121 protein-coding genes and 5 tRNA genes (1 of these 126 cut by a window edge) are annotated in these 111,613 nt (G+C 46.8%); 78 read left to right on the top strand and 48 right to left on the bottom strand.

Annotated features, from left to right (window positions below; genetic code table 11):
• On the bottom strand, window positions 1-498 hold the 5' portion of the coding sequence (fliK, locus tag ACFQ45_RS12690; RefSeq protein WP_377368253.1) for a flagellar hook-length control protein FliK. The gene continues 1,143 nt to the left of window position 1, outside the view; the window shows 498 of its 1,641 coding nt (coding positions 1-498); the start codon lies at window positions 496-498; its stop codon lies off the left edge, out of view.
• A gap of 106 nt (window positions 499-604) precedes the next feature.
• Between fliK and ccmA the strand changes: the two genes are divergently transcribed.
• From ccmA to ACFQ45_RS12630, 12 genes are all read left to right on the top strand, one after another.
• Window positions 605-1,219, top strand: coding sequence for a cytochrome c biogenesis heme-transporting ATPase CcmA (ccmA, locus tag ACFQ45_RS12685; protein WP_377368252.1), 615 nt, complete (start codon window positions 605-607; stop codon window positions 1,217-1,219).
• Entirely contained in the window at window positions 1,216-1,878 is a 663-nt protein-coding gene (ccmB, locus tag ACFQ45_RS12680; protein WP_377368250.1) for a heme exporter protein CcmB, read from the top strand. Before ccmA ends, ccmB begins: the two co-directional genes overlap by 4 nt.
• On the top strand, window positions 1,878-2,624 hold the full coding sequence (locus ACFQ45_RS12675; protein ID WP_377368248.1) for a heme ABC transporter permease: 747 nt from the start codon (window positions 1,878-1,880) through the stop codon (window positions 2,622-2,624). The genes ccmB and ACFQ45_RS12675 overlap by 1 nt, the downstream gene beginning before the upstream one ends.
• Window positions 2,614-2,790, top strand: a complete 177-nt coding sequence (gene ccmD, locus ACFQ45_RS12670) for a heme exporter protein CcmD (protein WP_377368246.1) — start codon at window positions 2,614-2,616, stop codon at window positions 2,788-2,790. The genes ACFQ45_RS12675 and ccmD overlap by 11 nt, the downstream gene beginning before the upstream one ends.
• Window positions 2,791-3,222, top strand: a complete 432-nt coding sequence (gene ccmE / locus ACFQ45_RS12665) for a cytochrome c maturation protein CcmE (RefSeq protein ID WP_377368244.1) — start codon at window positions 2,791-2,793, stop codon at window positions 3,220-3,222.
• A gap of 11 nt (window positions 3,223-3,233) precedes the next feature.
• Window positions 3,234-5,174, top strand: a complete 1,941-nt coding sequence (locus ACFQ45_RS12660; RefSeq protein ID WP_377368243.1) for a heme lyase CcmF/NrfE family subunit — start codon at window positions 3,234-3,236, stop codon at window positions 5,172-5,174.
• Between the two features lies 1 nt (window position 5,175).
• Entirely contained in the window at window positions 5,176-5,685 is a 510-nt protein-coding gene (locus ACFQ45_RS12655; protein ID WP_377368241.1) for a DsbE family thiol:disulfide interchange protein, read from the top strand.
• Window positions 5,682-6,095 carry a cytochrome c-type biogenesis protein gene (locus tag ACFQ45_RS12650; RefSeq protein WP_377368239.1) on the top strand — a complete coding sequence of 138 codons (414 nt, stop codon included), beginning with the start codon at window positions 5,682-5,684 and terminating at the stop codon, window positions 6,093-6,095. Before ACFQ45_RS12655 ends, ACFQ45_RS12650 begins: the two co-directional genes overlap by 4 nt.
• Window positions 6,092-7,267 carry a c-type cytochrome biogenesis protein CcmI gene (ccmI, locus tag ACFQ45_RS12645; RefSeq protein WP_377368237.1) on the top strand — a complete coding sequence of 392 codons (1,176 nt, stop codon included), beginning with the start codon at window positions 6,092-6,094 and terminating at the stop codon, window positions 7,265-7,267. The genes ACFQ45_RS12650 and ccmI overlap by 4 nt, the downstream gene beginning before the upstream one ends.
• Before the next feature lie 65 nt (window positions 7,268-7,332).
• Window positions 7,333-8,409, top strand: coding sequence for a cell division protein ZipA (zipA, locus tag ACFQ45_RS12640; RefSeq protein ID WP_377368235.1), 1,077 nt, complete (start codon window positions 7,333-7,335; stop codon window positions 8,407-8,409).
• A 72-nt stretch (window positions 8,410-8,481) separates the two neighbouring features.
• A complete protein-coding gene (gene ligA, locus ACFQ45_RS12635) occupies window positions 8,482-10,518 on the top strand; it encodes an NAD-dependent DNA ligase LigA (protein ID WP_377368233.1) in 2,037 nt (678 codons plus the stop codon).
• A gap of 3 nt (window positions 10,519-10,521) precedes the next feature.
• Window positions 10,522-10,755 carry a YheU family protein gene (locus ACFQ45_RS12630; RefSeq protein ID WP_377368231.1) on the top strand — a complete coding sequence of 78 codons (234 nt, stop codon included), beginning with the start codon at window positions 10,522-10,524 and terminating at the stop codon, window positions 10,753-10,755.
• A gap of 42 nt (window positions 10,756-10,797) precedes the next feature.
• Here ACFQ45_RS12630 and cysE read toward each other — a convergent pair whose 3' ends face one another.
• Window positions 10,798-11,616 (bottom strand): serine O-acetyltransferase, encoded by an 819-nt coding sequence (gene cysE, locus ACFQ45_RS12625; protein ID WP_377368229.1) that lies wholly within the window; start codon window positions 11,614-11,616, stop codon window positions 10,798-10,800.
• Between the two features lie 104 nt (window positions 11,617-11,720).
• On the opposite strand from cysE, the gene ACFQ45_RS12620 reads away from it, so the two are divergent.
• Window positions 11,721-12,050 (top strand): hypothetical protein, encoded by a 330-nt coding sequence (locus ACFQ45_RS12620; protein WP_377368227.1) that lies wholly within the window; start codon window positions 11,721-11,723, stop codon window positions 12,048-12,050.
• Window positions 12,051-12,076: 26 nt separating this feature from the next.
• On the opposite strand, the gene mnmC is transcribed toward ACFQ45_RS12620, so the two are convergent.
• A complete protein-coding gene (mnmC, locus tag ACFQ45_RS12615; RefSeq protein WP_377368225.1) occupies window positions 12,077-14,026 on the bottom strand; it encodes a bifunctional tRNA (5-methylaminomethyl-2-thiouridine)(34)-methyltransferase MnmD/FAD-dependent 5-carboxymethylaminomethyl-2-thiouridine(34) oxidoreductase MnmC in 1,950 nt (649 codons plus the stop codon).
• Window positions 14,016-14,567 carry a peptidylprolyl isomerase gene (locus ACFQ45_RS12610; RefSeq protein WP_377368223.1) on the bottom strand — a complete coding sequence of 184 codons (552 nt, stop codon included), beginning with the start codon at window positions 14,565-14,567 and terminating at the stop codon, window positions 14,016-14,018. The genes mnmC and ACFQ45_RS12610 overlap by 11 nt, the downstream gene beginning before the upstream one ends.
• An 86-nt stretch (window positions 14,568-14,653) precedes the next feature.
• Between ACFQ45_RS12610 and ACFQ45_RS12605 the strand changes: the two genes are divergently transcribed.
• Complete coding sequence (locus ACFQ45_RS12605) at window positions 14,654-14,947, top strand: SelT/SelW/SelH family protein (RefSeq protein ID WP_377368221.1); 294 nt, start codon at window positions 14,654-14,656, stop codon at window positions 14,945-14,947.
• Between the two features lie 15 nt (window positions 14,948-14,962).
• Here the strand turns inward: ACFQ45_RS12605 and ACFQ45_RS12600 are convergent, their stop codons facing one another.
• Window positions 14,963-15,259 carry a YciI family protein gene (locus ACFQ45_RS12600; RefSeq protein WP_377368219.1) on the bottom strand — a complete coding sequence of 99 codons (297 nt, stop codon included), beginning with the start codon at window positions 15,257-15,259 and terminating at the stop codon, window positions 14,963-14,965.
• A 2-nt stretch (window positions 15,260-15,261) separates the two neighbouring features.
• Entirely contained in the window at window positions 15,262-15,798 is a 537-nt protein-coding gene (locus ACFQ45_RS12595; RefSeq protein WP_377368217.1) for a septation protein A, read from the bottom strand.
• 67 nt (window positions 15,799-15,865) lie between these two features.
• On the opposite strand from ACFQ45_RS12595, the gene ACFQ45_RS12590 reads away from it, so the two are divergent.
• The 6 genes from ACFQ45_RS12590 to ACFQ45_RS12565 all read left to right on the top strand — a co-directional run bounded on the left by ACFQ45_RS12590 (window position 15,866) and on the right by ACFQ45_RS12565 (window position 21,167).
• Window positions 15,866-16,711: a PHP domain-containing protein gene (locus tag ACFQ45_RS12590; protein ID WP_377368215.1), complete on the top strand. Its 846-nt coding sequence runs from the start codon at window positions 15,866-15,868 to the stop codon at window positions 16,709-16,711.
• Between the two features lie 33 nt (window positions 16,712-16,744).
• Complete coding sequence (locus tag ACFQ45_RS12585) at window positions 16,745-17,365, top strand: L-threonylcarbamoyladenylate synthase (RefSeq protein WP_377368213.1); 621 nt, start codon at window positions 16,745-16,747, stop codon at window positions 17,363-17,365.
• A 141-nt stretch (window positions 17,366-17,506) separates the two neighbouring features.
• Complete coding sequence (rluB, locus tag ACFQ45_RS12580) at window positions 17,507-18,418, top strand: 23S rRNA pseudouridine(2605) synthase RluB (protein ID WP_377368211.1); 912 nt, start codon at window positions 17,507-17,509, stop codon at window positions 18,416-18,418.
• A gap of 14 nt (window positions 18,419-18,432) precedes the next feature.
• Window positions 18,433-18,894 (top strand): DUF1499 domain-containing protein, encoded by a 462-nt coding sequence (locus tag ACFQ45_RS12575; RefSeq protein ID WP_377368209.1) that lies wholly within the window; start codon window positions 18,433-18,435, stop codon window positions 18,892-18,894.
• A 45-nt stretch (window positions 18,895-18,939) separates the two neighbouring features.
• Entirely contained in the window at window positions 18,940-19,659 is a 720-nt protein-coding gene (locus ACFQ45_RS12570; protein WP_377368207.1) for a response regulator, read from the top strand.
• Between the two features lie 5 nt (window positions 19,660-19,664).
• The gene (locus ACFQ45_RS12565) at window positions 19,665-21,167 is read left to right on the top strand and encodes an ATP-binding protein (protein WP_377368205.1); all 1,503 of its coding nucleotides are present in this window, start codon (window positions 19,665-19,667) and stop codon (window positions 21,165-21,167) included.
• A gap of 74 nt (window positions 21,168-21,241) precedes the next feature.
• Here the strand turns inward: ACFQ45_RS12565 and nikR are convergent, their stop codons facing one another.
• The gene (nikR, locus tag ACFQ45_RS12560; RefSeq protein WP_377368203.1) at window positions 21,242-21,655 is read right to left on the bottom strand and encodes a nickel-responsive transcriptional regulator NikR; all 414 of its coding nucleotides are present in this window, start codon (window positions 21,653-21,655) and stop codon (window positions 21,242-21,244) included.
• Window positions 21,656-21,833: 178 nt separating this feature from the next.
• On the opposite strand from nikR, the gene ACFQ45_RS12555 reads away from it, so the two are divergent.
• From ACFQ45_RS12555 to ACFQ45_RS12535, 5 genes are read left to right on the top strand one after another with little or no spacing between them, the layout of a single operon-like run.
• The gene (locus ACFQ45_RS12555) at window positions 21,834-23,393 is read left to right on the top strand and encodes an ABC transporter substrate-binding protein (protein WP_377368201.1); all 1,560 of its coding nucleotides are present in this window, start codon (window positions 21,834-21,836) and stop codon (window positions 23,391-23,393) included.
• Window positions 23,394-24,356 (top strand): ABC transporter permease, encoded by a 963-nt coding sequence (locus ACFQ45_RS12550; protein WP_377368199.1) that lies wholly within the window; start codon window positions 23,394-23,396, stop codon window positions 24,354-24,356.
• Window positions 24,353-25,165 carry an ABC transporter permease gene (locus ACFQ45_RS12545; RefSeq protein WP_377368197.1) on the top strand — a complete coding sequence of 271 codons (813 nt, stop codon included), beginning with the start codon at window positions 24,353-24,355 and terminating at the stop codon, window positions 25,163-25,165. The genes ACFQ45_RS12550 and ACFQ45_RS12545 overlap by 4 nt, the downstream gene beginning before the upstream one ends.
• Window positions 25,159-25,938, top strand: coding sequence for an ATP-binding cassette domain-containing protein (locus ACFQ45_RS12540; protein ID WP_377368195.1), 780 nt, complete (start codon window positions 25,159-25,161; stop codon window positions 25,936-25,938). The genes ACFQ45_RS12545 and ACFQ45_RS12540 overlap by 7 nt, the downstream gene beginning before the upstream one ends.
• Entirely contained in the window at window positions 25,916-26,518 is a 603-nt protein-coding gene (locus ACFQ45_RS12535; RefSeq protein WP_377368192.1) for an ABC transporter ATP-binding protein, read from the top strand. Before ACFQ45_RS12540 ends, ACFQ45_RS12535 begins: the two co-directional genes overlap by 23 nt.
• 23 nt (window positions 26,519-26,541) lie before the next feature.
• On the opposite strand, the gene ACFQ45_RS12530 is transcribed toward ACFQ45_RS12535, so the two are convergent.
• Together ACFQ45_RS12530 and argF are read right to left on the bottom strand one after the other, a co-directional pair.
• Window positions 26,542-27,468 carry a LysR family transcriptional regulator gene (locus ACFQ45_RS12530; RefSeq protein WP_452600461.1) on the bottom strand — a complete coding sequence of 309 codons (927 nt, stop codon included), beginning with the start codon at window positions 27,466-27,468 and terminating at the stop codon, window positions 26,542-26,544.
• A 91-nt stretch (window positions 27,469-27,559) separates the two neighbouring features.
• Window positions 27,560-28,465 (bottom strand): ornithine carbamoyltransferase, encoded by a 906-nt coding sequence (gene argF, locus ACFQ45_RS12525; RefSeq protein ID WP_377368190.1) that lies wholly within the window; start codon window positions 28,463-28,465, stop codon window positions 27,560-27,562.
• A gap of 202 nt (window positions 28,466-28,667) precedes the next feature.
• Here argF and grxD point away from each other — a divergent pair, with 202 nt between their 5' ends.
• The gene (gene grxD / locus ACFQ45_RS12520; protein ID WP_377368188.1) at window positions 28,668-28,994 is read left to right on the top strand and encodes a Grx4 family monothiol glutaredoxin; all 327 of its coding nucleotides are present in this window, start codon (window positions 28,668-28,670) and stop codon (window positions 28,992-28,994) included.
• Between the two features lie 80 nt (window positions 28,995-29,074).
• Window positions 29,075-29,698 carry a peroxiredoxin gene (locus ACFQ45_RS12515; protein ID WP_377368186.1) on the top strand — a complete coding sequence of 208 codons (624 nt, stop codon included), beginning with the start codon at window positions 29,075-29,077 and terminating at the stop codon, window positions 29,696-29,698.
• Between the two features lie 41 nt (window positions 29,699-29,739).
• Here ACFQ45_RS12515 and gloA2 read toward each other — a convergent pair whose 3' ends face one another.
• Together gloA2 and ACFQ45_RS12505 are read right to left on the bottom strand one after the other, a co-directional pair.
• Window positions 29,740-30,132, bottom strand: coding sequence for an SMU1112c/YaeR family gloxylase I-like metalloprotein (gene gloA2 / locus ACFQ45_RS12510; RefSeq protein ID WP_377368184.1), 393 nt, complete (start codon window positions 30,130-30,132; stop codon window positions 29,740-29,742).
• A gap of 9 nt (window positions 30,133-30,141) precedes the next feature.
• On the bottom strand, window positions 30,142-31,098 hold the full coding sequence (locus tag ACFQ45_RS12505; protein WP_377368182.1) for a LysR family transcriptional regulator: 957 nt from the start codon (window positions 31,096-31,098) through the stop codon (window positions 30,142-30,144).
• 169 nt (window positions 31,099-31,267) lie between these two features.
• Here ACFQ45_RS12505 and ACFQ45_RS12500 point away from each other — a divergent pair, with 169 nt between their 5' ends.
• Complete coding sequence (locus ACFQ45_RS12500; RefSeq protein ID WP_377368180.1) at window positions 31,268-31,660, top strand: GFA family protein; 393 nt, start codon at window positions 31,268-31,270, stop codon at window positions 31,658-31,660.
• A 7-nt stretch (window positions 31,661-31,667) separates the two neighbouring features.
• On the opposite strand, the gene ACFQ45_RS12495 is transcribed toward ACFQ45_RS12500, so the two are convergent.
• Window positions 31,668-32,672: a 2-hydroxyacid dehydrogenase gene (locus ACFQ45_RS12495; RefSeq protein WP_377368178.1), complete on the bottom strand. Its 1,005-nt coding sequence runs from the start codon at window positions 32,670-32,672 to the stop codon at window positions 31,668-31,670.
• A 337-nt stretch (window positions 32,673-33,009) separates the two neighbouring features.
• Between ACFQ45_RS12495 and ACFQ45_RS12490 the strand changes: the two genes are divergently transcribed.
• Entirely contained in the window at window positions 33,010-33,219 is a 210-nt protein-coding gene (locus ACFQ45_RS12490; protein WP_377368176.1) for a cold-shock protein, read from the top strand.
• Window positions 33,220-33,281: 62 nt separating this feature from the next.
• Here the strand turns inward: ACFQ45_RS12490 and ACFQ45_RS12485 are convergent, their stop codons facing one another.
• Complete coding sequence (locus tag ACFQ45_RS12485; protein ID WP_377368174.1) at window positions 33,282-34,043, bottom strand: sulfite exporter TauE/SafE family protein; 762 nt, start codon at window positions 34,041-34,043, stop codon at window positions 33,282-33,284.
• A gap of 484 nt (window positions 34,044-34,527) precedes the next feature.
• Between ACFQ45_RS12485 and ACFQ45_RS12480 the strand changes: the two genes are divergently transcribed.
• From ACFQ45_RS12480 to ACFQ45_RS12470, 3 genes are all read left to right on the top strand, one after another.
• The gene (locus tag ACFQ45_RS12480; RefSeq protein WP_377368172.1) at window positions 34,528-35,463 is read left to right on the top strand and encodes a porin; all 936 of its coding nucleotides are present in this window, start codon (window positions 34,528-34,530) and stop codon (window positions 35,461-35,463) included.
• Window positions 35,464-35,698: 235 nt separating this feature from the next.
• Window positions 35,699-36,334 (top strand): cupin domain-containing protein, encoded by a 636-nt coding sequence (locus ACFQ45_RS12475; RefSeq protein WP_377368170.1) that lies wholly within the window; start codon window positions 35,699-35,701, stop codon window positions 36,332-36,334.
• Between the two features lie 20 nt (window positions 36,335-36,354).
• The gene (locus ACFQ45_RS12470) at window positions 36,355-37,059 is read left to right on the top strand and encodes a fumarylacetoacetate hydrolase family protein (RefSeq protein WP_377368168.1); all 705 of its coding nucleotides are present in this window, start codon (window positions 36,355-36,357) and stop codon (window positions 37,057-37,059) included.
• Here ACFQ45_RS12470 and ACFQ45_RS12465 read toward each other — a convergent pair.
• Entirely contained in the window at window positions 37,042-37,533 is a 492-nt protein-coding gene (locus tag ACFQ45_RS12465) for a DTW domain-containing protein (RefSeq protein ID WP_377368166.1), read from the bottom strand. The genes ACFQ45_RS12470 and ACFQ45_RS12465 overlap by 18 nt on opposite strands.
• An 82-nt stretch (window positions 37,534-37,615) precedes the next feature.
• A complete protein-coding gene (locus ACFQ45_RS12460) occupies window positions 37,616-38,827 on the bottom strand; it encodes an ammonium transporter (RefSeq protein ID WP_377368164.1) in 1,212 nt (403 codons plus the stop codon).
• Between the two features lie 440 nt (window positions 38,828-39,267).
• On the opposite strand from ACFQ45_RS12460, the gene ACFQ45_RS12455 reads away from it, so the two are divergent.
• Window positions 39,268-39,480, top strand: a complete 213-nt coding sequence (locus ACFQ45_RS12455; protein WP_115468511.1) for a cold-shock protein — start codon at window positions 39,268-39,270, stop codon at window positions 39,478-39,480.
• A gap of 52 nt (window positions 39,481-39,532) precedes the next feature.
• Here ACFQ45_RS12455 and ACFQ45_RS12450 read toward each other — a convergent pair whose 3' ends face one another.
• Window positions 39,533-40,375: an outer membrane protein assembly factor BamD gene (locus ACFQ45_RS12450; RefSeq protein WP_377368162.1), complete on the bottom strand. Its 843-nt coding sequence runs from the start codon at window positions 40,373-40,375 to the stop codon at window positions 39,533-39,535.
• 107 nt (window positions 40,376-40,482) lie between these two features.
• Here ACFQ45_RS12450 and rluD point away from each other — a divergent pair, with 107 nt between their 5' ends.
• From rluD to clpB, 3 genes are all read left to right on the top strand, one after another.
• On the top strand, window positions 40,483-41,460 hold the full coding sequence (gene rluD / locus ACFQ45_RS12445; RefSeq protein WP_377368160.1) for a 23S rRNA pseudouridine(1911/1915/1917) synthase RluD: 978 nt from the start codon (window positions 40,483-40,485) through the stop codon (window positions 41,458-41,460).
• 56 nt (window positions 41,461-41,516) lie between these two features.
• The gene (pgeF, locus tag ACFQ45_RS12440) at window positions 41,517-42,245 is read left to right on the top strand and encodes a peptidoglycan editing factor PgeF (protein ID WP_377368158.1); all 729 of its coding nucleotides are present in this window, start codon (window positions 41,517-41,519) and stop codon (window positions 42,243-42,245) included.
• A 103-nt stretch (window positions 42,246-42,348) separates the two neighbouring features.
• Complete coding sequence (gene clpB, locus ACFQ45_RS12435; protein ID WP_377368156.1) at window positions 42,349-44,952, top strand: ATP-dependent chaperone ClpB; 2,604 nt, start codon at window positions 42,349-42,351, stop codon at window positions 44,950-44,952.
• Window positions 44,953-45,040: 88 nt separating this feature from the next.
• Here clpB and ACFQ45_RS12430 read toward each other — a convergent pair whose 3' ends face one another.
• The 13 genes from ACFQ45_RS12430 to ACFQ45_RS12370 all read right to left on the bottom strand — a co-directional run bounded on the left by ACFQ45_RS12430 (window position 45,041) and on the right by ACFQ45_RS12370 (window position 52,739).
• Entirely contained in the window at window positions 45,041-45,694 is a 654-nt protein-coding gene (locus ACFQ45_RS12430; RefSeq protein ID WP_377368154.1) for a TIGR04219 family outer membrane beta-barrel protein, read from the bottom strand.
• A gap of 127 nt (window positions 45,695-45,821) precedes the next feature.
• Window positions 45,822-45,896, bottom strand: a tRNA-Gln gene (locus ACFQ45_RS12425).
• A 24-nt stretch (window positions 45,897-45,920) separates the two neighbouring features.
• A tRNA-Met gene (locus tag ACFQ45_RS12420) sits at window positions 45,921-45,997 on the bottom strand.
• A gap of 16 nt (window positions 45,998-46,013) precedes the next feature.
• Window positions 46,014-46,088 (bottom strand) — tRNA-Gln (locus ACFQ45_RS12415).
• Window positions 46,089-46,103: 15 nt separating this feature from the next.
• Window positions 46,104-46,180, bottom strand: a tRNA-Met gene (locus ACFQ45_RS12410).
• Window positions 46,181-46,189: 9 nt separating this feature from the next.
• A tRNA-Gln gene (locus ACFQ45_RS12405) sits at window positions 46,190-46,264 on the bottom strand.
• Window positions 46,265-46,365: 101 nt separating this feature from the next.
• On the bottom strand, window positions 46,366-47,457 hold the full coding sequence (gene ychF / locus ACFQ45_RS12400; RefSeq protein WP_377368152.1) for a redox-regulated ATPase YchF: 1,092 nt from the start codon (window positions 47,455-47,457) through the stop codon (window positions 46,366-46,368).
• Between the two features lie 23 nt (window positions 47,458-47,480).
• On the bottom strand, window positions 47,481-48,065 hold the full coding sequence (gene pth, locus ACFQ45_RS12395; RefSeq protein WP_377368150.1) for an aminoacyl-tRNA hydrolase: 585 nt from the start codon (window positions 48,063-48,065) through the stop codon (window positions 47,481-47,483).
• A gap of 16 nt (window positions 48,066-48,081) precedes the next feature.
• A complete protein-coding gene (locus tag ACFQ45_RS12390; protein ID WP_377368148.1) occupies window positions 48,082-48,660 on the bottom strand; it encodes a 50S ribosomal protein L25/general stress protein Ctc in 579 nt (192 codons plus the stop codon).
• 68 nt (window positions 48,661-48,728) lie between these two features.
• Complete coding sequence (locus tag ACFQ45_RS12385; protein ID WP_377368809.1) at window positions 48,729-49,664, bottom strand: ribose-phosphate pyrophosphokinase; 936 nt, start codon at window positions 49,662-49,664, stop codon at window positions 48,729-48,731.
• A gap of 81 nt (window positions 49,665-49,745) precedes the next feature.
• A complete protein-coding gene (gene ispE / locus ACFQ45_RS12380; RefSeq protein ID WP_377368146.1) occupies window positions 49,746-50,594 on the bottom strand; it encodes a 4-(cytidine 5'-diphospho)-2-C-methyl-D-erythritol kinase in 849 nt (282 codons plus the stop codon).
• Window positions 50,591-51,166, bottom strand: coding sequence for a lipoprotein insertase outer membrane protein LolB (lolB, locus tag ACFQ45_RS12375; RefSeq protein ID WP_377368144.1), 576 nt, complete (start codon window positions 51,164-51,166; stop codon window positions 50,591-50,593). Before lolB ends, ispE begins: the two co-directional genes overlap by 4 nt.
• Window positions 51,167-51,173: 7 nt before the next feature.
• Window positions 51,174-52,739, bottom strand: a complete 1,566-nt coding sequence (locus ACFQ45_RS12370; RefSeq protein WP_377368142.1) for a tetratricopeptide repeat protein — start codon at window positions 52,737-52,739, stop codon at window positions 51,174-51,176.
• Window positions 52,740-53,149: 410 nt separating this feature from the next.
• Here ACFQ45_RS12370 and hemA point away from each other — a divergent pair, with 410 nt between their 5' ends.
• From hemA to prmC, 3 genes are read left to right on the top strand one after another with little or no spacing between them, the layout of a single operon-like run.
• A complete protein-coding gene (hemA, locus tag ACFQ45_RS12365; protein WP_377368140.1) occupies window positions 53,150-54,418 on the top strand; it encodes a glutamyl-tRNA reductase in 1,269 nt (422 codons plus the stop codon).
• A gap of 1 nt (window position 54,419) precedes the next feature.
• On the top strand, window positions 54,420-55,508 hold the full coding sequence (gene prfA, locus ACFQ45_RS12360; RefSeq protein WP_377368138.1) for a peptide chain release factor 1: 1,089 nt from the start codon (window positions 54,420-54,422) through the stop codon (window positions 55,506-55,508).
• Between the two features lie 39 nt (window positions 55,509-55,547).
• A complete protein-coding gene (gene prmC / locus ACFQ45_RS12355; RefSeq protein ID WP_377368136.1) occupies window positions 55,548-56,402 on the top strand; it encodes a peptide chain release factor N(5)-glutamine methyltransferase in 855 nt (284 codons plus the stop codon).
• Here prmC and yaaA read toward each other — a convergent pair.
• Window positions 56,377-57,150, bottom strand: a complete 774-nt coding sequence (gene yaaA, locus ACFQ45_RS12350; protein ID WP_377368134.1) for a peroxide stress protein YaaA — start codon at window positions 57,148-57,150, stop codon at window positions 56,377-56,379. The two genes, prmC and yaaA, sit on opposite strands and share 26 nt — an antisense overlap.
• A gap of 89 nt (window positions 57,151-57,239) precedes the next feature.
• Between yaaA and ACFQ45_RS12345 the strand changes: the two genes are divergently transcribed.
• From ACFQ45_RS12345 to ACFQ45_RS12335, 3 genes are all read left to right on the top strand, one after another.
• Complete coding sequence (locus ACFQ45_RS12345) at window positions 57,240-57,455, top strand: hypothetical protein (RefSeq protein WP_377368132.1); 216 nt, start codon at window positions 57,240-57,242, stop codon at window positions 57,453-57,455.
• A gap of 38 nt (window positions 57,456-57,493) precedes the next feature.
• On the top strand, window positions 57,494-58,405 hold the full coding sequence (locus ACFQ45_RS12340; RefSeq protein WP_377368130.1) for a hypothetical protein: 912 nt from the start codon (window positions 57,494-57,496) through the stop codon (window positions 58,403-58,405).
• Between the two features lie 129 nt (window positions 58,406-58,534).
• Window positions 58,535-60,085 (top strand): methyl-accepting chemotaxis protein, encoded by a 1,551-nt coding sequence (locus ACFQ45_RS12335; protein ID WP_377368128.1) that lies wholly within the window; start codon window positions 58,535-58,537, stop codon window positions 60,083-60,085.
• Window positions 60,086-60,157: 72 nt separating this feature from the next.
• Here ACFQ45_RS12335 and ACFQ45_RS12330 read toward each other — a convergent pair whose 3' ends face one another.
• The 4 genes from ACFQ45_RS12330 to hemC are packed head-to-tail and all read right to left on the bottom strand — an operon-like array spanning window position 60,158 to window position 64,340.
• Window positions 60,158-61,387 (bottom strand): heme biosynthesis HemY N-terminal domain-containing protein, encoded by a 1,230-nt coding sequence (locus tag ACFQ45_RS12330; protein WP_377368126.1) that lies wholly within the window; start codon window positions 61,385-61,387, stop codon window positions 60,158-60,160.
• Entirely contained in the window at window positions 61,384-62,643 is a 1,260-nt protein-coding gene (locus ACFQ45_RS12325) for a uroporphyrinogen-III C-methyltransferase (RefSeq protein WP_377368124.1), read from the bottom strand. The genes ACFQ45_RS12330 and ACFQ45_RS12325 overlap by 4 nt, the downstream gene beginning before the upstream one ends.
• 4 nt (window positions 62,644-62,647) lie before the next feature.
• Window positions 62,648-63,397 carry a uroporphyrinogen-III synthase gene (locus ACFQ45_RS12320; RefSeq protein ID WP_377368122.1) on the bottom strand — a complete coding sequence of 250 codons (750 nt, stop codon included), beginning with the start codon at window positions 63,395-63,397 and terminating at the stop codon, window positions 62,648-62,650.
• Between the two features lie 16 nt (window positions 63,398-63,413).
• Complete coding sequence (gene hemC / locus ACFQ45_RS12315; protein ID WP_377368120.1) at window positions 63,414-64,340, bottom strand: hydroxymethylbilane synthase; 927 nt, start codon at window positions 64,338-64,340, stop codon at window positions 63,414-63,416.
• A gap of 157 nt (window positions 64,341-64,497) precedes the next feature.
• Here hemC and argH point away from each other — a divergent pair, with 157 nt between their 5' ends.
• A complete protein-coding gene (gene argH, locus ACFQ45_RS12310) occupies window positions 64,498-65,898 on the top strand; it encodes an argininosuccinate lyase (RefSeq protein WP_377368118.1) in 1,401 nt (466 codons plus the stop codon).
• Window positions 65,899-65,959: 61 nt separating this feature from the next.
• Here argH and ACFQ45_RS12305 read toward each other — a convergent pair whose 3' ends face one another.
• A complete protein-coding gene (locus ACFQ45_RS12305; RefSeq protein WP_377368117.1) occupies window positions 65,960-66,856 on the bottom strand; it encodes a hypothetical protein in 897 nt (298 codons plus the stop codon).
• 202 nt (window positions 66,857-67,058) lie between these two features.
• On the opposite strand from ACFQ45_RS12305, the gene lptM reads away from it, so the two are divergent.
• From lptM to trxA, 6 genes are all read left to right on the top strand, one after another.
• On the top strand, window positions 67,059-67,184 hold the full coding sequence (gene lptM, locus ACFQ45_RS12300; RefSeq protein WP_377368115.1) for an LPS translocon maturation chaperone LptM: 126 nt from the start codon (window positions 67,059-67,061) through the stop codon (window positions 67,182-67,184).
• Between the two features lie 10 nt (window positions 67,185-67,194).
• Window positions 67,195-68,448: a diaminopimelate decarboxylase gene (gene lysA, locus ACFQ45_RS12295; RefSeq protein ID WP_377368113.1), complete on the top strand. Its 1,254-nt coding sequence runs from the start codon at window positions 67,195-67,197 to the stop codon at window positions 68,446-68,448.
• Between the two features lie 10 nt (window positions 68,449-68,458).
• Entirely contained in the window at window positions 68,459-69,289 is an 831-nt protein-coding gene (gene dapF / locus ACFQ45_RS12290) for a diaminopimelate epimerase (RefSeq protein WP_377368111.1), read from the top strand.
• Window positions 69,290-69,299: 10 nt separating this feature from the next.
• On the top strand, window positions 69,300-69,968 hold the full coding sequence (locus ACFQ45_RS12285) for a DUF484 family protein (protein ID WP_377368109.1): 669 nt from the start codon (window positions 69,300-69,302) through the stop codon (window positions 69,966-69,968).
• Window positions 69,965-70,684, top strand: coding sequence for an HAD family hydrolase (locus tag ACFQ45_RS12280; protein ID WP_377368107.1), 720 nt, complete (start codon window positions 69,965-69,967; stop codon window positions 70,682-70,684). Before ACFQ45_RS12285 ends, ACFQ45_RS12280 begins: the two co-directional genes overlap by 4 nt.
• 100 nt (window positions 70,685-70,784) lie before the next feature.
• Window positions 70,785-71,111, top strand: coding sequence for a thioredoxin TrxA (gene trxA / locus ACFQ45_RS12275; protein WP_377368105.1), 327 nt, complete (start codon window positions 70,785-70,787; stop codon window positions 71,109-71,111).
• 85 nt (window positions 71,112-71,196) lie between these two features.
• Here trxA and ACFQ45_RS12270 read toward each other — a convergent pair whose 3' ends face one another.
• Window positions 71,197-72,531 carry a M23 family metallopeptidase gene (locus ACFQ45_RS12270; RefSeq protein ID WP_377368103.1) on the bottom strand — a complete coding sequence of 445 codons (1,335 nt, stop codon included), beginning with the start codon at window positions 72,529-72,531 and terminating at the stop codon, window positions 71,197-71,199.
• A gap of 102 nt (window positions 72,532-72,633) precedes the next feature.
• On the opposite strand from ACFQ45_RS12270, the gene tyrS reads away from it, so the two are divergent.
• From tyrS to ACFQ45_RS12255, 3 genes are all read left to right on the top strand, one after another.
• The gene (gene tyrS / locus ACFQ45_RS12265) at window positions 72,634-73,938 is read left to right on the top strand and encodes a tyrosine--tRNA ligase (protein WP_377368101.1); all 1,305 of its coding nucleotides are present in this window, start codon (window positions 72,634-72,636) and stop codon (window positions 73,936-73,938) included.
• A gap of 67 nt (window positions 73,939-74,005) precedes the next feature.
• On the top strand, window positions 74,006-75,253 hold the full coding sequence (gene tilS / locus ACFQ45_RS12260; protein WP_377368099.1) for a tRNA lysidine(34) synthetase TilS: 1,248 nt from the start codon (window positions 74,006-74,008) through the stop codon (window positions 75,251-75,253).
• Window positions 75,254-75,335: 82 nt separating this feature from the next.
• The gene (locus ACFQ45_RS12255; RefSeq protein WP_377368097.1) at window positions 75,336-75,521 is read left to right on the top strand and encodes a hypothetical protein; all 186 of its coding nucleotides are present in this window, start codon (window positions 75,336-75,338) and stop codon (window positions 75,519-75,521) included.
• 70 nt (window positions 75,522-75,591) lie between these two features.
• On the opposite strand, the gene ACFQ45_RS12250 is transcribed toward ACFQ45_RS12255, so the two are convergent.
• Both ACFQ45_RS12250 and ACFQ45_RS12245 read right to left on the bottom strand, forming a co-directional pair.
• The gene (locus ACFQ45_RS12250) at window positions 75,592-76,839 is read right to left on the bottom strand and encodes an outer membrane protein transport protein (RefSeq protein WP_377368096.1); all 1,248 of its coding nucleotides are present in this window, start codon (window positions 76,837-76,839) and stop codon (window positions 75,592-75,594) included.
• A gap of 143 nt (window positions 76,840-76,982) precedes the next feature.
• Window positions 76,983-77,663, bottom strand: coding sequence for a nucleoside/nucleotide kinase family protein (locus ACFQ45_RS12245; RefSeq protein ID WP_377368094.1), 681 nt, complete (start codon window positions 77,661-77,663; stop codon window positions 76,983-76,985).
• Between the two features lie 65 nt (window positions 77,664-77,728).
• Between ACFQ45_RS12245 and ACFQ45_RS12240 the strand changes: the two genes are divergently transcribed.
• The 13 genes from ACFQ45_RS12240 to rpoS all read left to right on the top strand — a co-directional run bounded on the left by ACFQ45_RS12240 (window position 77,729) and on the right by rpoS (window position 89,092).
• Window positions 77,729-78,022 (top strand): DUF6482 family protein, encoded by a 294-nt coding sequence (locus ACFQ45_RS12240; RefSeq protein WP_377368092.1) that lies wholly within the window; start codon window positions 77,729-77,731, stop codon window positions 78,020-78,022.
• A gap of 83 nt (window positions 78,023-78,105) precedes the next feature.
• The gene (locus ACFQ45_RS12235) at window positions 78,106-79,056 is read left to right on the top strand and encodes a PDR/VanB family oxidoreductase (protein ID WP_377368090.1); all 951 of its coding nucleotides are present in this window, start codon (window positions 78,106-78,108) and stop codon (window positions 79,054-79,056) included.
• Between the two features lie 184 nt (window positions 79,057-79,240).
• Window positions 79,241-80,875 carry a CTP synthase gene (locus ACFQ45_RS12230; RefSeq protein ID WP_377368088.1) on the top strand — a complete coding sequence of 545 codons (1,635 nt, stop codon included), beginning with the start codon at window positions 79,241-79,243 and terminating at the stop codon, window positions 80,873-80,875.
• A 51-nt stretch (window positions 80,876-80,926) separates the two neighbouring features.
• Window positions 80,927-82,222, top strand: a complete 1,296-nt coding sequence (gene eno / locus ACFQ45_RS12225) for a phosphopyruvate hydratase (protein WP_377368086.1) — start codon at window positions 80,927-80,929, stop codon at window positions 82,220-82,222.
• 113 nt (window positions 82,223-82,335) lie between these two features.
• On the top strand, window positions 82,336-82,614 hold the full coding sequence (locus ACFQ45_RS12220) for a septum formation initiator family protein (RefSeq protein ID WP_377368084.1): 279 nt from the start codon (window positions 82,336-82,338) through the stop codon (window positions 82,612-82,614).
• Window positions 82,614-83,315, top strand: a complete 702-nt coding sequence (gene ispD / locus ACFQ45_RS12215) for a 2-C-methyl-D-erythritol 4-phosphate cytidylyltransferase (RefSeq protein WP_377368082.1) — start codon at window positions 82,614-82,616, stop codon at window positions 83,313-83,315. The genes ACFQ45_RS12220 and ispD overlap by 1 nt, the downstream gene beginning before the upstream one ends.
• Before the next feature lie 11 nt (window positions 83,316-83,326).
• Complete coding sequence (gene ispF / locus ACFQ45_RS12210) at window positions 83,327-83,815, top strand: 2-C-methyl-D-erythritol 2,4-cyclodiphosphate synthase (RefSeq protein ID WP_377368080.1); 489 nt, start codon at window positions 83,327-83,329, stop codon at window positions 83,813-83,815.
• Complete coding sequence (gene truD, locus ACFQ45_RS12205) at window positions 83,812-84,906, top strand: tRNA pseudouridine(13) synthase TruD (protein ID WP_377368078.1); 1,095 nt, start codon at window positions 83,812-83,814, stop codon at window positions 84,904-84,906. Before ispF ends, truD begins: the two co-directional genes overlap by 4 nt.
• A complete protein-coding gene (gene surE / locus ACFQ45_RS12200) occupies window positions 84,884-85,630 on the top strand; it encodes a 5'/3'-nucleotidase SurE (RefSeq protein ID WP_377368076.1) in 747 nt (248 codons plus the stop codon). Before truD ends, surE begins: the two co-directional genes overlap by 23 nt.
• Window positions 85,627-86,289 carry a protein-L-isoaspartate(D-aspartate) O-methyltransferase gene (locus ACFQ45_RS12195; RefSeq protein WP_377368074.1) on the top strand — a complete coding sequence of 221 codons (663 nt, stop codon included), beginning with the start codon at window positions 85,627-85,629 and terminating at the stop codon, window positions 86,287-86,289. Before surE ends, ACFQ45_RS12195 begins: the two co-directional genes overlap by 4 nt.
• Window positions 86,282-87,220 carry a DUF368 domain-containing protein gene (locus ACFQ45_RS12190; protein ID WP_377368072.1) on the top strand — a complete coding sequence of 313 codons (939 nt, stop codon included), beginning with the start codon at window positions 86,282-86,284 and terminating at the stop codon, window positions 87,218-87,220. Before ACFQ45_RS12195 ends, ACFQ45_RS12190 begins: the two co-directional genes overlap by 8 nt.
• A 21-nt stretch (window positions 87,221-87,241) precedes the next feature.
• On the top strand, window positions 87,242-88,072 hold the full coding sequence (locus ACFQ45_RS12185) for a peptidoglycan DD-metalloendopeptidase family protein (RefSeq protein ID WP_377368070.1): 831 nt from the start codon (window positions 87,242-87,244) through the stop codon (window positions 88,070-88,072).
• A 30-nt stretch (window positions 88,073-88,102) separates the two neighbouring features.
• The gene (gene rpoS / locus ACFQ45_RS12180; protein WP_377368068.1) at window positions 88,103-89,092 is read left to right on the top strand and encodes an RNA polymerase sigma factor RpoS; all 990 of its coding nucleotides are present in this window, start codon (window positions 88,103-88,105) and stop codon (window positions 89,090-89,092) included.
• 63 nt (window positions 89,093-89,155) lie between these two features.
• Here the strand turns inward: rpoS and ACFQ45_RS12175 are convergent, their stop codons facing one another.
• The gene (locus ACFQ45_RS12175) at window positions 89,156-90,589 is read right to left on the bottom strand and encodes an AhpA/YtjB family protein (protein ID WP_377368066.1); all 1,434 of its coding nucleotides are present in this window, start codon (window positions 90,587-90,589) and stop codon (window positions 89,156-89,158) included.
• 166 nt (window positions 90,590-90,755) lie between these two features.
• Here ACFQ45_RS12175 and serB point away from each other — a divergent pair, with 166 nt between their 5' ends.
• Complete coding sequence (gene serB, locus ACFQ45_RS12170; RefSeq protein ID WP_377368064.1) at window positions 90,756-91,667, top strand: phosphoserine phosphatase SerB; 912 nt, start codon at window positions 90,756-90,758, stop codon at window positions 91,665-91,667.
• 44 nt (window positions 91,668-91,711) lie between these two features.
• On the opposite strand, the gene ACFQ45_RS12165 is transcribed toward serB, so the two are convergent.
• The 4 genes from ACFQ45_RS12165 to moaA are packed head-to-tail and all read right to left on the bottom strand — an operon-like array spanning window position 91,712 to window position 94,925.
• Window positions 91,712-92,134 carry a HepT-like ribonuclease domain-containing protein gene (locus ACFQ45_RS12165; RefSeq protein ID WP_377368062.1) on the bottom strand — a complete coding sequence of 141 codons (423 nt, stop codon included), beginning with the start codon at window positions 92,132-92,134 and terminating at the stop codon, window positions 91,712-91,714.
• A 45-nt stretch (window positions 92,135-92,179) separates the two neighbouring features.
• On the bottom strand, window positions 92,180-93,376 hold the full coding sequence (locus ACFQ45_RS12160; RefSeq protein ID WP_377368060.1) for a molybdopterin molybdotransferase MoeA: 1,197 nt from the start codon (window positions 93,374-93,376) through the stop codon (window positions 92,180-92,182).
• 3 nt (window positions 93,377-93,379) lie between these two features.
• Window positions 93,380-93,916 carry a molybdenum cofactor biosynthesis protein B gene (gene moaB, locus ACFQ45_RS12155; RefSeq protein WP_377368059.1) on the bottom strand — a complete coding sequence of 179 codons (537 nt, stop codon included), beginning with the start codon at window positions 93,914-93,916 and terminating at the stop codon, window positions 93,380-93,382.
• A gap of 13 nt (window positions 93,917-93,929) precedes the next feature.
• Window positions 93,930-94,925, bottom strand: coding sequence for a GTP 3',8-cyclase MoaA (gene moaA, locus ACFQ45_RS12150; protein WP_377368057.1), 996 nt, complete (start codon window positions 94,923-94,925; stop codon window positions 93,930-93,932).
• Window positions 94,926-95,061: 136 nt separating this feature from the next.
• On the opposite strand from moaA, the gene ACFQ45_RS12145 reads away from it, so the two are divergent.
• Both ACFQ45_RS12145 and ACFQ45_RS12140 read left to right on the top strand, forming a co-directional pair.
• Window positions 95,062-95,922: an acyl-CoA thioesterase domain-containing protein gene (locus ACFQ45_RS12145; protein WP_377368055.1), complete on the top strand. Its 861-nt coding sequence runs from the start codon at window positions 95,062-95,064 to the stop codon at window positions 95,920-95,922.
• Window positions 95,923-96,080: 158 nt separating this feature from the next.
• The gene (locus tag ACFQ45_RS12140) at window positions 96,081-97,436 is read left to right on the top strand and encodes a GGDEF domain-containing protein (protein WP_377368053.1); all 1,356 of its coding nucleotides are present in this window, start codon (window positions 96,081-96,083) and stop codon (window positions 97,434-97,436) included.
• Here the strand turns inward: ACFQ45_RS12140 and queG are convergent.
• The gene (gene queG, locus ACFQ45_RS12135) at window positions 97,387-98,460 is read right to left on the bottom strand and encodes a tRNA epoxyqueuosine(34) reductase QueG (protein ID WP_377368051.1); all 1,074 of its coding nucleotides are present in this window, start codon (window positions 98,458-98,460) and stop codon (window positions 97,387-97,389) included. The genes ACFQ45_RS12140 and queG overlap by 50 nt on opposite strands.
• A 52-nt stretch (window positions 98,461-98,512) precedes the next feature.
• Window positions 98,513-98,773, bottom strand: a complete 261-nt coding sequence (locus ACFQ45_RS12130; RefSeq protein WP_377368050.1) for a hypothetical protein — start codon at window positions 98,771-98,773, stop codon at window positions 98,513-98,515.
• A gap of 400 nt (window positions 98,774-99,173) precedes the next feature.
• Between ACFQ45_RS12130 and ACFQ45_RS12125 the strand changes: the two genes are divergently transcribed.
• From ACFQ45_RS12125 to ACFQ45_RS12110, 4 genes are all read left to right on the top strand, one after another.
• On the top strand, window positions 99,174-100,916 hold the full coding sequence (locus tag ACFQ45_RS12125) for an acetolactate synthase 3 large subunit (RefSeq protein ID WP_377368048.1): 1,743 nt from the start codon (window positions 99,174-99,176) through the stop codon (window positions 100,914-100,916).
• Window position 100,917: 1 nt separating this feature from the next.
• Window positions 100,918-101,409, top strand: a complete 492-nt coding sequence (gene ilvN, locus ACFQ45_RS12120) for an acetolactate synthase small subunit (RefSeq protein ID WP_377368047.1) — start codon at window positions 100,918-100,920, stop codon at window positions 101,407-101,409.
• 230 nt (window positions 101,410-101,639) lie between these two features.
• Window positions 101,640-102,146, top strand: a complete 507-nt coding sequence (locus tag ACFQ45_RS12115) for a hypothetical protein (protein ID WP_377368044.1) — start codon at window positions 101,640-101,642, stop codon at window positions 102,144-102,146.
• A 117-nt stretch (window positions 102,147-102,263) separates the two neighbouring features.
• Entirely contained in the window at window positions 102,264-102,716 is a 453-nt protein-coding gene (locus ACFQ45_RS12110) for an Lrp/AsnC family transcriptional regulator (RefSeq protein ID WP_377368042.1), read from the top strand.
• Window positions 102,717-102,730: 14 nt separating this feature from the next.
• Here ACFQ45_RS12110 and ACFQ45_RS12105 read toward each other — a convergent pair whose 3' ends face one another.
• A complete protein-coding gene (locus tag ACFQ45_RS12105; protein WP_377368040.1) occupies window positions 102,731-103,615 on the bottom strand; it encodes a DMT family transporter in 885 nt (294 codons plus the stop codon).
• Window positions 103,616-103,773: 158 nt separating this feature from the next.
• Between ACFQ45_RS12105 and ACFQ45_RS12100 the strand changes: the two genes are divergently transcribed.
• On the top strand, window positions 103,774-104,418 hold the full coding sequence (locus ACFQ45_RS12100) for a LysE family translocator (protein WP_377368038.1): 645 nt from the start codon (window positions 103,774-103,776) through the stop codon (window positions 104,416-104,418).
• Between the two features lie 74 nt (window positions 104,419-104,492).
• Here ACFQ45_RS12100 and luxS read toward each other — a convergent pair whose 3' ends face one another.
• Together luxS and yjeH are read right to left on the bottom strand one after the other, a co-directional pair.
• Entirely contained in the window at window positions 104,493-105,005 is a 513-nt protein-coding gene (gene luxS / locus ACFQ45_RS12095; protein WP_377368037.1) for an S-ribosylhomocysteine lyase, read from the bottom strand.
• Between the two features lie 69 nt (window positions 105,006-105,074).
• Complete coding sequence (gene yjeH / locus ACFQ45_RS12090; protein ID WP_377368035.1) at window positions 105,075-106,358, bottom strand: L-methionine/branched-chain amino acid transporter; 1,284 nt, start codon at window positions 106,356-106,358, stop codon at window positions 105,075-105,077.
• Window positions 106,359-106,503: 145 nt separating this feature from the next.
• Here yjeH and ACFQ45_RS12085 point away from each other — a divergent pair, with 145 nt between their 5' ends.
• The 5 genes from ACFQ45_RS12085 to pssA are packed head-to-tail and all read left to right on the top strand — an operon-like array spanning window position 106,504 to window position 111,246.
• On the top strand, window positions 106,504-106,938 hold the full coding sequence (locus tag ACFQ45_RS12085) for an Lrp/AsnC family transcriptional regulator (protein WP_377368033.1): 435 nt from the start codon (window positions 106,504-106,506) through the stop codon (window positions 106,936-106,938).
• Between the two features lie 37 nt (window positions 106,939-106,975).
• Window positions 106,976-108,703, top strand: coding sequence for a chloride channel protein (locus ACFQ45_RS12080; protein WP_377368032.1), 1,728 nt, complete (start codon window positions 106,976-106,978; stop codon window positions 108,701-108,703).
• 2 nt (window positions 108,704-108,705) lie between these two features.
• Window positions 108,706-109,128: a protoporphyrinogen oxidase HemJ gene (gene hemJ / locus ACFQ45_RS12075; protein WP_452600460.1), complete on the top strand. Its 423-nt coding sequence runs from the start codon at window positions 108,706-108,708 to the stop codon at window positions 109,126-109,128.
• A 25-nt stretch (window positions 109,129-109,153) separates the two neighbouring features.
• Window positions 109,154-110,440 carry a glutamate-1-semialdehyde 2,1-aminomutase gene (hemL, locus tag ACFQ45_RS12070; RefSeq protein WP_377368030.1) on the top strand — a complete coding sequence of 429 codons (1,287 nt, stop codon included), beginning with the start codon at window positions 109,154-109,156 and terminating at the stop codon, window positions 110,438-110,440.
• An 11-nt stretch (window positions 110,441-110,451) separates the two neighbouring features.
• Entirely contained in the window at window positions 110,452-111,246 is a 795-nt protein-coding gene (gene pssA / locus ACFQ45_RS12065) for a CDP-diacylglycerol--serine O-phosphatidyltransferase (protein WP_377368028.1), read from the top strand.
• Window positions 111,247-111,613 lie beyond the last annotated feature (367 nt).

Below are 111,613 nucleotides of genomic sequence, written 5' to 3'. Positions count from 1 at the left end.
TTTAGCGCTAGTCTGGGTGGCGATTAGCGGCTGGGGGGCTTGAGTTGTAGTGCCAGTGTTGGAGCTTTGTGAATTGCCTGATGGCACCTGTTGCGGAGTTTGAGTGCTATTGTTAACAGACCCTGTAGCTGAGTTGGCGCTTGAACCATAAGGCCCCCTGCTAGAGGTGTTTGCCGTTGAAGAGGGGGTAACCGTTAAAGTGGCCGATTGAGCCGCCACGTTGAGTACGCCACGATCTCCAGCTTTTATGTTAGGATTGGCCTCTTGATTGACCAATGTCAGACGTTGCTGGTTGTTTTGTGTGACGCTAATAAGTTGCGCGGTCTGGCCGTTAGCAGATTGGCTATTTTGCACTGAAGTGATTTGAATCGGCTGCATGCCCTGAATCAATTTTAGCTCACTCGACAGCTTCGCCAAGGCACCGATTGAGGGCGAGTTGGTTTGGGTCGAGTTGGTTTTCCCTTGCCCGGAGATAAGTGAGTTTATATCCGTGATCATGCTTAGATGGCCCTTTCGTTCTGAAAAGCTAAAAATATATTTTATAATAGGCGCCGCTTTGGGGCTTTGCTCAATCTTACATTAACGGCCAATACGGACATTTCTTTTGTACAAACCCATTAACTTACAGATAAAACATCTCTGCATCGAGCGCGGCGAACGTTTGCTGTGTCAGAAGTTGTCTTTCACTGTAGAAGGGGGTGAGCTGATCCGTATCGCTGGTGAGAACGGTTCTGGTAAGAGCTCTTTAATGAAGGCTTTATTAGGCTGGTTGCCGATTGAAGAGGGGACGATTGAGTTTAATGGCGAAGATATTAGTGTCCATCGTGATAGCTTATTAGCAGAGCAGCTTTATATTGGCCATGCCACGGGGATAAAAGACATTTTTACTGTGCAGGAAAACCTCTCCCTTTATTGTCCAAACAGTCATGAGTCAGATCGTCTCGAAGCTTTGCGTAATCTGAATTTAGCCGACTTTGAAGACACTCCCGCAGGTGATTTGTCCGCTGGTCAAAAGCGTCGTGTGGCTTTGACTCGTTTATGGCTAACGGATAAGCAGATTTGGTTTCTGGATGAGCCGTTTACTGCTCTGGATGCACAAGGGACTTTGACTCTAGAACATCGTATCAAAGAGCATCTAGCGTCTGGTGGGGCGGTCATTATGACAACTCATCAGCCTCTGCAAACTCTGCTCCCCAAGATTATTGAGCTGAAAACATGAATTATCGCGCTTTTCTGAAGTCTGAATGGCTAGGCTTGATCAGAAGAAAGCAGGATACGCTCAATGCGATTTTGTTTTTTGTTATGGTGATTACCTTGTTTCCGTTGGGAGTGAGTCCTGACGCAAGCTTTTTGGCTCCAGCCGCAGGAGGCATTATTTGGTGTGCCACGGCCTTGTCCATTTTGATGGCCGTAGAAGGCATGTATAAAGAAGATTACAGCGATGGCTCCTTAGAACAGTGGTTAACGAGCAGCCTATCTCTGTCTTGGTTGGTGTTCATCAAAACCCTAGTGCATTGGCTCGTGGTTTTGGTGCCATTGGTTTGTATTTTACCTGTACTAGCCAGCATGTTGTTTCTTCCCATGGATCTTGTGGGAGTGGTGTTAGTCACCTTGCTGCTTGGCACGCCTGCGATGTTTTTCTTCGGCTCTATCGGTGCCGCCCTCACTGTCTCCTTAAGGCGCGGGGCGGTATTGATGCTCTTGATCATTATGCCCTTGTATATTCCGGTAATTATTTTTGCCACTGGGGCGATTCGTGCCGCTCAATTGGGGATGCCTTTTAGTGGTCAACTGGCTATTTTGGCGGCTCTTTCTTTGATGTCTTTGGTGATCTCTCCAGTCATGGCGGCAATTTCAATAAAAGCGAGTGTGAAGTGATGAATTGGTCTTGGTTCCATAAACTGGGCTCACCAAAGTGGTTTTATCAATGGGCAGGACGCTGGGGATCCCCTTGTGTGTATTTAGGAGCGCTGCTGTTGTTGATAGGCATAGGCTGGGGTCTAGGGTTCGCGCCAGCTGATTATCAGCAAGGTAATAGTTTCCGCATCATCTATATTCATGTGCCGGTTGCTGTGTTGGCTCAGAGCTGTTATTTGGGCTTAGGGGTTGCTGGCTTGGTGACCTTGGTATGGCAAATGAAGTTGGCCCCTGTGTTTATCAAAGCCGTGGCGCCGATTGGCGCGGTGATGGCGTTTATCGCGCTTGTCTCGGGAGCTATTTGGGGTAAACCCACTTGGGGAACTTGGTGGGTGTGGGACGCTAGGCTTACGTCGGTGTTGGTGTTGTTCTTGTTGTATATGGGAGTGATCGCCATACAAAACACCATTGAAGATCGTGTGTTCGCGGATAAGGCGGCCGCTGTGGTCAGCTTGGTCGGCACGATTAACTTGCCAATTATTAAATATTCCGTTGAGTGGTGGAACACGCTGCATCAGCCAGCCACGTTTAAACTCACGGAAAAGCCTGCTATGCCGATGGAAATGTGGCTACCGCTTCTGTTTTCTGCATTGGGTTTATATGTTTTTTGTGCCGGGCTTGCCATGTGGCGTATGCAAAACGAAGTCTTACACCGTGAGCGCAGAGCAAATTGGGTCAAGAAAGAGGTGATGGGCGATGGCGTTTGATAGCTTGAGTGATTTTTTTCAAATGGGAACTCATGGAAGCTATGTGTGGTCTACCTATGCCATCAGCTTTCTCGCGTTAGCAGGTTTGTTTCTAAGCACCCGAATGCAGCGTAAACAGCTTACCAAATCTCTTAAAAAACGTTACCGCAGGGAGCAAGACCGCTAGATGCATCCAGTTCGTAAAAAGCGCTTAATTACCATTAGTCTTATCTTAGCGACCTTGGCTGTCGCTGTCGCGTTGGTGATGTATGCCTTGTCGCAAAACATAAATTTATTTTATTCGCCTACTCAAATTGCCAACGGTGAAGCTCCTCAAGGGGTGATGATTCGCGCCGGTGGCATGGTGGTGGATGGCAGTGTGGATAGGGATTCTGACACACTGGATGTGATGTTTACGGTGACAGATTATGCCCATCAGGTAGTGATTCGTTATCACGGAATCTTGCCCGATTTATTTCGTGAGGGGCAGGGGATTGTCGCACAGGGTAAGTTGAATGGTGATGGGGTTCTCATTGCTAGCGAAGTGCTGGCTAAGCACGATGAAGAGTACATGCCTCCAGAAATTGCTGAGGCCCTTAAGCAGTCAAAATCTCAATAAGGTTGTTGGATATGATTTTTCCCGAAATTGGGCATTTTGCACTCATTCTCGCGATGATGTTTTCTATAGCCCTAGGAGTAGTCCCTTTTATTGGCTATTACACCCGTAATGGGGTGTTACTGAACAGTGCTAAGCCTCTGACCTATATTTCTGCTCTGCTTATTTGGAGCAGTCTTATTATTCTCGCGGTGGCCTTTGCCACGGATGATTTCTCTTTGCTGTATGTCAGTCAGCATTCCAACAGTCTGTTGCCTGTGTGGTTTAAAATCAGTGCGGTGTGGGGGGGGCACGAAGGCTCTTTGTTATTGTGGATTGCCATTTTATCTGCTTGGTCTGCCGCGGTGGCCCGTAAAAGTCATACCTTACCCCATGCCACGGGCCCTGTGGTATTGGCGGTGTTGGGTATCGTGGCGTCAGGCTTTCTGGCGTTTATCTTGTTTACCTCATCGCCCTTCGTTCGGTTATTGCCAGATCAGCCAGTAGATGGAGCTGATTTAAATCCTTTATTGCAGGACATTGGCCTGATCGTCCATCCTCCCATGCTGTATATGGGTTATGTGGGATTTTCTGTGGCGTTTGCATTTGCGATTGCTGCTTTAGTAACAGGTAATCTGAATGCTTCGTGGGCACGCTGGGCGAGACCTTGGACCAATACGTCTTGGGCGTTTTTAACCTTAGGTATCACCTTAGGCAGTTGGTGGGCCTATTATGAGTTGGGCTGGGGTGGCTGGTGGTTTTGGGACCCAGTAGAAAATGCTTCTTTAATGCCCTGGTTGGCAGGAACAGCGTTGGTACATTCCCTTGCGGTGACGGAAAAGCGTGGCGTATTCAAAAGCTGGACTGTGCTGTTGGCGATTTTCACCTTCAGCTTGTCTTTGTTAGGGACCTTCTTAGTCCGCTCAGGGGTGTTGACCTCGGTTCACGCCTTCGCCTCAGATCCTACCCGTGGGGTGTTCATCTTAGCGCTGTTGGTGATCATCATTGGCAGTTCCTTGCTGCTTTATGCTCTTCGTGCGTCCCAAGTGAAATCAAGTGTGAGCTTCGGGTTCTCAGGGCGAGAGTCATGGCTTCTTATTAACAATATCCTATTAACCATTTTGACCCTTACGGTGTTGCTGGGCACGCTTTATCCTTTGGTATTTGATGCGTTTAATCTAGGTAAAATCTCTGTGGGCGCCCCCTATTTTAATACGGTGTTTGGCCCTATTGCTTTGCTGTTAGTGGTGTTCATGGGGATTGCGCCCTTATCCAAATGGCATAAAACAAAGGGTAAATGGTTGCTTCATGTGTCCATGGTGCCCGCTATTTTGTCGGTTGTATTGTCGGCACTTGTGTTTACCTTCCATGAATTTGACCTGTATTTGTGGCTCAGTTTCGCCATTGCCCTATGGTTAGTTTTGATGGTGATCCGAGATTGGTTTGATAAGGTGCTTAAAACACGGGTGAATATCCTTACCCGTGCGCGTAAGTTGCCAAGACAGTATTACGGAATGTTGCTGGCCCATTTGGGGGTGGCCGTGACGTTAATCGGTATTATTTTTGTCAGTATGAACAGCAGCGAAGTCGCAGTGCGTATGGGGCCTGGGGATAAGGTGGATCTTGGGGCTTATACCTTTGAATTTGAGCAAACGCGGCACATCGAGGGGCCAAATTATATTGCTGATACGGCGTTTATTAATGTGTACAAGGGGGATCGTAAAATTGCCCAAATGCGCCCTCAGAAACGTATGTATCAAGCGAGTCAGCAGGTGATGACGGAAGCAGCTTTGAATCCAGGATTTACCCGAGACCTCTACATTTCTCTAGGTGAAAAGTTAGATCAAGACACTTGGAGTGTGCGCATCTACATCAAGTCTTTTGTGCGTTGGCTATGGCTAGGGGGCTTGCTCATGATGACGGGGGGCTTACTCGCCGCATGGGATAAGCGCTACCGACGCAAGATAGGAGAGTAACGTGAAAAAATTATTGTTCTTTGTACCTTTGGCTTTGTTTGTTGGCTTAGGCGTTGTGTTTTACCAACAATTGGGTAAAAACGCTGAATACATGCCGTCTGCGTTGATCGGAAAGCCAGTACCAGAATTCCAATTAATTGATTTGGCAGATAACACCATCGCGACCAATGCAGAATTGCCTGAGGGCCCTTATTTAATGAATTTTTGGGCCACTTGGTGTCCATCCTGTAGTGTTGAGCACGCCTACCTAGGTGAGTTAGCAGAGCAGGGGGTGGACATCGTGGGCATCGATTACAAAGACGAAACACCAGCTGCTCGTGAATGGTTGGCAGAGCGGGGCAACCCCTATTCTTTGGTGTTGACGGATGAGATGGGGCATTTTGGCGTAGATATGGGAATCACAGGTGCGCCTGAGACCTTCGTGATCGGGAGTAATGGTAAGGTGCTCTATCGCCATCAAGGGGTTGTGAATGCCGAGGTATGGCAAACGTTAAAAGGTTACATGGAATGATCAAAGCATTTAGAGCTTTGCTGCTTATTGCTGCGGTCGTTAGCACCTATGCAATGGCTTTGGAAGTCAGAGAATTTTCAAAACCGGAATACGAACCTCGTTATCGCACCTTGATCGAGGAATTGCGCTGCCCTAAATGTCAGAACCAGAACTTAGAAGATTCTAACGCTGGTATTGCTGTGGACCTGCGTCAGCAAGTCTATACCATGATTGAAGCGGGACAGAGTGACGAGCAGATTATAAATTATTTGGTCGCTCGATATGGTGAGTTTGTTTTATATCGACCCACTCATAAATCCAGCACCGCAATACTCTGGTATGGGCCGTTCGCTCTTTTAGGTCTTGGTGCTTTGATATTTGTTTGGGTTATCCGCCGTAAAGGCCGCCATACAGAGGAGTCTGATACATGATCGTTGCATGGACTCTTATGGCTGCCTTGATTGTGCTAAGCGTTTTATATGTGATGCACTACCTAGTGAATAAAAACAATGCCGGTCATGATGATACTTTAACCAGCTTTGTTTCTGCCCGACGCCTAGAAGTGAAAGAAGACCAGGGCGCAGGGCGTTTAACCGAAGAAGAAGCCCAACAGTTGCTGCAGGACGTGACCAGCGAGTCCCATTATGTGAGCCAACATCAGCAGCGTGCCCTGACGAAAGATACACAGTTAGCTCGCTGGGTGTTATCAGTCATGATTGCAGGAGTGATCATAGGCAGTGTGGCTCTATATCAAAAGCTGGGATTTGCGCCGGATGTCAAAATTACCCAGCAATTGATTGAACAGTCCGCGACGCAGGATGATGTGACCGAGTTCTTGTCTTATCGAGTGCAACGTTACGACCGAGCAGAAGACTGGTATTACTTGGCGAATGATCAAGTTATGGCTCAGAACTTTGAGCAAGCCATCTCATCTTATCGAGAAGTTCTAGCGCGGCTTGATGGCAGCTCAGAAGATGCCATAAATGTTCAAGTGGAGCTGGCACAAGCGCTCTTTTATTCCCAAAATAATCAAGTGTCCCCTGCAATGATTACCGCTGTTGATGAGGCGTTAGCACAGCAGCCGGATAATGCTAAAGCATTAGGTCTTAAAGGTATTATTGAGTTTGATGCTGGGCGTTACCAAGAGGCTATTTTGGCTTGGCAAGAAGCCATAGTAAATGGCACCGACCGCGCCGAACGTTTAGATTTACTCTCTGGAATTGCCGCGGCGCGTAAGCAAGGAGGAATCACTGAGCAGATGATTCCTTCAATTGTGACCCATAGGTTACACTTACAGTTAGACTTAGACGTCAGAAAAATATCAGCGAATGATGTGTTTTTGGTGTATGCGCAAGTGCCAGATCAACGAATGCCAGTGGCCATTCAACGTATTCCTGCTGCTCAAATACAGGCGCCAATTGTGCTGACCAATCTGGATAACCTAATGCCGGGGCAGTCACTTGCAGACGTTGCCAGAGTGGATGTGGTGGTTAAACGTTCGACAAATGATGCAAATGACCTCACATTAGGGGAGGTGGTAGGGTATTTATCGTCGGTTCCAAGCAATAGTGACAAGATTTTTAAGGTCAATGTCGGCTTATAATTGAAACCGAGCGCGCTTCAACTGATAATACTGACAAATTAATTGATCTATAGCGGATTTTTGCAATGGAATTTAGCTTGCGTGAGTGGCTAATTTTAATAGGAGTGGTGATCATCGTAGTCATCTTAGTGGATGGTTATCGACGATACCGTAGATCGCAAGTCGTTCAGACGTTTGATGACGATGACGATTTTCGTGATCCAGATGAATTAGTAAAAGAAGCAACATTACGTCGGGAACTTCCCAATGGTGGTGCTCGTCCTGTTGGTGCGCCACCGGAATCCAATGATCCGGTCATGAATGCATTTGAAAATGCTCGGAAGACAGCAAGAGGGCCTTTAACAGATCTGCCTCATAAGGTGGATTCAGGTCCTCAACTTGACCGAAACGATCAGTTCGAATTGGACGAACTGGCGTCCCTAGTGCCTGAGCGATTTAATGATGACCAACAGGGTAACGTGGATGCTGATCAAGACTACGGCGATGTCCTCTACGATGGTTATGATGGATTAGATGTGGGCTATGACGAAGAGTATGACGACGCGTATGACGACGCCGAAGCCCCAGCAGAAGAAACCCCTATTGCCGATGATGATAGTTATGAAGAAGAAAACTTCGAGCGTGACTACAGCAGTGTTGATCTAGAGCAGTCTACCAACAATATGCCACTGGAAGATGAGCCAGAGGCCGTAGACGAAGAAGCTGAAATCGAAGAAGTGATTGTCATCAACGTGTTTGCTCCAGAAGGTGAAACCTTCGCTGGTATGGAGCTGTTACAACTGGTATTGAATTGCGGCATGCGTTACGGGGAAATGGATATCTTCCACCGCCATGAAGAGGGCTTCGATAGAGGTAAAATTCAGTTCTCTATGGCCAATGCCATGGAGCCAGGTACCTTTAATCTTGATACCATGGGTGAAACTGACTGCCCTGGGGTGAGCTTCTTTATGGGGCTGCCTGGCCCTAAAAACAGCATGAAAGCGTTTGATTTTATGCTTGAAACGGCCCAAGCCCTAGTGCGTAACCTAGGTGGTGAATTGCGTGATGAGCGTCGTATGCCCATGAGCGAGCAAACCATTGCCCATTGCCGTCAGCGCATTAAAGATTTTGAGCGTCGACAGTTAACTAAGAAGAAGCGCTAAGCCGAAATGCTTTAGCGAAGTTAAGGCCCCATAGGGGCCTTTATTGTTTATATGATTGGATTTGAGAGCCATATGAGTGATAGCAAAGCCTATACCTTAGACGATGTTTTAGCATTGATTCAGCAGCTGAACGACTACAGCTATGCCTACCATGTGAAAGATGAGCCTTTGGTTCCTGATGCAGAGTACGACCGCTGTTATCGCGCGCTGCAGGCCATTGAGGCTAAGCATCCTGAATGGGTTCAACCGGATTCTCCTACCCAGCGTGTTGGTGAAAAGCCAGATAATGGTTTTGCGACGGTAGAGCACACAGTCCCTATGTTGTCGCTAGATAACGCCTTTGATGATGACAACATGCAGGATTTTGATGAGCGGGTACGCAAGCTTTCTGGCAAAGGGGAATTGACCTACTGCTGTGAGCCTAAGTTAGATGGTCTAGCCATTAGCATTCGTTATGAAAATGGCCACTTGGTCCGCGGCGTTACTCGGGGTGATGGCTTGTCTGGGGAAGACATTACTTCCAATATTAAGACGATTTATTCTGTTCCCCTGAAGCTTCGCACAGACACCCCACCGCCAGTTCTGGAAGTCCGTGGTGAGATTTACATGCCGAAAGAGGGCTTTGAAAAGCTCAATCAGGCGGCCGCAGCAAAGGGCGAAAAAACCTTCGTCAATCCACGTAACGCTGCGGCAGGTAGCTTACGTCAGCTGGATCCCAAAATTACCGCTGCTCGCCCACTGGTGCTGTGTGCTTACAGTATTGGTTATGTGGAAGGCTGGGAGCAGCCTGATAGTCACTATGAAGGCTTGCTTCAGTTATCCGATTGGGGGTTTAAAACCAACAACCTGATGAAGCGCGTAACAGGTGTGAAAGGCTGCCTTGAGTATTACGCTGAGCTGTCTGAACAGCGTGAAGGGCTCTCCTACGACATTGATGGCATTGTCTACAAGGTGGACAGCATTGCTCAACAAAAGCAGCTTGGGTTTGTGGCGCGGGCCCCCCGTTGGGCGATTGCCAGAAAGTTTCCAGCTCAAGAAGAAGTGACCCAGATCCTAGGAGTGGATTTCCAAGTTGGGCGAACGGGTGCGATTACCCCAGTGGCTCGTTTGCAACCAACGTTTGTGGGTGGCGTGACTGTCTCAAACGCTACGCTCCATAACCAAGATGAAATCGAACGCTTGGGAGTGCAGGTAAAAGACTGGGTGGTCATTCGCCGTGCGGGGGATGTTATCCCCCAGGTGGTTCAGGTTCTGCAAGATCGTCGTCCTGAGGACGCTCAGGAAGTGGTTTTCCCAACCCAGTGTCCGATCTGTCAATCAGATGTGGAACGAGTGGAGGGGGAAGCCGTTCAGCGTTGTACCGGTGGTTTAGTGTGTGGGGCTCAACTAAAAGAGAGCTTAAAACACTTTGTTTCCCGTAAAGCGTTAGACATTGATGGACTTGGTGACAAGCTGATTGAGCAGCTGGTGGATGCTGGTTTGGTGAAAACCCCAGTGGATATTTTCTTGCTAAAAGACAAACCTGCCCGCTTGCTCGCAATGGAGCGCATGGGAGACAAGTCAGTGGACAAGCTTCTGACCGCTATCGAAACTTCTAAGCAAACCCAATTCAATCGCTTTGTTTATGCCTTAGGCATCCGCGAAGTAGGGGAGGCCACGGCACGCACATTGACCCAATATTTTGGTGATATAGAAAAGCTTATGTCCGCATCTGAAGAGGATTTGATTGAAGTGGAGGATGTGGGGCCAATCGTTGCGCAACACATTCGCATGTTCTTCGATCAAGAGGATAATGTGGCGATCGTTCGTGGCTTGTTAGAGCAAGGCCTCACATGGCAGTCCACCCAGGACGTAGAAGCGGGTGAACAGCCTCTCGAGGGCTTAACCTATGTGGTAACGGGGACTCTGTCTCGTTACTCCCGTGACGAAGTGAAAGACTTGCTTATCAAGCTTGGCGCTAAGGTGAGTGGTTCCGTCTCAGCCAAAACTCACTGTTTGGTAGCTGGCGAAAAAGCGGGTTCTAAACTGACTAAGGCACAAAACTTGGGTGTTGAGGTCATGGATGAAGAAGCCTTGCACCAGATGCTCACTCAACATGGGGCAGTGTAAGTTATGGATACTGTCATCCCGTTTGACTCCCTGGACCCTGATACCCTGGTGAATGTGTTGAACGACATTGTTTCCCGAGACGGTACAGACTACGGTGACTATGAGTTATCGACAGAGCGAAAACGTGAGCAAGCGTTACGAGCGTTGAAAAACGGTGAGGCGGTGCTTGTGTTTGATACGGAAAGTGAAACTATTCAGTTAGTGTCCAAGCAATCTTTGGAACATCGTTACGACTAACAAAAAAGGGCTTCTCAGAAGCCCTTTTTAATCATGGTTTGTTCAGTCTCGAACGCATCCTTTAAAAGAGTGATCCATTTCTCGGGATGGCTCTTTTTCTTGGTTACGGCCAACCACCTTGGCGGGTACACCCGCTACGGTAGTATGTCGCGCAACAGGCTCTAGCACCACGCTGCCGGCGCCAATTTTGGCACCTTCGCCTACTTCAATGTTGCCTAGAATTTTCGCCCCTGCGCCAATCAAGACGCCAGAACGTATCTTAGGATGACGATCGCCAGTTTCTTTACCTGTACCCCCAAGGGTAACGGATTGCAAAATGGACACGTTATCTTCAATGACACAGGTCTCACCCACCACTAAGCCCGTGGCGTGGTCTAACATGATGCCACAACCAATACGGGCGGCCGGGTGGATGTCCACACCAAAGGTCATGGACATTTGGCCTTGTAGGTACAAGGCAAGGCTCTCACGACCTTGTTTCCACAGCCAATTCGCAACACGGTAAGTTTGTAGGGCATGGAACCCCTTAAAGAAGAGTAATGGCGTTGTCAGGCAATCGCATGCGGCATCTCGCTCCTTAATGGATAAAATATCTTGAGCGATACAATCGACAATCTTTGATCCTTCGTCAGCCATAGCTTCTTCAAACACTTCACGAAGCACCATCGCAGGGATGGAAATACTGTCCAGTTTACTGGCCAGTAAGAAGCTCAGTGCCGAGCTCAGAGAGTCATGGCGCAGGATGGTGGTGTTAAAATAACTTGCCAAAATAGGCTCATCTTGTGCTAGCTTTTCAGCTTCAGCCTGTAAAGATGGCCACAAGTTGTCAGATGTCACGTCAGATTGCATTGTGTTACTCAAGATCAATATACCTACATGTTTTCGTGGCTAGAGTCTGGTTATGGGGTTAGCATCTATCAATACAAGGGCAAATGTAAACACAAAGCCCGATTTATGGAGAGACTATGAGTCAACGAACTGTATCCGATGCCTTGCATGTATTTTACGAACTCAACAGCGCTTTGTCCGACGCATATTGGGAAACAAATGATATAAATAGCAAGGATTTGTTTTTTGCTATGAAAACCATGCTGCAGGATGAGCTGGACGAGCTGCATAAATTAAGTATGCAGGATCATATTTACCCATATGAACCGATTAACCCAGGTGTGATTAAGCTTAGCGATAAGTTACGCAGCTTGCATCCTGTGCTGGGTGAGACCGTGTATCGACCGACTACTTATCAGCGCTTGGATGAGCTAATCCCTCGTGCCTGTGATTTGTTCGAAATTTAATGACTGATATTGCTGAAACGAGGCCATTACACCTCGCCTCGTTTCAATTTTCGGATCGTAAATCGATTTGGGTGCAGAGCATCCGTTACCGCCGTCTCAATCGGCAATGGCTCACCCAGCATTAAGCTGGCGAGATAGTTTGCACATAATGGTGTGCTGACGAGCCCCCGAGATCCGTGCCCTAAATTCACATAGAGCCCTTCTATTTTTTCAACTTCTTCATTGGTTTGCCATTTCGCATTAGTGCGTAAAGGTCCTAAAGCGTTAATGAGGCTGGCTGTTGCAGAAACTGGCCCAACGATAGGGGTGTAATCCGAAACTGTACAACGAAGAGATGCTCGACCTTGGCATAGACTAGAATGGCTTTCATTCACATCTATCGGTAAAAGATCTGCCAGTTTGGAGATGTTCTCACTATGACTGGTGCCTGTGACGGTTAAGTCTTCATTCTTAAGATCGTAAGTCGCACCAAAGTTAAGCTGATCATCCAAGGCGGGTGAAACATAGCCATCGGCACAGATCACCTGTTTAAACTCACGAGCCTTTACTTGGCTAGGAATATCCAATGTGGAAATAGGAAGTTGAGACACTTGCCCGCGTATGGGTTTCGTTGGCAAGAGGGTCCAAGGTGCCAGCGCATCCTGTTGATTGGCGGTGCAGAGTATTACTTGATTGCAATGATAAGTGTGTTGGTTTGAGAGGAGTTCAAACCCTTCTGTTGTTGTCTTAATCTGCTCTAATGGGCGGTTAAGGTGCACTGTGATGTTGGCGTGACTGAGTAGCGTTTCGCAAAGGGCTTTAGGGCGCACCCAGCCAGACAAAGGCAAAATGAGCTTGCCATCAACGGCCTTTAAAATGGCATCAGGATACAGCTCAGCACGGGTGATTTTTTCAAATTTCAGTTGTTCTGCATCATCCTTTGGTAACTGTGTGAGTCCGCAGTGTTGCCAAATGCTTTTATCAGCATATTGCTGATAAAAGTTATGAGCATACAGGTAGCTGCTTAGATATAAACGATTGACTGGCGTATCGGATGCCCCAAGCTTCGGATAAAGCATGCCTTGCTCGTTTCCTGATGCGCCCGCTGCAATGTGATCTGCTTGTTCCCAGACTTCAACGGCAATGTTTTTTTGCGCCAGAGCATGAGCGGTGGTGGCACCAGCGAGACCTGAGCCGATAACAATGACCTTGCCCATTGGACGAAGGGGGCGTGAAGCAAACCAAGCTGGTTGAGTGGAAGAGTATCGGGTCGTTTGCTCGTCTTCTAGAAACTGGCCAATCATCATCTCCCGCTTATGACCAAACCCTTTGACTTTTTGTACTTGAAAGCCATGGGATTGCAGTCCACGACGAACGATGCCAGCAGCGGTAAAGGTTGCAAAAGTGGTATCAGAGTGACTCAGCCTATTGATTTGTTGAAACAGCTGATCGCTCCACATATCAGGGTTTTTACTTGGCGCAAAGCCATCTAAGAACCAAGCGTCCACTTGAGCGTCCAGAGCAGTAAAGCCCTCACTTGCTTCCCCGAACCAAAGAGTTAGAGTTGTTCGTAACTGAGGGAGTTCTACTCGGTGCAGGCCGTGGCATTGCTGTGGGTAATGGGCGATCAGCTCGTCAGCCAAAGGCTGTAGGCTGGGCCACATGGCTAGGGATTGAGTCAGAGATGCTTTAGATAGGGGGTACTTTTCAACGGACACAAAGTGTAGCCAACTGGTGTCAGGAGCATGCTGTAAAAAGCACTCTAACGCACATAGAAAATTGAGCCCCGTACCAAAGCCTGTTTCCGCAATGGTAAAGTTGCGGTTTAACAGAGAGCCAAATCGCTCCGTTAGCCGATTGTGTTCGAGGAACACGTAGCGTGTTTCCGCAAGCCCCGCTTCTTTATCAAAATACACATCATCAAAGGTCGCGGAGCGGGGGACCCCATCGTCCCCAAAGTGCAAAGTCGGTGCTTCTAATCGATAGCTAGTTAACACGCGTGACACTCTCAATGATGACAGGCGTATTGGGCACGTTTTGGTAAGGGCCAACGTTGCGAGTCGGCACTTTGGCGATTTGATCCACCACGTCCATACCTTCCGTCACACGGCCGAATACTGTGTATCCCGCTGCACCACGAGCACCATGGTTAAGGAAGTTGTTGTCCACTAGGTTAATGAAGAACTGTGAGGTGGCGCTGTTTGGATCTTGAGTACGAGCCATAGCGAGGGTGCCACGGTCGTTATAAAGGCCGTTATTGCCTTCATATGGGATAGCGTGGCGGGTTTGTTTGCGATCAAGGTCTTCTTTAAAACCACCGCCCTGAATCATAAAGCCATTGATCACACGGTGAAAAATAACATCGTTGTAAAAGGATTCATCAACATAGCGCAGAAAGTTCTCGACAGTTTGTGGCGCAGCCTCGTCGGCAAGCTCTACGCGGATGTCCCCCATGGAGGTTTTTATGTCTACTTCGGTGGCTAAACTTGGCATGCTCAATGTGCTAAGCAGAAGGCCTGCGATTAAACTTTTTTTCATTAGAGTCTTCCTTATTGATAAAGCGCCCATAATATTAGGGACTAACGGCGCGTACGCCAAGGTGAAATTAGTAAGAGAGGCTTTTCATGAGAACTGCAGTGGTAGAAATAGAATATTGCACCCTTTGTCGTTGGATGTTACGGGCGGCATGGTTGTCTCAAGAGCTTCTTACGACCTTTGATGATGACATCAAAAGCGTCACTTTGATCCCAACCCAAGGGGGGATTTTTAAGGTGCGCGTGAATGGCACTGAGATTTGGTGTCGAAAGGCGGAAGGTGGTTTTCCGGAGGCTAAGGTGTTGAAACAAAGAATGCGGGATGTGATTGACCCTGAACGAGATCTGGGGCACTCAGATGTAAAACAAGACAGCGAGCCGTAGCTCGCTGTCTTTGAGTTAGAAAACCTGTTTAAAAGGTTTCACCGCAACGGTTTGATAGACCCCTGCTGCAACGTAAGGGTCGGCATCTGCCCATGCTTGAGCCTCTTCTAGGGAGGCAAACTCTGCCACCACAACACTGCCAGTGAAGCCAGCAGTACCAGGATCGCTTGAGTCTATGGCTGGGTTTGGGCCAGCCAGCACAAGGCGACCTTGATCGCGAAGTAGTTCTAATCTTTTTAAGTGCGCTGGTCGCACAGAAAGACGGGCTTCAAGACTGTTTTCGACATCTTGGCCAACAATCGAGTACAGCATGCTTATTCCTTATTCTGTAGGTGTGACGAGAGGTAAATGCCCTGAAGGATAATGAACACAAGCGTCATACCCAGCAAACCAAAGAGTTTAAAATCTACCCAAATGTCTTCACTAAAGTTGAAGGCAACATAAAGGTTTACCGCCCCAGATAGGATAAAGAATCCTACCCAAGCTAAGTTGAGTGTGCGCCATACCTTGTGTGGAAGCTGAATCTTATCGCCCATCATGCGTTCAATGATGTTGCGTTGGCCGATAAATTGGCTGCCAAAGAAGACAATGGCAAACAACCAATTAACGATTGTGGGCTTCCACTTAATGAAGTCTCCATCGCCCATTAAGACGGTTGCGCCTCCCAGCAGGACCACTAATACCAAAGAAATGACATGCATTTTTTCGATTTGGCGGTGTTTCCACCAAGTGTATGACACTTGCAAAATCGTTGCGGGAATCAGAACTGCGGTGGCGAGAATGATGTCTCCGGTGGATTTATATACCAAGAAAAATACAAGAATGGGTAAAAAGTCGAATAATAATTTCATAGTCAAACCAGTTTCTGTATGCTCGAAGAATCATACCTAGCAACGGCTTGAAAGAATACCCCTATTGATGTCTGAACATCCTTATCAACACATAGACCTACACACTCATTCGACCGCTTCGGATGGCAAACTCTCTCCCACAGAGCTAGTAACCCTTGCCCATGAACAAGGGGTTTCTATGCTGGCGTTGACTGACCATGACACGATCAAAGGTTTAGAGGAAGCTCATCAGTGCGCCCATGGATTGGGGATGACTCTTATAAACGGTTGTGAGTTATCCGTCGCTTGGAACAAAATTCCCCTGCATATGGTGGCGTTGGGCTTCGAGCCAGATAACCAAGCGTTAAAAAAGTGGACCCAGCGCAATCAAACTGTGCGTTTGGAGCGAGGTCGCCAAATTGCAGACTTGCTGGTTAAAAAAGGCTTACCGGACTTATACGACAAAGCCGTGGAAGAAGCCGGTGAGAGCCAGCTGGGACGTCCCCATTTTGCTAAGGTGATGATTCGGGAAGGCATTGTCAAAGACATGAATAAAGCCTTTGATCATTACTTAGGGAATAAAAAAATTGGTCAAATACGGGATGTCTGGCCCCAGCTTGAGGAGATTATGCCGGAGTTGGCTGCGACAGATTGTGAGTTAGTGCTCGCACATCCCAAGCGATATCCCGTAACTGTGACTAAACTTAAAGGTGTACTCGCCGATTTTAAACGGTACGGGGGTACCGCTATTGAAGTGGCATCTGGTCATGAACGACCAGATCATGTGCGTTTCTTAGAGCGGCTGACCCGAGAGTTTGAATTCGAGGCCTCCGCGGGCAGCGATTATCATGGGCCGTTTGGGCCTTGGACAAATGTTGGGCGTTACACGCAAGTGCATGAGCAGGAAGTAAGACCCATTTGGTACAAGTGGTAGCATCGAAGTACTTAACGACTTGGAGATAAGATATTGAGCCAGTTTTTTCAGATCCACCCTGAAAACCCTCAGCCTCGTTTGATTAAACAAGCAGCACAGGTCATCCGTGAAGGGGGCGTTATTGCCTATCCCACAGATTGCGGGTATTCCCTCGGGTGCCACATTGGTGACAAGGCGGCGCTTGAGAAAATTCGTATGATTCGGCGTCTTGATGATAAGCATAACTTTACGCTTGTCTGTAAAGACTTATCTGAGATTTCCACTTATGCTCGCTTTGACAACACCTTGTACCGATTGCTTAAGCATCACACGCCTGGGCCGTATACCTTTATTTTTAATGCCACGTCTGAAGTGCCACGTCGGTTAATGCACCCCAAGCGTAAAACGATTGGTATTCGTGTGCCGGATAATAAAATCGTACAGGATTTATTGGCTGAGTTAGGGGAGCCTATTATGAGTGCCTCGCTAATTTTGCCCGGAGAGACAGATCCTATGATGGATCCCTATGACATTCGTGACACCTTGCAGCATCAGCTGGATTTAGTCATCGATGGGGGATTTTGTGGGATGCAGCCGACCACCGTGGTGGCGTTGGATTCCGATGACATTCAAGTGGTGCGAATAGGGGCGGGTGACCCAGCGCCGTTTGCTTAAAAATGAGTTCTTTCTAGCCTATGAAGTGCTAGGGGATGTGACTATAATGCAGGCAATTTAAATGCTGTGTTGTAGCGTTAAAGAAACAGTTAATTGTTAATAACAGTGGGTTGCTGCGAAGCATTCCCCAAAGAGGTCGTAATGGACGAAAAATTACAGAAAGTTCTCGCACGTGCGGGTGTTGGGTCTCGTCGTGAGATGGAAAATCGAATTCGTGAAGGTCGTGTTAGCGTTAACGGTAACGTGGCGACCCTAGGGGATCGTGTGCGCTCTGATGACGTGATTGAACTTGACGGTGAGTTGGTTAAAGCAACGGCTGTCGAAGAGCTTGAGCGTAGAGTGATTATTTACAACAAGCCAGAAGGGGAAGTGTGTACTCGCAAAGACCCTGAAGGCCGCCCAACAGTGTTTGATAAATTGCCTAAATTACGCGGTAGCCGTTGGATTGCTGTGGGCCGTTTGGATATTAATACATCTGGATTACTCCTATTCACTACCGATGGCGAGTTAGCGAATCGCCTGATGCACCCTTCAACAGAGATTGACCGTGAATACCTGGTTCGCGTGATGGGTAATGTGACCGAGGAGCATTTGGTTAACCTGAAAAAAGGTGTGCTATTAGAAGATGGCATGGCCCAGTTTACTGACATCGTTGATGGTGGTGGTGAAGGCATTAACCGCTGGTTCTACGTGTGCCTGATGGAAGGTCGTAACCGCGAAGTGCGTCGCCTATGGGAATCCCAAGGGGTTAAGGTAAACCGCTTAAAACGTGTGCGTTTTGGGCCTGTGTTCTTGCCATCAAAAGCAAAAGTTGGTCGCTGGGTAGAAATGGAAGACGATGATGTTTCAGCATTATGTGAGCTGGTGGATCTTCCACACCGCCCAACCAGTGTTAAGAGTCAGCAAGAAGTGCATGACCGTCGCCGTCAACGTGGCTCGCGAGTGAGCGGAAGCGTTGCACGTACTAAGCGCCGAGATAAAGGGTTTGATTGGCAAAGCTCTGATAAACAAGAGTTTAAACCTAAAAAACCAGGACGTAGATCATTTAGATAAGAGGACAGCGTGTTATGAGCATGGTGCGATGGGTATTTGTTGTTATCATTGCGATGCTAATTGGCTTTTTCGTCTATGTAGAGATGAATAATGAAATGCCGCAGGATTTAGGAGTTAACGAGGGACTGTTGTTACCATGCCCTGACACGCCAAACTGTGTGTCATCTCAAGCTGATGCTGAGGATGAAGAACACTATGTTGAGCCTATTATCTACCGTGGCAACGTAAAAGATGCGCAGTTGGCGGTAGAGCAGTTTTTCTTGAGTCAGCCTGATACGCGTATTGTTGAGAGCCGCTTAGGCTACACACATATTGTGGTTGATAGCCGTTTATTTGGTTTTCGAGATGATGTGGAACTCTACTTCCCAGAAGCGGATAGCGTTATGCATGTTCGCTCTGCCTCGCGGGTTGGTTACGATGACCTAGGTGTAAACCAAGAGCGAGTTAGACAAATTCGAAATCTTCTAGTAGATTGATCTTAAAGGTTTTATAAAAAACTACCAAACGGACGAGGATGGAACATGAGCGCTAACGAACCCCAATCTATTTTGATTGTTGAAGATGACGAGCGTCTTGCCAGTTTGACCCAAGAGTATCTCCAAAAAAATGGTTTTACTGTTGCGGTTGAGCCAGATGGTCGTAATGCGATTTCACGGATTGTCAAAGAGCAGCCGTCACTTGTTATTCTAGATCTTATGTTGCCTGGGGCTGATGGTTTTACTGTTTGTCGTAGCGTACGTAACGAGTACAAAGGCCCCATTTTGATGTTGACCGCTCGCAGTGATGATGTAGACCAAATTTTAGGTCTGGAAATCGGTGCAGACGATTACGTCTCTAAACCTGCGAAGCCTCGTGTATTGCTTGCCCGTGTTCAATCTCTATTACGTCGTAGCACCCAAGACGTTGATCAAGGTGTTGTCGAAGCAGGTGTTGAGCAAACGCTTGAATTTGGTCAGCTTGTGGTGGACAACTCTCGCCGTGAAGCTTGGCGTGAAGGTGAAGAAATTGAGCTCACCAGTGCTGAGTTTGATTTGCTATGGTTGCTTGCGAGCAATGCTGGTCGCATTCTTAGCCGTGAAGAAATTTTCGGTGAGCTGCGTGGCATTGAGTACGATGGTCAAGACCGATCTGTAGACGTTCGAATTTCTCGTATTCGTTCTAAAATTGGCGATGATCCGATCCATCCCCGTCGAATCAAAACCATCCGTAGTAAGGGTTACCTGTTTGTAAAAGAGGTGTAACCTTTATGAGAAGTGATATATGGCGCCTCTATCGGCATATCCTGATCGGAGGGGCCATCATATTACTGGTGTGCTATGTGGCGATAGAGTTAATACAAAAGCGCTACGAAGCCGAACAAAGACACCGCCTTATGAGTGCCGATGTCCACCTTGCTGGACAGTTATTGGGTAGCAAAACTCTCTCTTTAGATGCTTTAAACCAACACTCTCGTTTCCAGTGGCGTGTCGTATCTCTCCCCGAATCTGCTCCAAGTGACTTGACCGTAGAGTGGCTTGATACCCCTGAAGGGGATTTAGCACAAGTCTATAGTCAGTCTCAGTTGTTATTAGAAGGCGTTCCTAAATCCGCGGACGGTTACAGTGTAGCCAGCTTGCTCCGTTACTACTTGAGCTTATCTCAACCTGTAGAACAAAAAATAGCCACTCTGAAGGAATTACCCAATCTTGAGGTGACCAAGGTTGAGGCTGATCGTTGGTTTGCCCCAACTCAGTCTGGAATTGATATCGTGGACTCATATAAAGGGGAGTTGAGTATTTTATGGTTCACAGGGGAAGGAGAGGCTTGGCGAATTCGTCTAGATCTTGATGTGGCTTTCTCGTTAAGTCTAGCTGTGGTGTTAATTGTGATCATCGCAGTGGTGGCGCTCTTAACCTTGATTTGGGCTGAGCTTAGCCGCTTGGATCAAAAACGTGTGCACTTCGAAACCGTTACTCGACAAATTGCCCGTGGCCGAAGCAATCTTCCTCAAGGGGTAGTGGATAGTTCAGGTACCTTAAAAGAGTTGGCCTATTCATTTGACTCCATGTCATCTCACATTCAGAGGCTTTTGAAAGTTCAGCGTGAAATGATCAATGCCATCTCCCATGAATTGAGAACACCTATCGCGCGCCTACGATTTGGGCTTGAAGCCTTGAAGGATGATGTCAGCGAGGACTTGGAACCTTCTGTGAGTGCCCTTGAGATCGATGTGGAAGAGTTAAATACCCTAGTTGATGAAGTGCTTACCTATGGTAAGTTGGAAGAAGGGTCCTTGGCTCTCAATTTTGAGCGAACCAGCATCAGCCAATTGTTGAAGGGGATCGTGGATCATAACCAAGCATTGCTGCAACGATTCGACGTACGTATCAGTGTCAGTGATGATGACATTGTGAATGCGGACGCCCATCATCTTCATCGAGCCTTACAGAACCTTATTCTTAATGCCTCTAAGTATGCTAACTCTGTAATCTCAATTACTTTTACTGCGGATGAAGAGCGCTGGCAGGTAGATATTGAGGATGATGGTCCAGGGATTCCTGTTGAAGATAGGGATAAGGTATTTATTCCATTCCAGCGTCTTGATAACAGCCGCACCCGTGCCTCAGGAGGATACGGGTTGGGGCTTGCGATCGTGCAGCGTATCGCTTTCTGGCACGGTGGTGCAGTACTGGTGGACGGCAGTGAGTTAGGGGGAGCTAAGTTTAGCTTGATTTGGTCCCGTAGCCAGCATCAGAACACCCTAAGCTAGCACCTTTCCCTCTGGGGATGTGTGTTAGAGTCGTTTTTAGTTGTTAGATGGCCTCTGTCCGAGACTATTTCTCCCTAGCTTGTCGTGGTCTCCGTGGGGATGATTACCACTTCGCCGTTTTTTACTTTACGATCTGAGACGAGGTGATCTGCGAAGTGTCGCACCTCGTTTACATTCCCTTTTAGAATAGAGACTTCCATGCATTGATCATGATCTAAATGGATATGCAGGGATGAAACGGTCAAATCATGATGATCGTGGTGGGCAGCTGTCACTTTATTGGAAGCTTCCCGAGCGTGATGGTCAAAGGTGTAGACCAAGGCCGCCACGCAGGGGGTATCAGGTAGGGCTTCTACTCTTTTACGGGCTAGACCTGCACGGGTCATGTCTCGGATGGCTTCAGATCGATTCCCATAACCCCGTTCTTCCATAAGCTTATCGAGCTCTGCCATCAGATCGTCATCTAACGTGACTGTAACGCGTTGCATTCCCACTCCAATTGTTCGAAATCTAGGTTAAGTAAAAGATAGTTGCTTCTATGAGCCTCAATATGCCTTGAAAAGAGTGTTGATGCAAAGCTCTAATTGCGTTTCTTTAAAGGGAAAAGTATGATGAAAATAAAAATTTAGCATACTTTAAATGGATGTTCTCCCTAGGCGGCTCATAATGAAATTCACCAGCAGTGTCATCATCGCTTTGATTGCGGTCATCAGTTCTGTTTCTTCTGCACAAAATGTCCAGTCTCCAACCACACCGAAAAGTATTGTCTTAGCCATTGGTGGTGAGCCTGAAACCGGTTTTGATCCACTGCTAGGGTGGGGAAGTTATGGTAATCCGTTGTTTCAATCGACCTTACTGAATCGTGATGCGGATCTCAAAACTCAGCCTAATCTAGCGACACAGTGGACACTCTCAGATGATAGATTAACTTGGACCATCTCATTGCGGGAGGATGTTCGCTTCTCTGATGGCTCTCAGCTGACTGCTGAAGATGTTGCTTTTACTTTCAACCATGCCAAAGCATCGGCAGGGCAATTGGATTTGCAGGTAATGAAAGAAGCAACGGCGCTAGACACAAAAACGGTAAAGATTGAACTCACTAAACCTTGGATAACCTTTGTGGATTTTTTCTTTACCTTGGGCATTGTTCCTAAAGCTTCCTATGGGCCGGAATATGGGCGTCATCCTATTGGTTCAGGACCTTTTCAAATGGTCTCTTGGCAGGAGGGGCAACAGCTAATCGTTGAACGAAATCCTTATTACTTTGGCAAAGCTCCGGCGTTTGAACAGATTACTTTTCTATTCACTGGCGAAGATGCAGGTTTGGCAGCGGCTAATGCTGGGGTAGTACAAATGGTATCAGTGCCTGCCCAGTTAGCGGATGTCGTACCGGAAGGTTTTTATCCGAAAGCCGTTCAAACGGTTGATAACCGTGGGCTTAGTATGCCATTTCCTTCCCCTGAGAGTGTTTCTGGTCGCAAGGTGGGCAATTCTGCCACTTCAGATCTTGCCATTAGAAAGGCCATGAATCTCTGGATCGACCGTGAGTTAGTGGTTTATGTAGCGTTACACGGCCATGGTACCCCAGGATATGGGCCTGCAGATGCTTTGCCTTGGTCTGGAGAGGTGCAGGTGCCCCATGATCCAGAAGCGGCTCAGAAGCTATTGGATGAGGCAGGCTGGCTCATGGGGGCTGACGGTGTGCGAATAAAAGATGGCGTTAAAGCGGCCTTTCCAATTAATTACCCCGCCAGTGATGCAACCCGTCAGGCCTTAGCGGAAACTGTGGCAGAGTTACTACGTCCTCTTGGGATCGAAGCCACTCCAGTAGGAGGGAGCTGGGACGCCATTCAACGGGTGATGCATTCTGAACCTGTGGTTTTTGGATTTGGCAGTCATTCTCCTTATCAGCTTTATGGTATCTATGCATCAGAGCTGGGCGGAGTAGGCTATTCTAACCCCAGCTACTATGAAAACTCCCAGGTAGATAAACTTTTTGCTCAAGCTCAAGCTGCGAAAACAGTTGAGGCCTCTTACGACCATTGGTCTGAGTCAGCCAAGCACTTTGGGTTTAAAGGGGATAACGCTTGGGTTTGGCTAGTGAACCTAGATCATGTTTATTTTATTGATGAATGTCTTGATTTGGGCAAAACCCAAATTGAACCCCATGGCCATGGTTGGCCTGTCACTGCGACCATCGCAGACTGGCGTTGGACTTGCCAGTAAATGTCTATATTGCGTCTTTTTACCCGGCAACTGATATTACTTGTCACTGTGGCTTTGGTGGTTTTTCTATTGATGAAATTGTCGCCGATTGATCCAGTGGATGCTTATCTTGGGGTGGCGGTTTCCAAAGTTGGGCCGGAGCAAAAAGCGCAAATTGAGGCCGCTTGGGGACTCGATCGTCCCGTGGCCGAACAATTTTTAGTCTGGGCAGGGCAGCTTGTCTCAGGGGATCTGGGATTTAGTACCACTTATAATATGTCTGTGGCGGAAGTCATGGGGGATCGCATTGGCGCGTCTTTAGCGTTGACTGGTCTGGCATGGCTGCTATCAGGCATTGTTGGCTTTATATTGGGCGTATTAGCGGCTTCTTTTGCCGGGACTTGGATCGATCGAATGATACGCCTGTGGTGTTATGTTTTGGCTGGTACACCGACTTTTTGGCTGGCGATTCTGGCGATTGTCGGGGTGTCCGTATGGCTTGGTTGGGCGCCTATTTGTTGTTCTGGCCCGATTGGTGTGCCTCCCGATCAGGTGACTTTTGGGGAGCGACTGGCGCACCTTGCCTTGCCTCTGATTGTTTTAACTACCCTTGGGGTGTCCTCTATTGCCCTGCATACTCGAGTTAAGATGATTGAAGTGCTGCAGTCAGATTATGTGCTGTTAGCGCGAGCACAGGGCGCGTCTTTATTTGATATCGTTTTACGCCACGGGTTACGAAATGCGGCACTACCTGCTTTGGCGGCGATGATGGCAGCAAGTGGTGAGATATTTGGCGGCTCTATCTTGGCTGAGCAGGTGTTTGCTTGGCCTGGGTTAGGTCGAGCCACGGTTGAGGCAGGTTTAAAGGGAGATGTACCTTTGCTGTTAGCCATCGCCTTGTTAACCACTCTTATAGTTTCGACAGCTAATTTTTGTGCCGACCGTTTACAAGGTGTCATCGATCCTCGTGCGAGGTCCCTATGAATGGTCGTCTAAGTGCTCTGTATCGCGGCGGAATGGCATTATCCTTGATACTGATTGTGTTGCTTGCGGCGGCTCTTATTGGAGAGACTGGGATTCGAGCGGATTTTTTGAGTCGTTTACAGTCACCTAGTTGGGCTCACCCTTTTGGTACCGATCAAATGGGGCGTGATCTGTTGGCCCGTTCACTACATGGTTTGGCTTTGAGTCTTTGGGTTGGGCTGCTCGCGGCAAGTCTGTCAGTATTCATTTCAACCTTGGTGGCTTTAGGGGCGGCTTTTGGTGATCGTGCGGATCGCGTGGTAACGTTTCTGATTGATGGGATGTTGTCTATGCCGCACCTGATGCTGCTTATTCTATTGTCTTTCGCTTTAGGTGGCGGCACCTCAGCGGTGATCTTGGCTGTGGCCATTAGTCACTGGCCCCGTCTTGCCCGTATTTTACGAATCGAATTGCGAGAAGTTCAAGCCACAGCCTATGTTCAAACCTCCCGTGCCTTGGGGAAGTCGCCGTGGTTTATTGCAAGGCATCACATCTTGCCGCATTTGCTGCCTCATATTTTAGTTGGGGCATTGTTGATGTTTCCCCATGCTATTTTGCATGAAGCAGGTCTAACATTTTTAGGCTTCGGGTTGGAACCTTCCCGTCCTGCTATTGGTGTCATGTTGTCGGAATCCATGAGGCACATCAGTGCTGGTCGCTGGTGGTTGGCTTTGTTTCCTGGTGTGATGCTGGTGCTATTAGTGCTGGCTTTTGAAGCTCTTGGTAGCGCCAGCCGACGTTTATTTACCCCAAGGGAGGCCCAATGCTAACCCTGTCCAATTTATCCCTGAGTTTTCATCGTTATGGGGGACTTATCCGCCGTGAGCAAGTTGAACGTCTCTCTGCTCTAAGCTTCACTGTTGCTCCAGGGGAGCTTGTGGCTGTGGTAGGTACTTCTGGTGCTGGGAAAAGTTTGTTGGCTCATGCCATTCTGGGTTTGCTTCCGCCTAATGCCAATTTGAAAGGGGAAATGATGTTTAAGGGAGCATCCCTTATGAATGACTACCCAAAAGGGCTGAGAGGTAAGCAGATTGCTTTGATGCCCCAAGACATAGGTCACCTTGATCCTCTGGCGAAAGTAGGTGCTCAGATTCGTTGGTCAGGGCGTCGCGCAGGCAATGATAAAGTCGACCCTGTCGCTCAGTTGCTCGATGTTGGGCTATCCCCAGAGGTTGCTGATCGCTTTCCAAGTGAGCTTTCTGGAGGCATGGCGCGACGTGTTCTAATGGCCCTATCACTGGTAGGTTCACCTAACCTATTGGTTGCTGATGAACCTACGGTGGGGCTTGATCCTGACAATCGTGACCGAATTTTAAAACGGCTCCGTGATCAGGCCTCTGGAGAGCGGTCAGTGCTGCTTATCACCCATGATCTCAGCGCAGTATTACCATTGGTTGATCGGGTTGTGATTTTGGATCAGGGACGTTTGTTAGGCATAGAGCGAGCGGATGATTTCAGTGGATCGGGTATAGATTTGCAGTCTGAACATGCTCGAGCCTTGTGGCAGGCGCTGCCACAAAATGAGTTTTATTCTTATGCTTGAAGCGGTGAATTTATCGGCGGGTTTTGATCATCCATTGTTTGAAAATGTGTCCTTGCGCTTACAGTCTGGTGAGTTTGTTGGGGTGTATGGGCCATCGGGCGCAGGGAAGACCACCTTTGGACGAACCCTTGCAGGGTTACATAAACCCGCCACAGGTGTCGTAAATGTGGACGGTAGAACTGTTCCGAGTAAAGGGTTTCATCCAGTTCAATATCTTCATCAAAACCCTCAATTGGCAATGAATCCCCGTTGGCGTGTGGAACAAATTGTATCGGAGGCCATGGTGCCATCCAGGGAGCTAGCCGACTGCATTGGTGTGGCGTCGGACTGGCTAAAACGATATCCCCATGAGCTTTCTGGAGGGCAATTACAGAGGGTTTCTGTTTTGCGTGCTTTGTCAGGCAAACCTAGATTTCTGATAGCAGATGAAATCTCCGCTTCTCTGGATCCCATTTCGCAGGCGCAGCTTTGGCAAACATTAAAACGTATTGCAGAGCAAGAGAGTATCGGTGTGCTTGTCATTAGTCATGACAAAGCTTTGCTCACTAGAGTTTGCTCGTCCATTATCCAGATCGGCTAAAAGTGACCGATAAGTAAGCTTGATTAAAGGTCTGGGGATAGAATGCCCCGTAGGTTTTTAAAGCAGGTTTTCGAGGCGGTGCTGATTAAGTCGTCCATGTAAGCATTGTCTCTTTGATCCTTGCGGATCGCCAAATACAGCTTACACCATACCCCTTCTTCCCCTAGGGACTTGGTAATCACATATTGGCGGTTGGTGTATTCCGTCAGAGCCCAATTTGGCAAGCAGCAGACCCCACGACCACTCGCAACCAATTGCATCATCATGAGCGTCAGCTCGCTATGGCGAATCTTGGCTGGAGAAACGCCGACAGGCGTTAAAAAGTGTTTAAAAATATCTAGACGCTCCGACTCCACAGGGTAGGTAATAAGCGTTTCGTTTTTGAAGTCGTCCGGTACTAAAAACTCTTTCTTTGCCAAGGGATGGTGTCTCGATAAGGCGACTTGAGATTCATATTGAAACAATGGAATGTATTCAATATTAGGTAAGTCTTGAGGGTCAGAGGTGACCACTAGGTCTAAGTCGCCACGCGCTAGAGCAGGTAAAGGCATAAAGCTGAATGCGGTAGAGAGATCTAGCTCTACGTCTGGCCAGTGTTCACGGAAATGATCAATGGTGGGCATTAGCCATTCATAACAGCTGTGGCACTCGATGGCGATGTGTAAGCGTCCACTTTCACCTTCTGCAAAGCGTTGGATGTCGCGCTGGGCAGAGCGAAAAGACAGTAAAACGTCGTCCGCTAATTGTAACAGTCGCAATCCAGCACTGGTAAAGCGTACTGGTTTAGTTTTGCGAATAAAGAGAGGACATCCAAGTTTTTCTTCTAGGTCTTTAAGTTGGTGAGATAGGGCTGATTGAGTTAGGTGTACTCGCTCTGCAGCTTCCACGAGACTGCCAGTCTCGCGCAGGGCGGTGAGTGTTTTTAAGTGCCTAACTTCAATGATGCTCATGGGAATCTCTGTTTTGTGAACGATTTTCATTTCTATGGGTGCAAAAAAGGCCCGTGTAGTTGCTTCCTACAACGAGCCTTACGAGATTGTCTTAGTTACAGATCAAAAATTCAAGTAATGCTTTTTGAGCGTGTAGACGATTCTCTGCTTCATCCCATACCACAGAGTCTGGGTGGTCAATGACTTCACTGGTGACTTCCTCGCCTCGGTGGGCAGGCAAGCAGTGCATAAATAAAGCATCTGGCTTCGCTAGGTCCATGATGGCTTGGTTGACTTGGAAGCCTGCAAAATCTTTGAGGCGTAGGTCCTGTTCATCTTCCTGTCCCATGGAAGCGAACACGTCGGTGACCACTAGGTCAGCATCTTTTGCTGCCTCTTGGGCGCTGTTTACCACGGTAACGTAGTCTGCATTCTCTGCGAGGATTTCAGGTGTGGGCTCGTAACCTTTCGGGCAAGCGACCACAAGTTTGAAGTTTAATAGTGCCGCCGCATTAATATAGGACTGACACATGTTGTTGCCATCACCAACCCAAACGACTTTTTTGCCCTCAATAGAGCCGCGATGTTCTAAGTAAGTTTGCATGTCAGCTAGCAGCTGGCATGGGTGGAAGTCGTCGGTCAGCGCATTGATAACAGGGACTGAGGAGTTTGCCGCAAAGGTTTCAACCATTCCGTGGTCAAAAGTACGGATCATGACCGCATCGACCATGCTGGAAATGACACGTGCGCTGTCCTCAACGGGTTCCCCTCGGCCTAGTTGAGTGTCTCGTGGGGAAAGGAATAACGCGTGTCCGCCAAATTGAGCCATACCAGCTTCAAAGGAAACACGTGTTCGGGTAGATGATTTTTCGAAAATCATCGCAAGAACTTTGTTTTTTAAAGGTTGGTATTCAGTACCTTCACGATGCATGCGTTTCAGCTCAATTGCACGTGAAAGCAGTTGCTTTAGCTCGTCAGACGAAAGGTCTTTCAGAGTCAAAAAATGTCTCGGCGACACGGTATGCTCCTGTCAAAAGTTAACCAATGATTAGGGAATCGGCCAATTTAATACACTGCCGCCATTGAGTAAAGGGGGATTTGTCAAAGGATTTGCAATATATGGGGTTGTAAAAAATACGTTAACCCCCATACTTTCTCGCATACATACACACAATTTCATGGCTTAAATTTAGCTGTGACAGGATGAGAGGTTTACGATCGTGAGTAACACAATTGAAACGATTAAAGAGCAAATTACAGGCAACCCGATTTTACTTTACATGAAGGGCAACCCACGTATGCCTCAGTGTGGTTTTTCTGCTCAAGCGGTGCAGGCATTGATGTCATGTGGCGAGCGTTTTGCTTTTGTTAACATTTTGGAAAATCCTGATATCCGTGCGGAACTACCAAAATACGCTAATTGGCCAACTTTCCCACAATTGTGGGTCAACGGCGAGTTAGTGGGCGGTTGTGACATCATTGTAGAAATGGCTGCAAACGGTGAGTTACAAAGTTTGATCAAGGACGCGGCGCCTTCCGAGGAATAAGCTGGTCTGAGGACGAGAGTATGGAGCCAAAGTTTTTTGGCTTTGTTTTATTACAGGTATAGTTAAGAGGAACTTAGATTATGTCTATTTTAGTTGGTAAAAAAGCACCTGATTTTACTGCTCCAGCAGTATTGGCTGACGGTCAAATCGTTGATTCTTTCAACCTTGCAGAAACCATCAAGGGCAAGTACGCAATCGTGTTCTTTTACCCATTGGACTTCACGTTTGTATGTCCTTCTGAAATCATCGCTATGTCTCACCGTATGGAAAAATTCCGTGAGATGGGTGTAGAAGTGATTGGCGTTTCCATCGATTCACACTTTACTCATAATGCTTGGCGTAACACGCCTGTTGAAGAAGGCGGTATCGGTGCGGTGGAGTACACTCTAGCAGGTGATATGGACCACGCGATTGCGCAAGCATACGGTATTGAATCTGAAGGCGGCGATTCTTACTACCCAGCAGGCGTTGCTATGCGTGCATCTTTCGTAATTGACCAAAAAGGTTTCGTACGTTCTCAGATCGTAAACGATGAGCCGATTGGCCGTAACATGGATGAGCTAGTTCGTATCGTTGATGCGCTTCAATTCTTCGAAGAGCACGGTCAAGTTTGTCCAGCTGGCTGGAACAAAGGTGATAAAGGTATGGTGAACACACCTGACGGTGTTGCATCTTACCTAGGCGAAAACGGCGGCAAGCTGTAATTCGTTAGATTTAAGAAAAACGCGCCAATTGGCGCGTTTTTTTATGCTTCATAAAGTTCCAGTGGAAGTCCATCTGGATCGGCAAAAAAGGTGAAGCGTTTGCCGGTGAGCTCGTCCATCCGAATAGCTTCTACTTCAATGCCGCGACTGATTAGAGAGTTCACAGACTCCTCAAGGTTAGCGACTGAAAACGCTAAATGCCTCAGCCCCTGAGCTTCAGGGTAAGAGGGGCGAATGGGGGCAGACGGAAATGAAAACAATTCTATTTGAGTCGAAGAGTCTACTTTTAAATCCAACTTGTAGGAGTTTCGCTCCGAACGATAGGTTTCACACAGAATGGTCAGCCCTAAGATATCTGTGTAAAAAGCTTTCGAGCGTTCATAATCTGAGCAAATGATGGCCACATGGTGGATGCCTTGAATATTTAGAGTCATGATGATTCCTTAAAGGCGTGCACCTTGAGATTTCAGTTCGTTGGCTAGTTCAATGACTTGCTTACGGAACCAAATATGGCTGGCATCATGGTGTAACAATGGGCTCCAAATCATCTTTAGTTCAATCGGTGGAATAGTGAACGGAGGCTCTAATATTACGAAATCGGGATTGTTACGATTAATCAGTGCTACTTTGCGTGGCAGTGTCGCGATGAGATCTTGCTCTAAGGCTAGGTGCATAGCCGTGTGATAACTACGGGTAAACACACGAATACTGCGTTTTCGACCTTGTTGTTGAAGTGCCTCGTCTACCCAACCTAGTTTTTGGACGTCCGTTGGGTCCATGCCTACGCCCACACCAAATCCAGTTTTACTGACCCAAATGTGTTGTGCTTCAAGATAGGTTTCTAAGGTAAAGTTTTGGGCTATGGGGTTGTCGGCAGACATCATGCAGACAAATGTGTCATGCCAGACGCTTTTTTCATGGAACGATTGGGGAAGCTCCTCGAAGCGGTTGATGGCCATATCAATTTTACCAGCCTCAACATCGTGGAAGGTAACATCGCTTGGGGTCATGATATCAATGGTGATGCCGGGAGCATTTTCTCGTAGCCGATTCAGCAGGCGCGGGATTACTGTAGATGCTGCATAGTCACTGGCCATGATACGAAAAACTCTGGTGGAGGTTTTTTCGTTGAAGTCGGCTTCAGGCTGAAGGGCTTCTTCCAGTTCTAGGAGGACTTTGCGCACAATCGGTTGAAGTCTTAGGGCTTTTTCTGTTGGTTTCATACCTTCACTGGTACGCACCAGTAAGGGATCCCCAAGCAAATCCCGAAGTCGCTTCAAGCCATTACTCATGGCCGGTTGAGTGATGTTTAATTTATTGGCGGAACGGGTCACGTTACATTCACGTAACAGGACATCTAAATAAATTAAAAGGTTAAGATCGATTTTATTTATATTCATCGGCTTTATGTTGGCTTGATTTTGAATAATGCTGATGGATTAAGTGTATGCGCCTAGCGACAAAGTACAACCGCTTATATGACTAATATGCAGGTTTTTTTAGCGCTCTAATTGAGTAATTCAACTAGTTTGGCATAATGGCGCAGAATTTTTTGGAGGATCTTCTAACGTGAAAGGCTCTTGTTTATGTAAAGCTGTGGAGTTTGAAATAGCATCCCCCTTTATCAGCGCAAGTGTTTGTCATTGTGAGCAATGCCGAAAAAGTCATGGAGGAAGAGGGGCTGCCTATGGCACCTGCATGAAAGAGGATGTGGTATGGCTAACAGGCAAAAAACGCATTCGTCGCTATGCATCCTCGGAGCGGGTACGTCGAGGTTTTTGTAAGGATTGTGGTTGCGCGATTTATTACTACAACAAAGATTTCCCTAACCATATTGATATTGCTCTCGGGGTTATGGACAGCGATCCAAATATCGAGCCAGAAAAGCATATTTATGTGGCGGAAAAATCCTGTTGGTATCATTTAAATGATGACTTACCCCAGTTTGAAAAAGACGGCTAACCACCTTTTAGGTGGATAGCGCCAACTCTCTTTTGTATTGAGGGGGTGTGTTTTGCATTTGTTTAAGGTTATCAAGAGTGGTCTGAGCAATGTGTTCTAAGGCTGTATCTGTAAAGTAGCCTTGGTGCCCAGTCACAATGACATTTGGAAAGGTTAAAAGTAGTTGGAACACACTGTCGTGGATAATGTGATCGGACATATCTTCAAAGAAAATAGCCCCTTCCTGTTCGTATACATCCAATCCTAAATAGCCAATTTTACCTTGATAGAGACCGTCGATGGCCTGTTGAGCGTTCACCAATGCGCCGCGACTGGTGTTGATGATCATGACGCCTTCTTTCATTTGAGCGATAGACTGGTCGTTAATTAAATGGTGAGTGGATGCATTGAGAGGGCAGTGTAAGCTAATAATGTCACTCTCTTTATATAGGGTGGCAAGGTCTACATATTCAGCGCCCAGTGTTTGAAGGTCGGGGTTTTCAGAAATGTCATAGCATAAAATGTTGCAGCCGAAGCCATTCATTATTCTACAAAATGCTGCGCCAATGCGCCCCGTGCCGATGCAACCGACAGTTTTGCCTTCTAAGTTAAACCCCATTAGCCCTTCGAGGGCGAAGTTTCCCTCTTTAACCCTGTGGTAAGCGCGATGGGTTTTGCGGTTGAGGGCCATAATTAAAGCAACGGCATGTTCGGCTACAGAGGTCGGACTATAGTCGGGCACATGAAATACGGGAATGTTATGGGCTTTGGCGCAGTATAAATCCACATTATTATACCCTGCACAACGCATCGCTATGGCACGAATATTATAAGCAGCTAGCTGATTGATGACCTCTCGACAAAGGTCATCATTTACAAAGCAAGAGACACCGTCAAAGCCTTCTGCTAGAGAGACTGTTTCCATGCTGAGCCTACTTTCGAAGTATACCAACTCCAGGTCAGAAGACGTTTCCACAGCTTTATTTAAGGTGCGCTTGTCATAGGGCTTGCATGAAAAAACTGCGATTTTCATAGGGCTCTCCTTTAATCTATATGGTCATGCTGTGGTTTGAATAGTGATTAGAATAGCTTAATCAAACCAAGGTATTGATCCAGAGCAAGAAGGTGGGATAAGCCTCTGAAAAAGCTTATTAATAAAGTTACAAAAAAGTGTGAGTTTAAGTTGACCCCATACTGAGAACAGCCTTACAATCAAATTGTTTAATTAATTGGCGCTATTTATGTACAGTGTCGCTTGCGGCCAGAATACGGTTTGTCCTGTTTTGTCATAAGTAATACCGAGTTTTTTAAGCACTGCCCGATTGTAGCAATACAATCACAAATAACTTATTTCAAACAGGAATATCATTATGTCAGACGTAGTAACTGGTACAGTTAAATTTTTCAACGAAACTAAAGGTTTTGGCTTCATCACTCAAGAGCAAGGCCCAGACGTATTCGTTCACTTCTCTGCAATCGACGTTGCTGGCTTCAAAACTCTTGCTGAAGGCCAAAAAGTTGAATTCCAAGTAGCTCAAGGCAAAAAAGGCCCTGAAGCTCAAAACGTTAAACCTCTATAATTTAGAGTTTACGTTTAAAAAGAAGGCAGCCTAGGCTGCCTTTTTTATTGCCTATAATCTTCCTAGTCACTGATTAAGGCTGCGATGCAGCCGCACAGAGTCATCACAAATAGAAACCACTTCAGATGTTTTGGGTTTGCGTTGATAGCAAACCTTACTGCCACCATAGATCCCGCCATAGTACCGCAGGCTAAGATGAGTCCAGGTATCCAGAGTACTTGTCCATTCCAAATGAAGACAATGAGCGCGATACTGGTAAATCCTACCGCACACACCATTTTCAAAGCATTGGTTCTAACTAGGTCGTATCTCAGGGTTCCAGCAAGGGCTGCAATCAAGAGAAAACCGACCCCTGCTTGTACAAAGCCTCCGTATATTCCAGCGATAAAAAGTGCAATCCAAGCCCTGGGGCGTTCTTTGACCTTATAGGGGACGGTTCCAGGTGGTGGTGAGATGACGCTGGGCTTAATTAGCATTAGTAGTGTCATAGAGAGCATTGCGGTTAGAAGTAGAGGCTTCAAAATGTATTCCGGAGCATAGGACGCTAGTGCCCCGCCAATAATGCCACCCGTAACGGTAGGGATCATCACAGGAATAAAATCTGATGTGTCCACGCGGCCGGCTTTATGAAATCCCCTGACCCCAACCAGCCCTTGTAATAGAACGCCCACACGATTGGTGGCATTGGCAACATCCGCTGGTAGTCCCATTACCATGAGCGCGGGGAGGGTTAGATTAGAGCCGCCTCCGGCGAGGGTATTGATGATGCCTGCAAGGAATCCTGTTCCCACTAATAGCAGTATGGAAAGTGTGCTGTAGTCCAAAATGCTCTCCTTATTTTTTGCAAGCAAGGCTAACAGAGTTTGCATTTTTTTGCTGGTCGTAAATTTAAAGGTACGTGACAGTGTCATTTTTTTCGGGGTTTGAGTGCCGATATTGCATTTTTTTGTTCTTTATTGCGCAAAGATATTATTTAAGGGTATTGGGTGGCCGTTTTTGAGTGATATCTGTGCATAAAATGGGGTTAAAATTCTACTTTCATGCATAAAACAGATGTTAAATTTTTAATGATTCTCTGGGGTTTTATTGTAAGTGTCTGATTTTTAAAAGATATTAATTTTATGGAGGCTGTTTCGGATATGTCTTCTTTAATGAAATTGGATTAATAGTGCATTTATATAGGATGCAAAATGCAAGTTAATGCCACTCTATTGATTAAATATGAATGAATATTACAGTGTCTGTAAGTTGCTTGCATGTATCGAGCGATTTCTATAAGAAATGAACTAACTGAAAGGAAACCAATTTATGAAAAAGACTCTTGTAGCTCTAGCAGTTTCAAGTGTGGCGGCTTCTTCCATGACGGCTTTTGCTGCGGACGATACGACGAAGTTTGACACGTACGGTAATATCCAGCTTGTTTACGCAAACTCTGATGATGATGGTTCTGAGCTTACTGATAATGGTTCTACATTTGGTTTCCAAGGTAGCACTGCCATTTCTCAAGACTTAACAGGTTTCTTCAAGTACGAGCTTGAAGCGGACGCTGATGATAAAGATGGCGACGTTGATCTAGGTCTTGACCAAGCCTTCGTTGGTTTGAAAGGCGGCTTTGGTAAGGTGCAGGTTGGTTCGTTTGACAGTGTGTACAACAATGCAATCCAAGATGGTCTAGACCAGTTTGAGTACATTGGTATCTCTGGTAACAGCCTAACCGACGAAGGCGATACCATTGCATACTTCTCTCCTTCTTTTAACGGTTTTGAAGTTCATGCATCTGCTCAAGTAAAAGGCAGTGCAGACGACAGTGTTGACGATACAGATGCAACAAGCTCTGACAATGGTACCGCGGCGACTCTTGTACTTAAGTACTCTGTTGACGCCCTAACCTTGGCAGCTGGTTACGATGATCGCAATACGACTCGTGGCAACGTAGAGCCTACTTACGGTCTGTCAGCTTCTTTGCAAGTATCTCCAGCGCTATCTATCGGTGCTAAGTTCGAAGATACCAAAGACGAAGCAACTCGTTTTGGTCTAAGCACTCGTTATGCATACGGCATGGGTGATCTATACGCTTCTTACCAAATGGTGGAATCTGATGTAGCTGGTGAAGACGACTACGATGACTACGGTATCGGCGCGACTTACAACCTAGCATCTAACATGTATGTGTATGCAGAATACGCGCAGCAAGATGCTGATGAAGACCAAGTTGTTGCGACTGGTGCAACTTACTTGTTCTAAGAATTTAGTGATTGCTTGAGTGCATTTACTCTAAGGCTCCTATCCGGAGCCTTACGTTAAATGAGGTCATTCAAGGTTCCATGCGGCATTTCTGTTCGGAGATAGACTAATTGGGACATTTATAGGCACTGGGGTTTTCCCCAGTGCCTTTTTTTATGTCAAGAAATAGTCATTGATTATAGGAAAGGTCAGCATATAGACTTTGGAGATCATAAATTAACCAAAGTAGTTGACCATGTTGAATATGGATTTCTCAGATTCAGTGATGATTGACCTGCAATTAGAGTCTTGGCAACCCAGCCCTATGGTAGGTGTTGAGCGAAAGCCTTTGGCTCGTGAAGGGGCTGAACGTGGCCATGCGACCAGTATTGTTCGGTATGCTCCCGGCTCGGTGTTTCGTCCTCATCCGCACCCATTAGGTGAAGAAATATTGGTCCTTGATGGGGTGTTTTCTGATGAAAATGGTCATTATCCTGCCGGCACCTATTTTCGAAATCCTCCTGGGTCCAGCCATGCTCCGTTCAGTGAAAATGGGTGTGTGTTGTTTGTAAAACTCCATCAGTTTTTGCCGACTGACCAAGAGCATGTTTTGGTGGAATCCAGCTCAGCTCCTTTAGTTCTTGACGAGCCTATTTGGTTGCATCGGTTTGAAAATGAGCAAGTGTGTCTCATACACATTAATGGTCAATCTCTTGATAAAATGGCTGCTAGGGTAAAAGGCGCCGCTGAAATCTTGATTCTTGAAGGGAATGTTGAGTATTTAGGTAAGCCTCTGCCTGCTTTAAGTTGGTTACGGACCCCTGTGGTAGACTGGGAGCAATTCAAAGTGGAATCAAGTGTGACCTTGTGGCTAAAAACAGGTCATTTCTAAGCGAGTTTTTTGGAGGTTGTATGTCGTTGGATTATGTTGTTTCCCCAGAGCCTGAAGTGGTGTTGCCTGTTGTTGGTACTGATCAGTATTTTCCGGTGCGAAGAATCTACTGTGTCGGTCGAAATTATGCCGCGCATGCTCGAGAAATGGGGGATGATCCGACTCGTGATCTGCCATTCTTCTTTTGTAAGGATCGTACCTGTGTCTTACCGGTCGCCTTTGATAAAGCGTCGGAATTGCCTTACCCAACTTCTACTGAGCAGTTTGAATATGAAGTCGAATTAGTGGTCGCCCTGAAATCTGGCGGCTCTAATTTAACCTTAGAGCAGGCCAAAGCTGCTGTATTTGGTTACAGTGTTGGTTTGGATATGACTCGTCGTGATCTTCAGGGGGCGGCTAAGAAAAAAGGTCGTCCATGGGAGTCTGGTAAGGCGTTTAGTAACAGTGCGCCCTTGTCGCCAATTGTCCCTAGATATGATGCTCCTTTGATGGCTGAGGCAGAGGTACTGCTTAAGGTAAATGGTGAGACCATGCAGCAGAGTAACCTCACCCATCTGACATGGGATATTGCCGAGGTGATTGTGAAGCTTTCAGAGCAGTTCGAGTTGCGCCCAGGGGATTTGATTATGACAGGAACCCCTGAGAATGTAGGCCCAGTTCGACGAGGTGACAAGATGGATGCAGTTGTTGAGGGGGTTGGCTCAATTTCACTGACTGTGGTTTAGGAGCTTCTCATTAAAACTTAGAAACGCTTGGTAAATCCTCTCTCCTGCGTCTTGTTCTCCAAAGACTTTTAATAGATGCGCAGCGGTTTCCGCTGTGCATAAGCCACCCTCAACTTGGTTTTTGCGCCGCTTAAAGATCGAGTTCTCTCCGTTAATTTCATATTTTTGGAATGTATGTAAATAGGGGCTTCGGTTGTACATTTTACGAGCCTGCTGCCAGGTGCCATCTAAAATAATGAGGTTCTCTATCTGCCCTTGTGGGCAAGTGAGGTCTTGTTCAACCGTCTGTTCTTGATCTGATTTGGGGTAGATGAGGTAGGTGTTGTGAAGGGGTAAATTTACGAGCTCGATCGCTGGTTGTGTTCGCTCCCAGATCAGGCGCGTGCAATGTTTAGCGTAGGTCTCTAAGACGACTGCCCCAGTGCCATTTGCCTTCTTTAATTCTTCGGAATGTGTCAGTAACCAGATATGCATGGGAATGGATTAAATAATGGGGTGAGGTGCTGATCATAACAAAGAGAGGGAGGCAAAGCCCTCTCTTTGTCTTAGTGAAAAGCTACTCTTTACCCATTGAGCCAATCTTATGGATTGATAAATCAGCGCCGTTAAATTCGTCTTCTTCGCTTAAGCGAAGTCCAGAGACGGCCTTCACGATGCCGTATACGATTGCGCCGCCAACTAGGGCAATGGCAATTCCCATCAAGGTGCCGATAATTTGTGTGGTCAGGCTAACGCCACCTAAGCCTCCAAGGGCGGTGGAGCCAAAAATACCGGCGGCAATTCCACCCCAAGCACCACAGACACCGTGTAGGGGCCATACGCCTAATACATCATCAATGTTGTGTAGTTTCTGTTGCATCCATGTGAATAGTAGGGTGAATAAAGCACCAGCTACAGCTCCTGTTGCAAGGGCGCCAATAGGATGCATCAGGTCTGAGCCAGCACAGATGGCCACAAGTCCAGCGAGTGGGCCGTTATGAATAAAGCCTGGGTCATTTTTACCAATGATCATGGCTGTGATAACGCCGCCTACCATGGCCATTAGAGAGTTAACGGCTACTAAGCCGCTGATGCTATCCAAGGTCTGTGCCGACATGACGTTGAATCCAAACCAGCCAATGCAGAGAATCCAAGCACCTAGGGCAAGAAAGGGAATATTGGATGGGGCGAATGCAACCAGTTTGCCATTTCGGAAACGACCATTGCGGGTGCCCAGAAGTGCTATCGCGGCTAAAGCAACCCAACCCCCTAGGCCATGAACAACGACTGAGCCTGCGAAGTCATGGAAAGGTGCGCCAAACGATGCTTCAAGCCAGTCTTGGATGCCATAGTTGCCATTCCAGATGATTCCTTCAAAAAATGGGTAAACTACCCCCACGATTAGGGCGGCTGAAATAAGCATTGGGTAGAACTTTGCTCGCTCCGCAACACCGCCGGAAATGATAGCGGGGATCGCTGCAGCGAAGGTCATTAAAAAGAAGAACTTCACTAAGGCATAGCCACTGTTTTGTGACAGTGTTTCGGCGCTTTCAAAAAAGTTTACACCATAGGCGATTTGATAGCCGACGAAAAAGTACACCAAGGCAGAGATGGCGAAGTCGGTCATGATTTTAACCAGAGCATTGACCTGGTTTTTGTTGCGAACGGTGCCGACTTCTAAAAATGCGAAGCCTGCATGCATGGCAAAAACCATGATGGCGCCGAGTAAAATAAAAAGAGTGTTTGAGCTGGCGATAAGTGTTTCAACCGCGCTGTTAATTTGATCCACGAGGGCTCCTAGTTGGTTTTGCACCAATTTGGTATGGGTTGTTGTTTTTGTGCCTCAAATAGAGGCCTTGGTCCCGGTATTTTTGTGTATTCCCTTTTTTCGGTGCATTTTCAAGCAAAAACCTTGCCAAAATGGTGCGATTGATGTTCTGGTGTTTTTAATTGGTGCGGTAATGGATGATGACTGTAAAAGTGTTGTCATCTTATGAGGTTAAACTATTGAGCTATGTTGGCTAATAGATTCAAAAGTGCTATATGGTGCATATTTTGTGTAAGTAGGATCTTTCTATTTTTTTTTAGTCGTCATATTATCGGTTAGGTTACTGTTCAAAATTAAATCAGAGATTGGTTTTGTGTGGTGGCAAGGAACAATGCTTCGGGATCACGAAGTAGGAAGCTTAAACACTGCTTTATAACGCAGTATAAAAAAAAGAGGTTTATATGTCAGATCAATTGGTATCCGGTATCGTTAAGTGGTTTAACGACGAGAAGGGATTTGGATTCATTGAGCGTGATGGTGGTTCGGATGTGTTTGTTCATTTCCGCGCTATTAATGGTACGGGCCGTCGTACCCTGCTTGAAGGACAAAAAGTTACTTTTGAAGTAACTCAAGGGCAAAAAGGCCCTCAAGCTGAGAATGTCACGATTGTTTGATCTGGCATGAAATTAAAAAAGCCAAGCATTTTGCTTGGCTTTTTTATATCTGCTAGTTAATGAGCCCTAGGCTGACCCAGTATAGGGTGTCAGGATCTGCTTCCTTTGGAAGCTCGAAGGGAATGAACTTCCCGTCTTGATCAAGGTATTGGCTGTCAGGGAAGTTGGTCTTCAGTACAGCAAGGTTCGTTTGCGCGTTGTCGTACAGCTCTAGGTCCATGTAAGCTTGGATCGTCACTGCAATAGCTTCTTCTACAGATGGGGTAGAAGGGTAATGCTGAACGACTTCTTGACCTCTTCGAAGAGCGGACAGCGGCGCTTTGCGTGCAAAGTAGTAGTGGGCGATATTGAGTTCATGCTCCGCCACCATATTACGTAGGTGAATCATGCGTGCCTTGGCATCTGGGGCAAACTCGCTGCTAGGGAAGCGAGCTAAAAAGTCTGCGAACTCATTGAATGCCTTGTTAAACTCACTGGCATCACGCTCTGCTGGATTTTGATTTAAATAACGACCAGAGAAGGTTTCTGCTCCGCGATAGGTAGAAAGCGCACGCATGTAGTAGGCGTAATCTAGAGCATTGTTATCAGGGTAATTTTTAATAAAGCGATCCGCCGCTGCGTGAGCGGCAATATAATCACCTGCCTCGTGTTGTGCGTAGATTAGATCAAGTCGCGCGCGAATCACATAATCCCCAAATGGGTAGCGCGTTTCCAGGTTTTTGAAATGTTCCACCGCAGTAGAGGGTAAGCTGTTGTCCAGTGCCTCCTGGCCTTTATCAAAGTATTCCTGCTCGGGAAGGTCAGGTTCTATGGTTGGTCCACTGGAGCAAGCCGTCAGAACGGAGTAAATGGCAGCAATTGTCAGAAAACGTGACAATGTCTTAATGAATCCCATGTATAATACAACCCTAGTAAAAGCAGCATAATAGTTTGTATAACGATTATGCAATTGACGTATTTCGCGTCCTCATGACGCAGCATAGAGCAAAGAAAGTTTATTGTATGGCAGAGCGCATAGTAAAAGAAGCCCAAGTTACACTGGAATTTTCCGGACAGCGATTTGATCAAATTGCTACCGAAATGTTTTCAGATTACTCACGTTCTCGGATCCAAGGTTGGATCAAAGATGGCGTGCTTTTGGTCGATGGCAAGAAAACTAAGCCTAAAGAAAAGCTCTTCGGCGGGGAGATGATTACCCTAGATGTGGCCTTAGAGGAGCAAGAGGTTCACGATGCCCAAGACATCCCCCTAGATATCGTTTACGAAGACGAAGATATCATGATCATCAATAAGCCAGCTGGCTTGGTGGTTCACCCAGCGGCGGGGCACAATGATGGGACTTTATTAAATGCGATTCTACATCATGCTCCTGAGACGGCGACGGTTCCTCGAGCAGGGATTGTGCACCGTCTTGATAAGGAGACAACAGGTCTCATGGTGGTGGCGAAAACTTTGATCGCTCAAACGGATCTCGTAACCCAATTACAAGACCGTAGTATGGGGCGGGAATACGAAGCTATTTCCATTGGTGCAATGACGGGGGGCGGTGTGGTGGACGAACCAATCGGACGTCACCCTCATAATCGCCAAAAGCAAGCAGTAGAACCAGTGAATGGTAAAGAGGCCATTACCCATTATCGTTTGGTTAAACGCTATAACAACCATACCCATATTCGCCTAAAGTTGGAAACGGGTCGAACCCATCAGATTCGTGTGCATATGTCCTATATTGGTTATCCCTTGGTGGGTGATCCTCAATATGCAGGGCGATTGAAAATGCCAAAAGGCTGTTCTCCTGATCTACAGGAGGCTCTACGAGGCTTCCGACGCCAAGCTTTACACGCTAAGAAACTGGAGTTGTCTCATCCGGTGACAGGTGAATGGATGGAATGGGAAGTTGATCTTCCTGAGGATATGAAAGCCCTGTTGGAGATGTTAGAAGAAGATCTTCACAACGGCGGTAAAACCCATTACATGTAACGTAAGACATATAAATCAAAGGCAGCATTAAGCTGCCTTTTTGTTAGGTGGTAGATATGGAATCAATTATTTCCTTGGACTGGCAAGTGCCGAAAAACGTAAAGGCCTATGTGACGACCCGTGAAGGTGGTGTCAGCTCTGGTGTCTATGAAGGCTTTAACCTTGGTGCCCATGTGCAGGATTTACCGGAGGCGGTGTCTCAAAATCGTCACTTGTTAAAAGATTGGTTAGGTTATGAGGGAGAGATTCAGTGGCTTAATCAAGTGCACAGTGCGGATGTGGTGAGCTTGCCTAACCCCTCTAGTGTGACCGCTGATGCGGCCTATACCAATCAGGCGAATACTGTCTGTGCCGTGCTGACTGCTGACTGTTTACCAGTAGTTTTTACGAGCCTTGCGGGAGACGAAGTGGCAGTCGCCCATGCGGGTTGGCGTGGGCTGTGTGATGGGGTGCTTGAGGCGACTTTGGCAAAGTTTCGTGATCCTGCTGATGTGGTTGCCTGTTTAGGGCCGGCCATAGGTCCTGAAGCGTTTGAGGTTGGCAGTGAAGTGAGGGCGGCGTTTATAGAGAAAGATCCTAATGCCGAAGAAGCATTTAGACCCGCTGGGCACCCGGATAAATGGCTAGGTAATTTGTATCTTTTGGCCCGCCAGCGATTGGCAGCAGCGGGTTGTCATAGGGTGAGTGGCGGAGATTATTGTACCCACACAGATCAAGCGCGCTTTTTCTCTTATCGGAGAGAGGGTGTGACAGGGCGCATGGCGACCTTGATTTGGTTTGAATAATGATGGGTGTCAAAAAAATGACACTCTTCCGTTGAAAAGTGAAATCTAGCACCTATAAAGCGATTAGAGGCTTATTTAATAATCGATTTATCGGAGGTCATGTATGCGTATTGATCGGTTAACCAGTAAATTACAACTTGCTCTTTCGGATGCGCAGTCGGTAGCGCTGGGGCAAGATCATACCTATATCGAACCTGTTCACCTTATGCTTGCCTTGCTAGATCAGCAAGGGGGCAGCACACGCCCAATTCTTCAACAGGCGGGCGTTCAAGTAACTAAATTCCGTGAATCCCTTAACCAAGTGTTAGATCGCATGGCTAAGGTGAATGATCACGATGGTAATGTGCAGATGTCACCAGAGCTTGGTCGCCTGTTGAACCTCGCAGACAAGGAAGCGCAAAAACGTAAAGATCAGTACATTTCTTCAGAACTGCTGTTGCTGGCTATGTTCGATGCGAAGGATGATGTGTCTAAAGCGCTCAAGGCGACAGGTGTTACCAAGGCGGATATTGCCGCGGTGGTAGACAGCGTTCGCGGTGGCGAAGGGGTAAATGACCCAGATGCAGAAGAAAGTCGTCAGGCTCTTGATAAATATACTGTGGATCTAACGGCTCGAGCAGCGGAAGGGCGTCTTGATCCGGTGATCGGTCGTGATGACGAAATACGTAGAACGATTCAGGTGCTGCAGCGCCGCCGTAAAAACAACCCTGTCCTTATTGGTGAGCCGGGTGTAGGTAAAACCGCCATTGTTGAAGGGTTGGCCCAGCGAATTATTAATGGCGAAGTGCCAGAAGGTCTCAAGAAGAAGCGTGTCTTGGCGCTGGATATGGGGGCCTTGATTGCAGGGGCTAAATATCGCGGTGAATTTGAGGAGCGTCTAAAAGCCGTCTTGAACGAGTTGTCGAAACAGGAAGGCCAAATCATCCTTTTCATCGATGAGATTCATACCATGGTGGGGGCTGGCAAGTCTGAAGGCTCCATGGATGCGGGGAATATGCTTAAACCTGCATTGGCTCGTGGAGAGCTGCATTGTGTAGGGGCTACGACTCTTGATGAGTATCGTCAGTATATCGAGAAGGATGCTGCACTTGAGCGTCGTTTCCAGAAGGTCTTAGTGGAAGAGCCAAGTGTCATGGACTCCATTGCTATCCTGCGGGGCTTGAAAGAGCGCTATGAAGTGCATCATGGTGTGGACATTACAGATTCTGCGATTATTGCCGCAGCAAAACTTTCCCAGCGTTATATTACGGATCGTCAATTGCCTGATAAGGCTATTGATTTGGTGGACGAAGCAGCCAGTCGTATTCGTATGGAAATGGACTCTAAGCCAGAAGAAATGGATCGCTTGGAGCGTCGTTTGATTCAATTAAAAATCGAACAAGAAGCTTTGAAAAAAGAAAAAGACAAGGCGTCAAAATTGCGCTTAGCGGAATTAGAGTCTGAGATTGATGCCTTGCAAAAACAGTTTTCTGACCTAGAAGAGATCTGGAATGCTGAAAAAGCAGCGGTTCAAGGGGCGCAAAAGCTGAAAGAAGAACTCGAGGCGGTGCGTCACGAAATGGAAGAGGCTCGTCGTCAGGGTAATTTGGCCAAAATGTCCGAGCTTCAATACGGCGTTATTCCAATGCTAGAGGCTGAGATTGAGAAAGCGGCTCAAGCAGAAGAAACAGAAGCCCAGACGCAATTGCTTAAAAACCGTGTCACAGAAGAAGAGATCGCGACCGTAGTCTCTCGTTGGACTGGTATTCCAGTCGATAAAATGCTGGAAGGTGAGCGTGATAAATTACTGCGTATGGAGGACTCTCTCCATGAGTCAGTGATTGGTCAGGATGAAGCAGTTAAAGCGGTATCTAACGCTGTGCGCCGCTCTCGTTCAGGTCTAGCGGATCCTAATCGACCAAATGGCTCTTTCTTGTTCTTGGGGCCAACAGGGGTTGGTAAAACTGAGTTGTGTAAGTCTCTGGCGCGTTTTCTGTTTGATACGGAGCAAGCCATGGTTCGAGTGGACATGTCTGAGTTTATGGAGAAGCACTCTGTGGCGCGCCTGATTGGGGCGCCTCCAGGTTATGTGGGGTATGAAGAAGGTGGTTACCTTACGGAAGCTGTTCGCCGACGTCCTTACTCCGTGTTGTTGCTAGATGAGGTGGAAAAAGCGCATCCAGATGTTTTTAACATCCTATTGCAGGTGTTAGATGATGGGCGTTTAACGGATGGCCAGGGCCGTACTGTTGATTTCCGTAATACGGTGGTGGTGATGACTTCTAACCTTGGGTCGGATGTGATTCAAGAATACCGCTCTGATGATGAATACGAGCAAATGAAGTCTAAGGTGATGGAAGTGGTGGGCATGCATTTTCGTCCAGAATTTATCAACCGTATTGACGAGACAGTGGTGTTCCATCCGCTAATGCAATCCCAAATCAAAGGTATTGCTCAAATCCAGCTTAGTCAGTTAAACCAGCGACTGACGGAAATGGGGATGTCTATGACCCTAACTGATAGGGCTCTTGAGCGATTGGCTGAAGTAGGTTACGACCCGATTTATGGTGCTCGTCCATTGAAGCGTGCTATTCAGCAATGGATAGAAAACCCCCTTGCTAATGAGTTGCTATCAGGGCATTTTGTGGCAGGAGACGAGATTCAAGTGGATGCTGATGAAGAAGGGATGGCGTTTACCTCAGAGCCGGTAGCTCGAGAGGCTTCATAACTCTCACTCGAAAGGGATTCAACAAAAAAGCCAGCGCAATGCGCTGGCTTTTTTTGTCGTGACTATGACGCTTAGACATTAGTGAAGCTTAGAAGTCAGCAAATACGCCAATAAAGAAGCCATCAAAATCTACTTCAGTATCGATGCTACCTTCGTCAATTTTAAGGTTAGCGTTGCGGTAGCCGCCTTCAACACCGACGATGAAAGGGGATTGGTATTTCACTTTCAAAGTTGTGTCAGTAACACTTGAATCGCCTACTGCTAAAGTCTTCATCTCACCACCAAGAGAGATAGGGAGAGTTGGGATAGTGAAGTATGCTGAGACATAGCCTGTTGGTAAAACAAAGCTCTCAGATGCTTTAGAGTTGTTTACACGTGCGTCAACGTCCATTTGGCGAAACGATACACCAACATCTAGGTCAAGCCAGGCAAGGCCATCCAGGATTTCGTAATACAAGGTGTAATCTGTCGCATCAACTTTTGTTGATGCATTGCTGTCTGAGCCCTCTAAAGTAGACCCTTGTAGTCGAACATTAGGGATAACTGGCATTGGGTGCTCAAAAGCAATACCGTAGTAAGTAGTGCTGTCAGCGGATAAGTCAGAGTTGTATGACTGGCCGTCCACTCGGCCATCAAAGCTGGCGTCAGGAGAGTATTGGCCGATTTCAGCTGTAAGGCCTAGGACGTCAGCGTTTGCGGCGCTGGCAAGTAGGATCGTTGATGCAACAAGTGCTTTTTTCATGGGATCATCCCTGTTTAGGAGTTGGAATAAGCGAATTATACTGAGTGACGGTACGGTATGGAATACTTAAGTGCCAGTCAGTCGGTACTAAATAAGCTAATTTTAAAACCAGAAACGTAGGAAGTAGTGGCTGGGGTGGCAGGATTCGAACCTACGCATGACGGGATCAAAACCCGTTGCCTTACCGCTTGGCTACACCCCAAAAAATGTGATTGACCGTAAGAAGTGGTGGCTATGACTAGATTCGAACTAGTGACCCCATCATTATGAGTGATGTGCTCTAACCAACTGAGCTACATAGCCTAAAGGTCTGAATTGATGGCTGGGGTGGCAGGATTCGAACCTACGCATGACGGGATCAAAACCCGTTGCCTTACCGCTTGGCTACACCCCAACTTATCAAAAAAGTTGGTGGCTATGACTAGATTCGAACTAGTGACCCCATCATTATGAGTGATGTGCTCTAACCAACTGAGCTACATAGCCTTTGAAGAGTGGCTGGGGTGGCAGGATTCGAACCTACGCATGACGGGATCAAAACCCGTTGCCTTACCGCTTGGCTACACCCCAACAATCTTCTCACAGACAGCTGAAAGCTTTGGGCTTCCCTGTGTCTGTGGCGCGATATTATTCATATAACCCATTCATGGGTCAAGCATTTTTAGAAAATTTTATACATTGAAGCGGAAATGCATCACATCGCCATCTTTCACAATGTAGTCTTTACCTTCTAAACGCCATTTACCCGCTTCTTTTGCGCCGTTTTCACCCTTGTATTGAATGAAATCTTTGTAAGCAACTACTTCTGCTCGGATAAAGCCTTTTTCGAAGTCTGTATGAATCACGCCTGCTGCCTGAGGGGCAGTCGCACCTTGTTTAACGGTCCAAGCACGTACTTCTTTCACGCCTGCGGTGAAGTAGGTCTGTAGGCCAAGTAGCTCATAGCCAGCGCGGATAACGCGATCTAGGCCTGGCTCTTCCATACCCATCTCGTCAAGAAAGTCTTTCATTTCTTCTGCGTCCAGCTCGGAGATTTCTGCTTCCAGTTGGTTACAGATAGGAACCACTGTAGCGCCCTCTGAGGCGGCAATCTCTCTAACTACCTCTAGGTGAGGGTTGTTTTCAAAGCCGTCTTCAGAGACGTTTGCAATGTACATGGTTGGCTTTGTGGTAAGTAGGTGAAGTTGTTTAACCGCTTTCTTCTCGTCGTCCGTTAACTCCATGCCACGTACCGGAAGTCCGTCTTCTAGGTGTGCTTTAATGCGCTCTAGAAACGCTTTGTGGGCAATGGCTTCTTTGTTACCACTTTTCGCATTTTTGGCCGTTCGAAGCAGTTGTTTGTCGATGGATTCTAGATCGGCAAATACGAGCTCTAGGTTAATGACTTCGATGTCAGCTTTAGGGTTAACTTGGTTGGAAACGTGAATGACATTGTCGTCTTCAAAGCAACGTACCACGTGGGCAATCGCATCGGTTTCACGAATGTTTGCCAAGAACTTGTTGCCAAGCCCTTCCCCTTTTGAGGCGCCTTCTACAAGACCTGCAATATCAACGAATTCCATGGTTGTTGCCAAGACTTTTTCAGGCTTAACGATCTCTGCTAGGGCGTCTAGGCGTGGATCGGGCATAGGAACAACGCCAGCGTTTGGCTCTATAGTACAGAAAGGGAAGTTTTCTGCGCCGATGCCAGCTTTGGTGAGTGCGTTGAATAGAGTTGATTTGCCGACGTTTGGTAAGCCGACGATACCGCAGTTAAAGCCCATAATATTTTCCTAAAGCTGGTAGTTTATGCTTTGAAACTATGAAGATGGTTCATAACGTTACTCCAATTGTCCGCGACAATGTCTTCGAGGTAGCGTAATGACTCATCAATGGTTTGTTCGATTTTTTGGTATTCGTCGCTTGGTGCTTTTGTTAGCACATAGCCGGCTACTTTGCTGGCGTGCCCAGGATGACCAATACCTATGCGTACACGACCAAAATCACGATTGTTGCCGAGTTTGTTGATGATATCTTTTAGGCCATTATGACCACCATGGCCACCACTTTTTTTCAATTTAACGGTGCCTGGATCGATATCAAGTTCATCGTGTGCGACGAGAATTTCTTGGGGAGAGATTTTGTAGAACTGGCAAACAGCTTGAACCGCTTTGCCACTTAAATTCATATAGGTCGAAGGAATCAGTAGATAACATTCCTGCCCACCTATAAAAACTTTGCCGAATTGGCCAAAGAATTTCTTCTCTGTGCGAAGAGAGCATTGGCTCATGCGAGCCAATGCTTCTATCCATTGTGCGCCAGCATTGTGGCGGGTATTTTCATATTCAGAGCCTGGGTTGCCCAAGCCAACGAGTAATCTAAAACCTGCCACAAACTTGCCTCAATGATTAGCGCTTAGCTTTACCGATACGTGCGATAGGCTGGTCGTGGTCTTCGCCTTTAAGCAAAGCAACCAACTCAACGCCTTCTGGTAGTTGAGCGTCAGAAAGGTGGAAAATCTGACCAAGCTGACCTTCGATCGTATCAACGATCAAAGAAGCTGGAAGGTCTTTTGGTAGGCAGCGAACTTCAGCAAGTTTCGCTTCTACTTGTAGACGACCACCTTGAGATTTAACACCTTCAGATTTAGAAGCGTTAACGAATTCTAGAGGAACACGTGTAACAAGCTTAGTTTCTGAATCAACGCGCTGAAGGTCGATGTGCATTACATCGCCAGTAGCTGGGTGACGTTGTAGAGACTTAACGATTACTTCTTGCTCTGCGCCGTCAACAGCGACTTTAACAACGCCTGTTAGGAACGCTGTGCTTTCAACTGCTTTTGCTACTTCGTTGCTTTTGAACGTTACGGATGCAGCGTCAGTGTTACCGCCGTATACTACAGCTGGAACAAGACCTTGGTGGCGAAGGCGGCGGCTCGCACCTTTACCTTCTTCGTTACGTACAGTAGCGTTTAGTACTTGAGACATTTTTAAATATCCTAAATTAAGTTTAAGGTGCCCAGAACTGCGACCCGTTCCGAGCGTTAATGTTTGGCTTAGGCCCCAAACATGGCACTGATTGACTCTTCGTTGCAGACGCGACGAACAGCCTCGGCCATAATGTCAGACATCGACAATTGGCGGATTTTTGCGCAGTCCTGTGCTGCTTGAGTCAATGGGATTGTGTCTGACACAACCAACTCATCCAGTACAGAATTGCTAATGTTATCAATGGCTTTGCCAGACAGTACTGGGTGAGTACAGTAGGCAAGCACTTTCGATGCACCGTGTTCTTTTAGTGCTTTGGCGGCCGCACACAGGGTGCCGCCTGTATCGATCATGTCATCGACCAATACACAGGTTTTGTCTTTTACATCACCGATCAAGTGCATGATCTGAGCCTCATTGGCTCGTGGGCGACGTTTGTCGATGATGGCAAGATCCGCATCATCCAGTAATTTAGCGAAAGCACGAGCACGTACTACGCCACCAACGTCAGGCGATACCACGGTAATGTTTTCGTGGCCTTGGCGTTGCAAATCGTCTAGCAGCAAGGGTGTTGCGTAAACGTTGTCCACAGGGATATCAAAGAACCCTTGGATTTGGTCTGCATGTAAATCAACTGTTAGTACACGGTTGATGCCTACAGCAGAAATCATATCCGCTACAACTTTTGCTGTAATCGGTACTCGGGCAGAGCGTACGCGACGATCTTGGCGAGCATAACCGAAGTAGGGGATTACAGCGGTAACACGGGTGGCAGATGCGCGGCGTAAGGCATCGGCCATGACAATCAGTTCCATTAGGTTGTCGTTGCTTGGTGCACAGGTTGACTGAATGATGAAAACGTCTTTACCACGAACATTTTCGTTGATCTCGACCGTGATCTCACCGTCGCTGAACTTTCCAACGGTGGCATTGCCAATTGGAAGTCCCAAGCGGCGTACTACCCTGCGTGCGAGTTCAGGGTTGGCATTACCGGTAAAAACCATTAACTTGGACACTGTGTATACCCTTTGTATTTTGTAGCGATGAAAAATAGACTGGCGTTTTAGGCAGCGGTCAGTCAGCTGCTATGCAATCCACTGGTCCAAGGCATCATGAGTGGGAGAGGTGTTACGACCACGACAAACCCAAGTTTGCCACTTCTTTGGTGCGGACGCTCTCACTCGCTCAGCGTCATCAATTTTGTCGAACGCCAAAAACAAGCACGCACCGGTACCTGTTAGCTTTGCGTCGCCAAATTGAGTAAGCCATGTCATAGCTTCATCCACTTCAGGATAAAGCCTTTTCACGACTTCTAGACAATCGTTGTGTCCATCCAGTTTCAAGGCGTGCGATATTCTGATGGCAGGGGTGTCTCTTGTCAAATGTTTATCGGTAAAAATTTGAACAGTTGGGACGTGGCAATTTGGCTTTAAAAGCAGGTAGTACGGGGTTTTGGGAGCGACTTTGGTGAGTTTTTCTCCGATGCCTTCAGCGAACGCTGAGTGACCAAGAACAAACACTGGAACATCGGCTCCTAAATCTTTTCCTAGGGCAGCAAGCTGCTCCAAATTATGTTCACATTGCCATAGTTTGTTCAGTGCAAGTAAGGTCGTGGCGGCATCGCTGCTCCCCCCGCCGATGCCCCCCCCCATGGGAAGCTTCTTGTCTAGCTTGACCAATACGCCTTTAGGTGTCTTGCGGGAGGGCTCCAGTAGCTTTGCTGCTTTGTAGATCAGGTTGTTTTCTAGCGGCACACCCGGAATCTCAGGTTGGATTTGAATGCCATCTTGATCTGTCAGGGTAAAAGTCATTTCATCACAGAGATCAATGAACTGAAAAACAGTTTGTAAATCATGGTATCCGTCTTCTCGACGTCCCGTAATGTGTAGAAACAGATTGAGCTTCCCCGGTGCAGGGAGGGTTAGTGGGCTCATTGAACGTTCCATCGAGTAATAATCAGGTTCACACGATACGGCAAGCGGGTCACTTGCATGCGCTGAGGTAGTTTTAAATTATCGATTTCCGTAAATTCGCGATAGGTCACCGTCCAGTTGTCTTGGGTGATTTGTGTCGGAGTTTTGCCATCGATATCGTATTGAATGTTGGCGTAAGACTTGGGTGATGGTAAACCACGTATCCAGTATCGCACTTGGTTTACAGGGAATTGCCAGCCAAGCTCGTCAAACAGAAGATCTTCAGCGTTTTTGCCAACGACCGTTTTGTCATCATAGGTCAGTTGAGCCACTTTATTTGGTGTGCCTTGCAGACGAGTTGCCCCTTGACCAAAGGGGCCATAAATATTGAGTTCGTATTGATCTGGTCCGTAATCCCAGTAAAAGTTACCAGAAATAGCGTCATTTTCTGTGCGGATTCCTACGCGACCTTCTGTTTGCCAAGATTGAATGGCATCTACCGTCTCTGGTGTCGGTGCTTTGGGAGTCGTAGGGGTCATGCTACAGCCTGCTAATGCAGACACTGTTAAAGCACTGATTATAAGCTTTTTCATAGAGGTCCTATTCTTGATCGAGCAATGTTGGCTCGAACTTTTCAAGTGTTTGTCTGAGTGTAGGGAGTTGAGCATTCAATTCCAATGAGGTACGCCAGATACGTCGGGCTTGCTCTTGTTGGCCTAGTTGCCAAAGAACTTCTCCGTAATGGGCACCAATCTCAGCATCTTCCATTATGTTCCAGGCTTGGTTGAGTAGGGCAGCAGCTGTGTCTAATTCGCCCCTTAGGTAATGGGCCCAACCTAAACTGTCAATAATCGCAGGGTCTTCTGGGTCCAGTTCATAAGCCTGCTCAATTAGGTCAATGGCTTCGTCTATGTTCACTGGGTCACGTACCATGATGGTATAGCCCAGTGCGTTCAGGTAAGACGCGTCATCAGGGTGCTTTTGAGCAAGTAATCGTAAGTCTTTGATTGCGGCTTGCCACTGGCCCCGTTGATCATAAGTGATGGCGCGCTTATATCGAACAGAGTCCATGTTAGGAAAAGCTAACAGCGCGGCACTTAGTAGCTCAAGAGATAAATCTGGGCGCTGTTGCTGTTCATGGAGATCCGATACACCAATCACATGACCAGGCTCGTCATCTAACCCAGTACGTTGAATAATGATGCTGTTGATGCGCTCTGGTTGCCCATTTTCATATAGCCATTTGACCAATAATTCTGATGCATTCCAGCTCAAGCTGCCAAACACACGGGTTAGGGTTTGTAGGGCTTTTTCTTGTTGTCCATCTTCGTGGTAGGCATTAGCTAAAATAAAGTGGATTTGGTGACTTAGACCTCCCCTAGAGGGAAGTTGCTTGAGGACTTGGATACTCTGTTGTCTCTCGCCCTGTTGCAGCAGTAGTTGTCCCATGGATAGGCCAATCTGTTGCTGGGCGAAGGGGGAGAGGTCAGCAGATTCGAATTTGGCTATGGCTTTATCCGTTTGGCCGTTTTCAATCATGATGTCGAGCAGGGTGGCGAAGATGCGTTGGCTGTCGGGGTAGTCCTGTTCTCCTGCTTCAAGAGTCGTTTGCGCAAGCTCTGTCTCACCTGTCTTTTGTAAGCTAAATGCTTTGATGACGATCAGGGACTCTATTTCATTATCCGGGCTTTGTTCGATGAGTGCATCGATCTTGGTCAGTATTTTTTGGGATTTGCCTTCAAGGAAGTCTAAGTGGGTTTTTGCCAACTCCACATAGAGAGCTCCTTCTAATTCAGGAGCAGCCAAAATCGTTTGCAATTGTGTTGTTGCGTCGATGTTTCTGGCTTGTTGATCAACAAAAGCGGGTAAAAAGCTTAACGGCACCTCTTCAGTACGGGCTTGAATCAAAAGAGCTTGCGCTTGCTGAAACTGCTCATCCACTAGTAAGGCTTGAAATCTGACCGGGTAGGCTTGGCTGGCCTTGGGGTTCTGGGTTAGCCAGAGTTCTGTGGCAGCCAGTACGGCATTATTGTTATCGCTGGCGATAGCCGCTGCCGTAGAGCGTTGGGATACTAAATCGCTGCCACTCGTTTGGGCTGCTGCAAGGTAAAGGGGAAAGGCTTCTTCTCCTCCTTGGCGTTGCAGGGTGAATTCGGCATTTAACAACTGTTTTAACTGCTGTGAATTAGCACTTTGTGTTGTAGGAGTTGGCCAGGAGCTGTCTGAGATAAGTGTCGATTGTTTTGTGGAGTGGACACTGCAGGCGCTTAAGCCTAGACCCAGAGCTGTGACGAGGAGACTTTTTGCGAAAACATTCTTTAGCCGTTGAGTGTGCATAAGTGCCTGTCTGTCGGTTAGTTAATTGACCCTTGGATTCCTATGTTAGCCTTGCAGTTATAGCCTTGTCAGCCTCAAAAATGCCTTGATCGCGTAAGCAACCGATAGATTTATTGATTTGATGGGGTGCGAAGAGCTAAAAATTCCACTTATAATAGGGCCTATCTTGATACTCAGTGAAGAATATCCTGTGTGTTTGAATTACTTGTACGATCTCAAGTTGTGAGAAGAGTTCCTGAATGCCGCTAATAACTGTGGGCGTAAACCACAAAACTGCTCCCGTTTCCATCCGCGAAAAAGTCTCCTTTGCCCCTGAGAAAATGGTTGAGGCATTACACTCCCTTGTGTCTGGAGAAAACGCATCGGAAGCGGTGATTGTGTCAACGTGCAACCGAACTGAGTTGTATTGTGCTGTAGAGGATGAGGCGCAAGCGGATCGTATTATCCGCTGGTTGGGGGAATATCATCACATCGAGCCGGAAGAGCTCGCGAAGTTTTGCTATGCCCACCGTAACGATGAAAGCGTTAGGCATATTATGCGTGTAGCGGCAGGCCTGGATTCGCTCATTCTTGGTGAGCCTCAGATTTTAGGTCAGGTGAAATCCGCCTACGCCGTTTCCCAATCGGGTCAAACCGTGGGAGCAGAGCTGCAAAGCTTATTTCAACAAACCTTCTCCATTGCTAAGCGTGTGCGAACGGATACGGCGATTGGTGAAAACCCTGTGTCTATCGCATTTGCGGCGGTGAGCTTGGCCCAGCGTATTTTTGCGGATGTTAAACGCAGTACGGCGCTATTGATTGGAGCAGGACAAACGATTGAGTTGGTAGCACGTCATCTGAATGAAGCCGGTATTAAGCGCATTATTGTTGCCAATCGCACCTTGGAACGCGCTCAAGTGCTGGCGGATGAATTAGGAGCAGAAGCGATTTTGCTCGGCGATATCACAGATTATTTGCACCAGGCGGATATTGTGATTTCGTCTACGGCCAGCCAGTTACCCATCATTGGCAAAGGCATGGTAGAGCGCGCGACCAGTAAACGTAGAAGAAAGCCTATGTTATTGGTAGACATTGCTGTCCCACGAGATATTGAGCCTGAAGTACAGGATGTGGAAGACGCTTATCTCTACACAGTGGATGATTTGCATTCTGTTATTGAAGAAAACGTTAAGGCTCGTCAGGACGCCGCTGAAGCTGCAGAACTCATCATCGAAGAGGGCATTAATGCCTATAAGCGTAAACAAGAGTCTCGCAAAGTGGCTGATCTAATTGTAAGCTACCGCGCCCAAGCAGATGCAATTAAACAAAGCGAATTAGAACGAGCAATGAAAGCGCTGGAGGCTGGTCAGTCTCCTGAGCAAGTTATGAATAAACTAGCCCATGGGTTAATGAACAAACTGATTCATTCGCCAACCCAATTTCTAAGACAAGCGGGTGCCGACACAGACCAACAAGCGTTGGATATCGCCTCAGGTGTACTTGGAATCACTGACACAAAAGAATCCTAGAATGAAAGAATCAATTAAATTTAAGTTAGAAAGTCTGGCTGAGCGTTACGAAGAACTGGCCGCGTTACTAAGCGACGCCGATGTCATTATGGATCAAGATCTGTTCCGTAATTACAGCAAAGAATATGCTGAGTTAGAGCCAGTGGTGAAGTGTTTTGAAGAATACCAGCAAGTATTAGAAAACATTGACGAAGCACAACTGCTTATCTCTGACTCTGATCCAGATCTTAAGGAAATGGGGCAAGAAGAGCTAAAAGCAGGGCAGGAGCAAAAAGAGCAACTCTTGCTGGACCTGCAAAAGCTATTGTTGCCAAAAGACCCCAACGATTCTAAGAACGTATTCTTGGAAGTGCGAGCAGGTACCGGTGGAGACGAAGCGTCGATCTTCTCTGGCGACTTGTTCCGTATGTATTCTCGTTATGCGGAAACCCAACGTTGGAAAGTAGAAATCGTTAGTGCCAGTGAAGGCGAACATGGTGGCTACAAAGAAGTGATTGCGCGTATCGTGGGTGATGGTGCGTACTCTAAATTGAAATTCGAATCCGGTGCGCATCGTGTGCAACGTGTGCCAGCAACCGAGTCTCAAGGTCGTATCCACACGTCTGCTTGTACGGTAGCGATATTGCCAGAAATGGACGAAGTGGAAGCGATAAATATTAATAAAGCCGACCTTCGAATTGATACTTTCCGTGCGTCTGGTGCCGGTGGTCAGCACGTGAACAAAACCGATTCTGCGATTCGTATCTTGCACATTCCAACGGGCGTAGTGGTTGAATGTCAGGACGAGCGCTCCCAGCATAAAAACCGTGCTAAAGCGATGGCATTACTGGCCTCTAAACTGCAGGCTGCGGAAGAAGAAAAAGCGGCTTCTGAACAGTCTGAAGCGCGCCGTTCATTAGTGGGCAGTGGCGATCGCTCCGAGCGTATCCGTACTTATAACTACCCACAGGGTCGTGTAACGGATCACCGTATTAACTTGACGCTTTATAAGTTGGATGAAATCGTTCAAGGGGATTTGGATGTGTTGATCAACCCACTTGTGAACGAATACCAAGCAGAACAACTTGCTGCGTTAAGCGGCGAAAATTAATCTCCGCTCCCAGCAACCCTATTGTGTGATGTCGCCCATATGACCATTGATACCTTACTAAAACAGGCCTATGGGCGGCTAGACACCCTCTCAGATACAGCTCAATTGGATGCCCAGCTGCTGTTGGCTCATATTATGGGGGTCTCAACCACCTATTTTTTTACTTGGCCAGATAAGTCTGTCTGCGATGCCCATCAAGTGGGTTTCGAGACGTTACTTGCCCGTAGAGAGAAAGGCGAGCCTATTGCTTACATTCTTGGGGAGCAGGATTTTTGGAGTTTATCCCTAGAAACCTCTGCACACACCTTGATACCCCGTGCTGACACGGAGCGATTAGTAGAGGTGGCGTTAGACTTGTTACCTCAAGGGGCTGGATCCATATTAGATCTCGGCACTGGCACTGGGGCCATTGCATTGGCTCTGGCAAAAGAGTGGTCAGCTTCAAAGGTGATGGGAGTTGATTATCAAGCTGAAGCCGTGGCTCTTTCTCAGAGTAATGCTATCCGTAATGACGTGAGCAATGCTGAATTTCGCCAAAGTAATTGGTTCTCTGAGGTGAAGGATGCGGCACCGTTTGAGTTGATTGTGTCCAATCCGCCCTACATTGATCCAGAGGATGAGCACCTCACCCAAGGTGATGTCAGGTTTGAGCCTTTGACTGCGTTAATTGCGCAAGAGAAGGGGATGGCAGACATCCGTCATATTGTGTCTCAATCCAAAGACTATCTGGTGAAAAAGGGTTGGTTAATGTTCGAGCATGGATATGACCAAGGGAGCGCCGTTAGGAGCTTGCTTGAAATTCATGGCTTTGAAGAGATTGCCACCTATCAAGATTTAGGTGGCAATGATCGGGTAACAGTAGGGCGTCTTATTGAGCGCTCTCAGGGCGAATAAAGACAGGCTCTAAAGGCTTGGAACGTTCTGGATCGTAACGGTATCCTGCCAGATCAAACCCTTTAATGTCCTCAATGGACTCTGCGCCGCTTTCGATTAGGTAGCGCACCATTAATCCACGCGCTTTTTTCGCGTAGAAGCTGATTACCTTGTATTGGCCATTTTTCTCATCTAAAAAGTTTGGCGTCACAATAGTGCTTTTGATGGCTTTTTTATCGACTGCTTTGAAGTACTCTGTCGAGGCGAGGTTGACAAGCAACTCGTCTTCTTCAAGCTCCGCATTTAGAGCGGGGGCAATCACATCAGACCAGAAATGATAGAGGTTCTCGCCCTTATCATTTTTGAGTTTGGTGCCCATTTCAAGGCGGTAGGGTTGCATCAGATCCAGAGGTTTTAGCAGTCCGTAAAGGCCGCTAAGAATGCGTAGGTGGGATTGGGCATATTGGATTTGGGCTTCGCTTAAGGAGTAAGCGTCTAGTCCCGTGTACACATCACCCATGAACGTAAAAACTGCCTGGCGGCTGTTGTCAGCGTTATGTTCTTTTGACCAATCTTGGTAACGCTCTACATTCAATGTGGCGAGTTTATCACTCAGTTTCATCAATGAAGCGATGTCTGAGGGGGTATACGGCTTTATGGTGTTGATCAAGGATTGGGCTTGTTCTAGAAAGCTTGGGTCCGAATGTTGATTGACAGGGACTTGGCTTTCTAGATCTAACGTTTTGGCTGGGGAAATCAAATATTTCATTGTCTTACCTTGACTGATCGTTGCGTTTTACAACGATTATCCATAGAGTGTAATGAGATATCCACTTATTGCCTCAATAGAGATCTTGTATGAAGGACAACCTAATACAGTTTCCGTCTAATGCAAAGCAGTCTGTCAGTAAGACACAGGCTCCTATGGAGGCACCAGTAGAAAATCTCGACGTATCACAAAGTGAATTGGATGCGTTGCGTCATGCCTTTGATGAGGCGCGCAAACAATGGCCTTTGGAAATGGCTGAGTTACCAGAGCAAAATCGAAAGTGCGCACACTCAACAAAGCGATAAATTTTAATAATAATTAACATTAGTTAAGGCGCTTTCCAGTGTTGACCTTCCTAGTTAAACATTCTCTTGCAGGTATGTTCCTGTGTGCAATTATCGGCTTCACCTTTCCAATAGCTTCTAATTTCTTATTTCCTTTTTTACCGATTGTGTTGTTTACACTCATGCTGCTCACCCTGCTGGGTATGCCTATGGAGCGTTTGATCCAAAGGGTTATGAATAAAAGCGTCTGGCTGTATGGCTTGGTACATTCCGCTTTCTATATGGCCCTCTTTACTTTGGCTTGTTGGGTATTTGGAGCGACCCCAGAACTGACTTTGGCCATATTAGGGGTTGGCGCCACAGGGTCGTTATTTGCCACACCTGCGATCGTGAGGGCTTTAGGGTTCGACAGCCTTGAGGCCATGGCGATGACGATTGTTAGTACCTTGCTTTTGCCCCTTGCTCTGTTTGTGCCTATTCATTTTATTCACTTGAGTGATGGAGGCTTGGATTTTGTGACCTATGCAATGCGTCTATTGATTTTTATCCTAGGTCCGATTTTGATTTCTTACAGCGCTCATAAATTCTTGCCCAAAGAACCCCTGCAAAGGGTGTTATTAAAAGTCTCTCCTTACACCATCTTGTTAGTATTCGCGTTTCCATTTGGCTTGGTGGGGAGCTATCGAGGACTGTGGGAAGCAGATCGTGCAGAAGCCGTGGTGTATCTACTTATTGCTATATCGATTGTTGCGGTATTTTTTGTCGTCACTTTTTTCTTATATCGTAAACAAGGACATGAGCTTGCCCTGACTGCAGCCATAACCGCTGGAAACCGAAATGTGCTGTTGACCTATTCCATTGCTGGCGCCTTATTGGGGCCAGCATTCTTACCCTTAGCTGGAGCGTTACAGGTTCCAACCTATCTTTTGCCTGTCATTACCAAGCGACTTCACAAATATTTAAGTGCCTAACGTAATTAAGCATTATGCAAACAAAGTGAATGTCGTCTAAGCTGGAATGTTAGCGACCTAAATTAAAATAAATTCAATTAGATTTATCTAATGTAATGTGTCTTTACCGAATTATGCATCGAGGGATATATGCGTAAAAACCTACCTGTGACAAATCATGAGCGAACCTTTCCGCCAGATGTGAAGTTGATTTCAACAACAGACTTAAAGGGGAAAATTGTTCATTGTAATAAGGCATTTATCGATATCAGCGGGTTCTCTAAAGAGGAGCTTATTGGCTCACCTCACAACTTGGTACGACATCCTGATATGCCCCCAGAAGCCTTTGCAGTCATGTGGGAGCACCTCAAAAAAGGAAAACCTTGGATGGGGATGGTTAAGAACCGAAGTAAAAATGGCGATTACTATTGGGTTGATGCTTATGTAACGCCTGTGACAGAGAAAGGCACTGTTGTGGGTTATGAGTCGGTGCGCACGTCCCCAGATCGTAAAGCTGTTGCACGGGCTGAGGCGCTCTATAGTCGTATTAGAGGGGGTAAAAAGCAGCTTACTTTGCCAACCCATGTGATGGCTTGGAGCATCGCTTTGTTGGCCATCATAGTCATGTTGGGGATGACTATGACAGACCATGCAGAGCTTGCTTGGGTTCCGCTTTTAGTCGGAGCGCTCGGGTTAGTGATTTACTTTGCGATGACTTTAGCTAAGATCAACAAAGTGATGTCTGCGGCGCTTGGGGGGGCATTTACCCACCCGTTAGCCGCTAAGACATATTCGGATCATTCTTTAGCTGTTGGTCTACTTGAAGTGGCTGCTAAGAGTCAGAGCCAGCATTTGGATACGGTTTTGACGCGTATCGAAGAGGAGTCAAACGAAGTGTCAGAGCGCTCTAAGTTTGGTTTGTCCCAAACTCAAAGTGCGACCCAAAAAATAGACATGCAGCAGCATGAAACCCAGGAAGTGGCTGCTGCCATGCAGCAAATGACAGCGACGGTTTCAGATGTCTCCCAGCATGTACAGTCGACTGCGGATGGTGCCAAAGAATCCAAGTCACTGGCTAAGAAAGGCAGCAAAACCCTAGATGAGACTCAAGCGTCTATTCAGTCATTAGCGAATCTGGTTGGACAAATTGGTGATTCAGTGTCGGATTTATCTAAGCAATCCGAAGGTATCGCCGAAGTCGCCTTGATGATAGATCAAATAGCAGAACAAACTAATTTATTAGCCTTGAATGCCGCCATTGAGGCGGCGCGAGCTGGGGAGCATGGACGTGGTTTCGCGGTAGTGGCGGATGAGGTGCGTCAGTTGGCTCAGCGAACGCAAGGCTCAACTCAAGAGATTCATCAAATTATTGAGCGTTTAAGAAATGGTGCTCAGGAATCTGTACGGATAGCGAGTACTGGACGAGACAGCGCGGCGGAAGGGTTGGCAAAAATGGGGATTGCGCAAGAGGCTCTAACCGCGATAGTGGACTCTGTTACGACCATTTCTGACATGGCGGTGCAGATGGCCGCTGCGGTGGAAGAGCAAGCCCATGTGTCTGAGGATATTAATCAGCAGTTGGTGCGTATTTCAGACCTTGCTGTAGGTACTAAGGCAGAGGCCGACGCAGCCATGGACAGCATGGAGCAATTGCAGAAGGTCTCCAGCGATATGCATGAGTTAGTCGTTCGATTTAAATAACTGTATCGCAGACCCAAGCGTCTTGCAGTGTGATAAAAAAGGCCGAAGAGTGATGCTCTTCGGCCTTTTTTGTTAGGGGAGAGGTAGGCTTTGTAAGTGTTGTGAATTGTGGGTAATACGGCGAATAATCAGGTCTTGCGCTGTATCGAGGTCTCCCATGGCCTCTAGCAAGCGGCTGAGTTCGCCAATAGCATCGGAGTTAGCGTCTAGCATGAGCGCTTTTTCGTAGTAGTCTCTTGCTTTGCCCCACAATTTTTGGCGTTGGCAAATACGCCCAGCGGCTAAGTAAAGAGGGGCGCTGTCTGGGTGTCGTCTGATCCAGGTTTCGGTGTTCGCCAGTGCGGATTTCATTGAGACATTGGTGAGTAAGCCATAGACTTCCACCAGTGGATCAGACCATTTGTCATTTAAACTCTGACGAATAAAGCTTTCTGCTTTCTCCTCATTACCAAACTGAACTAAGGTGCTGGCGTAAAGAACCTGCATCTCATCGTCTTTGTCGGGGGTGCTGAGTTTTTTCCAGATGGTATTAAGCTCTGACTCAAGGGAACTGGTGTTCTCACCGATTTTCTGTTTGAAGCGCAACTTTTCTAGCAGTGCTAGGAAGGCATTTTTTTCAAGCTCTAATAAGTTATTGTCATTAAAAATACCCTGCTTTTTAAGTGTTGGGGTCAGCTCTTGAAGAGCGTCCCAATCCTTTAGCTTGGTATAAACGGTAACGAGCATTTTTAAGGTCTGTCGATGTTTTGGCTTCATTTTATGTAGCCGCTTTAAGGTAGCAAGAGCCCCTTCATAATGACCTTGTTTTAATTGTAACTGGCTTTGTACAAAGCTGATGGCAAACTCCGCATCGGGGGAGGTGTTATGTGCCTGACGCAATAACTCTTTAGAGCGATCGTGTTCGTCTAATTCACTCGCCGCGTAGGCGGCCCCAATGTAGTTTAGGAGCGGGTAAGATACTTTTTCGGCGGAAGAGGTCAGTAGCTTTTCAGCTTTGTTCCAGTTGCCTCCAGCCAGTTCTAGCATGCCGCGAATGGTGTTCTTTAAGGCTTTCTTCTGACTTAAGTTGCCAGTCAATTTCGCTAGGGAAGAGTTCGGGTGTAGCAATGCCCAGAGAAATTTAAATAAAAAGTTGACCGCAAAGTACGCCACAATGGTGACGGCTATTAGCACCCAGAGGCTCATCTCAATAGTCACCCCTTGGAAGGCGATCAAGACATAGCCTGAGTCTTGTTGCATCACCAGACCAATGGCACCACCAATCAATAAAACGATGATGAGGGAGAAGAGGAGTTTTCTCATGATAGGGTCTCCTCTGGGGTGTTGTTCACTGGTGCGTCTTCTGTCACATCAGGTTTTTGCAGCTCGCTCTCCTGTTGCCAAGTTTGCATCAACTGGCGCATGGCTTGCAGTGAAGCTCGGGGGAGTGGAATGCTAGGATTTGGGTTGACCTGTTGCAGAGACGTCAAGGTGGTCATAAAGGCTGTTGTTGTACTGGATTTAGGGTCAAAATGCTCACTTACTGCGCGGGCTATTCGCTCCAGAGCTTTGTCATAAATACCTTTTTCACCTTTCAATAAAGCGACCTGCGCTACTTCAATTTGTAGCTGTATGCCAGTGACCAATTCTTGGTAGTCAGAGGGTGGTAAGAGAGGCTCTATAGGCTTCTGGTTGTAGTTCACGACAATCAGCGACTTCAGGCCTCCCCATGCTTGAGAAGCTAGGGCTTTAATGTCTGATAGAGCACTAGCAGGGACTTCCGTAGTGGATGACTGCTGTGTCTGCCAAGCCTGAGATGGCTCCCGTTGAGGCAGGGCTTCAACTTGGTCATACAGTGCTGCAAGTTGCAGGTAGCGCCCTTCCAAATCGAATTGTGATATGGATTTAAGTGCTTGTATGTCTTGCGCTATGGCTTTGCGAGTTTCAAACATGATGGGGTCTTTTAGATTACCCAAAATGTCATCGGCGTTTTCTAAGAGAGCGATCGTGCTCTGGGTGTCTCGTTCCAAAAGTAAGCGCTGGTTGGCTAGGCGGATCAAGTATTCTGCTTCCGCCAATAGCCAGTCGTCTTTGTTGACGTTGCTAAGTCGGTTTATTTTGCTGGATAAGTCTAACAGTGCCTGCTCTGACTCTTGTTTTGCTTGGGCGGTACGGGAGGTCAAAGCGTCCACTTGTTGGGGTAATGGCGCGAGTTTGCGAATGGCTTCGGAGCCATTTTGAGCTGTGCGCTCAATACGAGTGATTTGCTGCTCTAGTGCGATGATTTTATTTTGTGCCTGAGCGAGAGCCGTATCTGACTTAGCGATAAAATTGCTCTGGTAATATTGCCAACCACTTAAAGCTAGAGCGGCGATTCCGACTGCGATGGCGATGCCAGATAGGGCTTTGCCATTTGAGCTTTGATTGGCGGGTGCCTGAGGGGCCTCACTGCTGTGTTCTGCTTTAGTGTCAGAGGCAGGTGTGTTGGTGTGTTGGGTTGATGATTCAGGCGTTGCAGTCGTGGTTGTTTCACCACTTGGATTTAGCTCAGTTTCCGGGCTTTCTTTTTTATCCGTCATGTTTTTATCCTAAATGCTGCATTGTGGCTGCGATTAAGCTTTGATCGTCAGCGCCTTGTGCACAAATTACCCGTGCCCAGCCCTTGGAACGCGCGTGTTCGGCTACGCGTTCGCTGGGTACGAATAACGTCGTATTCATTAAGTTAGGTGAATGTTGTTGAACTTGCTGTGTTAAATTGCTGAGACCTTCACCACTTGTTACCCATATTACGTCAGGTTCTTCAAGGAAGAAAAATGTTTGTGCGTCATATGTGGGAGTAGCACGCTGGTAAAGCTCCAAAACATCCACCTTTGCCCCTCGGGACTCTAATCCAGACGCTAAATCAGGTCTTCCACCTTGCCCCCTAACAATGAGAACTTTTTGTTCCCGCATTTTAACGGGTTTGAGCCATGCCAACATGGTTTCAGTATCATGTCCGGGGGAGCTGATAGCTGGGATATGCAAGTTATTTAAGGTGTCCGTGGTCCCTTTGCCAATCCCAAGCCAGTGAATGCCAACTGGTAACATCGGCCAACATTCATCGATCAATTCAGCGCCAATACGAGCCGCATTTTTACTGACAAAAATAACATATTGGTAGGCGTCCAAGTTAAACAGCTGTGAATGGAGGCGCCTTTTGTCTTGCTCTGTTTCGAGGGGCTTGATCTGTAGCATGGGGAGCGGTACAGGAACCGCTCCCAAGTTACTGAGGGTTTGGCAGGTGTGGGTGTTTTCCGGTTCGGGACGTGTCACCAGAACTTTCAATCCTTGCATGGGCTCTGGTCCTAAACTAGCGGTTATATACGTCGTCAAGGATGGCTTGGGCGCCATTTGTAAGTAGCTCTTCTGCCAGTTCGATACCCAGTTGTTCTGCTTGGGATTTGTGACCGCGAATCTCGCCACGAATGATGTTGGTGCCATCTGTGCTGCCCACTAAACCCCGTACAAATAACTCCTCGCCATCTAAGGTGGCGAAGCAGGCAATGGGTGCCTGACAGCCGCCGTTGAGTCGTTTATTAACGGCGCGCTCGGCTGTTACGCGATAAGCCGTTTCAGGGTGCTGTAGTGGCGCTAGCATTTCAATGAGCTCTAAATCGTCTGTGCGACATTCAATACCCATGGCACCTTGGCCTCCAGCAGGTAGTGAGAAGTCGTCGCTGATGCGTGCTTTGATGCGGTCTTCCATTTCTAGACGAACCAAGCCAGCAGTGGCGAGGATGATGGCATCGTACTCACCATTGTCCATTTTACGAAGGCGTGTGTTCACGTTGCCGCGCAGGTTTTTAATCTCGATATCTGGGCGGTGCATGCTGAGTTGACAGGCTCGGCGCAGGCTTGATGTGCCTACAACGGCACCGTGAGGTAATTCTTCGATACTGTTGAAGTGGTTTGATACGAAGGCATCGGTTGGGTCTTCTCGTTCACAGATGACCGGCAGTCCCAATCCTTCTGGGAACTCCATAGGAACATCTTTCATAGAATGGACTGCAATGTCTGCCGTGCCATCCATTAGGGCTTTTTCAAGCTCTTTCACAAATAAGCCTTTGCCACCAATTTTGGAAAGTGGAGAGTCAAGAATCTGATCCCCTTTTGTGGTCATGCCTAGGAGTTCCACTTTGGTATCCGGGTATAGAGCTTCGAGAGAGGCTTTCACGTTGTTGGCTTGCCAAAGAGCCAATTGGCTTTCACGAGTGGCGATGACGATTTTCGTTTTCACATTCTCTCCTAGGGTCGAAAGTAACTGCAGTATCACTGTAAAAATTCGCCCTATCATACTCCCTTGACCTGGGAGCGTCATCCTTGCAGGCCTTTATAAAGGTCGCTCTATCAGGTAATCTTGCCGCAATATTGATCTCACACTGGGAAATGATTAGATGACTGATACAAACAAAACCACGAACCAACAATGGGGTGGTCGTTTTTCTGAGCCTGTTGATGCCTTTGTTGCACGCTTTACGGCGTCGGTTGAGTTTGACCAACGCATGGCAAAACAAGACATTCAAGGGTCGATTGCCCACGGTACCATGTTGGCGAAAGTAGGGGTTTTGACTGAAGAAGAACGAGACCAAATCATTCAAGGTCTGACGGAAATCGAGCAAGAGATCGCTCGCGGTGAGTTTGAGTGGTCCGTTGAGCTGGAAGATGTTCATATGAACATTGAAGCGCGCTTGACGCAAAAGATCGGGATTACAGGCAAGAAGCTGCACACTGGGCGTTCTCGTAATGACCAAGTGGCGACAGACATTCGCCTGTACATGCGTGATGAAATTGATTTCTTGCTAGAAGAGGTGACTCGTCTACAGCAAGGTATTTTATCTCTTGCTGAGCGCAATACAGACACTATCATGCCAGGCTTTACCCATCTGCAAACAGCTCAGCCAGTGACATTTGGTCATCACTTGATGGCTTGGTACGAAATGGCCCAGCGTGATTACGAGCGCTTATTGGATTGCCGTAAGCGAGTGAATGTTTTGCCTCTTGGTGCAGCGGCGCTTGCTGGGACAACTTACCCAATCGATCGTGAAATGACTGCGGAGCTGTTGGGTTTTGAGCGTCCAACCTATAACTCTCTCGATTCTGTCAGTGATCGTGATTTTGCCATTGAATTTACATCAGCGGCGTCTATCACCATGATGCATCTGTCCCGTTGGGCAGAAGAGCTTGTCATGTGGGCTTCAGCGCAGTTCAACTTTATCTTTTTGCCGGATCGTTTTTGTACTGGGTCTTCTATTATGCCTCAGAAGAAAAACCCAGACGTACCAGAGTTAGTACGCGGTAAAACAGGTCGAGTGTATGGTCATCTGATGGGATTGCTGACACTGATGAAGTCCCAGTGTTTGGCTTACAATAAAGACAACCAAGAAGACAAAGAGCCACTATTTGATACGGCAGATACTTTACGCGGCTCTTTGCGTGCGTTTGCGGATATGATTCCTGCCATTGAAGCCCGTAGCGAGCATATGTACGAAGCAGCTCGTCGTGGTTTTAGTACGGCGACGGATTTGGCTGATTACTTAGTGCGTAAAGGCGTAGCTTTCCGTGATGCCCATGAAGTAGTGGGTAAAGCGGTAGGCTTTGGTGTCAAAGAAGGCCGAGATTTGTCGGAGATGACCCTTGAAGAACTACAAGGCTTCGGTGCAATGATCGAGCAGGATGTGTTCGAAGTATTGACCTTGGAAGGCTCTGTGGCAGCTCGTGATCATATTGGTGGTACAGCCCCAGCCCAAGTAAAAATCGCTATTGAGCGTGCCAAGGCTGAATTAGCCAAGCGTTAAACGCGCTTATTCAACTACCCACTAATGGTATGTTAAAAATCCCCGCCCTAGCGGGGATTTTTTATTCTTGATTGCCAAATGGCAACATCTGAAGTTGCTCAGGGGTTAATAGATCTGTGGTGATGTTTAGTTCGAAGCGAAAGGATCGTTTTTGCCCAGAACAACCAGAGAGCACTACCTTCCATTCTTCTTCTGCTCCAGGTTCGGGCATTTTCCAGCAAATGCCATTGATGTTTACGTACTTGGTGCCATCCGCGTCTTCCGTGATGTCATAGTGTTTCTGCTCAACGATACCTTTTTCGTAGCGGGTCTGTTCTCGTTCAGCTTGTTTGATTTGATCCCTGAGTTTTTTGGAAAAAGGCTGTCCTTTAATATCCGCTTTATCTTGCCATGTTTGGGCACTGCCGATGTCGAGCAGGCTTTTGGCCTTTAGGTCTGTGTCGGCTGTTGTGGTGTCAGGCTCGCTGATGTCTTGGAGTTGCACTGGTGGGCTCAGTTTTTCTTTCTCAACAATGGTTTCGGGTAGCGTACTTTGCTCTTCCGTTGTCTCTGACGATGGAGTGCTCTCTGGATCATTGATTGTCTCTGTGGAGGAGGCTTCCGTGGCGCTTGTCTCTACCGAGGTATTTTCGGTGGTGGTTTCCTCTGCCGTCACTTCTTCTTGAAGAGGTTCTGTGTTGGTGTCAGGTTGCGTATCTGTGGCAGTGGGTGTTTCTGGCTGCGCTGGGACTTCATTGCTTTCTGTTGGAAGCTCTGCTGTCGTGTCAGAGTTGCTGGACTGCTCCACTGCAGGGACGGGAGCATCCTGAGGCAGTAAGGTGACGTTTAGTTGTGATGAGGGTTGACGGTCAGGTATCTCAACACCCCAGTGTGCGTCTTTGAACTCAAAGAAAAAAATACCATGCAGGAGTGAAGCGCTCACTAAGGCAAGTAACCAGGGTTTAAATAGGCGCTTCATATGCATAGTCCATCGATCCATTGACGGGGCATGGGAGCAAAATCATATTGGCTCGTCATCATGTGGGAACTATACCAAATACTCGCTAAAAGTTTAGGGTGAAAATCATGAAGATTTTCACCGAAAGTGCAGCGCTAGGGTTGGGAATCACTAGGGGGATCAGTATACTGTCAACAAATTGAATTAATGGATGGTTGTCACTGTGTCAAAGCACATTTTAGCGTTACTGACGGTTTTGTTGTTGTCTGCTTGTGGGAATAAGGGCGCACTCTATTTGCCACAAGACGCCTTGCCGTCAGATCCTGAAACAATCACCACCGCGAATTGAGGACCCCCCCTTGGATTTTTTTAATTATTCCGGTCATGAGCTGCATGCGGAACAAGTTTCTTTAGCAAACATTGCCGCTGCCCATGGCACACCGACTTATGTGTATTCCCGTGCGACGTTTGAACGTCACTACAAAGCCTATGCAGATGCCTTTGCGTCTCACCCAACCTTGATTTGTTATGCCGTAAAGGCTTGTTCAAACATTGCGATCTTGAATGTTTTAGCGCGCATGGGTTCTGGTTTCGACATCGTATCCATTGGTGAGTTGGAGCGTGTTTTGCGTGCCGGTGGTGATCCAAGCAAGGTGATGTTTTCGGGTGTCGCGAAACAAGAACACGAAATGCGTCGCGCTCTTGAAGTAGGCATTCACTGCTTTAACGTAGAGTCTGAAGCTGAGCTGCACCGTCTAAACAAAGTGGCTGGGGAGTTGGGGGTGATTGCGCCTGTGTCCCTACGGGTCAATCCAGATGTGGATGCTAAAACGCACCCATACATTTCCACAGGCTTGAAAGACAACAAATTCGGTATTGATATCAAAGACGCGGTACGTATCTATGGCGTGGCCCACTCATTGGAAAACTTGAATGTAATGGGTGTGGATTGTCATATTGGTTCTCAGCTAACTGAGCTTCAGCCGTTCTTAGATACCTTTGACCGTCTGATTGCCTTAATCGATCAATTGGCTGAGAAAGGCATTCAGATTAAACACTTAGATTTAGGTGGTGGTTTAGGTGTACGTTACCGTGATGAAGTGCCGCCGGAGCCAAAAGATTACGCTGCTTTGATACTTGAAAAGGTCAAAGGTCGTAATTTGTCTTTGGCCTTTGAGCCAGGTCGATCTATTGCTGCGAACGCTGGCGTCTTGATGACTAAAGTAGAGTTTCTAAAGTGTAACCCACACAAAAACTTCGCCATCATTGATGGAGCTATGAACGATTTGATCCGTCCATCTTTGTACGGAGCGTGGATGGACATAGTGCCCGTCAACCTCGATGGGACTCCAGAAGGGAAGCGCGTCTATGACTTGGTGGGACCAATTTGTGAGACGGGTGACTTCTTGGGTAAAGAGCGTGAGCTGGATATTCAGTCTGGTAGCTTGCTTGCGGTTCGTTCCGCTGGTGCCTACGGTTTTACCATGGCGTCAAACTACAATAGCCGTGGCCGTGCCGCTGAGGTAATGGTTGATGGTGACCAAGTGCATTTGATTCGCGAACGTGAAGACATTGATCATCAACTGACTGGTGAGCATATTTTGCCTGCTTAAGGAGCTCCCTGTGTTGTTGAAATTTACCAAAATGCATGGCCTCGGCAACGACTTTGTCGTTGTCGATGCGGTGTCTCGTAAAGTGTATTTTAATAAAGCTCAAATCGAGCGCTTAGGGGATCGAAACCGAGGCATTGGTTTTGATCAACTTTTGGTGGTTGAGCCCCCTTCGAATCCAGATATGGATTTCCGTTATCGTATCTACAATTGTGATGGTTCCGAAGTGGAGCATTGCGGCAACGGTGCCCGTTGTTTCGCAAAGTTTGTATTGGACCGAGAACTGACTCACAAGCGTCAGATCAACGTCGAAACAAAACGTGGCCAGATCCAGCTTAATGTATTGGACAATGGGCAAGTGGAAGTGGATATGGGGGAGCCGAGCTTTTTGCCTGCTGACCTGCCATTTACCGCTGATGCGATGCAGGACCTGTATCAAATCCAAGCGAATGGAGAGACAGTTGAGCTAACTCCTGTTTCTGTCGGAAACCCCCATGCGGTGATTCGAGTGGACGCCTTAAGCGATGAGTTAGTTAATCGCATCGGCCCCGTTGTAGAAGACCATGAAGCCTTTCCAAATAATGTGAATGTTGGCTTTATGCAGGTAGTTTCTCCTACAGAGGTGAATCTTCGTGTTTACGAGCGTGGCGTAGGTGAAACTCAAGCCTGCGGAACGGGTGCATGTGCGGCGGTGGTTGCCGGTATTAAGCAAGGCTGGTTGGACAAAGAAGTGCTGGTTCATTTGCCTGGCGGTGATTTGCGTATTGCGTGGCAAGGGCCAACGTCCCCCATCATTATGACTGGCGCTGCTGAAAAAGTTTTCGAAGGCCAAATCTATCTATAAGAGAGGTTCCATGAGGGAAGAGGATGTCGTCCGCTACCTAGAGAAAACGCCTGATTTTTTTGAACGAAATCCTGCGTTGTTGGAGGAGCTGACGATTCCTCATCCAGTTCATGGCGGCGCTATCTCGTTGCTTGAGAGACAGGTGTCTCTACTGCGTAAATCAAACGGCGACTATCGTGGACAATTTGAGCGCTTGGTAGATGTCGCCCGTGAAAACGAAGGCATCATGAAGAAAAGTCGTCGCTTAGTGCTTAAATGCTTAAGCTGCGAAACCTTGGATGACTTTGCCGGAGTGATCGAAGAAGTGATGCGGGAAGACTTCAACATTGCCTATCAGTCATTGGTGTTGTTTAACGATACCGATTTCGATGGTTCGGTCCGCACCGCCTCTTGGGAATCTTCTGAGCCTATCTTAAAAGAAATGTTAGTGAATTCGGGGTGCTACTGTGGCGTCTTATCGGTTGCGGAATCCGAGTTCCTGTTTCAATCTCAAAGTAACCTTGTGATGTCTTCGGCTATCTTGCCGCTTGTCTCCCGTGAAGGCGGACAGGTGGTCTACCATGGGGTACTCGCGTTGGGATCAAATCGCTTAAATCACTTCGATAAAGATAAGGGGTCGCTCTTTTTAGACTTCTTGTCTGACCTTCTAAGTGCCTTATTGTTGAGACTGTTGCCATGAGTCAGCAATTATTAATTTCTTTCGATCTTGATAATACCCTTTGGGATGTGGATCCGACTTTAGTGCGGGCTGAGCATGCCATGGAAAAATGGTTTGATGAGCGCTTTCCGGGTTTTGCAGAGCGCTTTTACACGCCTACCATGGGGGATCTAAAGAATCGGGTTCTGTTGTCTCAACCTGAGATTGCCAAAGATGTGACCCAGGTGCGTTTAGCCATGTATCAACAGGCGTTGCAGGAGTACGGTCTGCCTTCGGAAGAGGCGGAACAAGTGGCGGAGCAGGCGTTTGATGTATTTTATGATTGGCGACAACGCATCGACCTGTATCCAGATGTGCACATAACCTTGGATAAGCTGGCCGAGCGTTACGAGTTGGCGGCTTTGACGAATGGTAATGCGGATGTGTTTCACCCTGCTATTTCCTTAAATCGCTACTTTGGTACCGTGATTCGTGCTGATCAAGAGGGGATTGCTAAGCCAGATCCCGAGATTTTCGAGCGTTTGGCAACGAAGTCGGGTGTGTCCTTGGAGCGTGTGATCCATGTGGGCGATCACCCTGTTGATGATGTAGAAGGGGCTGTCGCAGCCGGCGCTCGTGCTATTTGGTTTAATCGTCATGGCGCAAGACGCTGGCGCTCCGAATGGGCAACGACACCGGATGCTGAGGTGCATTCTTTGCAGGAGCTGGTGTCTGTTATCCAGAATATGGAATTATAGAGATTTGCTATTGGGTTGGTTAAGGAATCTGATTTTTAACCTTTTTAATTAGTGTTACACTAACCTCATTAATTGTTTAACCGATTTTAAGGAAAATGTTATGAGCGAAAACATCATCAACGTTACTGATGCTCAATTCGAAGAAGAAGTACTAAAGTCTGAAGTGCCTGTTGTTGTAGACTTTTGGGCACCTTGGTGTGGTCCTTGTAAAATGATCGCGCCAGTTCTTGAAGACGTAGCAAAAGAATACGCTGGTAAAGTTAAAGTTGTGAAAATCAACGTTGACGAGAACCAAGAGACAGCTCCTAAATACAACGTACGTGGCATTCCAACACTGCTTGTTGTTAAAGGTGGTGAAGTTGCTGCCACTAAAGTAGGTGCAGTATCTAAGTCTCAGCTAGTAGAGTTTGTTGAAGGCGCACTATAATCTGGGCCTAATACAGCTAACAAGAAGCCGCTTTTTAAGCGGCTTTTTTTGTGTCTGAAATTTGTCTAATCTGGGTGTTACAAAGCTAACGCCTGAGTCGCCCTAAAGTCTCCAAAAACTGAGCTGTATGAGCAGCGTTTAGTTGTTTTCGGATGGATTGAGCATAGGGTAAAAACGCTAGTAGCTCTGCTTTTGACATGGGGTTGTCGTTTGGAATCGTAATGGTTTCAGGGTTTTGGTGAACGCCATTAACACGGAACTCATAATGTAAGTGGGGTCCAGTTGCCCAACCTGTTTGTCCCACATAACCAATTTCTTCACCTTGCTCCACTTTCATGCCTTGAACAAGATCAGGGGCAAAACTATTTAGGTGCCCATACAAAGTCGTATAACCCCGGCCATGATCAATAATGATGGTGTTGCCGTAGCCTTTGATTTCTCCTACGTAAGATACCGTACCGTCCCCTGAGCTCTGAATTGGAGTGCCTTCTGCGGCGGCATAATCTACTCCCCGATGAGGACGTGTGGTTTTAAAAATAGGGTGAAGCCGGTTGGGGTTAAAGCGAGAAGACACTCGGGTAAAGTCTACTGGGCTTCGAATAAATGCTTTACGTAGGGATAAGCCATCCCCAGTAAAATAATCCGTGCGTTGTTCCGTATCATATCGGATGGCTTCAAAGTAGCGGCCGTTGTTAATGAACTCTGCGGCGAGAATGTTGCCGCTACCAATGGCCTCACCATCAATAGACTGTTGCTCATATAGGATGGAAAAGCTGTCCCCCGGTCGTATATCCAGAGCAAAATCGATGTCCCACTTAAAGATCTCTGCTAATTGAAATAAGAGCTTGTCAGATATTCCTTCATTTGAACCATCCACAAATAATGAGGTTTCAATACGTACCTCTTTATACACTGGGGCGTTTGTAATAGGTCGCTCTACCGTACGATGGGTGAAGTGTTTTTCCCGAGCAGTGAACACTTCTTTCTCTCTAACATTTTGGCTCAGAGTCAGAGTGATCAAGGTGCCGTTAGGGTATTCGATGTCGGCTTCTAAGGTGTTGCCTGGTTGTAAGGCTTTTAAAGCCCCCTTGTGGTCAGCTTGTGTCAGCTGGTAAATCTGTTGGTTGCTTACCCCCTTAGCCCGCAGTACAGAGGATAAAGAGTCTCCAGATTGTATGGTAATGACATGTTTTTCACGGTATTTGGGGGTAGGCTTAGGCGCGTTTTGGTTCTCTAAAACGGGATTTTGAATGTCGGGCTTTGGCGCAATAGGACCCGCAGACCGTAAGGGGGGTGAAGGCTGACTGACTGCTGTGGCTGGCGGTTTTGCAAGGGTCGACCAAACCAGTAACGCTGCTCCGGACAGAAGCATTACAGAAAACGCGATTAACAAAGTTTTTAAAGAAAGTAGCCTGTCCAAGTTTGTCGTCCAATTTTCCCGTAAAAGCCATGTCATCCTATCAACTAAGTGGCTATAATTGAACGCTATTTATTTAACAACTTTCAGGATTTGGATCGCAAAATGACACAACAAAACATCGACCTATTAGCTGACTTACAGGCTCGTGGGCTTATCGCTCAAATGACTGCAGAAGAAGAGCTGCGCGCTCACTTGTCATCTGGTCGTCGTACTTTGTATTGTGGCTTCGATCCAACCGCAGACAGTTTGCATCTAGGTCACTTAGTACCTTTGTTGGTGCTGAAGCGTTGCCAAGATGCAGGTCATAATCCGATCGCCTTGGTGGGTGGTGCTACCGGCATGATCGGTGATCCAAGCTTTAAAGCCGCTGAACGCTCTTTGAACACTGCTGACGTGGTTGCTGGTTGGGCTGATAAAATTAAAAGCCAAGTAAGCCAGTTCATCTCTTTTGAAGGGGTAGAAAACCCTGCTCGTGTGGTCAATAACTTAGACTGGACGGGGAACATGAATGTCATCGAATTCCTGCGTGAAATCGGTAAGCATTTCTCTGTGAATGCCATGATCAACAAGGAATCTGTGCAGCAACGTTTAAACCGTGAAGGGGCTGGTATTTCGTTTACTGAGTTCTCTTACGCCCTGTTGCAAGGTATGGACTTCGCCGAGCTAAACCGTCAGTACGATTGTACGCTTCAAGTGGGTGGCAGTGATCAATGGGGGAATATCGTAGGGGGTATTGACCTATCTCGTCGTCAAAATCAAGCACAAGTCTTTGGCTTGACTGTTCCTCTGGTGACAAAGGCAGACGGCACTAAGTTCGGCAAGACTGAGTCCGGTGCGGTATGGCTTGATCCAAAGAAAACTAGCCAATACTCTTTCTACCAATTCTGGTTGGGTACAGCGGATGCGGACGTATACAAGTTCCTGCGCTACTTCACTTTTATGTCGATTGCAGACATTGAAGCCATTGAAAAAGCGGATCAAGAAAACGGCGGTAAACCACAAGCACAAGCTATTTTGGCTCGTGAAGCAACACGCCTAGTACACGGCGAAGAAGGCTTGGCAGCAGCTGAGCGTATTACTCAAGCGTTGTTCAGCGGTGAAACCGATCAACTGAGTGAAGCGGACCTAGAGCAGATTCAACAAGACGGTTTACCAAGCAGCTCTTTGGCTGGGATTGATCTAGCTGAGACGCCGATGACGACCTTGTTAGCGGATGCTGGTTTGGCAGCAAGCGGTAAGCAAGTAAAAGACGCTCTACAACGTAACTCAGTGTTCGTGAATGGTGTTGCGAAAGGCATGGAAGATAATATGGCTGCGGCAGACATCTTCACCGCGGACAATGGCTACTATGGTAAATACTTCCTAGTAAAACTAGGTAAGAAAAAGCATCACTTGTTCGCCCTTTAATAAGCGAGTAAAGATGTGATGTGAAAGGCGCTTAGGCGCCTTTCCTGTTCTTGGGAGTTACAACACGATGATTTCATTTGATGATCCAAGACTGACCCAGTCGTTGGCCCATGGGGGGAGACTCTATGTGGGATTTAGCGGTGGTGTGGACTCTCTAGCCTTACTTCATATGCTGGCGCAATCGCTGCCTGACTCCCATCGCAGTTCGTTAACCGCTATTCATGTTCACCACGGGTTAAGTCCTAATGCCGACGACTGGTTAGAGCACTGCCAAACCGTTTGCAAAACCATGGGTGTGAGTTTCCTTTCAGAATACGTTCAAGTTGAGTCTTCAAGGTCAATTGAAGAAAACGCCCGCAAAGCAAGGTATCAAGCCTTCGAAAAGCATCTAAAGCGCCACGATATTTTAGCGCAAGGGCACCATGCAAATGATCAAGCAGAAACCCTCTTGTTTCGACTAGAGAGGGGCGCAGGGACACGGGGTATGCAGGGGATTCCTATCTGGCGATCCTTGGGACAAGGGAAGATATGGCGGCCCTTATTATCCGTGTCGCGCCAAGCGCTCGAAGCCTATGTGACGGCGCAAGGATTGTCATGGATAGAAGATGAATCCAATGACGACAGCCGCTATCGTCGAAATTTTTTGCGCCACCAGGTACTGCATCCTTGGCAATCTAATAATTCGGGTGTGGCTCAGGCGATTGCCTCCAGTGCTCGGCTCATGCAGCAGGAAATGTCTGTCTATGATCGACTTGCCAGTGAGGCGCTAGCAGGATTGCAGTCTTCCTGTGGGGGGCTACTTTTAGATCAATTGCCAGAGGGAGAAGAAGGATTCTGGCTGTCACGCTTTGTCCGTCAGAATGGACATTCGTTGACAGAGCCTCAGCTAAAGTCTGTACTGGCCATGTTTTTTTCCAGCCAAGAAAAGCAGCCTTGTTTTATCGGCGAAGGCTTTCAGTTAGCACGATTTGAAACCACCTTATATTTGCTGCCTATCATTGCCGAGCCTGTCTCACAAATTGTAACTGCTGGGCAGTGGCTGATACGTGAGCATGATGAACTCTACTCTGACCGTCAGGTTGAAGTAAGAGGGCGTCCACAAGGGGTGTCATTATGCTTGCCCAATGGACGCCATCGTCCCCTAAAGAAATGGCTGCAAGATCAACGTATTCCCTTATGGTGGCGAGAGCAGCTGCCTTATGTGTACGAAGCAGGCGTCTTGGTTGCCATAGGAACTCTATGGCAGCAGCCAGGCTGGAATGGCGTCATTGAGTGGCAACGAAAAAGCTCACTTCCTTGGCCAGCAAGTCCCTAAAAAGCCACTGGAGAATCTAAGTCACTGGTCTAAGCTTAAGTAAGTAAATAGGGATAAGAAGCAAGGTAGAGATTAACGCACCATGAAGGCCTTAATATTGATCGTGTATTGCTTTATCTTAGTGGGTTGTACTTACGTTAGAAGCTCTGAAACACTGGAGGATCCGGTTCAAATAGAGAGTGATGGTGTTGAAGCAATGGAACGTGACAAACAACCCATCAAATATAAATTTGATGCGGCTGCGATAGCGAGTCTAGCATCTTTATAACCCCTAATTAGAAATAAAAATGCCTCCTAATGGAGGCATTTTTTATCTCTGTTCCAACTGTTTAGTGTGCTTAAAACGAGCGGCTGTATTGAAGGCCAAGCAGAACTGCGTTGGCGTGAGTCGTGCCAGTAATTGAGCTGTTTAGAGCACTTTTGCTCTCACTGACATCAGTATCTTCCCCTAGTAAATAGGTGGCACCGAAATCAATGCTGCTCATTTGGTCTGGCTTGTAAGTGAAGCCCGCTGATAACCATTGGCGATCCGAGTCAGGAACCGAAATAGAGCGAGTTTCATCCTGTGCACTGGTGTCATACATGTAGCCAGCGCGCAGCTCCCATTGCTCATTCATATAATAGGTGCCACCGATCGAATAGTGCCATGCATCTTGCCAGTTATAAGTGTTTATTACCCCGGCTTTTTCCGCTTCAAGCTTGTCAAACTCAGACCATTGAATAAATTGAATGCTGTAGTGCAAGGCGTAGGATGGCGATAGGCGATGGTAGCCCGAGAACTCAGCAATATCTGGTAATGGCATCTTTACTGTATCACTTTGCTTTCCGCCAGTAAGAGTGTAAACATCGCCTTCTGCTTCGATCTCTGGGCTATAGTGGTAGTCAATACCAAAGCGGTTTCTGCTATTTAATTCATACATGGCCCCGACATTCCAGCCTAATGCCCAGCCACTAGCATCAATATCCAGTACTTTATCTGAGCTATATGCTGCATTAACGAACGGGTTTGTTGGGCGTGAAAAAATACCTTTACCATAGATGGCATCCAGTCCTGCGCCTAACGTTAAGGCTTCGCTTACTTTGTATGAGCCTACTAAGCCTAAATTGAAGCTTTTCACATCTGTGTTGCCACCGTACTCATAACCTTGATAACCATCTTCAAATTCTGTCTTAGTCCCAAAGTTGGAGTAAGCATTTAGGCCCCAGGCAAATTTTTGATTTACTGGGCGGACATAGTAGAAATTTGGAGCAATGGACGTATCACCAACAGAGTCTGTATTTGCACTGTTACTTGAGACAGATGTTGAAGAGTTTGGTCCAGTATAGGTCGCATCTTTTACTTCGATGTCGGTGGTGATGGTTTCAAAGCCAACGGAGATTTGCTGTTTGTCGAACAGGGACATGGCTGCAGGGTTTCGAGCAATCACGGAGGCGTTATCGCCAATTACTGCATCACCCGCAAAGGCACGGCCAAGGCCGGTAGCGGATTGTGCGTTTAGCTGGAAACCTGCCGCGTGCAGTTGCGCAGCCGACATGGCAACAGCAAATGAAATTAGCGTCTTTCGGTAGGGAAAGGATGGCATCATGAGTCTATCTTCCTTTTTATTTTAATACGATTATTGGACTCTCGTTGTACAAGGCATTCTTGTACATTCTTTAAGCTATCAACATAGTCTTACCAGTGATGGGATTCCATGTAAAAATACGGCGAAGTTTGTAACATTTTCGTTCATTTTGTGGCGATTTGACGATTTGCGTTATGCGCTGTGTTAGCCGCAATCTGAGCGTTGAGGCCATCATTAGTCTCGATTCTGTGGTGGGCCTGCTCTAAAGTAAAGCCCCATGCCTGCTGGTGTCGTTCGGCTAGTTGCGTCATGGCCCGTTCCATAGGGATATCAATATACCACTTTTCGTCTAAGTAGCTTTGACTGTGCTCAAAGCCATGATCACGGTGTAAAACATACAGTCCCTCAACTATGAGTACTTTCGTTGCTGTGGGAATCATGATTGCCTTATCGACTGGGTCCCCGATTGAGTGATCAAAGCTGGGCCAGTAGAGTGTGTTATCTGGTTGTTCTTTAAAGCTCTTTAGAGTGTCAGTGTAGCTTTCACTGTCAAATGTCCAAGGGGCTCCACGACGATTAAAAGCGGCTTCAGGGTCAGGCAATGCCCTAAGTTGGGCTTTACTTAAATGGAAACCATCCATGCTGACGGAGGTAATGCAGTCAATGCCTCGCTCTGTTGCTCTGGCTGCTAAGTACTCAGCGATAGTGGACTTACCTGATCCGGGGAGTCCTGCAATGGCGATGATCACGCGTTTGGGTTGTTGGCTAAGAGTGATTAAATGTGCCAAAGCATCTTGATAGGACGGGAGGGTATCGAGATGTTGATACAGATCGTTTGTTGTCATTTTTATGAATCCGACAGTGCTAAAACAGCGTAATTGTTTTTAGTGATTCTTTGGAGAGTAACGAAATGAAATGGTCTGAGCTAGAGAAAGTTAATGTTATTGAGAAGGTAAAGATTCATTCTTTGATGCCAAATCTATATCAGGTGTCGGTCATTATTGCTGGAGAAGAGTTTTATCTTGAAGACAGCAAGGGGCGACATATTTCTCGACCTAACAAGATTGAACTACAGCAGATGTTTGAAGGTATGAAGGTTGGCCAAACGGTACTGTGTCATCAAAGCGCCTATGATGAGATGGTGGGACAGCCGATGGGAACAGGTAATGTGTTAGAAGTCCCTCTTGGTATGCCTTTTAAATAGATAATAAGTGTTAAGCTTCGACCTCTTGAGGAATTTGATTTAGGCTTTAAGTAATAAGTACGCATTCCTGAAAAGAGGTGGTTATGCTGGATCTGGTTATTAAGCAAATTATCCAAGAGACGTCGAAGGTTAAGCGCTTTGTGTTGGCCCACGAAGATGGCTTAGGCCTGCCTACCTATCAGCCGGGTGCCCACATTGAGTTACAACTCCCAAGCGGATTACGTCGACAGTATTCACTTTGTAAATTGCCAACGACTGGCAAGGAATATGAGATCGCTGTGTTATTGGATCCTTTTTCTCAAGGGGGATCAGAAGAGTTGCATCGGATGAAGGAAGGGGATGCGCTCAAATGCTTTACGCCGCAAAATCACTTTTTACTCTCTAACCCGCGCGTCCCTGCCTTGCTTATGGGGGCTGGTATTGGTGTGACCCCCCTAATTCCCATGGCACAAATGCTTAAAAAAGCAGGCACGGACTTTCAATTTCACTATTCCGCTAAGAACCCCGAAAGCGCAGCTTTTTATGAGGCGCTACAGCAGAGTGCCTTTGTTGATAAGATGACTTTTCATTTTAGTGAGCGTCAGCGAATTGACTTGAAAAAAGTGCTTGGTGGCGCTGACCCCAAAATGCATATCTATGTCTGCGGGCCAAGCGCTTACATTGAAGCTGTCCTAGATACGGCGATGGCAATGGGGTGGTCCAGTGAAAAGCTCCATCGGGAATTTTTTAGTGGCAAGCGTTCTGCTTCTATGGATGAAGCCTTGAAAGAGTCTTTTCAAGTTAAGGTCGCCAGCACAGGAGAGGTGTTTGATGTGGAGCCAGGTGTTTCTATCACCCAAGCCCTAGAAATGAATGGCGTAGATATCCCTGTCTCTTGTGAAGAAGGGTGGTGCGGTACTTGTATGACTCGATTATTAGAGGGTGTGCCGGATCACAGGGATACTTTTTTGTCAGATGCGGAACGCCTCGAGGGGAAAATCATCATGCCTTGTTGTTCAGGTTCTCGTAGTGACCTTTTGGTATTAGATCTATAAATCAATGATTTGAAAAAATAGATTGGATTGGGAAATGGAACTTAGTCTCTGCAGAGTAAAACTTCCAAGCTTTTACATTGAGCGCAAGGGGGCAAGGTGTTATTATTTGCTCCCGTCCTAAAGGTGCTTTTTTAAGTGCCTTTTCTCATTTCGATCATACATATTTAAGGCGGGCTAAACACTCATGGCGACACGATATATTTTCGTCACAGGCGGCGTGGTTTCATCACTTGGTAAAGGCTTGGCATCTGCATCCCTTGCAGCCATCCTAGAATCCCGTGGTCTAAAAGTCACCATGCTTAAACTGGATCCATACATCAACGTCGATCCAGGTACGATGAGTCCCTTCCAGCACGGTGAAGTGTTCGTTACTGAAGACGGCGCCGAGACCGATCTAGACTTAGGCCACTACGAGCGTTTCATCTCAACTAAGATGAATAAGCGCAACAACTTTACCTCTGGTCGCGTCTACCAACATGTTCTACAAAAAGAACGCCGTGGTGACTACCTAGGTGGTACTGTTCAGGTTATCCCGCACATTACTGATGAAATTAAACGTCGTGTTATCGCTGGTGCAGAAGGCGCAGATGTTGCCCTAGTGGAAATCGGCGGTACTGTGGGTGATATTGAATCGCAGCCATTTTTAGAAGCTGTGCGTCAGTTGAAAGTGGAGCTTGGTTCCCACCGAGCTTTGTTTATGCATTTGACGCTGGTGCCTTACATCCGCACTGCAGGTGAGACGAAAACTAAGCCGACTCAACACTCAGTGAAAGAGCTACGTTCTATCGGTATTCAGCCTGACATTTTGGTATGTCGTTCTGAAGTCTCTATCGAAGCACCAGAGCGTAAGAAAATTGCCCTATTTACTAACGTAGATGAGCGAGCGGTTATTTCTTTACCCGATGCAGACACCATTTACCGAATTCCACAAATGTTGGCAGACCAAGGTCTTGATAGCCTGATCGTTCAGCGCTTTAACTTGGATTGCAACATTGCAGACTTGGAAATCTGGAACAAGGTCGCTCAAGCGAAACTGAACCCAGAGAAGCAAGTGAACATCGCCATGGTTGGTAAATACATGGAGCTGTTGGACGCTTACAAGTCTTTGATCGAAGCGATGGATCATGCGGGCATTCATGCACGTACTAAAGTAAAACTGCATTACATCGACTCTGAGAAAATCGAAGAAGAAGGCACAAGTGTGCTTGAGGGAATGGATGCGATCCTTGTCCCAGGTGGCTTCGGTGAGCGCGGTGTAGAAGGTAAAATTCGCACGGCACAATACGCCCGTGAAAACAAAATTCCGTACTTGGGTATCTGTCTAGGTATGCAAGTGGCGGTCATCGAATTTGCTCGTAACGTAGCAAATCTAAACGGTGCACACAGCACTGAGTTTAATCTAAAAACAGAGAATCCTGTCGTTGGCCTGATTACTGAATGGGTCAATGCTGAAGGTTCCAAAGAAATCCGGTCAGAGGAATCCGATCTAGGTGGAACGATGCGTCTTGGTGCGCAAAACTGTAACTTGATCGAAGGCACCAAAGCGCGTGCTGCATACGGTCAAGATGTGATCAGTGAGCGTCATCGCCATCGTTACGAAGTAAACAACTACTATGTTCCAGCATTAAAAGAAGCCGGTCTAACGATCTCAGGCTTGTCCGCTGATAACTCACTAGTAGAAATGGTGGAGATTGCAGATCATCCTTGGTTTGTAGCGTGTCAATTCCACCCTGAATTTACTTCAACACCAAGATATGGGCACGGCCTGTTCAGTGCATTTGTTCACGCCGCACTGAAGCATGCAGGAAAAGAAAAATAATTTTAGCAAACAGGTGTTTGTGAATTTTTCATCTACTAAAAGGGGTTTGTTATGAGTCAAATCGTTGACATCAAAGCCAGAGAAGTTCTGGATTCACGTGGTAACCCAACTGTGGAAGCTGACGTAATCCTAGCGGACGGCTCATTTGGTTCAGCGTGTGCACCTTCTGGTGCCTCTACCGGTTCACGTGAAGCTTTGGAACTGCGCGATGGTGACAAGAGTCGTTACCTAGGTAAAGGCGTATTAAAAGCCGTAGCCGCGGTAAACGGTCCGATCCGTGAAGCGCTACTGGGCAAAGACGCAACAGCGCAGGCTGAACTAGATAAGATCATGATCGATCTTGATGGTACAGAGAACAAATCTCAATTCGGTGCGAACGCTATCCTAGCGGTTTCTTTGGCAGCAGCGAAAGCAGCGGCAGTTTCTAAGAAAGTACCTTTGTACGTACACATCGCGGACATTAATGGTACGCCAGGTGTTTACTCTATGCCTGTACCAATGATGAACATCATCAATGGTGGTGAGCACGCGGACAACAACGTTGATATCCAAGAGTTCATGATCCAGCCTGTGGGTGCGCCGAACTTCCGTGAAGCACTACGTTACGGAGCAGAGATCTTCCACGCACTGAAAAAAGTATTAAGCGCTCGTGGCTTGAATACAGCAGTGGGTGATGAAGGTGGTTTTGCGCCAGACCTAGCGTCTAACGCCGAAGCGTTAGCGGTTATTAAAGAAGCTGTTGCAGCAGCTGGCTATGAGCTAGGTAAAGACATTACGCTAGCCATGGACTGTGCATCGTCTGAATTCTACGAAGACGGCAAGTACAACATGAAAGGCGAAGGTAAGGTCTTTACGTCAGAAGAATTCTCTGACTACCTTGCTGAGCTTTGCAATGAGTACCCAATTGTCTCTATTGAAGACGGTCAGGACGAATCTGACTGGGCAGGCTTTGCTTACCAAACTAAGATCCTAGGCGATAAGATCCAACTTGTAGGTGATGATCTATTTGTTACCAACACTAAGATCCTTAAGCGTGGTATCGACGAAAGCATCGCTAACTCTATCTTGATCAAATTTAACCAAATAGGTTCTTTGACTGAGACGTTGGAAGCCATCAAAATGGCGAAAGACGCTGGTTACACGGCGGTTATTTCACACCGTTCTGGTGAGACTGAAGATGCAACTATTGCGGATTTAGCGGTTGGTACGGCAGCGGGTCAAATTAAAACCGGCTCCCTATGTCGTTCTGATCGTGTGTCTAAGTACAACCAATTGCTACGTATTGAAGAGCAACTGGGTGGAAAAGCACCTTACAACGGTCTATCTGAGATCAAAGGGCAAGCGTAATTATTTAGCTTGCTTCGAAAAGGGAGAACGTAAGTTCTCCCTTTTTTATTTTTTTTTATCCCATTTCACGGAATAATGGGCACTCGTTCAGTCTTGAGTTTGAATATTTCAACATGATGTTGCGCATTTTTCTTGGCATTTTTCTTCTGAGTACAGCCTACCTTTCCTTTCAGGTATTTTGGGGGGAGCAAGGTATGAAACGAGAAGACGAGTTGGCCAAACAGATCGAGTACCAAGAGCAGATTAACAAGCGTTTAAAGGTGCGAAATGAAGCCCTGCGTGCCCAAATTAAAGATCTGAGAAAAGGTGAAGATGCCGTTGAGGAGCATGTGCGCACAGAGATGCAATACATTAAAGACGGCGAAATGTTTTATCGAATAGTAGAAAAGTAATGACGCAATATTGGGTAATCATCCCGGCGGCTGGCGCTGGTAAACGCATGGCGAGTGCCATTCCAAAACAGTATTTGACCCTGAATCAACGCACGATTCTTGATGTCACTATAGCCAATTTTTTATCCCATCCACAGATACTAGGGGTGGCGGTAGGTGTGAGTCCAAATGATGAACACTGGGCAAAGTCCGAATGGGCGACCCACCCTCAAGTGATTCGTTATGATGGCGGGACAGAGCGCGCAGAAACAGTATTAAATGGCTTGCAAGTTTTGCTGGCGGTTGGCGTGGATGAAACGGCAAATGTTCTCGTTCATGACGCAGCGCGTCCTCTAGTGACCCATGATGCTTTAACTCGAATTATGGCTCATGATGGTTCTGAAGGAGCGTTGTTGGCTATTCCCTGTAAAGACACCCTTAAGCTTGCTAATGAAACAACCCAGTCTATAGGAACAGTAGATCGTAGTGCCATTTGGCAAGCCCAGACGCCGCAGAAATTTCCCCTCATGGCATTGTTAGAGGGGCTCTCAACGGCCCTCGAAGAGAATTTGGCTATTACCGATGAAAGCTCTGCTATGGAGCTATTAGGATGGCAACCTGCTCTTATCGAAGGGGAAGCCACCAATCTAAAAATTACCGTGCCAGAAGACCTTGTCATGGCCAATGCTATATTGGCTAGTCAGACACACACCCAACAATAGGAATTGAATTCATGATGCCATTTAGAATCGGCCACGGCTTTGATGTACATAAATTTGGGGAAGGCGATCATATTGTTATGGGTGGGGTGTCCATTCCTTATGAGCAAGGCTTAGTGGCCCACTCGGATGGGGATGTGGTGTTGCATGCCTTGACGGATGCCTTGTTGGGAGCGGCGGCTTTAGGCGACATAGGCAAGCATTTTCCTGATACCGATGCGGAATACGCTGGAGCAGATAGTCGAGTTTTACTTCGTCATGCTTTTGCTGAGGTGCAGAAGCTGGGGTTAGGGGTTGGGAATCTTGATGTCACCATCATGGCCCAAGCCCCCAAAATGCGCCCACATATTGATGCCATGCGCGCCAATATCGCCGAGGATCTGGGGATTGCTATATCGGAAGTTAACGTTAAAGCAACTACCACTGAGAAGCTTGGTTTTACTGGCCGTAAAGAGGGCATTGCTGTGGCAGCAGTAGCCTTGCTATATCGAGTGGATGCATGAACACGGATTGGCACTATGCATGGGGGCGCCCCACTGGCACAGCGGATCTGAAAACCGTTGAAAGTGACTTCTTGGTAGAGGAAATCCTTGGTTTTGAGCCGGATCAAAAAGGTGAATTTGTTTACCTCTGGATTGAGAAAAAAGGCGTCAACACCGACTTTTTGGCAAAGCGCTTAGCCAAAGCGGCCAATGTGTCAGCGAGGCAAGTCAGCTATGCGGGTGCTAAAGATCGACACGCACTTACCCGTCAGTGGTTCTGTATTCATTCCCCAAAGCAAGATGTGGATGTGGCAGACATAGAGAAGGTTTTCTTAGCTCCAGAAATGGTCCGTGTCTTGGAGCAAAAGCGTCACAGCAAAAAACTGCGTACCGGTGGACATTTAGGTAATCGCTTTGTGCTGCGACTGCGTAATCTAGACTCTGATGTTGATGAAATGCAGCAACGGTTAGCGCTTATCGAGCGCTTTGGTGTGCCAAATTACTATGGCGAGCAGCGCTTTGGCATCCAAGGAAATAACTTGGTCAATGGCCGTAAGATGGTTTTGCCTGGTCGCAAAGGCACTCATAAACTAGGTAAAACGGAATCCTTTTGGTTATCGGCTATTCGCTCCTGGTTTTTTAATGAAGCTTTATCTGCTTTTGTGGCTGATGGTAGTTGGGATACCCTTCAAGTGGGGGATATTGCTCAACCCCAAGACGGCAGTCAGTCCTTTCGTGTGAAGGCCTTATCCTTAGATTTGATTCATCGTCATAAGTTTGGTCAGGTGTCTCCAGTTCTTCCCTTGATTAGTGATGGTTGGCCCATGGGGACAACTCCTGCGCGCGCTGAATCAATGGCGGCCCTGTACGCAGAGGAAACAGCGCTCCTCAATGGGCTTATTACCTATGATTTTGCTCGAGATAGCCGCCCAACTCGCCTCGCACCTGAGAACATGGCCTGGGAATTGCTAAAAGGAGATAAGGGGCCTGATCAGCTTGTGCTGCAATTTGAGCTTCCTAGAGGGGCATTTGCCACCAGTGTCTTAAGAGAACTATTTGTCATTAATGATCGATCCCAAGAAAGACATCATGAGAATCCTATTAGCGAATGATGATGGTTTGGATGCTTTAGGTATTCAAACGCTAGCCAAAGCGCTACGCACCCAATTTGAGTGTACTTTAGTCGCCCCTGATCGTGATCGCAGTGGCGCCAGTAACTCCCTGACATTAACGCGGCCATTACGTCCGACCCTTGTCCGTGAGCGGGAGTATAAAGTGGATGGCACTCCGACAGACTGTGTGAATCTAGCCATGTCTGAAGTAATAGATGGGCGCTTTGATGCGGTTATCTCAGGTATTAATCACGGCCCTAACCTTGGTGATGATGTAATTTATTCAGGCACCGTAGCGGCTGCTATGGAAGCACGCCATTTAGGGCGGCCAGCCCTTGCCGTTTCGTTGGTGGGAAATAGGCACTTCGATACCGCTGCACAGGTAATACTAACGCTATTAGAAGACGCCCATACTCTTGATTTGCCAGCTAAAGTATTACTAAACGTTAATGTGCCAGATGTGCCTTATGAAGCGCTAAAAGGGATGAAGGTGACCCGTTTAGGGTATCGCCAGCAGGCGCATCCTGCGATCCCAGCGCAACACCCGAGGGGAATTCAAAGCTTTTGGATTGGCGCTTTAGCTGACCCTCATGATGCGGCTGAGGGGACAGACTTTCATGCTGTGTCCGAAGGCTTTGTGTCCATTACCCCCATCCATACAGATATGACAAGTCATTCGGCGATGAATCAATTGCAGCAATGGGTATTTAATAAGACATTATGACAGCTGCCCTAGATGAATTACTGAAGCGCTCTCAATCCCGGTCTAATCAAATGATTGAGCATTTGAAGAGTCATGGTGTTGAGCACAAAGAGTTATTAGAGCTCATGGCTGCTTTACCACGCCATGAATTCGTTGAGCCTGCATTTTCCCATCTTGCATACAGTCCAACTCCTCTTCCCATCGGGCGGAATCAAACCATAAGTCAGCCTCTTACGGTGGCTAAGATGACTTCCTGGTTATTGAAATATGCTCGTTTGGGCAGGGTGCTTGAAGTGGGAACAGGGTCTGGTTATCAGACGTGTTTGTTGGCGCATTTCTTTAATAAGGTACATACCATTGAACGTCAAAAAAGCTTGTATGTCCAAGCTCAAGCGCGATTGAAAAGTATGTCCATTAATAATGTGGAGTTTCTCCATGGGGATGGCCACTTAGGATGGCCACAAAAAGTGGAAATGGACGCTATTATCGTGACCGCTATGGCGAGTAAAGTTCCAACTGCCCTGACTGATATGTTAAAAGAAGATGGCATTTTAATTATGCCTATCGCAGATGCAGTTCCAGCCATTGGCTGCTGGCGACGACACGGAAATAAATGGAAGCGCTTAGAATCTGCTGTAGCGCAATTTGTGCCTCTTTTAGAAGGAAAGATAGATGCCTAAGTGGCTGAAAACATATTTGAGTGGCGTGTTAATGGGAGCGGCAGATGTTGTTCCTGGTGTTTCTGGTGGCACCATTGCCTTTATTGTTGGTATTTATGATCGATTGATTGGGGCATTGAGTGGCGTGAATTTGGCGAGCATAAAGATGCTGTTTAGTGGCGACTTTAAAGGTCTCTGGCGCCACTTTGACGGTAACTTTTTAATAGTGCTTTTGTTGGGCATTGCTACCAGTATTTTTGGCATTGCCAGCTTGGTTACTGAGCTGTTGGTGAGCTATCCCGTTTGGCTGTGGAGCTTTTTCTTTGGGCTTATTATCGCTTCCGCTTATGTTCTAGTGACAGACATTGAGCAGTTCACTTCAAAGCACGGTATGTTACTTGTGATAGGGGCCATGGCTGGTGCCGCCTTATCTTTACTGGTTCCTGTGCCGGTATCCATTAACTTATTTATGGTGTTTTTAGCAGGTATGATTGCTATTTGTGCCATGATTCTGCCAGGTATTTCAGGTAGCTTTCTGTTGCTGATGATGGGCATGTATGGTTATGTCATTGGTGCTATAAAGTCCCTTGATCTTGTTGTGATTGCTGTGTTCGCCTGCGGCGCTGTACTAGGGTTGTTGAGCTTTTCAAAAGTACTCCATTGGTTACTTTTGAAAGCAAAGTCTCTCACACTCGCCTTATTGACGGGGGTTATGTTGGGGGCATTAGTGAAGGTCTGGCCATGGAAAGAAGTGGTAGCCTACACTCAAGTAGGTGATAAACGTTTGCCTGTGGAAGAACAATTACTGTTGCCGTGGCAAATGACAGATTTTGAAGTAATGGTCCATTTAATTGTGCCAATAGGTCTTGTTTTATTGGGGGCTGTATCGGTTTTATTGATTCATTACATCTCATTACAAAAAAGAAACCAAGGTCATAACGCCGCCCTGTAATGTAAGGTTTGGTTATCTGGAATGATTGTTGTTGAGCACTTAAAAAGAATATTAGAGGTGCCTAAATTACTGACAGGGAAAGTCAGTAGTGTTCTATTGTCGTGTCTTTTTCTAACCGGTTGTGCCTACGATAGCTTTCACTACTCAGATCTTGATCCTTATTCATCGCAACCGTCTGGGGCAAAAGTTCAGAAAGTTCCGAGTAATGGTGTTCATCGAGTTAAATCTGGTGAAACCTTGTTTTCTATTGCTTTTTCATATGGGCTGGACTACCGAAATGTGGCAGATATTAATGGCATTGATTCTCCATACGTAATCTACCCGAACCAAAAAATCCGCTTATCTGGGACTCCTAAACCTCGTTCAGTGGCGTCTTCAAGCTCATCGACAACTGCGTCTAAAGCAGTAACAAAAAACTCCAAAGCAAAAGTGAACTCCTCTACGAAACCTGTGTCCACTGTAAAAGTGCCAGACAAAAAAGTATCAGATTGGCGCTGGCCAGTATCAGGTTCTGTCATAAAAAGCTTTTCAAACGCTGGCGTAAGTAGTAAAGGTATAGACATAAGAGGAAAAGAAGCTGAGCATGTAAAAGCAGCTGCCGATGGTGTAGTTGTCTACGCGGGTAATGGATTGATTGGCTATGGAAACCTAGTCATCGTTAAACACAGTGATGTGTATCTCAGTGCTTATGCGTATAACGAACGTATTTTGGTTAAGGAAAAACAGACCGTTCGGGTTGGTGATTCGTTAGCTGTTATCGGAGGGAAAGGCTCCGAAAGACCTATGCTGCATTTTGAGGTGCGGCGCGATGGCCAACCGATCGATCCACTAAAAGTGCTTCCCAAACAATAATAATCACATTTTGGGACTCAGGAGGGCGATATGAAATCAGTAGATACGAGCAAAGAATCAAACGAAGAAATGCTACAAGGAGCTGGTGATTTTGACTTCGAGGACATGGAAGATGATGCCTCTGATCAGGAGTTCGAATCCGCCGTGAGTGCTCGATATGCAGAGAGCGACACAAAATCTTTAGACGTTACCCAACTCTACTTAAGTGAAATAGGTTACTCACCTCTGCTAACGGCAGAAGAAGAAGTCTATTTTGCTCGCCTTGCCCTAAAAGGCGACGAAGCAGCAAGAAAGCGGATGATAGAAAGTAATCTCCGTCTTGTTGTTAAAATTTCCCGCCGCTACCTCAACCGGGGGTTATCGTTACTAGATCTGATCGAAGAGGGCAATTTAGGTCTGATTCGTGCTGTTGAAAAGTTTGACCCGGAACGGGGTTTTCGATTTTCAACCTATGCGACTTGGTGGATTCGACAGACCATCGAACGTGCCATCATGAACCAAACCCGTACCATTCGTCTTCCTATCCATGTGGTAAAAGAGCTTAACGTTTATCTCCGAGCTGCCCGTGAATTGACACAAAAGCTTGATCATGAACCCAGCGCAGAAGAGATTGCAGAGATGCTTGATCGACCTGTGGCGGACGTGCAAAAAATGCTGAGTCTCAATGAGCGCATTAGTTCTATTGATTCACCCGTTGGTGGTTTAGACAATGATAAGAGCTTGGTGGAAGTCCTAGCGGATACACAACATGCTGGCCCAGAAGACGAGCGTCAGGATGGGGATGTTCATCAAAACATTGAAAACCTCTTGGATGAGCTAAATGATAAGCAGAGAGAGGTTATTGCCCGTCGCTTTGGGTTACGTGGTTACGAGCCTAGCACTTTAGAAGATGTGGGTGCAGAGATTGGTTTGACTCGAGAGCGAGTACGTCAAATCCAAGTGGAGGCACTGCGCAAGCTACGAACCATGTTGCAGAATAAAGGGTTGTCCTTAGAAGATGTGATTAATTTGGATCACTGATAAGTAAAGTGTCAGAACAAGGCCAGCAAAAATGCTGGCCTTTTTAGTGTTAGAAGGTCGTCGCTAAACTGAATCGGTTGCCTCATCACCGGATAGCTCGTCCATGACTTGGTTGACACGCTTGCGGTACTTTTCAGACAGGTCTTTAACTGTGTAAGCGAGATGTTCGCTACCATCTTCTAGATCGATGATTTCTGGCAGGCTAAGAATGATTCGGTTTTGAATTTCTGGGCGGGTCACAATGTCATCTCCCATAACCAGCTTATTTGAGCTTTCCGACAAGGAAAGTGCCTTGGCACTTTGAATTAAATCAGTCACTTGGTCGGCAGCAAAATAACTCTCTTCAAACATCTTAGAAACTTGCTCACAGCCTTTCACAAGCCCCATATGATAGAGAATATCAGGGACGTCCTGATACAAGTCTGTATTGGAAAGTTTCTCTAGTAGCAATCTGACGAGCTCGGCACAGCTAGCTGCGTCCATAAACAGATTGTCATCGCAATCCTTTTCCTGGAATAGGATGATGACATTATCGCTTTCGTGCTGATGTACCTGACCATGAAAATGCTCAGCTGATAGGAATATGGCCCGGTAAAGCGGAGTTAGGAGGTTAGCCACCTGTAGAGGGGACATATCCTCGCGCCATTTTTCTAGATGATTAAATTGAATGTATAAGGCGCAGGACTCTCGCTCTGATTCCTTGATAATGGTGTCAAAGTCGATTTCGTATTGCTCGTCTTCCTTAAATGTTTGGGAGACGGTTTGTGGCGTGACAGTTGCTATCGGTGTGGCGAGCTCTAGGGTCTGCAAGGTGGAGATTTGGTCGGCAAGCTCTGTCGCTTCACGATAGCTGTGCTTTGGCAAAGGAGCATTGCTGGTGCCTTTGGTAAAAGCTTCAACAGCATCGCTTGCCATGGTAATTGGAAGAAACAAGCGTCTCATTACGAGAAGCAAAACTAGACCTGTGATTGCCGTCAGTATGATCCCCAGCCCGATCATCAGATTGCTGATCTGGACTAATGTACTTTGTGAACCAGACTTATCCAGTGTGATCAATACATGTCCCACTATTTCGTCACGAAACCTAATCGGGGAGCTGTACACTCTGTGTGTTTCACTGGGGCGTAATTCGTTCTCACTGCTGGTCTGTGTACCATTCTGGCTGGCTTGGGCGAGCAGCTCATCTTTTTTGTTGTAAACCCGTGCTCCCAATATGCTATCGCTTACCACTAGTCGATTTAGTAACACATTCAAGCTGAGTAAATCGTTGGTCAAGATGGATTGGGTTGCGTTGAAGGCCGCTTGGGTGGCTAAGCTGCTACCAAGTACGTCTGTTTGCTGGTTAAGGTAGTTATTGACCGCGGAGGTGACAGAAAACCAAACCGTCGCCAAGGTGATAATCATTAATGCGATATAAGTCGAAACGACAATACTGGCCGACGAGCATTTTTGTAGGATTCGTTTGTATCCGGCAGAGAGTTTTTTTACGGTGTCCATCGACGTCCTGATTTGTCTAATAATTCAATAGCTAGTTGATGCGCATAGAGTTTTTAAGTCTGTTACTCTTTTCGGAATGCACTTAAATTTCTTTAGAGTTATGTGAGAAGGTTAGCGTATGCATAGGGATTTGGTATAGTTAGCGTCCCCATAAATAGGAGTTTCTATGTCTGCTTCCATCACACTTATCGGCGACATTACGAGCAGTAGCCTGTCTCTTTTCCAATCATGGTTGGATAAACATCAAATTGAGGCTACAAACAAGCGTTTAACTAACGATCAGGATCCCATAAGTGTCATTCGCTATGACATTAGCACTCCTATTGAAGATGGTAAACCAGAAGCGCTTCGTAGTGAGTTGTTGACCTTGGCAGACACTACCGGAATTGACCATGTTTTTCAGATGCAAACCCCAGATATTAAAGCGGGTGGTTTGGCGGTGTTTGATATGGATTCAACCCTGATCAAAGCGGAGGTCATGGATGAGTTGGCCGTTGAAATGGGTATCGGCGAGCAAATCTCTGCGGTGACTGCTAGCGCAATGCGTGGTGAAATTGATTTTACTGAGAGCTTTGTCCAGCGCTTGTCGCTATTGAACGGTTTGAGCAGTGATGTGATGGATTCTGTTTATGAGCGCATTGTTCATATGGACGGTATCGCGCCCTTAATGAAAGTGTTGCATCATTTTGGTTGGAATACGGCCATTTTATCCGGTGGTTTCACTTACTTCGCTGACCGTGTGCAGCATGACTATGGCATGACGGAAGTACATGCGAATGTACTTGAAATCGAAAATGGCGCTTTAACTGGTCGCCATATCGGACCGATTGTGGATGCTAAGCGTAAGCAGGAGTTACTGGCTTCTCTGGCGATGAAATATGATGTGTTGAATGGCCAAACCATTGCTTGTGGTGATGGTGCAAACGATCTATTAATGCTGAATGATGCCGCTTTGGGTGTGGCTCTGCATGCCAAGCCAATTGTTCGACAGCAAGCCCCTTGTCCCATGAGTCAGATGGGGCTTGATGGCGTGTTATATTTGCTTGGATTGACTTCAGCAGAGATCGCTTCTATTTAATAAGTCATAATGAATCAGCCGAACATTCTTGTTCGGCTGATTCATTACAAACTGTCTAAACGATTTGTCCATTCCTTAGTTAGCACCTCCACCAGCGCATAACGACGCAAGGCGAGAGCGGATGACAATAGCTCAAAATTCTCATTCAGATAGTCGTTTAAAATCTTATTGCGCAATTCAATCAAGGCTTCGATCTGCTGGCCTTGTTCATAGGTCACGTCCTTATGTTTGATAAGGGCTTCTAAGACTTCTTCTCTGGTGTTCACTTTGTGATTGTAGTGGTGCTCGAGAACATAGCGTGCAAAATCCAACATAGAAGCAACTAAGAGCTGAAACGCATGCTCTACAGCCATTCTCTCGTCCGTGCTGAGAGGTTCAGTACGCTCCTTTTGGCGGTGAATATCCAAATGTTTGATCATTATGTGTTGGTGATCATAGAGCGATTGTTCCCAATTTTTATCTCTCATCATGGGCTCCTTACAGGCACATTTGCATTGTCTATAAAGTGTAGTTTAGAAGCCGCTAAAAGGGTAAAACAGGAGTTCACTTCCTGGCGTTGGAGCCTGGCCTGCAGGCACATGGAGGTAACCATCACTTTGACTGGCGGCGAGCAGCGCACCTGAGCTTTGTTGTGGGTGAGGCTTTGCGACCCCTTCATGCAAGGTCACTCTTAAGAATTCGTCGCGGCTCTGATTGGCCTTGCGAGAAAAACCGCATTGAACCGAATACCCTGTTGGGAAGCATAAATGTTCTCCAGCGGCCTTGGCCAAGGTAAGGCGTGCAAACAAGTGAAAGGTCACGAGGGTCGAGCTCGGGTTGCCTGGTAATCCAATAAAGGGAGTCTCCATTACCTTTGCAAAAACTAGAGGTTTGCCGGGTTTGATGGCAATTTTCCAAAGGTGGAGTTGGCCATGTTTTTCGATCGTTGCTTTAACATGGTCTTCGTCGCCCACAGAGACACCTCCTGTGGAGATGATTACATCTGCGACTTGGCTTAGTTCTAGGAGAGCTTGTTCAGTGGATTCAATGGAATCTTCAGCATGCTTATGTAAACTGACCTGATGGCCTGCGGTTTGGATAAGAGCTTCTAGTAATGGGCCGTTGGAGTTGTATATCTGGCCGGCTTTTAGGGGCTGTCCTGGTGTTACCAGCTCGTCCCCCGTGGTTAATATGCCTACTTTTAATGGCTGATAAACCTCTACGGTAGTGATGCCAACACTGGCAATCACCCCCAGATCGACTGGGCTAAGGCGTTTGCCTCGTCGAAGAATGGTGGATCCCTGTTGAATGTCTTGCCCTGCAGGACGAACATTCTCCCCATGACTTGGTGTCGCTAAAAATCGTACTGCTTCTTCTTCAAGTTGAGTGTCTTCTTGCATGACCACAGCGTTGGCGCCCAATGGTAGCTCAGCACCTGTGAAGATTCGCGCACAAGTGCCTGGCTTCAATGGCTCGGTTGGATCACCGGCAGTGATGCGTTGGCTCACCTTAAGCAAAGGCTGTTTTGACTGTTCGAAGTCTGCAGTGTTGATGGCATAGCCATCCATAGCACTGTTTGCTGCGGGTGGCACATCAAGGGGAGCGATCACATCTTTGGCAAGCACTCGGTTGAGGGCTTGGCTCAGGTTGATCGTTTCCTGTGCAACTTTAATTTGTAGTTCGCCCTGCGCTTTTTCAAGAGCCTGTTGTAATGGCATCAGTGAAGACATGGATTAAGCTCCTTGTCCTTCAGGTAATGGTCCGAGCAACATGGTGACAAAGTTACACGGGCGGTGGCGCGCGTCCAGTTGCTCCTTAATAATGCCATTCCAAGCGGTGCGACACGCCCCAGTAGACCCTGGTAAGCAGAAAATAAGGGTCTTATTAGCAAGTCCTGCCAGAGCACGGGACTGAATGGTAGAAGTGCCGATTTCCTCGTATGACAACTGGCGAAACAGTTCCCCAAAACCATCCACTTCTTTATCTAGTAGAGGGGTGATGGCTTCTGGTGTGCTATCTCTGGAGTAGAATCCTGTGCCGCCAGTGATCAGTACCACATGGGTTTTAGAATCCGCTATCCAGTTAGAAACCACCGCACGCATGGCATAAACATCATCTTTTACGATCTGGCGGTCTTGCAGAGTGTGTCCTGCTTCCGTCAATAAGCTGATTAGCGCGTCACCAGAGGTGTCCTCAGCAAGGCTTCGAGTGTCAGAAACCGTCAGTACGCTAATGTTAAGAGGTCGAAAAGGAGAAGGTGTTTTGGCCATGGTAAATTCCTTATTAGCCGCCTGTGGCGCTCATAAAGCGCAATATCTGCGGCTCTTCTTCTAAATTAAAATGGTGCTTCTCTGGCTTTAATGCCAAAGAGTCCATAATGGCTTGTTGTAAGACGAGCGGATTGTTCGGGTGAGCCCGTACGACCGATTTCAAATCTTTCGAGTGTTCGTTACCAAGGCACAGTAGAAGGCGGCCTTCTGCGGTCAAACGTACGCGATTACAAGTGCTGCAAAAATTATGGCTGTGGGGGGAAATAAAGCCTATTTTGCTGGTCTGTCCCAGCACATCATAATAGCGTGATGGCCCCCCCGTTTTGTTGTCTGATGGCGACAACTGCCAGTGTTTTGCTAACGATGCCTGCAGGTCATCGCTGGAAACATAGACTTTGGCTCGATCATGATGGCTGATGTGTCCAAGGGGCATTTCTTCAATAAAGCTAATATCCATACCTTTGTTGAAGGCAAATTGCGTGAGGTCTAACACCTCATCATCATTGTAACCACCGAGGATGACTGCATTCATCTTAATGCGTTTAAAAGGTAACTGGGTGACGGTGTCGATCCCATCGAGTACCTGTTGCAACTTATCCCGACGGGTGAGTTCTAAAAAGCGTTCTGGCTTAAGGGTGTCCAAACTCACATTAAGGCGAGATACCCCGGCGTTGAGCAAGTCATTTCCCATTTTAGTCAGCTGTGAGCCATTGGTGGTGATGGTCAACTCTTCTAATCCTGGAAGGGCGGCGATCTTCTCTAACGCCCAAAGGATGTTTTTGCGCACCAGTGGCTCACCACCGGTAATACGAATGCGCTTTGTCCCTAGGCTACAATAAGCTTGGGCGATTTGAACTATTTCTTCTAAGGATAGGATGTCCTTGCGGGGAAGAAACTCGGCATCTTCATCCATGCAGTAGGTACAACGAAAATCACAGCGGTCGGTGACGGAGATTCGAAGATAATCAATTGTGCGACCGAATGGGTCTGTGAGCATGGAGTGTGACACGTAAAAACCTCGCTTTAACCCTGCTATAGAAGCAAAATTTTGCGGACTAGGCAAAGAATTCTAGCTATTGATTCATTTAAGTGATCAGTACTAAGCTGGTATAAAAACACCATAGCGAACGATAAGGAGAACTCGCGTGCAACAGGTGATTCATAATTTAATTGACCTACTGACTTTAACAAAAGTCTCAGATCTGAGCTTTGAGGGAAAAAGCCAAGATCTGGGGTTTCCTAAAGTGTTTGGTGGGCAAGTGGTAGGGCAAGCATTGAGTGCTGCCTCTCAGACCGTGCCTAAAGGACGTGCCCCCCATTCTTTACATAGCTACTTCTTGCGACCTGGCGATGCTAACGAAAGCATCAAGTACGAAGTGGAAGTGGTGCGTGATGGGGGAAGTTTTAGTGTTCGTCGCGTCATCGCCAGTCAAAAAGGCAAGAGTATTTTGGTTATGACAGCATCGTTTCAGGTGTTTGAAGAAGGGCTCTCTCACCAAGAAACCATGCCGAACGTGCCCGGGCCAGAGAATTTCAAATCAGAGTTAAGTCTCTTTCGTTCCCATGCGGAGGAAATCCCTGAGCGAGTTCGTGATTTATTGACCGCTGACCGTCCCATAGAATATCGCATTGTGGAAAATCAGAACCCATTTCGCCCGCGTCCTGGACTGGCCGCTCGCCATATGTGGATTAAGAGTGTGGCACCGCTGCCGGACTGTGAATTAGTGCACCAGTGTATGTTGGCCTATACCACGGATTATGGCTTTTTGGAGACAGCGTTACAGCCCCACGGTATTTCAATTGGTAGCCCAAAAATGCAAATTGCCAGTTTAGATCATTCCATATGGTTTCATCGTCCGTTCCGCTTGGATGAATGGCTATTATATGTGGCTGATAGTCCTTCTGCTTCCTCTGCACGAGGCTTTGTACGAGGTAAAATCTTTGATCGAGCAGGAAACTTAGTGGCTTCCACGGCACAAGAGGGCTTGATACGCCTCACTTCGTGATTTTACTTTGCAAATACCCTAATAAGTTAGTGTGTTGTGATACTGCTGTGTTATTTTTGATCAGTTTTTAATGCAGGGAATGTTTACTTCGGCCCACATGGAGGTGGGCTGAAGATTAAAAAGCGTTTGCTCTCAATACGGATATTAAAGGGTTTTGCGTGATAGCTCAGCGAAGTGCAGTGAATTTTATCGTGCTAAAGGTGATGGCGTTTTATTTAATTGCCGCGGCTTTGGTTTTAGCAATTTTTATGGTGGTCTCCTATCATGTGCTACTGAGTCAGCAACAGGGAGGTCTAGCAAAGCTGGCAAATTATGTTGAGACAGTACTCAGCATTAAACGTATGTCGCCAGTGAAGCGCGACAACCTAATTTCTCATTATTTAGATGACAATCGAGAATTATTCAGTTGTGTTGCGCTAAAAAATCCTAGGTCTGGTAATAGCTTTAATTGGGTAAATCCAGCCACTGAGCAACCTTGGCGAGAGGGAGAGTTGCACAGCATCGCTTTAAACGCCTCGTCTGATATTCTTCTGGTGCAGTTTAATCATTTGTCCATGGTAGGGATCTTGTTTTCTCAATTTGGGATAACCTTATTCGCCATGTTGGCTCAGTTAGCATTGCTAGTGGTGTTGATTTGGGTATTGGTTCGTCGAAGTTTGCGCAGAAGTGTGTTTCGCTTTGTTAAAGAATTAAGCTTGATTAATTTAAAGAAGCCCACTCCGATCCAATACGACAGTTCCTTGTCACAGTTTATAGAATATCGTCAGATTATCGGGATTGTGAATCGTGTATTGCTGTCCTTGGCCCGATCTAGGGAAGCGCTTGCAGCAACTAATGAAGAGTTGGAGCAGCGAATTGCATTCAGGACGGCCGCTCTAGCAAGCAAAAATAAAATCTTGTTAGAGCTGAATCAGCAGTTATCGGTGGTCGCTAATACGGATGCATTGACTCAGGTGTATAACCGTACGCGTTTTGATCAACTTTTTTCCGAGAATTTGGCCTTTGCCCAACAGCATAAAGCCCCTTTATCGATTCTTTTAATTGACCTAGATAACTTTAAAAAAGTGAACGATCAATATGGTCACCAAGTTGGGGACCAAGTGTTAAAACATTCGGCAGACTGCATCAACAAAGTGGTTGGCCAAAATGGATTCGTGTGTCGTTGGGGAGGAGAGGAGTTTGCTGTTTTGCTGCCTTACTACGATATCGAGCTCGCGCGATGCAAGGCTGAGCATATTCGTGGCTCCTTAGCTCGCTCTCGAAACAAGGCCTTTGATCTCACAGTAACAGTAAGTATTGGCGTGGCTGAACTCGGCACAGACGAGCAGTCTTCCGAAGTCTTAAAGCGGGCTGACGATGCCCTCTATGACGCCAAAGCCCATGGCCGAAACTGCGTGGTGTGTGCTAAGTGTCCTGGGCCTGATACGCAATTGGCGTTTGGGGAAATGGAGAAGCTCAATAAGATCACACTTGATGCTGAGCAAGCGCCCAATCTAGGTGGATCAAAAGCTTAGGTGAGGCATTTTTTCGAGCGTGTTTGAGTGTTTCAACGATGGCTCCGCTAGTGGGAGCGTTACCTAGTGCGATGGCTAAGTTACGGCGCCAGTTTTCATACCCTGTACGTCGAATAGGGGAGCCTTCAGTATTGCTTAGGAAGGTTTCTTCATCCCAGTTAAATAACGTTACTAGGTCTTCGTTATCTAGATTATGCCGAGGCTGAAAATCTGCTTCTTGTGTGTGTTTAGCGAACTTGGTCCACGGGCACACCAGTTGGCAATCATCACAGCCAAAAATGCGGTTGCCCATCTTGGCGCGTAGTTCTTCAGGGATGATGCCATCGTACTCAATGGTTAAATAGGATATGCACTTGCTGGCGTCCAAAACCCATGGTCCCACAAATGCATCGGTCGGGCATTTGTCTAAACAGGCGGAGCAACTGCCGCAATGCTTTGTCTTTGTCGGGGCGTCCACCGGAAGAGGCAAATTGGTAAAAACTTCACCGAGCAAGAACCAGCTACCTGCCTTTGGGGCAAGTAATAGTGTGTTCTTTCCGATCCACCCCATGCCAGCTTGCTCCGCTATTTGGCGCTCTAAAATAGGAGCGCTGTCCACAAAGGCACGATAGCCGTGATCGCCAACCTGTTCTTGGATGCGTTTTGCCAATTGTGTTAAACGTTTGCGAATCAGCTTGTGGTAATCCCGTCCTAATGCATAGCGGGCAATATATGCTTTGTCTTTGGTTGTTAGGCGTTTAACGGTTTCTACAGATTGGGGTAAGTAGGCCATACTTAGACTGATGACACGTTTGGTGCCCGCGTGTAAAGCCTCTGGGGTAAAGCGCAGGGAGTCATGATTGGCTAAGTAATCCATGGTGCCATGGTATCCAGCGTCTAACCAAGCATGATATTGCTCTCGATATTGCTCTAATTCAGGATCAACGATGCGACAGTCGGAAAAGCCTAATTCTTGCGCCCATTGTTTAATTTGATCGGCAAGCTCGGCGAGGTCTGATGGGGAATTAAGTTGATTGGGTAACACGGGCTGCGCTTATTTTTGAAGGTAAGAGAACCTCTTACCTTCGGTGGAGACGTTAATATAAATTAACGTCGCTTTTCACTGTGTCCATCAGAAGTTTGATAAATAAACGATCTGCTTCTGAGTGCTCTTCTGGGATTTTTAGTGTGGTTTGGTTGGAAACTTCTTCAGCAATTTTCTGAAATGCGTTGGGCTCATTGATGTGCTCTTTTGCAATGCGCACTAATTCGCCAGACAGTTCAGGCTCCATGAGCATTTTGCGAAAACAGCGTAAAAACTCATCAATAATTCGTTGTTGGTTTAGTTCTGAAGCCATGATTGGAACTCCTTAATACAGACTAACTATATGACACCATGAAAGGGCGGTTTGAGCAAGGACAAAGGTACATAAGTCCCCCAATTCATTGACTCGGGGAGAGATGCCTGCGACAATGGCTTATTACATCAGCAATACCCCGCTGATTGTCTCTTCTGATGGCGGCCAACAGCCCCTCCTATACGACTAAGTATAGTCGTTACACAAAGTATTGTGAGTAGAACGTTTACCAACAATGCTTTCCCTCGCGAAAAGACGCGGGCAGTGTCACAACTGCGATTTCTTGCGTTTGAGTGTTCCTTGATTCTAGGCAACTCATTAGTTTTGCAAACATCGTTTTATCAACTTTAATCTGCCCTTGGTATGCGGTTACAATAGCTGCACCAAAATAAGCAGACAGATGAACACTACAGAGGTTTTCAAGGTGGAGTTATTATCCGGTGGTGAAATGATCGCCCGCTTCCTCAAAGATGAGGGAGTCGAAAATATTTATGGCTATCCAGGTGGTGCAGCATTGCACATTTATGACGCACTGCATCGACAATCAGATGTTAAGCATGTGCTCGTCCGCCACGAACAAGCTGCAACCCACATGGCTGACGGTTATGCTCGTGCAACGGGTAAGCCAGGCGTCGTCCTCGTAACTTCTGGTCCAGGTGCGACCAATACCGTGACTGGTATTGCGACAGCATTTATGGACTCTATTCCGATGGTTGTCATCTGTGGTCAGGTTATGAGCTACCTGATCGGTGAAGACGCGTTTCAGGAAACAGACATGATCGGTGTGTCACGTCCTATCGTGAAACACAGCTTTACTGTCAAGCATCCTTCTGAGATCCCAATGATTTTGAAGAAGGCTTTCCATATTGCTAGCAGTGGCCGTCCAGGTCCGGTTGTCGTTGATGTGCCAAAAGACATGACGATGCCGAATGAAAAATTCGAATACAAGTATCCTGAGTCCGTGTCTTTGCGCTCTTACACGCCTCCTGCAAAAGGTCACAGCGGTCAGATCAAAAAAGCAGTGGATCTACTTTTAGCTGCCAAGCGTCCGGTTATTTACGCTGGTGGTGGTGTCATCATGGGCGGTGGTTCTGACCAGCTTACTAAGCTTGCGCAACAGTTAGAATACCCTGTCACCAATACGCTTATGGGCTTAGGTGGCTATCCAGGTACTGATAAACAGTCATTAGGCATGTTGGGGATGCATGGTTCCTACGAAGCGAACCAGGCAATGCATCACAGTGATTTGATTTTGGCTGTGGGTGCGCGCTTTGATGACCGTGTTACCAATGATCCGGATAAATTCTGTCCTGGTGCAAAAATCATTCACATCGATATTGATCCTGCGTCCATTTCTAAAACAATCCGTGCCGATGTGCCGATTGTAGGGCCTGTTATTCAAGTGCTGGAAGAAATGCTTCAGTTGATCGACGATGCTCCAGCACGTAAAAACCAAGAGTCTATTCAAACTTGGTGGAAACAGATTAATGAATGGCGTCAGGTGCACGGCGGTCGTTACGACACTTCGAGTGAGAAGATTAAGCCACAAGCGGCAGTAGAAGCGTGTTGGCGTGCCACTAAAGGTGATGCGTTTGTTGCATCAGATGTGGGCCAACACCAGATGTTTACAGCTCAGTACTACAAGTTTGCTAAACCTTACCGTTGGGTAAACTCTGGTGGTCTAGGCACTATGGGCTTTGGTTTGCCTGCGGCAATGGGTGTGAAAATCAACTTCCCTGAAGAGACGGTCGTTTGTGTGACCGGCGAGGGCAGTATTCAGATGAACATCCAAGAGTTGTCCACGTGTCTTCAGTATGGCTTGCCTGTGAAGATTCTATGTTTGAACAACGGCTACTTGGGCATGGTTCGCCAATGGCAAGATATGAACTATGAAGGTCGTCACTCAAATTCTTACATGGATTCTTTGCCGGACTTTGAGGCCTTGATGGGTGCTTACCGTCATAAGTATGTTGAGATTCGTACGAAGGATGAGTTGGATTCTAAGATGGAAGAAGCGTTCGCAATGAAGGATCAGCTTGTATTCATCAACTGTTACGTGGACCCAGAAGAACACGTATACCCAATGCAAGTGCCACGCGGTTCTATGCGTGACATGTTCTTGAGCAAAACGGAGCGAACTTAATATGCGACACATTATCTCAGTTTTAATGGAGAATGAGCCGGGTGCATTGTCGCGTGTGGTTGGTCTGTTCTCTCAGCGTAACTTTAACATTGAGTCTTTGAACGTAGCGCCGACAGACGATTCAACCTTGTCTCGTTTGACTTTAACAACATTCGGCTCAGACCAAGTGGTCGAGCAAATCACTAAGCAGCTGAATAAGCTAATTGATGTAGTGAAGTTGGTGGACCTGACAGAAGGTCAGCACATTGAGCGTGAATTGATGCTAGTGAAAGTACGTGCTTCTGGGGCTCAGCGTGCCGAAGTGAAACGTACCGTAGACATTTTTCGTGGCAACATCGTGGATATGACCCCGTCTATCTACACCATTCAAATCGTGGGTGAATCCGACAAGTTGGATGGCTTCCTGCAAGCTTTAGGTGGCATGCACACACTTGAAGTCGTGCGTACAGGGGTTTCAGGTATCGCACGAGGCGAAAAAACCTTGTCATTGTAAGACTTCTATCAGGTTGTTTCAAAAACGCGCTTCGGCGCGTTTTTTTATGCCTATAAGAATGTTGATTCTCCTATTCTTTAAATGATGCTGACAATTACACAGTAAATGCGCAGTGAGCTCTAATGTTAGTACTTAATAGGAGCAATTCTGTAACCCGCGCTGAGCCCCTTTAATTTCTTTAGCCCGCCATTAACAATGTAAGTACACATTCATTGAGACAGGACGAAACTATGAACACTTCATTGGTAAACCAATCAGTAAATGTCGCAAAAAAAGGTGCGTTGGCCGTAGCTGTTTCGGTTGCTGCTATGTCGGGGTCGGCGGTCTACGCAGATGATAATGCATGTTTAACTGTGGCAGAGAAAGAAGTGGCATTGAAAACGGCTCAAGTACAGGATGATTGGAGTGAAATCTTTACGTCTCAAGCAAGTCTGATGACGGCGAAGACCGAATGCTTTATTGATGAAAAGCTCACCGAGGATAATGCTCAAGATACTTGGGCTGATGTTAAATCGGATTTTCAAGATGGCATGGAAGACATCCACGAAGAATTTGATGAGCAGGTAGCGAACGCAAAAGATGTCTATGAAACAGCCAAAGACAAGGCGAACACTGACGAAGCATTGGCAAAAGCGGAAGAAACCTATGACAACACTATGGAGTCCATTACTGAAGCGTACAGCAACTCAGTGGCTTCTCTAAAAGAAGAATTGGGCATTGATAGCAGTAACAGCTAATCCATTACTTTAACGGGAATAAACGGCCACTTTTATGTGGCCGTTTTTATTTGGATGGTTATCGAAATCTCCCGTACTAACCGCTAAGCTAGTGCTTCTTATAGATTAGGGTGACAAATGGACAAGATTAATTGGAAACTGATTCAAGCATTGGAGTCTAACGGCCGACTCAGTTTTGCCGAACTAGGAAAATTAGTACACCTGTCTGCCCCTGCGGTTGCAGAGCGGGTTAGAAAGCTAGAAGAGCAAGGTGTGATTACCGGGTATGGCGCTCGGATAAACTTAGAAAAAGTGGGTATTCCCATTACTGCATTGGTGGAGTGTGAGGTTTATCGAGCAAAAGAGCGTGAGTTTAAAGACCTCGTCCTGGGATTAGACGAAGTAGTGGATTGCTACAATGTCACTGGATCATCCGCCTTTATATTGAAGGTTGCTGTGGCGTCCATGTCCACATTGGATGTGTTGCTGGAACGCTTGATCGATCTAAGTGACACTAAAACCATGATGATTTTATCTAATCCGATCAAGCGAGAGTTACCCTTAAACGCTCAAGAAGCGAGCCATTTCTAGGCTTTGGCTGATGCTTAAAGTGGCTGTTGTTCAGCTGAAGTTAGTTTCGCTTTATTTCGTGGCCACTGGCTGACGATCATCCCAGTAAAAATCAATCCGCACCCAAATAAAGCCTGACTGGTTAATAGTTCGCCCATAAATAACCAGCCACCAATCACCGCAAAGACCGCTTCCATGGATAATATCAAAGCGGTGGTGCTGGGAATGACCTTACGTTGTCCCAATGTCTGCAAAGTAAAGGCGATGCCTGAAGAAGCCACACCCGCATATACTAATGGCCACCAAGCGGCATCAATGCCAGCAATGGTTGGTGCTTCAAAAATAAAAGCTGTAAGGGTTGCTAGGACAGTCGCAACGGCAAACTGCATGATCGATAGCGGCAGGGCAGGCAGAGAGCGTGAAAGGTAACCAATAAACAGAACATGGGACGTCCAAAATAAAGTGCCTACAAGTTCTAACGCATCCCCCTTATTAATCGAAAGGTTAGGACCTACGGTTAAAGTGTAAAAACCAACTAAAGCTACGCCGATTCCCACCCAAGCTAAGCGATCAATTTTTTGTTTAAAAAGCAGTCCTACCAAGGGTACAAAAATTATGTACATGCTGGTGATAAAACCTGCGTTTCCGGCCGTGGTGTACAAGAGCCCCATTTGCTGGAAGGTAAAGCCACAGAAAATCAGTGTGCCAGCGCTGGTGCCACAGATTAAAAGCTTCTTAAAATCATAGGCTTGAGAGGTTTTAAAGAGCAGCAATAAAGGGATAAGTGACAAGGTCGCTAAGAGAAATCGAACGGCGTTAAAAGTATGGGGACCTATGTCGTCCATAGCCGTGCTTTGTGCAACAAATGCAAAACCCCAGATGCAGGCAGTTAACCATAAAAAAATGTGCGGAATAGACATGACATCGCCTCAATATATCGTTAAAGTTGCCGCCAATTTTACGGTGAACGGTTAAAGTCAGAACAGCAGGAAACCTTTGAATCCAAGGCTTAGGTCTTTGAAAAACAAGGTTGGGAGTGAGTTTTGCTTTGGAATCATAAGTCATTCTTTGAGAGGTAATGAAACAGCGAATGGCACTACAACTTTGGCTCGCAACAGCGCCTATTTTATTGCTGTTGTCCTTTGGTCCTGGTCCTAATAATTTTACGGCTATGTACAACGGCATTCGTGCTGGAGCATGGGCGGCGCTGATTGCAGTGATTGGCCGGAACATCGCATTTGGTATTTTGATGTTGATCTCTGCATTAGGTTTAGGAGCGGTGATCGTTTCTTCTCCTTTTTGGTTCAATGTCGTGAAATGGCTGGGTGTCTTGTATCTGTTTTATGTGGGGGTAAAGGCTTGGATGCAGGCGTCTAATAACCTTGTTTCCATGGAAGAAGGAGGGGTTGTGGTCCCAAGTTCTCATAAGGATCGCATGCGCCAAGAATTCATGATTGCCGTTAGTAACCCTAAAGCAATATTGATCTTTACGGCGATCTTCCCGCAAATGTTGGACTTGAATCAGCCAGTGACTATTCAGTTTGTGATCATGGGGATGACCTTTATGGTCACGGAGTTTATCGCAGCATTTTTCTATGCTATTGGTGGCCGTCAGTTGCGTCGTTTGATTCGCAGTCCCCGTGGTATGGCGAACCTTAACCGCGGTATGGGTGGCGTGTTTGTGTTAGCGAGTGCCTTTCTGGCGACGGCATCACGTATTTAAGCAAGTTATCTCGGACATAAAAAAAGGAGCCACGGCTCCTTTTTTGTATTACCAGAAAGTAAAATGGCGGTCGATTAAGAGTGTTCAGCCAAAAACTCTTCGGTTAGGTATAGCTCTTCATTACTGTTTACGGCTACGCCGCGAGCCAGAATGTTTTTAGCGATGTCTTTCGCTTCTTCCAAGGAATGCATCGTGTAGGTACCGCACTGGTATTCATTTAGCTCTGGAATATCTTCTTTTGCTGCAACATTAATTACATCTTCCATCGCCGCTTTCCAGCTCGCACCGACTTTTTCTTCGCTTGGTGTTCCGATTAGGCTCATGTAGAAACCTGTGCGGCAACCCATTGGTGAAATATCGATGATCTCAACGTCGTCGCCATTTAGATGATCACGCATGAAGCCGGCAAATAAATGCTCCAAGGTATGAATGCCTTTTTCAGACAAGATTTCTTCGTTCGGCACGCAAAAACGTAGGTCAAACACAGTGATAGTGTCGCCTTTTGGTGTCGCCATGGATTTAGCAACGCGAACGGCAGGTGCATGCATGCGAGTGTGGTCTACTCGAAAGCTGTCTAGTAATGGCATGTGATTCTCTCCTGATGTATCCCAGGCTTTGCTTATTACGCAAGCAAAGCCATGTGTTTGAATATAGCCTCATTGTACATGAATTTTTTCATCAGGGAGGGGGCGTTTCTGAGATTTCATATGTTCCCATGCGAATGCCAGTCCAAAGGCAATCAGAGCAAATAGCATACTTTCCCCTACAAAGGTGGTCATGGCGATACAAAAGAGTGTCGCGACACATGCAATGGCTTTGAGTGCGCCCGTTAGCAGTTTAATGGCGATGGCGCAGGTTAATAAGTAAATGAGCAGAAAAGCACCATTGGTCATTTCGATGAGCCAGTTAAGAGGTGTCCCTGAATATTCAAAAAACAAAAGAGATGCAATACCTATGATTCCTACTAGGCTCACCGCCCGGACAGGTGTGCCAGAAGCGGTTAGCTTGGCAAAGTAGTGGGGGAGGGCGTGCTGGCTTGCCATAGATTGAATCATGCGAGAGAAGCCTAAAATGTAAACACCAACATTAGAGAAGGCGATCACGTAAGCGCCCAAGGCGAAGTAGCGACGGGCCTCTTCACCAAGTAAAGCGCCAACTAATAAGGCAAGGGATTGGCTGTTTGTGAGTTCGTCCCCGTATACTTTATGGTGGGCGATCATTAATACAGTTGCTAAGTACAGGGCAACAACAATGACAATGCCACCCAACAAGGCGATTGGAAAATCCCGACCAGGGTTTTTAAACTCAGCTCCCATATGAGCCATAACTTCGATACCGATGAAGCACCAAAAAATAGTCCCTGTGGCTAATAGTGCCGTGTTTATATCAGTGAGTGCGGTCGGAGCCTCCACGTTTAGCATCACGGCGCCTGATGAGGCGTTCATGCTAAGGGCAAAGAGTGCTACAACAGTGGTGATCAAACACAATACAATAATGGTTTGGAAGCTTGCGGAGTTTTTAAGCCCGGCAATGGCAAAAAGTAGCATACCTATGAGTGTGATAATGCTCAGGTTCAGTATTTGTCCCTCGGCAACATTTAGTAGAACCGCGAGATAGGCTGCTGCCACCTTGATGGCTACGGTCGGTCCTACCAAGAGTATGCTAAGAAATAACCAGCCAATAGCCCGTTCTGTTTTTGCCCCAAGTACTTTTCCGATATAGTGTGACGCGCCACCAGCAGACGGATATTTACTGCCTAGTAATGCAAAAACAAACGCGACAGGCATGATTGCCAGTGCTGTGATCAACCAAGCGTAAAAAGCGAAGGATCCCGCTTCTGCCACTGAGATCGCCGGTAGAATCATCAGCCCAGTGCCGACAAAGGTTGTGACGGTTAATGCTATGCCACGAATTGGGCCAAGAGTGCGTTGGTATTGCATTGGATTTTCCTTGATACCGTTTTACTGATTTGTAAGGCAAAGGATAAAATGAAGCGTAAACAATGGCGCTATACAAATCGTCAGCAATTCGCGGCAAAATAACGTATTTACCGTCAAAATGACGGCAAGGAATAGAAGAACAAAAATGGCTATTGATCGATTTGATGAGAAAATTTTGGCATTGTTGGTGGAGGACGCTCGACAGTCTGTATCAGACATCAGTCGAAAGGTTAATTTATCTCGATCAGCCGTCACCGAGCGGATAAAAAGACTAGAAGAGAGCCGAGTTATTGAAGGGTATCACGCGCGATTGGGTGTCGATGCCAGTCATACTGTCATGGCGTATTTTTCGTTGACCTTTCGACCCATGGTTCGAGAGATGGTCGAGCCCTACATTCGCTCTATTCCTGAGATTCGGTTTGCCCACTATATTAGCGGTGATGTGGACATCATCATGTTGGTAGAAACTGAAACCATGGCGCGTTTAACCGCGTTAAGGGTAGAGATGGACAGTTGGCCGAATATTGAGAAAATTATGACTCACATGTGTTTGGCGGACGCTGGTGTGTCGAAACAGTGATGCGTTATGACAGTTGGAGGAGTGAAAACTGAAGGGATTGAATTTTATCGAGCGCTGGCGCAAAGGTGATCTAGGCTCTGACGATTTATTGGTGCTGTCTGGTTTAGCGCTGGTATGCGGTGTTCTCAGTGGTCTCACGATGACATCATTGGTGATGCTGTTGTTATGGTTCGCCTCTTTTATTTTGCCTACCCATAGCGAAAGCTATGAACTTCTCCCTCCTGAATTCCGTTTTTTGTTACCTGTCTTGGCTTGTATTCTACTGGCTGGTATTTGGCACTTCCTGCCAAAACGTCACTTAAAGGTTGGTATCCCTTATGTTGTTGAACGGTTGAACTATCATCAGGGCAACTTGCCGATCATTAATGCGGTGGTTCAGTTTGTAGGTGCTCTCATTGGATTGATGGGAGGTCTGTCAATCGGCAAAGAGGGGCCCGCAGTGCATATTGGCGCGACTTTTGGTAGTCGACTTGCCCAGCGTTTTCGATTGTCATATATCGGTGTGGATACTTTGGTGGCCTGTGGTGTAGCTGGTGCCATTGCTGCGGCTTTTCAAACCCCTTTAGCTGGAGTTCTGTTTGCCTACGAGGTGATATTTCATGAATATCGGCTGCGTTTGGTACTGCCTGTATTGCTGTCATCAATCGTAGCCATGTTTATCAGTGAAGGCCTGCTTGGGCGTTTCGATTTATTTGAGTTGGGCGTGCTTAAACTGCCCCTTTATGATTTTTCTATGCTGCTCGCTTATTGCGTCTTGGTGGTACTGATCGTCATTGCATCGAGCCTTTTTTATCAAGTGCAACGCTGGTTTTGGCGCTTTGGTAATGTGTCGCCATGGGTCCGATTTCTGTTTGTAGGAGTCGTGACGGGGGCGGTTGGCTTGCTGGTGCCTCAGGTGCTTGGGGGCGGTTATGATTCTTTAAATGTAGCGTTGACGGGAGGGAACTTTATCATGCCTCTCCTGATCTTAATTATCGCTAAGGTGGTGCTTACATCTTTGTCTATTGGATTAGGCATTCCTGGTGGGATGATCGGTCCTACCTTTGTGATTGGCGGATTAGTGGGTGCGCAAGTGTCCTTGTGGGTCGACACTGGACTTCTGCCAGCAACAGAAATGTCGTTATTTGTATTACTTGGCATGGCGGCCATGATGGCAACGACTTTTCAGGCTCCCCTTACGGCTATGATTGCTATGGTGGAAATGACCCATACCTCTCAAACCATTGTCCCTGCTATTTTTGTGATTGTGTTGTCCTGCACGGCGATTCGCTTGTTGTTTAATCAGGACTCTATCTTTGTGGAGCGCATGAATGCCCTAGGGTTGGTTTCAGAGTGGTCACCAGTCCAGCGATTGTTGCGTCAACAGGATCTACGTAATGTAGCGCAGAAAGTAAAAGTGCTGCCCGCCATATTGCCCTTGGAACGAATCCGAGATTTGGCGTCAAATATGGTAGACTATGTGGCAATCAAAGCTGGCGATGCCTACTTTTTAGTTTCAGCCCCTGAAATGTTGGACAAGTTGAAACAATTGGATCTTGGTCCACAGGCTTGGTTGGCCAGTGATGGAGATCAGCAGGGAATGGATGTGCTGATGGCATTACAGGGAAAAGAAGTCAGGGTGATTGACTCATCTATGCCGTTGCCGGACCTGATAAATTGGCTACACAAAAATAATCAGTCGCAAGTATTGGTGCAGTATGTTGATGCGGGAAGCTTCTGGCTAGTGACTTCCCATCAGCTTAATCAAATGTTGTTTAAGGAATAACTATGTTGTGGGTAAAAGCGTTCCACATTATTTCGATGGTGTGCTGGTTTGCTGCCTTGTTCTATTTGCCGCGTTTGTTTGTATATCATGCCAGTGCAGAAGATACAGCGAGTATCGAACGTTTTAAAATTATGGAGCGTAAGCTGTATCGAGGCATTATGACGCCGTCAGCCATTTTGACTGTGGTGTTTGGTGTCTGGTTGGTGTCCTATGCACCGGAATATTATTTAAAAGCAGGGTGGTTTCATGCCAAGGCGTTTTTAGTGGTCTTGTTACTTGGCTATCACCATGCATGTGGGCGATTACTGAAAAAATTTGCCAATGATGTGAACACTCGTAGTCATGTGTTTTACCGTTGGTTCAATGAATTGCCTGTTTTGATTTTACTTGGCGTGACCATCTTGGTGGTTGTTCGCCCGTTTTAAATTTTAGTAAGAAGTGGATCCTGTTATGAGTCGTTCAGAAGATTTGTATTCTCGCGCCCAAAAACGTATTCCTGGCGGAGTGAACTCGCCAGTTCGAGCATTTAATGGTGTGGGCGGAACGCCGTTGTTTTTCCAAAAAGGGGAAGGCGCCTATGTTTACGACGAGGATGGTAAACGTTACATCGATTATGTTGGTTCTTGGGGACCAATGATTCTCGGCCATAATCATCCAGATGTGATTGGTGCTGTTCGCAAACAACTGGATTTTGGTTTGAGCTTTGGGGCTCCAACAGAAGTTGAAATCACCATGGCGGAGAAAGTCTGCGAACTTGTGCCTTCAATGGACATGGTGCGTATGGTGAACTCAGGTACGGAAGCGACCATGAGCGCTATCCGTTTGTCACGTGGTTATACAGGTCGCGACAAAATAGTTAAGTTTGAAGGTTGTTATCACGGTCACTCTGACTCTCTGCTGGTGAAAGCAGGTTCAGGTGCATTAACGCTGGGTGTCCCAAACTCCCCTGGGGTGCCTGCGGATTTAGCGCAACATACGATCACCCTTCAATTTAATGATATTGAAGAAGTAAAAGCATGTTTCAATGAGATAGGCGATCAGATTGCTTGCGTCATCGTTGAGCCTGTTGCTGGTAACATGAATTGCATTCCACCTGCCGCAGGCTTTCTTGAGACGCTTCGTGAAGTCTGTGATCAATCCGGTGCGGTATTGATTTTTGATGAGGTTATGACGGGATTTCGTGTGGCACTTGGCGGTGCTCAAGAGAAATTCAACATCAAGCCAGATCTGACCACATTAGGTAAAGTCATTGGTGCGGGCATGCCAGTGGGAGCATTCGGTGGTAAACGGGAGATTATGGAGCACATTTCTCCCCTAGGTCCTGTCTATCAAGCGGGGACTTTATCAGGTAACCCTGTAGCAATGGTGGCAGGGTTGGCGGTGTTGAATAAAATTAGCGAGCCAGATTTCCACAAAACGTTAGAAAGCAAAACTATCGCCCTCGTAACAGGTATTCAAGCTGCTGCCGACGAGTTAAATGTACCCTTGGTGACTGTATGTGCTGGCGGTGGTATGTTTGGCTTGTTCTTTACAGACCAAGAATGTGTGACAACTTTCGCGGATGTGCAGAAGTGTGATACTGATAAATTCAAGTTGTTCTTCCATCACCTATTAGAAGAAGGTGTTTACTTGGCTCCTTCTGCGTTTGAGGCAGGGTTTACTTCTCAGGCTCATTCGGAAGAAGACATTGCGTTTACCGTTGCTGCGGCTAAACGTGCATTAGCAAAATTGGTTTAGGTGGTTCCATAATGAAGGTGGACGATATGCCTGTTGAAGAAACAGAAAAAGAAATAATCAAAGATGAGCTAGAAGATGACACGGCTGAGGCGCCCAAAACGCTAAAGCAGCCACGTCGAGGTGTGTACCTTTTACCTAATCTGTTTACAACTGCTGCTCTGTTTTCAGGATTTTATTCCATCATCGCGGCTATGAATGGAAACTATACTCATGCAGCGGTGGCGATTTTTATTTCCATGGTGTTCGATGGATTAGATGGGCGAGTGGCTCGTTTAACTCGAACTCAAAGTGCCTTTGGTGCCGAGTATGATTCCTTGGCCGATATGGTGTCTTTTGGTGTTGCGCCCGCTTTGGTGTCATTTACCTGGGCACTTGATCCACTGGGCAAAGTAGGTTGGATTGCTGCTTTTATTTACGTGGTAGGTGCAGCGCTTCGTTTAGCACGTTTCAATACTATGATTGGTAACGAAGATAAGCGTTACTTTACAGGTTTACCAAGTCCTGCGGCAGCCGCGATTGTAGCGGGTGTTATTTGGGCTGCAAATCAAGCTGGTTTGACTGGTGAACAAATGGCTACCGTCATGGCTTTGTTGGTCCCTGTGGCTGGCTTGCTAATGGTGAGCAATGTTAAGTACCGCAGTTTCAAGGACCTGAATATCAAAGGTCGAGTGCCTTTTGTTGTTCTTCTTATCGCTGTGATGGTGTTAGTACTAATCGCACTTGAACCTGCTTTGGTTCTAGCAACAATGTTTTGTGCCTACGGTCTATGGGGCATTCTCGGTATTGTATTTAAGCAACTGCGTTAAATATTTAACGAGATACGATCTAAAAGCCTGCATTTAAATGCAGGCTTTTTTGTTTTGAGCCTTGAAAACTAGTGAAAAGATTAAAACTTGAACGATTGGGCAGTTTTTTGAGAAAAACACAAAAAAGTTTTAAAAAGTACTTGCACTAAATCTGTAGATCCTTAATATACGCCCTCGCTGACACGGAGAGCGCTTCAAAACAACGAAGCAGCTAGCCAAACAAACTAAGTCAGCAACGCTCTTTAAAATAGATAATCAGATAATTTGTGTGGGCGCTCGCTGGAGACTTCAGCAGACCTTTTTTAAGGTCAAAAGATTTGAAGTCTTAAACGAGTGAACACGTCAATTCGCTTTACGTTCTTTAATC

Origin of the sequence: Rhodanobacter aciditrophus (assembly GCF_042679525.1) — a bacterium.
Classification (GTDB): domain Bacteria; phylum Pseudomonadota; class Gammaproteobacteria; order Pseudomonadales; family Marinomonadaceae; genus Marinomonas; species Marinomonas aciditrophus.
This window is presented reverse-complemented; position numbering and strand designations above follow the sequence as displayed.

Coding starts and splice junctions, on each gene's coding strand:
- ccmB (WP_377368250.1), top strand. CDS start 1,216: ATGAATTATCGCGCTTTTCTGAAGTCTGAATGGCTAGGCTTGATCAGA.
- ACFQ45_RS12675 (WP_377368248.1), top strand. CDS start 1,878: ATGAATTGGTCTTGGTTCCATAAACTGGGCTCACCAAAGTGGTTTTAT.
- ccmD (WP_377368246.1), top strand. CDS start 2,614: ATGGCGTTTGATAGCTTGAGTGATTTTTTTCAAATGGGAACTCATGGA.
- ccmE (WP_377368244.1), top strand. CDS start 2,791: ATGCATCCAGTTCGTAAAAAGCGCTTAATTACCATTAGTCTTATCTTA.
- ACFQ45_RS12660 (WP_377368243.1), top strand. CDS start 3,234: ATGATTTTTCCCGAAATTGGGCATTTTGCACTCATTCTCGCGATGATG.
- ACFQ45_RS12650 (WP_377368239.1), top strand. CDS start 5,682: ATGATCAAAGCATTTAGAGCTTTGCTGCTTATTGCTGCGGTCGTTAGC.
- ccmI (WP_377368237.1), top strand. CDS start 6,092: ATGATCGTTGCATGGACTCTTATGGCTGCCTTGATTGTGCTAAGCGTT.
- zipA (WP_377368235.1), top strand. CDS start 7,333: ATGGAATTTAGCTTGCGTGAGTGGCTAATTTTAATAGGAGTGGTGATC.
- ligA (WP_377368233.1), top strand. CDS start 8,482: ATGAGTGATAGCAAAGCCTATACCTTAGACGATGTTTTAGCATTGATT.
- ACFQ45_RS12630 (WP_377368231.1), top strand. CDS start 10,522: ATGGATACTGTCATCCCGTTTGACTCCCTGGACCCTGATACCCTGGTG.
- ACFQ45_RS12620 (WP_377368227.1), top strand. CDS start 11,721: ATGAGTCAACGAACTGTATCCGATGCCTTGCATGTATTTTACGAACTC.
- ACFQ45_RS12610 (WP_377368223.1), bottom strand. CDS start 14,567: ATGAAAAAAAGTTTAATCGCAGGCCTTCTGCTTAGCACATTGAGCATG.
- ACFQ45_RS12605 (WP_377368221.1), top strand. CDS start 14,654: ATGAGAACTGCAGTGGTAGAAATAGAATATTGCACCCTTTGTCGTTGG.
- ACFQ45_RS12600 (WP_377368219.1), bottom strand. CDS start 15,259: ATGCTGTACTCGATTGTTGGCCAAGATGTCGAAAACAGTCTTGAAGCC.
- ACFQ45_RS12595 (WP_377368217.1), bottom strand. CDS start 15,798: ATGAAATTATTATTCGACTTTTTACCCATTCTTGTATTTTTCTTGGTA.
- ACFQ45_RS12590 (WP_377368215.1), top strand. CDS start 15,866: ATGTCTGAACATCCTTATCAACACATAGACCTACACACTCATTCGACC.
- rluB (WP_377368211.1), top strand. CDS start 17,507: ATGGACGAAAAATTACAGAAAGTTCTCGCACGTGCGGGTGTTGGGTCT.
- ACFQ45_RS12575 (WP_377368209.1), top strand. CDS start 18,433: ATGAGCATGGTGCGATGGGTATTTGTTGTTATCATTGCGATGCTAATT.
- ACFQ45_RS12570 (WP_377368207.1), top strand. CDS start 18,940: ATGAGCGCTAACGAACCCCAATCTATTTTGATTGTTGAAGATGACGAG.
- ACFQ45_RS12565 (WP_377368205.1), top strand. CDS start 19,665: ATGAGAAGTGATATATGGCGCCTCTATCGGCATATCCTGATCGGAGGG.
- nikR (WP_377368203.1), bottom strand. CDS start 21,655: ATGCAACGCGTTACAGTCACGTTAGATGACGATCTGATGGCAGAGCTC.
- ACFQ45_RS12555 (WP_377368201.1), top strand. CDS start 21,834: ATGAAATTCACCAGCAGTGTCATCATCGCTTTGATTGCGGTCATCAGT.
- ACFQ45_RS12550 (WP_377368199.1), top strand. CDS start 23,394: ATGTCTATATTGCGTCTTTTTACCCGGCAACTGATATTACTTGTCACT.
- ACFQ45_RS12545 (WP_377368197.1), top strand. CDS start 24,353: ATGAATGGTCGTCTAAGTGCTCTGTATCGCGGCGGAATGGCATTATCC.
- ACFQ45_RS12540 (WP_377368195.1), top strand. CDS start 25,159: ATGCTAACCCTGTCCAATTTATCCCTGAGTTTTCATCGTTATGGGGGA.
- ACFQ45_RS12535 (WP_377368192.1), top strand. CDS start 25,916: ATGAGTTTTATTCTTATGCTTGAAGCGGTGAATTTATCGGCGGGTTTT.
- ACFQ45_RS12530 (WP_452600461.1), bottom strand. CDS start 27,468: ATGAGCATCATTGAAGTTAGGCACTTAAAAACACTCACCGCCCTGCGC.
- ACFQ45_RS12515 (WP_377368186.1), top strand. CDS start 29,075: ATGTCTATTTTAGTTGGTAAAAAAGCACCTGATTTTACTGCTCCAGCA.
- gloA2 (WP_377368184.1), bottom strand. CDS start 30,132: ATGACTCTAAATATTCAAGGCATCCACCATGTGGCCATCATTTGCTCA.
- ACFQ45_RS12505 (WP_377368182.1), bottom strand. CDS start 31,098: ATGAATATAAATAAAATCGATCTTAACCTTTTAATTTATTTAGATGTC.
- ACFQ45_RS12495 (WP_377368178.1), bottom strand. CDS start 32,672: ATGAAAATCGCAGTTTTTTCATGCAAGCCCTATGACAAGCGCACCTTA.
- ACFQ45_RS12490 (WP_377368176.1), top strand. CDS start 33,010: ATGTCAGACGTAGTAACTGGTACAGTTAAATTTTTCAACGAAACTAAA.
- ACFQ45_RS12480 (WP_377368172.1), top strand. CDS start 34,528: ATGAAAAAGACTCTTGTAGCTCTAGCAGTTTCAAGTGTGGCGGCTTCT.
- ACFQ45_RS12475 (WP_377368170.1), top strand. CDS start 35,699: ATGTTGAATATGGATTTCTCAGATTCAGTGATGATTGACCTGCAATTA.
- ACFQ45_RS12470 (WP_377368168.1), top strand. CDS start 36,355: ATGTCGTTGGATTATGTTGTTTCCCCAGAGCCTGAAGTGGTGTTGCCT.
- ACFQ45_RS12465 (WP_377368166.1), bottom strand. CDS start 37,533: ATGCATATCTGGTTACTGACACATTCCGAAGAATTAAAGAAGGCAAAT.
- ACFQ45_RS12455 (WP_115468511.1), top strand. CDS start 39,268: ATGTCAGATCAATTGGTATCCGGTATCGTTAAGTGGTTTAACGACGAG.
- ACFQ45_RS12450 (WP_377368162.1), bottom strand. CDS start 40,375: ATGGGATTCATTAAGACATTGTCACGTTTTCTGACAATTGCTGCCATT.
- rluD (WP_377368160.1), top strand. CDS start 40,483: ATGGCAGAGCGCATAGTAAAAGAAGCCCAAGTTACACTGGAATTTTCC.
- pgeF (WP_377368158.1), top strand. CDS start 41,517: ATGGAATCAATTATTTCCTTGGACTGGCAAGTGCCGAAAAACGTAAAG.
- clpB (WP_377368156.1), top strand. CDS start 42,349: ATGCGTATTGATCGGTTAACCAGTAAATTACAACTTGCTCTTTCGGAT.
- ACFQ45_RS12430 (WP_377368154.1), bottom strand. CDS start 45,694: ATGAAAAAAGCACTTGTTGCATCAACGATCCTACTTGCCAGCGCCGCA.
- ychF (WP_377368152.1), bottom strand. CDS start 47,457: ATGGGCTTTAACTGCGGTATCGTCGGCTTACCAAACGTCGGCAAATCA.
- ACFQ45_RS12390 (WP_377368148.1), bottom strand. CDS start 48,660: ATGTCTCAAGTACTAAACGCTACTGTACGTAACGAAGAAGGTAAAGGT.
- ACFQ45_RS12385 (WP_377368809.1), bottom strand. CDS start 49,664: ATGGTTTTTACCGGTAATGCCAACCCTGAACTCGCACGCAGGGTAGTA.
- ispE (WP_377368146.1), bottom strand. CDS start 50,594: ATGAGCCCACTAACCCTCCCTGCACCGGGGAAGCTCAATCTGTTTCTA.
- lolB (WP_377368144.1), bottom strand. CDS start 51,166: ATGAAAAAGCTTATAATCAGTGCTTTAACAGTGTCTGCATTAGCAGGC.
- hemA (WP_377368140.1), top strand. CDS start 53,150: ATGCCGCTAATAACTGTGGGCGTAAACCACAAAACTGCTCCCGTTTCC.
- prfA (WP_377368138.1), top strand. CDS start 54,420: ATGAAAGAATCAATTAAATTTAAGTTAGAAAGTCTGGCTGAGCGTTAC.
- prmC (WP_377368136.1), top strand. CDS start 55,548: ATGACCATTGATACCTTACTAAAACAGGCCTATGGGCGGCTAGACACC.
- yaaA (WP_377368134.1), bottom strand. CDS start 57,150: ATGAAATATTTGATTTCCCCAGCCAAAACGTTAGATCTAGAAAGCCAA.
- ACFQ45_RS12345 (WP_377368132.1), top strand. CDS start 57,240: ATGAAGGACAACCTAATACAGTTTCCGTCTAATGCAAAGCAGTCTGTC.
- ACFQ45_RS12335 (WP_377368128.1), top strand. CDS start 58,535: ATGCGTAAAAACCTACCTGTGACAAATCATGAGCGAACCTTTCCGCCA.
- ACFQ45_RS12330 (WP_377368126.1), bottom strand. CDS start 61,387: ATGAGAAAACTCCTCTTCTCCCTCATCATCGTTTTATTGATTGGTGGT.
- ACFQ45_RS12325 (WP_377368124.1), bottom strand. CDS start 62,643: ATGACGGATAAAAAAGAAAGCCCGGAAACTGAGCTAAATCCAAGTGGT.
- ACFQ45_RS12320 (WP_377368122.1), bottom strand. CDS start 63,397: ATGCAAGGATTGAAAGTTCTGGTGACACGTCCCGAACCGGAAAACACC.
- argH (WP_377368118.1), top strand. CDS start 64,498: ATGACTGATACAAACAAAACCACGAACCAACAATGGGGTGGTCGTTTT.
- ACFQ45_RS12305 (WP_377368117.1), bottom strand. CDS start 66,856: ATGAAGCGCCTATTTAAACCCTGGTTACTTGCCTTAGTGAGCGCTTCA.
- ACFQ45_RS12285 (WP_377368109.1), top strand. CDS start 69,300: ATGAGGGAAGAGGATGTCGTCCGCTACCTAGAGAAAACGCCTGATTTT.
- ACFQ45_RS12280 (WP_377368107.1), top strand. CDS start 69,965: ATGAGTCAGCAATTATTAATTTCTTTCGATCTTGATAATACCCTTTGG.
- trxA (WP_377368105.1), top strand. CDS start 70,785: ATGAGCGAAAACATCATCAACGTTACTGATGCTCAATTCGAAGAAGAA.
- tyrS (WP_377368101.1), top strand. CDS start 72,634: ATGACACAACAAAACATCGACCTATTAGCTGACTTACAGGCTCGTGGG.
- tilS (WP_377368099.1), top strand. CDS start 74,006: ATGATTTCATTTGATGATCCAAGACTGACCCAGTCGTTGGCCCATGGG.
- ACFQ45_RS12255 (WP_377368097.1), top strand. CDS start 75,336: ATGAAGGCCTTAATATTGATCGTGTATTGCTTTATCTTAGTGGGTTGT.
- ACFQ45_RS12250 (WP_377368096.1), bottom strand. CDS start 76,839: ATGATGCCATCCTTTCCCTACCGAAAGACGCTAATTTCATTTGCTGTT.
- ACFQ45_RS12245 (WP_377368094.1), bottom strand. CDS start 77,663: ATGACAACAAACGATCTGTATCAACATCTCGATACCCTCCCGTCCTAT.
- ACFQ45_RS12240 (WP_377368092.1), top strand. CDS start 77,729: ATGAAATGGTCTGAGCTAGAGAAAGTTAATGTTATTGAGAAGGTAAAG.
- ACFQ45_RS12235 (WP_377368090.1), top strand. CDS start 78,106: ATGCTGGATCTGGTTATTAAGCAAATTATCCAAGAGACGTCGAAGGTT.
- ACFQ45_RS12230 (WP_377368088.1), top strand. CDS start 79,241: ATGGCGACACGATATATTTTCGTCACAGGCGGCGTGGTTTCATCACTT.
- eno (WP_377368086.1), top strand. CDS start 80,927: ATGAGTCAAATCGTTGACATCAAAGCCAGAGAAGTTCTGGATTCACGT.
- ACFQ45_RS12220 (WP_377368084.1), top strand. CDS start 82,336: ATGATGTTGCGCATTTTTCTTGGCATTTTTCTTCTGAGTACAGCCTAC.
- ispD (WP_377368082.1), top strand. CDS start 82,614: ATGACGCAATATTGGGTAATCATCCCGGCGGCTGGCGCTGGTAAACGC.
- ispF (WP_377368080.1), top strand. CDS start 83,327: ATGATGCCATTTAGAATCGGCCACGGCTTTGATGTACATAAATTTGGG.
- truD (WP_377368078.1), top strand. CDS start 83,812: ATGAACACGGATTGGCACTATGCATGGGGGCGCCCCACTGGCACAGCG.
- surE (WP_377368076.1), top strand. CDS start 84,884: ATGAGAATCCTATTAGCGAATGATGATGGTTTGGATGCTTTAGGTATT.
- ACFQ45_RS12195 (WP_377368074.1), top strand. CDS start 85,627: ATGACAGCTGCCCTAGATGAATTACTGAAGCGCTCTCAATCCCGGTCT.
- ACFQ45_RS12190 (WP_377368072.1), top strand. CDS start 86,282: ATGCCTAAGTGGCTGAAAACATATTTGAGTGGCGTGTTAATGGGAGCG.
- ACFQ45_RS12185 (WP_377368070.1), top strand. CDS start 87,242: ATGATTGTTGTTGAGCACTTAAAAAGAATATTAGAGGTGCCTAAATTA.
- rpoS (WP_377368068.1), top strand. CDS start 88,103: ATGAAATCAGTAGATACGAGCAAAGAATCAAACGAAGAAATGCTACAA.
- ACFQ45_RS12175 (WP_377368066.1), bottom strand. CDS start 90,589: ATGGACACCGTAAAAAAACTCTCTGCCGGATACAAACGAATCCTACAA.
- serB (WP_377368064.1), top strand. CDS start 90,756: ATGTCTGCTTCCATCACACTTATCGGCGACATTACGAGCAGTAGCCTG.
- ACFQ45_RS12165 (WP_377368062.1), bottom strand. CDS start 92,134: ATGAGAGATAAAAATTGGGAACAATCGCTCTATGATCACCAACACATA.
- ACFQ45_RS12160 (WP_377368060.1), bottom strand. CDS start 93,376: ATGTCTTCACTGATGCCATTACAACAGGCTCTTGAAAAAGCGCAGGGC.
- moaB (WP_377368059.1), bottom strand. CDS start 93,916: ATGGCCAAAACACCTTCTCCTTTTCGACCTCTTAACATTAGCGTACTG.
- ACFQ45_RS12130 (WP_377368050.1), bottom strand. CDS start 98,773: ATGGCTTCAGAACTAAACCAACAACGAATTATTGATGAGTTTTTACGC.
- ACFQ45_RS12125 (WP_377368048.1), top strand. CDS start 99,174: ATGAACACTACAGAGGTTTTCAAGGTGGAGTTATTATCCGGTGGTGAA.
- ilvN (WP_377368047.1), top strand. CDS start 100,918: ATGCGACACATTATCTCAGTTTTAATGGAGAATGAGCCGGGTGCATTG.
- ACFQ45_RS12115 (WP_377368044.1), top strand. CDS start 101,640: ATGAACACTTCATTGGTAAACCAATCAGTAAATGTCGCAAAAAAAGGT.
- ACFQ45_RS12110 (WP_377368042.1), top strand. CDS start 102,264: ATGGACAAGATTAATTGGAAACTGATTCAAGCATTGGAGTCTAACGGC.
- ACFQ45_RS12105 (WP_377368040.1), bottom strand. CDS start 103,615: ATGTCTATTCCGCACATTTTTTTATGGTTAACTGCCTGCATCTGGGGT.
- ACFQ45_RS12100 (WP_377368038.1), top strand. CDS start 103,774: ATGAAACAGCGAATGGCACTACAACTTTGGCTCGCAACAGCGCCTATT.
- luxS (WP_377368037.1), bottom strand. CDS start 105,005: ATGCCATTACTAGACAGCTTTCGAGTAGACCACACTCGCATGCATGCA.
- yjeH (WP_377368035.1), bottom strand. CDS start 106,358: ATGCAATACCAACGCACTCTTGGCCCAATTCGTGGCATAGCATTAACC.
- ACFQ45_RS12085 (WP_377368033.1), top strand. CDS start 106,504: ATGGCTATTGATCGATTTGATGAGAAAATTTTGGCATTGTTGGTGGAG.
- hemJ (WP_452600460.1), top strand. CDS start 108,706: ATGTTGTGGGTAAAAGCGTTCCACATTATTTCGATGGTGTGCTGGTTT.
- hemL (WP_377368030.1), top strand. CDS start 109,154: ATGAGTCGTTCAGAAGATTTGTATTCTCGCGCCCAAAAACGTATTCCT.
- pssA (WP_377368028.1), top strand. CDS start 110,452: ATGAAGGTGGACGATATGCCTGTTGAAGAAACAGAAAAAGAAATAATC.